Source organism: Alteromonas sp. NFXS44, from assembly GCF_040148705.1.
In the GTDB taxonomy this organism is placed as follows: domain Bacteria; phylum Pseudomonadota; class Gammaproteobacteria; order Enterobacterales; family Alteromonadaceae; genus Alteromonas.
Map to the genome: position 1 here is coordinate 519,044 of NZ_JAGDEA010000001.1, position 115,343 is coordinate 634,386.

Here is a 115,343-nt window from a genome sequence, read left to right on the forward strand (position 1 = left end):
TCGCCTGTGAGCGCCATCAGCTCACTTTGACTGGTGTGCTGTGCGGAGATGGAGCGCTAGACAGTGCCATTGCCCTACCACAAGAAAAGCGCCCGGTATCTGCGGTGTCCCTTATCACATCTGCCTTCAGTCAATTCTGTGTCGCGGTAAGCGAGCAGTGCAGTACCTCCGTGATGCAGCCCTACCAGATGGATAACTATCGCCACCTCCTTGACAGAAAAGGCTATATCACACGCCACCACCAACTGCGCTTACAGCAAGTCAAGCAGGCCTTAGGGGCTTGTTATGAGTCGTTGAAACTCGATAGGGGCACCGAGTCTCTGCGTGATTATGCGTTTTTAGGGCCGCTGCTGCGCCAGCGGACAGGGTATCCAGCGCATCCTTTAAAACACCTTCTTCTCGGGTTTTGGCTCTTTGATGGTGCGTCAACAGGGTATCAAAAGACCATTTCGCCGGTTGAGCAACAGGTGCTGCCGCTGGCGGATACCGCCAGTCTGGAGGCTAAAACGCTGGCGCTACTCAAACAACAGGTAAGTTTTGCCACGATTGCGAAACGCCTGGGTAAATCACGGTGTTATGTACGGCGTATCGCGCAGCTCAACCAGGTAAGCTATCGGCACAATGCCCTGATGTTCGATGCCCGCGTGCGGCATCGTGTGATCATTCAAGCCTTGTTAGGGCGTCATCGACGTACCATCGCCAACAACCTCGGCGTGGGAATGGGTTATGTGGAGCAAGTGATTGCAAATACCCGGGGGCTTCGTCAATGGCGACAAGTCCTCACCCACAAGCATAAACGCGTAAAGGCGATCTATGTGATTAAGCAGGCGCGAATAGCCCATCCTGATTGGCTACAAAAGGATATCAAGCAAAAGGAAAGCCAGGCGTTTTTCTACCTGTATCATCATGATCGGGAAGCGCTCAAACAGTGCCTGCCACCCCGTCGTGCGCCGACACCACCGCCTTTTGATTGGGCCAAAGAAGATATGCGACTGATCGCAGCGCTCCAGCAGCTTGCTGCGCCGTACCCACAGTCGCTAAGTGCCGCAGGCAGAGCGATAGGCGACAACGGGCACTTACGGAAAAACCTGACCAAGTTGCCGCGTACCCATGCGCAACTCGTTGCATATCAAATCATTGATAAATAATAGCTTTGTGGTCAAACCAGTCACTCTCTGATGCCGGAATCAATGACTTAGCTTTTTTTTTAAAATTGTTACTGTAAAAACCCAAAAAAGGGTCCTACAGATATAAATAAGGTAATACGAAAGAGATAACGCCCCTTAAATTGATAAGCAATCGGTGTGATAGGGCTTTTATTGGCTAATGAACAGAATGGATTTTTATCCATTTTGAGTGAGATAGGTAAGTGAAAACACCACATTGTGTAAAGCAGGCGACCTACTGGAACACGGCCAAGCGAAGCTTGGGAAAATAAGAATGGGTTGAAACCAACAAACCGCCCCCAAACCCAATTTTTTTGAGGGGGGACTACCTCAGGATGAAAAGCATGACACGTTGGACAACCACGCGTATTGATAACCACAGCCTCGCCCGTTTTATCGGTCCTCATCCTTATGTGGTGCTGTCGTGTCACGCTGCTATTCCCGCGCCTCATTTATTTCTTTTTTTACGCCTGATGCGTGAGCTCAATACACTCGGCGCAGACGATTGTGAATTTCACGTCTTTTACATTGATATTGATGAGAGAACCGGTATCCCTACGCCCCAGGTGGAAATTATAGGCGATGCCGAGAGGTCGTTTGAGATTGTGGCTAATAGGTATGAAAGGCTTTATCAACTGACAATAAAACAAAAGCCAAGCTTAAAGCTTGGCTTTTAGAACAGAAATCAACGACTGTAAGCCATTCTGGCTATATCACTACGTTCTTTCATCTCTCTTCGCAGTTTATCAGCAGTTTTGTTTAGTTCAGGGGTGATCCAACCTCGGCTCTGGTATACCTTCAGTTTCGCCGCTCGAGTAATCCTCTCTCGCTCTTTGGGATCTAGTGCTTTTAATTGTTCTGCACTGAGAACAGACATAGTTGTCATAACCGCACTCCTTCTGTTGTGCCTTCAGCATAGCAGAGTTTAAAATTATTTGCTATTCAGGCTGAATGTATAACCGTTTACGAATTAAAACTAGGTAGGGTTCAATAATGTTTAGAAAATCAGATACTTTCTCTCCGTTAAACAACAACCCATCTTGATCACGATAAATATTTACAACCCACTTAACGCGTTCCTGTTTAAAAGCTGATGTCAGAGGGATACTTAATAAAGAATGTGCAATCCCAGTGCTTTCCGTTAAATAGTATTGTCTAAGGTTTCTTTCAACGCTACCTGACCAATTTAGTGTATTTTCACGTTTGGAGTAGTGATGATAAATATCTCCGATATCCTTCAGGTATGAGTAGCTTCTTTCAGCTACTGCAATTGGCGCTCCTAACAAGTTTTGATGTTTAGGTTTCTCTTGATTTCTGACCAAAGTGAATGGGAAAGCAATTGGCTTTCTATCTGCATCAGGTATTGGCTCCGGAGTATCTGTAGCCGTTGTTAATTCGTTATCTTCTAAAATGACAATACCACTATAATCAGAAAAAGGCCCTCCGCTAAATTTCGACGCTTTTTGATGCCACCCTTCAGCATCTTCTGCTTTCATTTCGTCGTAATAAAATACTTTCATGATGTTGGCACGATACACAATTTTGTGACTGCGACGATTTCGGGCATCCCATTTATTGACTAGATCAATGAGTGTGACAAGCAAAAAACGCAAATCTTCCTTTCCGTTTTCTTTCTTTTCGAAAAATGCGGCATTGGTCGTTGAGTATGCTTGTAGAAGCTTGTTTTTCACTAATTCTCTAGACTCCGGCGTTTCTTCATTGACCGGAGGAATATCAATGTCTATGTCTTCCAATTTCCCTGAAGGCGGTAGGGTTTCATTGTGAACATCTATATCTTGCTCATCAAGCCATGAACATACTTCGAGAAGCATACTTTCCGTCATTGCCATCTGCGCTTCAAATATCTCTAACTGATTCGAAGCCTGATCGTAATTGCGAGCAAAGTATTCCAAGAAATCAGCAGGTGGAGAGGTAATAATTGATTTGAGAGTATTTTCATCTTTAGCTTCAATAGCGCTGGAACGCGCACTGAAAAGGGAAAGCAAAACTAAGAATATTACTATTGCTAACCAGAAATACCAATTTGGCGAACGCTCCCACGAGATGGGGGTAATATCTCTGATTTCACTAGAGAAAACTGATACGTATCCGCCGTAAGCCAGTGCTGCTGCCCATAACAAAACATTACATGGGGAGCTAACGATAAAGCGCTGCCATAAGGAATTAGGGCTGTAATTACGATTATAAAAACTCATCCATGAATATCCGGGGTTTTATGGCAGGAATGCCAGTTCTAATTATCTAGTTATTGATACTACCACATACTAAATTTGGTGTGTGCTCGTAAGGGAGAATACATCAACTGATGTGTGGGTTCCTTAGAACCCACATGGTTAATTTTATTGTTGAGGTGTTTGTGAAGTATTTAGCGATTCTTCAAGTTGTTCTACCTGGGCTGATAATGTAGAAATTTGCTCTCCTAGTTCTGCCAGTTTTTGGCGGCTATCTAACTCATGAGCTTTTAAATTTTTCTGTTGAGTTTCGATACCGGTTGATACCGTGTCTTGCTGTGTATCATTCTCACTTTTTTGCAATACACCATCAATCACAATCCACCATAGAAAGATTACCGCGACTAATTGCAATAGAAAGTCTGTTAGACTCCAGCCCCCTGTAAGTTCAGGATTAACAGAACGCTTTAATGCTGCTGTGAAGAGAGTGATAAGCCCAGACGCTATAAAAACGCATGTGAAATTTTCTGCCATCCACTTCAAAGGCTCATCTACAAGCCAAAATACTAAACCTAAAAAAACTCCAGCCAAACCTGCCGAATCGAGAACAGCACTTTTAACGAGCTGCATAAATTTGTATACACCGTACCAAGAAGACTTAGGAATGGTGGGGTTTTGAGAAAACATACTGCATCCTTTTATTACTCTAATATAAACAGGTGGTTATTCTTATTTTTTCAATCCAGATGTCAGGGTGAAGCGGTAATAATTCTTCACTCAAATTTCAGTATCAACATTCTAAACAGATACAAAGTTGCAGTATCCAAGAAAATAATGACGAACAGGTACTCAGTAGGTCGTTAGTGGCAATCTTTACACGACAATGCGGTTGTAAACCTATTAAACATAATGTCTTTTTATGCGCCATTAGGCCCAAAATCGCGGTTGGAGGTTCATTTCCCCTGAACGTGCCAGTTATCGCACGTTTCGCAAACCGTCACCGACGACCCACAGGCGTTGCCCCAAGAAACGCAATGGATGCTCAGCGCTGGGATGGCGCATTCGTGATAAGCTCCAAGTCTAAGGGGGAGCACATTTGCTTAAACCGTGAAGCGCTCCTTTCCCCCAACGGTGCGTATGCCAAACGATAATGGAGCTTGAGTAGCATGACAATCCCGGGAGCCCAGGCGCGGCTGGCGCAAATCGTCGAAGCGCTGGCGCGATTGGAAGAACAAAAAACGGCGTTGCTTAATGAACGTAGTGCGCTTTTGCAACAAAGCATGGCGCATCAAGCACAGTACTTTAGTCAATCTGAGACACCCGAGGCTAAGGTTGCCCTGTTTAAGCAATACTTTCGCGGACGCGAAGATGTCTACCCCTTCCGCTGGGAGTCTCAGCGAGGCAAAGCCGGATACAGCCCGTCCTGTGCCAATGAATGGCAAGCTGGGATCTGCAACAAACCCAAAACGGCATGTTCAGAATGTGCCCACCAAGCCTTCCATCGCTTTGATGACAGTGCCATTAACGCCCATCTTCGAGGGCAACGCACGATTGGGATCTACCCGTTAACGGCGCAAAATGAATGTTACCTGTTAGCGTTTGACTTCGATAAAACGGACTGGTTTGAGGCAATATCGGCACTGCGAAACGTGTGTGAGTCACTGTCTATTGACTACTTAGTTGAGCGTTCCCGTAGTGGACAAGGCGGCCATTTGTGGCTCTTTTTTGAAAAAGCGACAGAGGCAAAATCCGCACGCCAATTGGGCACAGCGCTGCTCAATCTGACCATGGACACATATCCGGCCCTTAACTTTGACTGCTTTGACCGCATGTTTCCTAACCAAGACGCCTTACCCAGCGGCGGGATGGGGAACCTCATTGCATTACCGTTACAAAAACAGCCTCGCTTGTCGGGGAACGCCTGCTTTATTGATGCTGACGGAGGCGTTGTCGAAGATCAATGGCAAGCACTGGCGGCGACGGGCAAACTATCACCTGACACTATACGGCAACTACTCGAGCGTCTCGCCGATTACGTGGACGTGGAACCGCAAGTCGGCGAGTTAAAACCCTGGGAAAAATCGACGACCCTTAATACGCCCAAAATTGACGACTGCCCCGCGACAATCGACATCGTTGTGGCTGACAAGCTGTATATTGCTATTGCGGTTTTACCCAACAAACTGGTCGCGACCTTAAAGAAGTTAGCGGTGTTTGCCAATCCTGATTTTTTTAAACGCCAGGCGATGCGATTTTCAACGATTGGCGTACCTCGCTATCTGTGTGCGGCGCACATTGAATCGGGCTATCTGCACCTGCCCAGAGGACTAAAAGGACAAGTTGAAGCGTTACTGGAACAACAGGCTTGTACTATCCGATATCAGGATAAACGCTATGCTGGTCAGCGACTCCCGGCCCTGCGTTTTGAGGGCACGCTTCGCAGCCAGCAAGCGAAAGCGCTAAAAGCCTTACTGGAGAATGAACATGGACTGGTCATTGCGAATACGGGGTTTGGTAAGACCGTTGTTGCACTGGCATTAATCGCCAAACGCGCAGTCAATACATTGGTATTAGTGCACAATAAGGCGCTGGCGGAACAATGGATTGAGCGATGCAAGATATTCCTCAAAGACGCTGAGATGGGCTTCCTCTTAGGCGGAAAGACTAAATTAAACGGACGAATAGACGTCGCGACGTATCAAAGCCTGATCAGTAGAAATGGCATTGATATTCATGACAAAGTAGATAGCTACGGGCAAATTATTGTCGATGAATGCCATCACATTCCGGCCTCAAACTATGAAACGTTGTTAAAGAACGTCGCGCCTCAATTCCTGGTTGGTTTTACCGCGACGCCCAAAAGACAAGATGGGTTGGAAAAGCTAATGTATTTTCAACTTGGGGCGGTGTTATTTGAGTCTAAACCAGAGTCGGTAAAATTCAGTCAAACGGCCTATGGCTGTGATACCCAAATCGCCTTTCCTCCGTCTTGGGTGGATGGTTCGGTGCCGGTAAAAATCACCCAGATGTATCAATACCTGCAAGACAATGCGTCTCGAAATCAGCTCATCACGCGCAGCATTGCCCAGGCAATAGAAGCCAAGCATCAATGTCTGGTGCTCAGTGAACGTAAAGAACATATTGCAATACTCAGCGAGCAATTAAATACACAAGGTATCAATACTATTGAGCTGCATGGTGGCGTGAGTACTAAGATCCGTAAACAGCGGATTGAACGATTCAGAAGGGATTACCTGAAAGGACTGTCATCATTGCGACGGGTAAATATGTGGGGGAAGGCTTTGACTTGCCTTATCTGGATACCTTGTTTTTGGCCCTCCCAATTTCATGGAAAGGGATTGTGGCCCAGTACGCTGGCCGTATTCAGCGTCACTACCCGAATAAAACAGAAGTAACGGTGCACGATTATATTGATGATTTTCCCATGCTACAGAGAATGTGGAAAAAGCGTGCTAATGGATATAAGGCCGTTGGGTATAGTGTCAAAAGGATCGGTAGCGGCAAAACTGACAAGCTTCTTTGACCCAGAATGCTAATCCATGTTTATCTAACTGGCTGCATAATTCGAAGTGTACTCCGTGGTATTTTTAATTCTTTTCTCGTTGATACCTACGATACATTAACCCTAATCATGAGTCGTTAATCGGCTCGCCAAGATAGCTAGCGCTGCTTGTTGATTGAGATACTGTGACGGCAAGTCCACCGAGCGGGCAATGAAACCGGTAGGCACATGCAGGACTTCTACCCCGACATGGGTGGCAGCCAAGCGGGTGATCGACGATGGGATGACCGTAAAGACCAAATCAGCGGAAAATGACGACATCGGTATGTTCTTACTATCGCATGCGCTCGACCGTCAGGCCGTGGGCCTGGGCGAAGGCTAGGACTTTGCTTTCGGTCGCGACCACATTGTGCTGATAGCGACAGCAGAAAGCAATCCAATGTTGTTCGGATTTGAAGACAGCTCGCACATCATTCAAGCCATGATCAATGCCATATTGGGTGGTATCGATGGGCACAGCCTCATGGGCGTGAAAGTGTTCCCGCGCAAATTGGGTCAGCAGATCGCGAGGCTCCGTGTCTGCATCCACCTTCCATACATAATTGCAATATACAGTCATGGTGTCTCCTTTATGCTTGGTCTAGGGAAATGTCGCTGAGCCGGATACGCTGCACGGTCACGTGTGCCGCACGCCAATTTGCCAGCTCGCTGTCCAATAACACCCGTTGCAATGAGCGCACGCAGCCCTCTTTGAGTGGATGCAGTATTGAGATCTCTCCATTTGAGGCGGTCCAATGATAGCTACCTTCTTCCATGTGGATAGCTACAGCACCTTGTCTTGCGCAGTGAACGCTCATCGAATTGTCATTGAAGAGCGTGACGAGGCAAACTTGGGTAGCGGCGTTGTCAGCGGTTAGTGTGTAAAGTAGCCAGCCATCGGGGTAAGTGAGCATGTCATGCTATCGTGTCAGTGGTATCTCTCTTTACGCTAGTATAAGGTAAGGGTTAGATCAATAGTCTCTTATAAACAATGAGTTAGTATCACTTTGATACTAACTCCCGTGCGAATCGTTGTTAGTAGCTATGTGCTTGTAATTACGCTAGAACTTAACAAGGATTCGGATAACCGGCTGGTCGATACGCCAATTTTAGGGCGATGACTGACGCGTAATAAAAGGAGAGAGAAAGTGGAACCACAAGAGCATGATGATGAAGCATTCGCACTTTTGGCATTTATTGCGATAGGTGAGCAAACTCTCGCAGAAAATTCTCAAACGTTTGAAGATGTAGAAGCCTTTTTGCTAGATCTTTAAACGACTATGCTTAAGATGTAGGCACATCAGTGGGCCTCTTAACAGTCTTCGTTTTAATTTGATATTTATAGAAATCGAATGGGTTTTATTCAGAGGTCTATAAGACTACTTTGTCTTCGTTTTAGTTAAGCCGGTTCATGATTCTTTTTAAGTATTTTCTAATTTTTTATATTGGGAGTAAAAATATAGGCTTTGGTACAGCTTACACATAATAAGTTGCTGCGGTATGTTAATTACGTATCCGGGCAACTTTCGAAATATGCCAAAGAGATACTCAGTTAGATAACTATAGGGAAATTTATTATGATTGAATTGAATCAAGTTGAAATTGAAGAAGTGTCCGGAGGTATTGTTGTAGCTCTGTGGGCATTATTAATTACAGGTTATGGATCTGGAGCCTTTGATCGAATCGGTAGTGAAATTGGCGCAGGACTTTATGATGGCTTACATAAGGTGCCTTAAAATATGAAAGATTTAACTAACGAAGAAATTCTGGTCGTATCCGGGGGCGAAGGTCTTTTCTATTATGTAGGTTATGGTATAGGAAGTGGAATAAGAGGTTTGAACCAATTTGGAAGCTGGCTTGGTTCAGAAGTCTACGACCTAACTCATAATATTCCATGATTTACTTAACTCTAATCAATATAGTCAATTTAGAGGGAAATCGATGTGGAAAAAATATTCAAAAATTGAAAATATAGGTTTTTGGTTTATTCTTATCTTTATTTCTTTGATGTTAGTTGACTATTTTTTCTTTAGTAGTTAACTGAATTGCAATTAGAGTTTTAATAAACTCTCTCAAGATAATATTCTCACATCATAGTGCAAGAAATAATGTGTTCATTTTAAAAAGTGACTTTTAAATTAAAAGTCACTTTTTTATCTCGATATCAGCTTGGACTTCAGTCTATTGCTCTAGTCGTTTTATGATATTTGAGTGGATGAATGTTTTCACCATCCCGGATATGGGATGGTGACTTTACCCGATCAAGCCTTGGACTCGTTGATGGTGGTGGTGAGCTGTTCGGCTTTGGTTTCTATCTCAACTTCAACGGCGGTGCTGCCCTGAACCGCATTCTTTGAAACGCTGGCAGGGGTTACGGCGCTGATGCCTTTTAACAGGCGGCCAAGAATGTCCGCTCCGGTGATGATGCGGGGTTGTGCGCCCCAAACCAGTACTACGTCAACATCGATGGTGCCATCATCGTGGGCATCCAGTGTTTCCTGCGCTTTCAGATGCCACAGTACTTCGGATAACATCAAAGTTTCATCCCGCACGATTAACGGGCGGTGACAGAAATCATAGATATCAAACGGCTTGTCGGTATCAAAAAGGGCTGCCCGCAAAGCACCGTCAGCATCAAGAATGAGTAACGGGTTATTTGTCTCATCGGCGAGTACCACCCATTTATGCCCGCTCTGGTTAATTTTCTTCAGAAGCTCATCTGAGCTGTTGCGCACGAACTCCGGCACAATGGGAAAGTCCAGTTTGGCGGGTAGCTGAATAATGGACTCCGGCTCCAGTAATTCACCCTCCTGCATCACCGAAACTTCGTCGATGGCAAGGAAGTTCAGTGCTCCGGTACCTTCCACATGATCAACCTCTGCTTCTTCGGCGTCCACGTGCTGTTTGATCACCTTACGCAGATCGTTATCCCGCATGTACTCAACGCCTTCGCGGCCCAGCCAGCCATCAAGCAATAAGGCCGACGGCTTGGAAACGGGGTACAGAATGATCTGATAGAAACGCATTACCGGTGATAATACTGACGCCATACGCATGGCATTTCTGGAGAAATAAGCCTGCGGCATGATTTCACCGAAAATGGTAATAAAACCGGTAGAAAACAGAAACGAGGCTGCGCCCGTCAGCACAGAGTCTGACAGCAATGCCAGCAACACGTTGATCCCCACGTTACCCCACAGAATAGTGGTTAGCAGGAAGTTCGAGTCCTGTCTCAGCTTCAGAATTTTCGCCGCGGTTTTATCTCCGTGGCTGACTTCCATTTCCAGTTGCAAACGGCTGACTGAAAAGAATGCCAGGTTTAGTCCGGAGAACATGGCCGACTGGGAGATACAAAAGAGGATCCCGAGCCATACGTAAAGTTCCTGATTGCTTAACGCAAAATCCATAAATAATTATTGCCTGGTAGTAAACGGGTGGCGAGTGTAAACCGGTAAAGCAAATAGTGTTAACCGGAATTTTTATCGACACGAAAGAATATGGGAATCGTAGCGTATTAAACAGGAACTGCCAGTACAATCAAGCGCAAACGGGGATTGGGCGTCATATCATTAAACGGATAACAGGTGATAAGCTGGATTTCGTCTTTGTTCCGTTCGATGAACCAGCGGTGGGTGTGTGAATCGACAATATTGGTCTTACTCACCCGATAGGTACGCCATTGTCCGTGGCTGTCCTGGATCTGAAAGGTGTCTCCTCTCTGCACATGCTGCAGAAAGTTGAAATGGGTGTCACGGTGACCGGAATACACCTGTGTGCCGGTTCCCCCGGGCAGTGCTGTGCCGTCTATGTGGCCGGGGCCGAAGGCCAGGCTGCTGCCATGACTCCCCGACAACATATACAGGCGCTGGTTGTGGCCGGGAAAGGTCAGTACGGCCACGGGCCAGGTATCTGACCATGACCATGGTTTAACGGTGCGGCCGGTTTCCAGGGTTTCCTCCCAGGCATCTGCAATAAGCCGTTGCGCTAATACTGCTTTTGCCGCAATCCATAATGTATTGCCAAAACACAGGATGCCGGTTACCAGAAGCAGAGCGGGGAGTGCGGTCTTCAGGTATTTTTCTTTTATCCTCACTGCACGGCCACCTTATCTTACTTTTATCCGTTGCCAGAACAGTAAAGCGAGGCCGGCAACAATACACAGTATACCCAGCCAGAGTGTCAGTTTCGCTGTGGTGGCGGTTTGCGGATATTGCAGTTGCTGATGTGACATGCCCTGCGGCAGTTGATTCGCTACCCGCAGACGGAGCGGCGGACGGGGGCTGTTTTCATAAGTCACCGGTGACTGATCGATAGCAACAAATGAAGTAAAGCGGGACAACAGACTGTGTTGCAACGCCACCGCTGTCACTTGGTCTTTAACGTCTTCTTCGCTGAGAGAGCCGCTTCGCCCTTCATCGTCAATATGGGCAATTTTTTGTCTGGCCCAGTGTGCGCCGGCGCCGCTACCCTCCGGCATATCCGATGACGTGAGCGTTTGCGACCAGAGCCGACTGGCGGTTTCACCGCTTACGCTGACACTGCTGACAGGCGTTTTTGTGGAGGCAAAAGACAGCAGGGGTTCGTTAAGATACAAATCCGGCGTATTTGCAGGATATACCTCTGCATCTTCCGGCCAGCCCGGCTGGATGTTTTTGGCTGCACTGTGGTTAAGCTTTGCGAACAGACTGTTCATCTGCGGGGCAATATCCTGCGGATTGGCAATAAATTCATAGGTGCCACGGCCAGCCTGCGCTGCCTTGTGCATGAAGTAACTGTTGGGAGCAGAGCCAATCCCTACTGTGAACAACCGCGATGTGCCTGCGAAGTTGTTGATCAGGCTGAACAGCTCTGCCTCGTTACTCACAGCTCCGTCAGTAATGAATACCACCTGGTGGAGGCGTTCATTCTGCGCATTCTGTGAAAAGGCCGCAGTCAGCGCAGGTAACATTTGTGTGCCGCCACCGGCCTGCAACTGATTTACCCATTGCCGCGCCGCTTGTCTGGCGGGAAGCGTTGCAAAATTTGCCTCTGCGAACATCAGCGAAAAACGGTCACTAAACGCGATGACGTTAACACGGTCGTTATCCTTAAGTTTATCAATGGCTGCAATCAGACTGGATTTAGCCTGAACAATTGACTGTCCCTGCATAGAACCCGATGTATCAATGACAAATGTGATGTCGCGGGGCAGCGTTTGCGGCTGTGTGATGGCCGGGGGCATCACCATTAGCAGGGAAAAATAATCATCACCGGATTGCTCGGTAAAAAGGGCTGCGACCGGTTCTGCAGAAGGGGCCGGGAGCCAGCGAAGCACAAAATCACGGTCCATTTCACTATGACCCTCTTTAAGTGTGATAGTGAACTTGTCGTTCTGTCTTGTCAGATCGATGTCATGATACAGTGCATACACCGAGGTAAGTTGCATGCCACCATTCAGAGAAATAGTGAGTGCCAGAGGATTTGTCTTTCCACTGCCCGGCAGAATAAACGGCGGAAACAGAGCTGCAGGGTCTGCATACTCAGTGTTTGCCGGGCTCTCCGTTTCACGGCTGCTCATGTTCATACCCGGCATGTACCTGGGTGTCAGTGTTGTTGGCAGCCTCCATGAGAATTCGCCCCGGCGGAACTCTGCGATATCAAGAAATTGCAGTGTGACCTCGATGGTTTCTCCCGGTGCGATATGACTGACTTGCTGCGTAAACAGGTTGGGGCGCTGCTGTTCAGTTAGTGCAGCCCGTTTTCCCTGTACGACGGCGTCGCGGTAAAGGTGCCGGGCTTCTTGCCGTGGCTTGATAATGCCTTCAATCACCCGTGAGCCGGTACGGATAGTCATATGAGTAACAGCCGCCTTGTCCGGCAGCGGAAAGGTGTACACACCATTGACCGGCCCGTCGCTCTGGTTTTTAAAAATCTGCCGGTACGTCACGTTCACCAGTACGCCGTTGATCTGAACATCTGCATCCGTGAGTACATGTAAAGCGGCCTGCCCGTTTGCGTCGTTGCTTTGTAACGTCATATTCCCGGACTGGTAGCGGGGTAGTGTGTCAGCAAAAGAAGCAAAAGCCGGCCACATGAAGAGTATCAACAGCAACAAATTAAAGTGGCTGCGGGCAGGGCAGCGGCGGATGGGATGCGTGAACATGAGCGTCTTCCGTTACGGTGTGTAGGATTATTTCAGCACTGTAATCTGGCAAGTTTGCGGAGGATATGTGGCGAAGAAGCAATGAATTCAGGCGAATTATGGAGTAAAGTGAAAGATATCCCTCTACACACACAGCAACACGGTTCTGAGTTATCTATGTCGCACCGGACTAGCCGTAAAAACAGCATGTTAACAGCACCTTACCGGTGGTGTTTAATGCTGGGTGCCTGTGTGAGTCTGACGCTTGGGTTTATTGGTGTGGTCGTGCCGGGTATGCCGACAACGGTCTTCGTGCTGATTGCTGCCTGGCTGGCGGCCCGCAGTTCACCGTCGCTGGCTTTATGGCTGGACAATCACAAAGTCACCGGACCGATAATTCATCACTGGCGAAACGGGCGCTGTATGCCGCGCAGTGCAAAATATGCTGCCACGGCAGGTATGTCACTGTCGGCGGTGATCATGGCGGTAACAGCCACGCCGGTTTGGGTGATGGCCGGTACGGATATCATGATGTTGTGTGTGCTTATCTGGTTGTGGCGTCTGCCAGAACCTGAGTTGCCGGATGGCAAAGTCTGACATGACACTCTCTGCTGGTCATGAAACTACACTCAGACACTTACAACTGACACTCTATGCGATGCAAAGCCGGTTCGAAGCAGGGATCAGCGAATTTGAGCTTATCAGTCTGTTACAAAAAACACCGTATTCCCTTTTCGATGAAACCGCTTTGCGCGACAGCCTGGCGCTTTTCCGTTGTCACTTTATTCTGTTCCATTGTCTTTACCGCCTTCAGGATGAATGGCTGGCGGAAAAGCAGGGCTTACTGAACATCCACACGACGGCCATCCGGCTGGAACCCTTAGCGGAATCAACAGAAACCCCGGCACTGGCAGATCCGCTGCGGGATTATTATCTGAACTGGGATAATTTTGACAGCACCGGCAAAGAAGATGTGGATGCGCTGATAGACAGTTTCTGGGTCAAAATGGGCAGCGGGATTCACATGTCCACAGACGAAAACACGATTAATGAAGCACGCAATGTGCTGGAGATCGCACCGGATATACGACTGACCCGCAGCCTGATAAAGAAACAGTATCGTCATTTACTGCACAGGCACCATCCTGACAAAGGCGGGGAGAATCCGGTTGCTGCTGAACTGGTTAGGGCCTGTGAAGTATTACTGAGTGCGGTTAAGCAGGAACCGCTGGCCTAAACATTATCGGTACGTAATCCGCCGAAATAGATTTTCATCAGGATGGGGGCTTTCGTGGTGATGTCGAAAGCTTCCGGCGCTTCCAGATATTCCGACAAAATACCACGCATAAAACAGTTCATCGCCAGGGTGTAATCTTCCGGTGTAATGTCCGCAGACAACTGGCCTAATTTGATGGCCCGTTTGTAGTAGGCAGAGAACGCCTGAATCTTGTCGTACTTTGCCGTAGTGTGCTTTTCCTGACTACACTTTAAGTCACCACTGTAATCACATTTTAACATGAAAAGTGTAAGTGTTTTACGTAGTTGCTCATCTTGATCGAGATCGAGGAATATGTTCGTACATAACTCCTGTAACTGACCGACAGGATTGGGGTGTTCAGCTTCCAGTCCTTCCATGATCCGTTCGATAAAAGGAGTATGCAGGTTCTCATGGAGCGCATCGAAGATCTCCATTTTGTTTTTAAAGTGCCAGTACACGGCACCCCTTGTCACATCTGCCTTGCGGGCGATTTCTTCAAGGGATGCTTTAGCGACACCGCGCTCTGTAAAAACATCGACAGCGGCCTTTAATATGGTCTGTTTTGTGAGCTCAGCATCTTCTTTTGTTCTGCGCATCATATTCTCCGCGAGATTGACAACATACATACAAGAACGTATCTTTAGAAGGTAAACCTTTAATGCGCAATTGTCCAGCCCCCGTGGCTGTATCAGGAAGACTTATTGTTATGAAAAAACTGTTTTTAACTGCCGTCACAGCGATAGCGCTGGCCGTTGCCGGTGGCTGTTCTGACCAAAACGGGCAACAAGCCGCTCAGGCAAGCCAGGGTGGTCAGCAACCCGCACCTTCTGTGTCTGTAGTGACAATTGCCAGTCAGCAGGTAGAGCACACGGTTACACTGCCCGGGCGTGTAAGCCCGATGCGCCAGTCGCAGGTGCGTCCGCAGGTAGAAGGTGTGCTCACCGAACGTTTGTTTGAAGAAGGTGCGCTGGTGGAAAAAGGCCAGCAACTTTACCAAATCGATGACGCCCGCTACGCTGCACAACTGGCCAGTGCGAAAGCTGATCTGAAAAGTGCGCAGGCGAGTTTGAAAACGCTGGAAGCACGTTCAGCCCGTTATAAAGATTTGCTCAGCCGCAACGCCGTCAGCCGTCAGGAGTATGATGATGCACTGGCTGAAGCCGAGCAGGCAGAAGCGCAAATCAGTGTCGCCCAGGCCGCGGTAGATTTAGCTAAAGTGGATTTAGACTACACCAAAGTGTATGCCCCTATCAGCGGTCAGATCAGCCGCAGTTATGTCACCGTCGGTTCGCTGGTAACAGCCAGTCAGGAACAACAATTGGCTACCATTACCCAGTTGAATCCGGTTTATGTTGATATGCAGCAAAGCGGAAAAGGTGTTCTGACACTGCGTAAAGCGATGCAGCAAAGTGGTACTCTGCCGGTGAAGCTGATTCTGGATGAAACCACAGGTGAAGCGTATGGACATCAGGGTGAACTGAAATTCTCTGAAGTGACGGTAGATGAAACAACCGGTGCAGTTGCACTGCGTGCAGAACTGCCTAACCCTGATTCACTGTTGATGCCGGGTCTTTTCGTGAAAGCCACCGTGGTGCTGTCTAACACTGATGAGTTACTGGTACCGCAACGTGCGACCACCCGTCAGCCAGACGGTTCGATGGTGGTCATGACGGTGAATGCGTCGGACAAAGTTGAGCCCCGCCAGATCACTGTATCAGGTGCATGGCAGGATCAGTACATGGTGAAAGGTGGCGTGCAGGCTGGTGACAGAGTCATTGTGACCGGTTATCAGAAAGTGCAGCCGGGTATGCAGGTGAATGCTAAACCCTGGCAGGCCGGTAACGCTCAGGCGAAAAACGGACAGTAAGCGCGACTAATTTTCAGGCAGGAACACATTCTTTATGGCACGTTTTTTTATTGATCGCCCTGTGTTTGCATGGGTGCTGGCTCTGATCACAATCATGGCCGGCCTCTTGTCTATACAAGGTCTTCCCATCGAACAGTATCCCAAGGTTGCCCCTCCCTCGGTAACCATCAGTGCGTCTTATCCCGGCGCCTCTGCGGAAACTATCGAAAATACCGTCACCCAAATCATTGAGCAAAGTCTGTCGGGTATCGACAATCTGCGTTATTTCGTATCAAGCAGTGAAAATACCCGGATGACGATTACCCTGACCTTCGAGCCTGGCACTGACCCGGACACCGCGCAGGTTCAGACTCAGAACAAGGTACAAAGCTCCGTCTCCCTGTTACCTACACAGGTTCAGCAGCAGGGCGTAACCGTGACTAAATCAAACGATACGTTTGCTGTGGTTATCGGTTTCTACTCTAAAGACGGGCGCTTGTCCCAGTTCGATTTGAGTGACCTGCTGGTATCAGAATATCAGGATCCCATTTCCCGTGTGAACGGCGTGGGTACAACCCGTGTATTCGGTGCCCAGCGTTCTATGCGTATCTGGCTGGACCCTGACAAACTGTACAGCTACAACATGACCCCTGTGGATGTTCAGGGCGCAGTACAAACCCAGAATACAGACATTTCTGCCGGACAACTTGGTGGTCTGCCGGCCATTGAAGGTCAGCAAATCAATGCCACTATCACGGCGCAGTCTATCCTGCGTACCGTGGAAGATTTCGAAAATATTGTATTGCGGGTTAACACCGACGGTTCACAGGTGCGCGTGAAAGACGTGGCACGGGTTGAACTGGGCTCTGAAAACTACAGCTACATTGCCCGTTATAACCGTCAGCCGGCGTCCGGTATGGCGGTATCTCTGGCGACCGGTGCCAACGCACTGGACACCATTGAACGGGTAAAAGCCAAAGTTGAAGAAATGGCGGTGAACCTGCCTGACGGTGTTGAGGTGGTGTATCCGGTCGACAGTTCGCCGTTTATCAAACTGTCAATTGAATCAGTGGTTAAAACCCTGCTGGAAGCCATTGTACTGGTATTCTTCGTGATGCTGCTGTTCCTGCAAAACTGGCGGGCGACACTGGTACCCACTATTGCCGTACCTGTTGTACTGATGGGAACATTCGCGGTTCTGTTTGCCTTCGGCTACAGCATTAACGTACTGACCATGTTTGCCATGGTTCTGGCCATCGGTCTGCTGGTGGATGATGCCATTGTTGTGGTAGAGAACGTCGAACGTATCATGGAAGAAGAGGGGCTTTCTGCCAAGGAAGCAACCCGCAAATCCATGGGACAGATCACCAGCGCGCTGGTGGGTATTGCTGTGGTGCTTTCCACCGTGTTTATCCCGATGGCTTTCTTCAGCGGCTCTGCCGGTTCGATTTACCGTCAGTTCTCAATCACTATTGTTGCAGCCATGACCTTCTCGGTACTGGTGGCAATTATCTTGTCCCCGTCTTTATGTGCCGTACTGCTGCGCAAAAAAGATGTGATGAACAAGCGTGAAACAGGTTTCTTCGGCTGGTTTAACCGTAACTTCAACAAAGGTCGTGACGGCTACGAGCGCGCGGCTGTGGGTATGGCGGGTAAAATCAAACGCTTCCTGCTGATTTACGTGGTACTGGTTGGCGGCATGGCATTTATTTTCAGTCAGCTGGCAGGCTCGTTCTTACCGGATGAAGATCAGGGGCGGGTAATGGTACTGGTTAATGCTCCTCCGGGCGCAACAGCCGGCCGTACGCTGGAATCGATGAAGACGGTGGAAGATTTCTTCCTGGACACCAAAGGCGATGTGGTGAAAGACATGTTTACCATTGTCGGCTTCAGTTTCACCGGTGCTGCGCAGAACTCAGGGATGGCCTTTGCTCACCTGGTCGACTGGGAGAAACGGGACGAGTCCAGCAGTGCGTTTACCGTTATTAACCAGGCCTACGGTGCTCTGGGACAAATCGAAGATGCCATGGCATTCCCGATTCTACCGCCACCAATCCGTGAACTGGGTAACGCAACGGGCTTTGATTTCCAACTGGTAGATCGCGCCGGTAACGGCCACGAAGCCCTGATGAATGCCCGTAATCAGTTCCTGGGCATGGCGGCGCAGAATCCGAAGCTGGTGGGTGTACGTCCGAATGGCCTGAGCGATGTGCCTCAGTTCAAGATTAACATCGACAGTGAAAAAGCGTCTGCGCTTGGCCTGTCACTCAGTGATATTAACAGCACGCTCAGCATCGCCTGGGGTTCTACTTACGTGAATGACTTCATTGACGCCGGGCGTATCAAGCGTGTGTATATGCAGGCTGACGCCGCTTACCGTATGGATCCTGAAGATCTGGAAAAATGGTTCGTGCGCAACAGTGATGGTGACATGGTAGCGTTCAGCGCGTTCTCTACAGTGGAGTGGAATTACGGCTCGCCTAAACTGGAACGTTTCAACGGTGTCTCTGCTGTGAATATTCAGGGTAGTCCTGCACCCGGCGTATCGTCAGGTGAGGCAATGGCCGTGGCACAGGAACTGGTGAAGCAGTTACCACCGGGCTTCGGTCTGGAATGGTCCGGCTTGTCTTATGAAGAACAGGCCGCCGGTTCGCAGGCACCTATGCTTTATGCGCTGTCTATTCTGGTAGTATTCCTGTGTCTTGCTGCACTGTATGAAAGCTGGTCTGTACCATTCGCTGTAATGCTGGTGGTACCGTTAGGTATTTTAGGTTCGGTAGTTGCCGCCTGGTTATTCGGTTTGCCGAACGACGTTTACCTGCAGGTAGCGTTCTTAACCACAGTAGGTCTGGCAGCGAAAAACGCCATTCTGATTGTGGAATTCGCTAAGGAACAGTACGAGCACGGTATGGACTTAATGGAAGCGGTATCGACTGCTGCCAAGCAACGTTTCCGTCCTATCCTGATGACGTCCATGGCCTTCATTCTGGGTGTAACGCCGCTGGCTATTTCCTCCGGCGCGGGCTCTGAAAGCCAGAACGCTATCGGTATCGCTGTAATGGGTGGTATGTTCGCTGCAACCTTCCTGGCTATCTTCTTCGTACCTATGTTCTATGTGATGGTCGTGAAGTGGTTTGGCGCAAAGAAAGCCACTGAAGAAGAGTAATCCGTAGCACTTCTGAATGACGCCGCCCTGCAGCTTGCAGGGCGGCGTTTTTATTTCCCGCCTTTTAAACGCCTTGCGTGTCCGCTTTTAGTCTTAAAAATTAATTCCGATCAATACCTTCAGAGCAGAATATGGCAAGATGCCGGTCATGCTGTAAAACGTATTGATGCGGAGAATGCTGACATGGCTGTGGTTTTACCTCCAAAACCGGTATGGAACCAACTCATCAAATCGGGCTGTCGTGTATTTGTAGGCGGTAATGCCTCTGTACCTTATGCTCTCATTCAGGATCTAATCGATCACAGTACAGGCTTCAGTGACATTGAAATGGTGCACATGCTGGCGTTGGGCGACACGCGCTGGGCAAAGGAGCAACACCGGCAGCTGTTTAAGGTAAACACCTTTTTTATCGGCGGCGAAGAAGTGCGCCGTGCTGTAGATGAAGGAAGGGCCGACTACACGCCTGTATTCCTATCTGAAATATCCAGCCTGTTTACTGACGGCACACTGCAACTGGATGCGGTGCTGGTAAACGTGAGTCCGCCGGATGAACACGGTTACTGCTCGTTAGGTGCATCGGTAGATATATGCATGTCGGCAGTACGGCATTGCGACATCGTGATTGCGCAAATCAATGAGTCTGTTCCCCGTACATCAGGACATTCCTATATTCATATTAGCGAAATTACAGCATGTATTCAGGCGGACCAGGAGCTGGTTGAGGTAGCTCCGCCACCCATAGACAGCATTACCGAAAGGATTGGGCAATACGTGGCGATGCTGGTGGAAGACGGCTCAACCCTGCAATTCGGCATCGGTAAAATTCCCAGCGCCACGTTAAAGTATTTACTTCACCATAAAGACCTGGGCATTCACAGTGAAATGCTCACAGACAGTATTATTGAAGTGATTGAGTCCGGTGCGATTTCCAACCGGAAGAAGACTTTTCACCCTGGCAAAGTGGTGACCAGCTTTGCTATCGGTACCCGCAAATTATATGACTTCATTGATAACAACCCGCATATTGAGTTTTACCCCAGCAGTTATGTGAATAAGCCTACCAACATCGCCAAAAACGACAAAATGGTAGCTATAAACAGTGCCCTTGAAGTGGATCTCACCGGACAGGTGGTGGCTGATTCCATTGGTTACGATTTTTACAGCGGCATTGGCGGGCAGGTTGATTTTGTCAGCGGCGCGTCTATGAGCAAAGGCGGTAAGCCCATCATTGCTTTACCTTCTACGGCAAAAAACGAAACGGTATCCCGTATAAAACCCTGTATCACAGAAGGGGCGGGCGTGGTAACCAGCCGGGGGAATGTACACTACGTGGTAACGGAATACGGCGTGGCGTCTTTGCGGGGCAAGAGTATCCGCGAGCGCGCCATGGAGCTTATCCGTGTAGCGCATCCCAAATTCCGGGGTCAGTTACTGGAAGAAGTCCGCAAGAATTACTGGGTGCCCCATTATCAGGAGAAGTACCCGACGGATATTCCTGAACTGGGCGCGATTCAGTTACAGAAACTGGTGATTCAGGGTGAGACCTATTATTTGCGGCCGCTGAACCCGGCAGATGAACGCCGTCTTCAGGAGTTTTTCTATTCCCACACGAAAGAGACGCTGCGCCTGCGTTACAACTATGACCCTAAACAAATGTCACGGGAGAAATCCTGTAATCTGGTGAGCGTGGATCAGCGCACTGATGCGGCGTTGTGTATTGTGCGTCAGGAAGGTTCGCGGATCACGATTCACGCAGTGGGCCGGTTCTACTTTAATCCTGAAGATAATTCCTGCGAGGCGGCATTTGTTACCCGTGAAAATCAGCAAGGGAAGGGCATGGCTAAGTTGCTGTTGTCCCGCCTGATTGATATCGCCAAAGCCAGAAAGATGCGTCGCATGCTGGCCTATGTGCGGGCTGAAAATAAGCCGATGATTGCGATTTTCGAGAATGCTAATTTTAAGCGCCTGTTTTCCAGTGATCCCAGCGATGTTGAACTGGAATTGAAATTGGAGGATGAAGCGTGACAGTGAGGATATTTCGTGGCAAGGATTGCCTGCATCATGATGTGGGGCATGACCATCCGGAATCCCCGGACCGCTTGTATGCCATCGACGATCAGTTACTGGCGTCAGGACTGGAAATGACCTGCCAGCACGCCGATGCTAAACCATGTAAGAAAGAACATCTGGTCTTAGCTCATGACCCCTACTATGTCGACAGTATTTTTGAGCGCTCGCCGAAAACGGGTCTGGTGTGGGTGGAAGACGATACAGGTATGACTCCCATTACGCTGAGCGCTGCGCTGTATGCTGCCGGAGCCGGTATTGATGCTGTTGACTGGGTAATGGACGGAGAGGACCGGCAGGCATTTTGTGCCGTGCGCCCGCCCGGCCACCACGCAGAATATGCATCGGCCATGGGATTCTGCCTGTTTAACAACATTGCTGTCGCCGCCCGTTACGCATTGAAACAATATGATTTAAGCCGGGTAGCCATTGTGGATTTTGACGTACACCACGGTAACGGCACGGAGAATATTATTGCCGGTGATGAGCGCATTATGATGTGCTCATCGTTCCAGCACCCGTTCTATCCCCATAGCGGCGCACCGGTTTCTGCCAGCAACATTCTCGGTGTACCACTGGACGCGGGAGCTACGGGTGAAGCGTTCCGGGAAAAAGTGTCTTACTGGTTCGATGCACTGAAGAACTACAAACCCGAGCTGATCCTGATTTCTGCAGGGTTCGATGCCCATGCAGAAGACCACATGGCGCATTTACGCTTGCGGGAAGACGATTACAAGTGGATCTCCGCAGAACTGCGAAAAGTCGCTGATGCCTGTTGCCACGGCAGAATCGTGAGCACTCTGGAAGGTGGCTACAACCACAGCGCCCTGGCCCGCTCCGTTGTCGCTCACATCAAGGGTTTACAAGGCGACGCCAACGAAACCGGCGGCGCGTGATTCTGATTTGCATCGGTGGTCGTTTTCGCGTGCGGGTAGAGCTGTGTTGCCTGCAAAACTCGCTACGGCATGTGTTCGTAGAGAGCCGCAGGGAGCAAAGTAGCCCGCAAAACCGTCAGCCGGATGGATGCGGCTGCCGAGCTTCCAGGGATGGATTTACAGCGAGTTTTGCGGGTTATTTTGCTCCCCGCTCTACGAACCACCCGGCCGTCAGCTTCTGACTGCGCAATAGCAGCCTTCGCCGGTTATGTTAAGCATTGCGCCGTTGAAATGCGGTTTTTGTACTTCTGCGGCGATAGTGGTGACCAGGTCATCGCCGGTATAGCAGCCGAGTCCTGTTGCATAAGCACCCAGATACCGGAGCTGGTTTTTACTGTCGATGACTGCAACGGCAGGAAAGCTGGGAATTTCGGCGGCGAGGGATGAGTATTCGTTGATGCTAAGTGTTTTAAAATCGTAGCCACTATCCTGCAGCAGGTTTGTCAGCGCTTTCTGATGCTGCCGGCTCAGGGAATTGCAGAAGCAGGGCGTGTCTGCTTCAAAGTGAACGATGGTGCCGGGAGTAATGCCGGCCTTTGCCATTTCAGAAACAAAACGTGTATCGAAGTCTTTATCCTGCGAAGCGGACGTGAGGGTAAGGTCGGGATCAAAAGGGACTGTCTGATTACCGCCGTATACCCACAGACCGGTCATTAATACGCAAAGCCAGACAATCATTAACAGCCAGCTGGCTTTGCCCTTCATCATACGCTGAATTTCTGTATGGCTGCCTGCATGTCCCTGCATAGTGAAGAAAGTTGTACTACCTGTTGTTCAAGTTGCGCTGCTGTGGCGGCTTCTTCCTGAGACAGTTCGTGCATTTTCGCCGTACTTTCGGCAATAGACTGGGAAGCGGCTTCCTGTTCAACGGCAGAACTTGCCACTTCAGTCATGTGCTCGGAGGCCGACGTAATTTGTCCTTCAATTTCAGACATGGCTGAGCTGGCATTGGAGGAATCTTCTACAGCCTTGTCTACCAGAGCAATACAGGTCTGCATCTGCTCCACAGAGCTGGCGGTGCTGGCAACTAACTGTTCGGTAATGGTGGTGATTTCATCTGCACTTTCTTTCGAGCGGATTGCCAGAGTGCGAACTTCGTCTGCTACCACAGCGAAGCCACGACCATGTTCGCCGGCGCGGGCGGACTCAATTGCCGCGTTCAGGGCCAGCAGGTTTGTTTGCTCGGCTACCGCGGTGATGGAGCGCATGGCATCAGAAATGTTACTGCACCGTTCATTAAGTTCGGCATTGGTTTTTGCTGCCTGAGTCAGCACGCTCTTAAGCGAAGCGATGGAGTTTGCTGTTGCATCTATGGCCTGTTTTGAATCGCCGGTGAGTGAGGAAGCCTGACTGGTTTTATCGTTGGCAAGCTGGGTTCTTTCTGTCGCCAGTTGCATCGACACTGCAATTTCTTCAGAGGCGGATGAAACGCTGCTGACCTCATTGGCACTTTCTGCACTTGTACGGCTCAGTTCTGCCGTGGCTGACTTTATGACTTCACTGGACGAGGCCACTTTGTCAGTTAACTGGCGGGCGTTGGTCACCAGAGACTTAATTTGCATGAGCAAATCAGCAAACTGACTGATGCCTTTGTTGTCCTGCGGGATCTTAATGGTCAGGTCAATGCGGTCCCTTTGTGCGAGAACCTGAGACACGGTATTACTGAGGGCAAACGCATTGACGCCTTCGTCGTGGGAGCGTTTGGCAACATACATAAGCGCCACACATTCAGCAATAGCGAACAGGGCATGTAAAACCAGAATGAAGAAAGTGATGTGCCCTTCTTCAAAGATGAAGACACCCGCTCCCTGTGTCTGCAGTACGAAGAAGCCGATGTGATGAACTGCTACAACGGCGGTAGCTATGCCAATTACCAGCCAGTCCCGGAATACAACAAGGATGGCCAGAAGAACGAAAATTTCGAAGTGCCACTCAATGAGACCAAAGGTCTGATTGATGTGCAGCGCTGTCATCAACTGCACGGCAATGGCGATAGTCGCCCGGCTTAGCAGAGAACCCGGTTGGGTAAAACTGAAAAACAGCGGCAGTGCAACAATAGGTAAGCCGAAGATAAAGGCGGGTAACAGTTCGCCGGTATACAAGCCGATTGCAACAGCAAGCGCAAACTGTACGGGCAATATAATGCGAAAGATTCTGTGACCGTCAAGAATCCAGGGATATTGCATGGGGCGTCCTCAATGTAACTATCTACGCACTGAGTATAGGTCAACTTTCTGTCAACGATGTGCGCCAGATCAAATTAACGCATAGCATAGTACGCATATGTGCACTGCTCCATGGCACTTTTGTCTAATCAGGCGCAATTGTCGTTTAAATTATTCGTATTACAGCCACCGCTTCCACAGCATTGCAATCAGCATAACCACGGCCAGTCCGCCCATTGCACTCATCAATAGGGTAAACGCGCCCGGAGATTCTGTACCCGGCAGTCCGGCTACATTCATGCCGAATACACCGGTAAGGAAAGACAGTGGCAGGAAGATGGCGGTGACCATCGACAGTACATACATTCGCATTCCTTGCTGGTCAGCAATCCGGTTTCTCAACTCGTCTTGCAGAACAACAGCCCGCTCGCGGGCTAAATCCAGGTCCTCGACATAGCGGGCTATGCGGTCAGTTTGTTCCCGTAAAAAGAATGCCTGGTCTTGATCCAGAAATCCTGAGAAACGGAACAGGGTGTCCAGGGCATCCCGTTGCGGTGCCAGAAAGCGCCGGATTGTCGCTGCCTGCCGGCGCAGGTCTGCGAGACTTTGACGGTCCTGTTTGTTCAGTGAAATATCCTCTTCAAAAGCGATCAGTGCTTCATCAATTTCGTCAACAGCGTCGTGAATACGATCAGCAATACGCATCACCAGGTCGAGAAGCAAATCTGACGGGGAGGTGGGCGCATTGCCAGATGTCACATCGTCCTGAAGATTTTGCACCGATAGTAGGCGGCGGTCTTTCCGGCGGGCAGTGACGATAAGGTTTTTCTCACACCAGATCCGTAACGACACCATATCTTCCGGGTCAGCATCGGGGTTTTTATTGATTCCCCTGAGGTATATCAGTACGCCATGATCCAGCTGCATAGCCCTCGGGCGGGTTTCAGGTGCGCACAGTGCATCACTGATGGCACTGGTTACTGATAAATCTGCCAGAATAGCCGCTGAGTCCAGTGCGTCACTTTGTACGTGCACCCATTTGTATTCATCAGGCTGGCAGGGCTTTGTCAGCTCGTTTTGCTCAAGCGCCCGGGCGTGGCCGTCTGCTGAAATAATATAGGCGGTTAAAAATGCTGTACCCGTCATAATATGGGCTCCCTGTGCTGCGTTAATTTTTGCGTCTGTGTTAAAGTAGCGCGAGCTAAATTTACCACGAGGTCTTATGCGTAATCTAACCCGTTTCTCCTTTGCGTTAACTGTAGCAATGATGTTTTTTGTTACGCAGGCACAGGCATTTACGTTTCGTTTGTCTCAGCAGGACCTGAATCAGGTCGTGCGGATGACCTTTCCGCAAACACAGTATTACCAGGATATGAAGGTTGTTATCAGCGACCCGTCATTGTTTCTGCAAGCCAATAATAACGTGGCTGTAGAAGTGAATTTGCTGGGTACGCAGGGTGGTCAGAAGATGGAAGCGGCAGCCAGATTAAGTGGTGAACTGTTTTACGACGGCAGTAAAGGCGAGTTGCAGATCATCCGCCCCAAACTGGATGATTTTAACGTGCTGAGCAGCACACTGGATAATGAGACGGACATCCTGCGCTGGGCTGAACAGCTTAAAGGGCAGTCTGCACCGGTGATCCTGCTGGTGAATTTTAAAGATCTGAACCTGTCTATACTGGGTAACCGTTTGCCACGGGATATGCGTGTGGAAAGTGGTCAGCTGGTTATCGAATTTTAATCTTTCCGGACGGAGTAGTTATGTCTGTGATTGCTTTTCTTTCAATGGATACGTCGGCCCTTGAAGATTTCTTCGTTTACGATGAAATGCTTATCCCTTATTTCAACGCACATGGCTACGATGTTGAAACCGTTGCCTGGCGGGATGGATCCGTGGACTGGAACAGATTTAGCCATGTGATTGTGAGAAGTCCCTGGGATTATCAGCAGGATCCTGATGGATTTATTGCGTGCCTTGAGCGCATTGAAGCTTCACAGGCCACGCTGCACAACCCCTTATCACTCATGAAGTGGAACATTGAAAAAACGTATCTGCAGTCGCTGGAAAGTCAGGGCGTGCCGGTGGTGCCCACAAGTTGGGCAGACTCTTTTTCGGCAGACTGGTTTGTTAAGCAATTTGAAGTATTCGAAACAGACGAGCTGGTGATCAAACCGGCGCTGAGCGCTAATGCTGACGATACGTTTCGCATTCATCGTCGTGATGCAGCAAACTACACTGCTCAACTGAGTGAGCTTTTTCACAACCGCAAGTTGATGGTGCAGCCTTTTTTACAAAGTGTTACCGGCGAGGGTGAGTACTCACTCTTTTACTTTGGCGGGCAGTACAGTCACACGTTATTAAAGCAACCAAAGGCGGGCGACTTCAGGGTACAGGAAGAACACGGTGGCAGGTTATCCGCTTTTACCCCTGATGCTGACATGCTAAGTGTTTGTGAAGCAGCACTCAATGCTATGCCTGACAGCTATCTGTATGCGAGAGTCGACCTCATCCGGACTGATACAGGCTGGGCAATTATGGAGCTGGAACTCATTGAGCCATCGCTCTATTTTAATATTGATGAATCCTCCGCCGCCCGTTTTGTTGATGTGTTTGTAAGCCGTCACGGTAAAGGCTGAAGGAAACAAAAAAGGGCTGCAGCCGGACTGAGCCCTTCTTAATAAAACGCGGCGTTAATCTTTGTCCCGCATTCTTGCGCCGTTACTTACTTTCTCCCGGCTTTGCTGATGATATTGCGGCCGTGGAGCAGGTTGTTGGCGGGAGACATTATTTTTCCCCGCATACTGATTTCTGCTTGCGGCTGCGTCTCTGCCATTTCCCTGTGCGTTATAACTGTTCTGAGCCCTGTACTGTTTAACCTGACGGTCCTGCTGTACCGGCTGCGTGTAGCGTTTTACGTCCGGTGACTGGCGTACAATGTTGTTAGTTTCCGGCCCTTTGGCCCGTGGCTCAATTTGACGGTATTGCTTGTCCGGAGTACTGCGCTTATCTGTTTCATTGCCGGTATACCGTTTCACATGTTTCTGATTGACCGGCTCCTGTCTGTTAACAACAGAGCGGCTTACTACTGCAGGCGCGCTGCGGGGAGAACTGTTGTAGTCCACTTTATGCCTCACAGGCCGCGCATCATTAACGTAACGCATGTTATTCGTACTGACGACACGGTCTGAATAGCGCACCCGGCGATGCTCTGCACTATGTTGCCATGGCTGATAATCGCGGCTGTAAGACCGCTTGATGTCACTACCATAATAAAAGCGCTTCACAGGCCGGCGGGTGACAATCACATGGCGATCGTGCCAGCTGATGCCGCCAAAATAGAAGGTGGTAGACAGCCGGATCCCGGGATGCCAGTAAAAAGACGCGGTTTGATGGTAGTGGACCGGATGATGCCAGTACACAGGTGCGATGGCCGGATGCCACCAGCTGCCGTAAACCACCCGTGTATCGTAGTAGGGAACATACACAATTTCTTTGCGTACCGGTTCAATAACAATCACTTCACGGTCACGCTCAATGCGCTGATATTCATTGTCCGTTAATGTGCCGGCATTCAGTGCGTGCTGACGCAATACCTGAACTCTGGCCAGAACGCGGCTTTGACTGATAAGTACATTGTCGCCCAGGGCTTGCAGCCAGTCGAGATCGTTGCCTAATGTATGCAGTATGTCGCTGAAAGGTACGATTGCTTTAACACTGGCATCCCAGTTGAAATCTTCAATTGCGTCTTCTACTTCCCCACTGTCCATTTCTGCATGAGCCTGACGCCAGCGGTCAGCAGCCACCACTTCCAGAGGGTAAGTAGATGCAATGAGAATGTGAGTAAGAATGGTGTCCGGATAGAGGGCAACCGGCGCCAGCAAACTGTCGAGTTCAGCGTCGGTATAGGTCGCATTCTGCTGCTGTATCTGCTGTGTTTCAGCACTGAGTGCTGTGGATGGCAGTACCAGGGCTCCGGCAGCCAGAGAAGCGATAACGGCAAAGGTAACAGGTTTCATAGTCACTCCGTTATTCCGCAAAATATCACGGAATGTAGTCAGTATATGAAACGTTATAGCCGGTTATACATTAACCAAACCTGAACCAACCCGTTACAGGCGGTTCAGGTTTGTCAGAATTATTTAAACATGTGAGGGTCGAAAACGTGGCCGAGCTTTTCGGTTTTTGTTTTCAGGTAATGTTTGTTGTCTTTAGTCATGCCGTGATCGATAGGCCTTCTGGCAACAATTTCGATGCCTAAGTCTTCCAGCGCTTTCAGTTTGCGGGGATTATTCGTCATCAGCTCCACTTTGCCGATTTTCAGTGTGTCCAGCATGAGTTTACAGATATCGTAGCTGCGTAAATCTGCATCAAAACCCAGATGCTCATTCGCTTCTACGGTATCCATGCCGCTGTCCTGCAGGTTGTAAGCGCGGATTTTATTCAACAGGCCAATACCGCGGCCTTCCTGGCGCAAATACAGAATCACGCCGAAACCGTGGTCGACAATATTCTGCATGGCTTTTTCCAGTTGGAAGCCACAATCGCAACGTGTACTGAATAAAGCATCACCGGTAAGGCATTCTGAATGAATACGAATCGGCACAGTGTCGCCTTCTTCCCACGAGCCGTAAGATAATGCCACATGTTCCTGCCCGCTTAATTCAACAAAGCCGTGAATGCGGAATTCACCCATACGGGTAGGGAGTTTGGCGGAACTGATATATTCGTATTTAGGTTGCTTACTGGTCATTGCACTTCTATGCCTGCTGTTACATCCACGGTAATGTGGGGATGATGTGACATTTTACAAGATAGTGAGTGTGATATTATAGCAATTGTTTATGAAATAGTGCTGACAGTTACAACCTGACAAAATTATCCAGCGGAGCGGGGTGGGCAATTGCAAAGCCCTGAGCGAAATCCACACCAATGGCACGCAGGGATTCCATCGCCAGCGCGCTTTCTACGTATTCGCCGACTGTCGACATGCCAATGGCCTTGGCCACATCATTGATAGACGACACCAGTACCTTATTCACCGGACTGGTATGCATGTCCTGAACAAAGCTGCCATCAATTTTCACGCAGTTAACAGGCAAATCCCGTAAATAGCCGTAGGACGAGAATCCGGTACCAAAATCATCAAGGGCAAATTTACAACCTAACTGTTTAAAGGTGCGGATAAATTCTAATGTTCTGTCCATCTGCACAATGGCGGCCGTTTCAGTAATTTCAAAACAAATTTTACTGTAAGGCACATTGTGTTGCTCAAACGCTTTCAGGATTTGCAGTTTCAGATTTTCATCTGCCAGCGCTGTGCCGCACAAATTGATATTGCACTGGGCAAGATCAGCCAGTTGAACGGGATGGGCTCCCAGCCAGCTGAGCGTATGGGTAACAACCCAATGGTCGATGAGGGGAGAAAGGTCGTATCTTTCCGCTGTCGGCAGGAATGCCGCCGGTTCGTATATCTGGCCCCGGTCTCCCTTCATGCGCACAAGAATTTCGAAGTAATCTCCGCCGGCTTCCGTTTGCAGAGGCATGAGCGGCTGGTAATAAAGTTCAAAGCCGCCGGACTGCAGGGCAGACTGGATGCGTTTTACCCAGTCGAGTTCTTCGGTGTAACGTTGCAGGGCTTCATCATTGCCTTTTAACTGATGTATGCAATTTCTGCCGTTCCGCTTGGCCATATAGCAGGCATTATCTGCCAGACTTAACAGATGCTCCGCACTGGCATCAATTTGATCGCTGTTCACCATACCGATACTGACACCCAGGTTGAATACCTGGTTATCCCAGACAAACCGGTAAGCCTGCACCGCATTCAGCATCTTGTTACCACACAAGAATGCTGATTCTTCAGTTTCGGTTGTATATAGAGCCGCAAATTCATCGCCTCCCAGCCTGGCCAGCAGGCCCCGGTTGCCTAATGTGGATTTCAGCAGGCCGGCAACTTCTTTGATTAGTCTGTCACCTGCTTTATGACCACAGGTATCGTTAACTGTTTTAAATCTGTCCAGGTCGAGGTATTGCAGAATAACCGGCGGAGAGTCTTCTGTACGTGCCTGCATAGCACTGGCCAGTTGCAATTCAAATTCTCTGCGGTTCATAGCGCCGGTGAGGGAATCGTGGCTGGCGAGGTATTGCAGGCTCAAGTCCATTTCTTTGCGGCTGGTGATATCAAATACCGAACCGTAAAGGTAAATATCGTCACTTTCCCGTTTTAACTGACAGGAGAGTGAAAACCAGAACTCACTGCCATCAGTCCGCGTACCGCGGATTTCTTTTCCCAGAATCACATTTTTCTCAAGCAACTCGGCGACCAGGGCTTTACGGTCATTTTCATTGGCATAGAAGGTGGCTGTGTTGGTGACAGATTTGAGCATATCGCCTTCACTGTCATAGCCAAATACGGCACACATAGCAGGGTTTACTGTTTTTAGCTTGCCATCAAGGGTAGACGTATAGAGCCCTTCTGCGGCAGTGCGGAACAGGTCGTAAAAGCGCTGGAGATCAGATATCCGGCGGCGCTGGGTAGAGAGCTGATCATCACTGACGGTACGCTCCTGTATTTCAGCACCAATTCCCAGTGCCATCACCGACAGCACCACGATAAGGATTTCCGGGACCGGTGAAACATCGTCAAAAGATATCCCGTTTACCATGTTGGTAAAACAATGGGTAAACGCCACCATGAACAGTCCCCAGGCCAGCAGGTAAATGAAGGTGAGGGACTGAATACGGCGATCGCGATATATCAGTGCTTCAAGGGCAAACAGAGTGGTAAATACAGGCATTGCAAAGCAGCCTGTACTGAACGTGAAGAACGGATTACCTAATGCCAGTGCGGCAATAGCCAGTGCGCCCAGGACGATACTTTGCATAAGGAGAACACGCTGAGGCACGCGGGTGAAGAAGTGGCGGGTCAGTTTCGACAGAACAAAACACACCATCAGCATCAGCAGAGTGAATATAATTTCAAAGTGTTGTTGCAGGCCGCTGGTAGTAACCAGTTCCCCTTGTACCCATACCAGAATCAACAGGCAATTTGCGGCCAGTGCTGACAACCAGAATCTGCTGCGGGTTTGTTTATACAGCCAGGTCAGCAAAAAGTAGCCGAACAGAACGGTCAGTGAACCCATGGTAAGGCCGAAAAGAAGTAAGTTATTTTGTTGCCGCTCTGCCAGCTTCCGGGTGTCCCATAAATATACCGGAAATGCACGGATGCCATGATCCTTCAACCTGACAGCCAGTGTGGTAGTGACGCCGGCCTGTAAGGTAACAGGAATAACCAGTGCGCCCTGCCGGTAATACTCTGCTGCCGGTTCAGATGCAGTTAAAAAAGTGGCGCTTAGCAGGTTGCCACGGGCGTCCAGCGTGTAGACACCGGCCTCATCAACGCCGGGCTTTTCAATACTGACTACCAGTGACGATGCACGGTCGAGAACGGAATGGACATCAATGAACTGCCATAATGCCTGGCCCTCCTCAAGGGGCATCAGTGAATCGCTGACAGGCAGGTTTGAGCGGTTCTTCAGGACTTCTGAGGGAGTGAGGTTATCGCCGGCAACGTAAACAGTTACTTCAGCATTCAGGTTGACTGAAACAAAGTCGCGGGAAAGGAGTTTATCGGCGGCGAGACTGCACAGCGGACTGAATAACAGCCCGGTAATTATCAGTAACACTGTGACAATAAAATTGCCGGCTCCCGCCCGCTCAGCACGTCTCATTCCCTGCTCGCACCATCTTTTTTTGATTGTTTTTTATACTAATATAAACCTTGCAGGATCACGAATGCTATTTTGAGTTGATGTGCTGCCATAAAGTGTCTGTATTACTCGCGACGCCGCCAGCGGGCTCCAGCCACATGGCATCACATAACCATTCAATGCAAAGGAGAAAACGTAATTCTCCCGCAGAATAAATGACCTGCATACGATCAGCGCCCCATTCAGGAGGCTGGGGCACAGCATCCAGTAGTGCACCTAACCGGTTAGCAAACCGGGTTGCTCTGGCCGGTGTATCAGGCAAGGGAAACGCCAGTAAAATAAGTTCGTCCTGCCTGCTGGCTTGTTGCTTCAGAGCTTCTGCTGTTAACTGCTGCACGACAGCATTCCTCCCCGTGGTTGTTTCGGCGGTGTACTGAAAGGGTGGCTGTCCCATCGCGTATCGAAAGGCGAAATACATGCCTCCAGCAATTGTTCACAGGTTGTGAAATCGCCGCTTTCTGCATCTTCAATGGCTTGTTGTAGAAGATGGGTTCGCGGGATTACCGCCGGATTAAACGGGCGGATATCCTCAGGCTGCGTCGACTGCTCAAATCGTAATGAACGGTAATTTTGCCACCAGTTATCAAACGTCTCACGATCAACAAAATCATCACGTAGCGGACAGCGTGAATCTGAAAGGTTTGTAAGTGCCAACTTTCTGAAAGAATATGTGTAGTCTGACTGTTGCTGTTCCAGCATATTAAGCCACTGATTAACGACTGGCATGGATGAGGGAAAGGTGCTTTCCAGTCCGATCCGCCGGCACATCGCATTGCCGAACTGACTGATAAACGCCGGTTCGTAGCGTTGCAGAGCAGAGCGGATTTCGTCTACGGAACAATGGTCAGAAAAGCAGTGCGCCAGTACATTCAGATTCCAAAGGCCAATACCAGGTTGCTGATCAAATGCGTAGCGTCCCTGATGATCAGAGTGGTTAAAGACGGCATCAGCCTTAAACCCGTCCATACATGCATAAGGCCCGTAATCGAAGGTAATTCCGTGCACAGACATGTTGTCGGTATTCATCACGCCATGGACAAAACCGTGAGTTTGCCACAACGCAATCAGCCGTGCGGTTCGTAAAGTGATGGCCGTGAGCAGGGCCTGGTGAGGATTTGCGGCATCGAGGCATTCCGGGAAGTGGGTAGCCAGGGTGTAGTCAAACAGTGCATTGAGCTTGTCTTTTTCGCCGCTGTGGAAGAAGTATTCAAAATGCCCGAAGCGTATATGGCTCGGGCAGGTGCGGATCATCATCGCTCCCTGTTCCGGCTGCTCCCGGAAAACGGTTTCTGCGCTGCTGAAGAGGCACAAACTTCGTGATGAGGGAATACCAAGGGCATGCAATGCTTCGCCGCCAATATATTCGCGGATCGTTGAGCGTAATACCGCGCGGCCGTCTGCGCCTCTGGAATAAGGTGTCGGACCGGCGCCTTTGAGGTGCAGGTCTGTTGCTTTGCCTTCTGTATCCACCGCTTCTGCCAGCAGTAAGCCGCGGCCGTCGCCAAGAAAAGGGTTCCACTGGCCAAACTGATGACCACCATATTTCTGAGCCACTGCGCTTTCGCAAAGTGCTGAGCTTTCATCCGCCAGTAATCTGGTAATGTGATTATCTGTCCACCATGCCTCAGGCAGGCCCAATTGTGCCGCCAGTGGCCGGTTCACCAGACGCAATTGTTGTTGCTTAAGCACTGCCGGTTTTACAGGGGAAACCATGGATGACAGTGCGCTGGCATAACTGTGAGTAAGCTTCATGGGGGCCTTAAGAAATTCGGGAAAATTAGTCTGATGTGTTTTGATACTGATTTCCAGTTAACATCAGGCTATGTAGATTACTAAAAATTAATTATAAACTCAGCCCCGGAAGAGAGCGTAATCAATAATAATTCCACTAACCACGGCAATCCCACTCAACAAGGAGTATTGAGACGTGTTAACGATTCATCATTTAAATAATTCGCGGTCGCAACGGTTACTCTGGTTACTGGAGGAGCTGAATGTTGAGTACAAACTGGAGAAATACCAGCGGGATGCGAAGACGGGCCTTGCGCCGGTGGAGCTGAAAGCGGTACATCCACTTGGCCGTTCTCCGGTTCTGACCACTGAGAATGTGTCTTTGGCAGAGTCCGGTGCCATTGTTGAATACGTGGTGCGGCATTACGGAAATGGCGCATTTGCTGTGCCGGAGGAAGAAAGTAGCTATCAGCAATATCTGTTCTGGCTGCATTTTGCCGAAGGCTCCCTGATGCCTCCCAGAGTGGCGATGCTGGTGTTCTCAAAAGCAAAACAGAAAGTACCGGCGCTGTTAAGACCACTGGCGAAAAAAATCCTCGATGGCATTATGGACGCTTACTACAAGCCGAATCTTATCCAGAGTTTAAAATTCACCGAGTCCCATCTGCAGAATCATGCCTGGTTTGCAGGTACGGAACCTACCGGCGCTGATGTGCAGATGCTGTTTCCGCTGGAAACACTGGTTGCCATGGGGCAGGCTGATGATTATCCGGCCATTAAGGCGTGGGTGAAAAAAATCCATGACCGGCCTGCCTATCAGCGGGCGCTGGAAAAAGGCGGTGAGTACCATTACGCCTGAGGTTTCAGACCTAACGGTGTGCCGGCTCAGTCGTTCAGGGTACTTTCCAGATAGTCATTTATCATCTGCAGGAACGCTTCACCATAGCGTTCCAGTTTGGTTTTACCCACACCGCTGATATCGAGGAAATCGTTAACCGTAGTCGGGGTTTTCGCCGCCATATCAGCCAGCGTAGCGTCACTGAAAATGACGTAAGGCGGTACGCTGTGCTCTTCAGCCAGTGATTTACGCAAATGCTTAAGGCGCTTGAACAGTGCTTTATCGTAAACAGCGGGCGCTTTACTTACCCGCGCATCAGGTTTAAAGCTGAGCCTCGGTACTGCCAGTTCAAGAGGGACTTCCCCTTTGAGTACAGAACGGGCATTCTCGTTCAGTCTGAGCATGGCACCGGCGGTTAAATCGACTCTCACCAGACCTTTATGGATTAACTGGTTGATCATACTGTGCCAGTATCCGTCCGGCTTTTCTTTACCAATGCCATAGGTGCTGAGCTGGTGGTGGCCGGCTTCCTGAATGCGCTTCAGTGCTTTGCCCCGTATCACGTCGATAACATACTGCGAACCGGCCTGCTGATTAAGGCGTAAAATACAGGACAGGATTTTCTGGGCGATAACCAGCCCGTCAATCAGCTTCGGCGGGTCAATGCATATATCGCAATTGCCACAGGCGGTATCACTGTACTGAGAAAAGTAATTCAGCAGCACCTGACGGCGACAGGTTTGCGCTTCGGCAAATGCTTCCATTGACGCAAACTTTTGAATTTCCACGTCCAGCCGGTCCGTTGCTTCTCCCTGCTCAATCCACTGACGTACTCTGGCGGCATCTTTTTCATCGAACAATAGCATGGCTTCAGACTCCAGCCCGTCACGTCCGGCCCGGCCTGTTTCCTGATAGTAATTTTCAATACTTCGCGGTACATCATGATGCACCACGTACCGCACGTTAGATTTGTTAATGCCCATACCGAAGGCCACGGTGGCAATGACAATGTCCACCTGATCATTCAGAAAACGGCGCTGAACATATTCCCGCTCGTCAGCATCTTTACCGGCATGATAGGCGGCACAGCTGATGCCTTCGCGGTGTAGTTTTGCATGAAGGTCGTCCACTTTCGCGCGGCTGTTGCAATAAATAATACCGCTGCCATCCTGCTGTTTTACGTAATCCCGTACCTGGTCAAAGGCTTTATATTTGGGCATGACACGGTAGCGGATATTCGGCCGGTCGAAGCTGCCTTTGTATACAAACGGATCCTGCAGATTAAGCTGTACCAGAATATCGGCTTGTGTGGCTGCATCCGCCGTGGCGGTTAATCCTATTACCGGAATAGAAGGAAAGCGTTGTTTGAGCAGACCGAGAGCACGGTAATCCTGTCTGAAGTCATGACCCCAGTGAGACACACAGTGCGCTTCATCCACAGCAAACAGTGAAACCGTTTGCGACTGTAAAAAAGACATCAGCCAGGGAGTGAGCAATTTTTCCGGCGATACGTATAACAGTTGCAACGTGCCCCCGGTAATGCGGCTGAGTACCGATTGCTGCTGTTCCTGATCCTGTGTGGAGTTGATGTACGCAGCACACACCCCGGCTTCCCGTAATTGTTCGACCTGATCCTGCATCAGTGAAATCAACGGAGAAACCACTACCGCAACCCCTTCTCTTACGAGCGCAGGGATTTGGTAACAGAGCGATTTGCCGCCACCTGTGGGTAATAGAACCAGAGCATCCCGGCCATCAACCACCGCATTGATAACGGCTTCCTGGCCGTCTCTGAATTTGTTGTAGCCGAATACCTTCGACAGCACTTCAAGCGGTGTCGCAGTATCGCTTTCCGGCAATTTTTCAGGGGTGGGGGATTCGATAATCGTCATTGCCGGGGGATTTTACGTGTTTTCGCGCAAGTGTTCACGGCATTTGCAGTACAGTTTGCTATATGTTGTTGTGTTAGCGGAAAAAAAAGCTAACATCAGCAGCATCGAATGTGAAGGAGAGTAATATGGCTGAACCGTTACCCGATCTGATTGAAGAACTCGTATCAGAGGCGCAAAACGACGATCCCGCTGCCGTATTAACCACACTGGCCAGTGAGGACGATGTTTCTGTTGCAACAGTCCTCGAATCGTTACCGGTAGAGCACCGGATTGCCACCTGGGAAGGCTTGCCCCGGGACAGAAAAATCGACGTGCTGGTGGAAATGCGTAGCGATCCGCGGGAAATCCTCATCGACGCCACGCCTGACAGTGAATGGTCACTGATGTTTGCCGACATCGAAGCTGAATCACTGCTGGAACTGATGGATTCACTGCCGTCACGGTTGATTGATCTCGCATTTAAAGCACTGGATACCCAGCAACAGGCATTCTTCCGTGAAGCGACACAGTTCAGTGATGATGAAATCGGTCACTGGCTCTCCCACGAACAACTGGTATTGCCTATCAACGCAAAAGTACGTGATGCATTGCGGCTTATCCGCCGTAATGTGCCGGGGCACTGTGACACCCTTTTTCTGATCAACCGCTCCGGTCAGTTTTCAGCAGCGGTAAAGCTAACCAAAGTGTTCGGCGCGCCGGAGCATGTGCCTCTGGTGGAGTTGACGGTTGAGAATATGCCTGTGCTTAAGGGGACCGACGATACCACCGCGGCGTCTTTGCAATTACAACGTTCGGGCTTTGCATCATTACCGGTGGTGGATGACAGCAATAAGTTACTGGGACGGCTGGATGTAACGTCTGCCAGTGAGCTGGTGAATGAAAATTATGAACGTCAGGTGATGGCATCTGCCGGTATGGATGAAGACGAGGATTTATTCTCGCCTGTCGCTAAGAGTGCCCGCAACCGTGCACTCTGGTTGGGTATCAACCTGCTCACAGCGTTTCTGGCGTCCTGGTTTATCGGTATGTTTGAAGGCACGTTACAACAGGTTGTGGCACTGGCGGTGCTGATGCCGGTGGTTGCCAGTATGGGCGGTATTGCCGGCAGCCAGACACTCACACTGATTGTCCGCGGGCTGGCACTGGGGCAGGTCACCAAAGCTAACTTCCGTGCCCTGATGATGAAAGAGCTTAAAGTTGGCGGTCTGAACGGCGTGATCTGGGCTATCATCATTGGCATAGTGGCGTCCTTCTGGTTCTCAAGCGCGGCGCTGGGCGTGGTGATTTGTCTGGCAATCCTGGTGAACATCGTGTCAGCAGCCCTGGCCGGTGTCTTTCTGCCTGTGTTGCTGGAAAAGCTGAATATCGACCCTGCGCTCAGCGGCTCGGTGATCCTCACCACCGTGACCGATATTGTCGGATTTGTTGCCTTTCTTGGCCTGGGTACCCTGTTTCTGCTTTAGCGCCGGCAGACCATCATAAGTGGCCGGCATTTTACCGGTACAGACTTGCTTCGGTTTGTACCGGCAGGAGACAATGTCACTTTCTCTTCTAACAAGGAACGTCATTGAACGACTTGCAAAGCCTTGCAGCATCCTGCGCTACCCGTACCGGTGTAATTTGTGCCATCGCGGCCTACATGATGTGGGGCGTAGCGCCGGTCTATTTTAAACAGCTTCAGGTTCTGCCGGCCATGGATGTGCTGATGCACAGAATTATCTGGTCTGCGGTCATTCTGCTGGTGTTAGTGCTGGCCCTGAAGCAGGGGCCAAAGGTGATGGCAGCACTGCGCAGCCGCAAAGTGATGCAGGTGCTGTTTTTTGCGGGTTTACTACTGGGAGCAAACTGGCTGCTTTTTATCTGGGCGATTAACAACGACCATTTGCTTGATGCCAGCCTGGGTTACTATATCAATCCGCTGATCAATGTGTTCTTCGGCCGTCTGTTTCTGGGTGAAGTATTGCGTCCGGCGCAGAAAGTGGCGGTTGGTCTGGCTGCAACCGGCGTCACTATTCTCATTGTGACTTATGGTCAACTTCCCTGGATTGCGCTGGTGCTGGCGATGACTTTCAGTGTGTATGGTTTGCTGAGAAAGAAAGTGGCGGTGGACTCATTGCCCGGACTCTTCATTGAAACAACCCTGTTGTTACCTTTCGCGCTGATTTACTGGGTAGGTTTTGCCAGTGAACACAGCAATATGTTGCATAATGACTGGCAACTGAATGCACTGCTGTTTGCGGCGGGTATTGTAACTACTGCGCCATTGCTGTGCTTTACTGCCGCAGCCCGCCGTATCATGTATTCCACGCTGGGGTTCTTCCAGTATATCGGACCGTCAATCATGTTTATGCTGGCGCTGTTTGTTTACGGCGAGCTCTTTGATATGACCAAAATGGTGACATTTGTTTTTGTCTGGCTGGCTTTGGTGATATTCAGTACCGATTCGTTGCGGGCCTACCGTCAGCAACGTAAAAAGCTTCAGATTGCGCGGGAGCAGACCTGATTCCTACCCTGAGATTTGGCGGTGTACAGCAGTTTGTCTGCATCGCCGAGCAGGGTTTCAAGGTTGTCATCAAAAGCACTGATTAAGCCGATACTCGCTGTCACACTAAGCAACTTATCTTTGTAGAGTACCGGGGTTTCCGCAACTACTGCGCGGAAATTTTCCATCCGCCTGAGGGCATCTTCAGGCGCCATATCAGACAGATAAATACAGAACTCTTCACCGCCGAACCGTGCTGCCGGTACGTCGTTGAACAGTGAGCTGATTAACTCTGCCACCGTTTTCAGTACAGCATCACCGGCATCGTGGCCATAGGTGTCATTAATGCGTTTGAAATGGTCCAGGTCTACAAGGGCCAGTGACTGGCGTTCCACATGCTGGCGATAGCGGGTGGCTACCGTATAGAAAAAATGACGGCGGTTTGGCAGGCCTGTCAGATAGTCAGAATTGGCGACCCTGCGGATGGTTTCCACGCTCTCCAGCAATTCAAGGTTTTGCATCACTCTGCACAGAAACTCTTCGTGACAGAAGGGGCTGCGCAGAAAGTCATTAGCGCCGCTTTTCAGGAATGTAGCCGGCAAAATACCGGATTTTCCGGATGCAATACCGATAATCGCCATTTCTTCTTTTGCGTATGCGCGGCGTAATTCCGCAATGTACTGAACGCCCTGGTCATCATCAATGGTATAGTCGATGAGCATCAACTGAATGTAAGGGTGTTCAGCAAGGTGCTCCTGTGCCTGTGCTTGTCCGCTGGCTGAGTAAACCAGAAAGTTATGACGGCGGAGCAGGGAAACCATGGCCTGACGGCTGCTGCGCTTGTCGTCCACCACCAGTACACCCACACTTTTGTTTTTATCGAGTCTGGCCAGAAGCCGGCTCAGATAGTCATAGATCTGATGATTTTCCTTCACCAGATAATCCACAATTTCTCTGCTGAGTATCGCTTTGCGGGTATCGTCGCTGGCGTTGTCGGTAACGACAATGGTGGGCACAAAAGCATTGATGGTGAAATCAATGGCTTCTCCGTGAGGGGCATCAGGCAGCGCATAGGCTACGACGGCACAAAGATACTCTTCAGGCATAGATACAGAAAAGCGCATCTGTGCCTCGCTGAGAGAATTTGCCCCTTCGGGAATTAAACCGGCTTTTTTCACCAGTTTGGACACGAGCTGCAAGCTTTTCTGGCTATTTTCAATGACCAGTACTTTTCTTTGCATATCGTGCCTCAGTTGAATGAAATCGCTGCTTAAGCGGTTAATTAAATAATATCGGCTGACCGCAGGTGAAATTTAGAGTGGCTGCAATTTAGCATAGGCCAGTACCAGCCATTTGCTGCCGAATTCGTCGAAATTCACCTGTACTCTGGCGTGATCGCCGGAACCTTCATAGTTCAGTACCACACCCTCACCGAATTTACGGTGCATAACACGCTGACCCAACTGAAACCCGGTTTGTTCAAAACTTTCGTGGGACGTCGCCCGGGAAAAGCGGTTATGAACAGGGCGGGATACCGTCGATTTTAACCGTACTTCTTCCACGCATTCCGACGGAATTTCGCGGATAAACCGCGACGCCGTGTGATACTTGTCCTGACCATAAAGCCTGCGGCTTTCCGCATAGGTAATAAAGAGCTTTTTCATGGCCCGTGTCATACCCACGTAGGCCAGACGGCGTTCCTCTTCCATACGGCCGGGCTCATCATTGGTCATTTGGCTGGGGAACATGCCTTCTTCAACACCGGCCATAAAAACCAGCGGAAACTCCAGGCCTTTGGCGGTGTGAATGGTCATCATCTGAACCGCATCCTGGTCAGTGTCAGCCTGTGTCTCACCGGCTTCCAGCGAGGCATGAGCCAGGAATGCACTCAAAGGCGTCATTTCATCGGCTTCTTCCGGCACGATAAACTGTTTACAAGCGGTGACCAGTTCCTCAAGGTTTTCCAGGCGTGCCTGTGCTTTTTCACCCTTTTCAGCCTGATACATGGCATATAAGCCGGAATGTTTGATAGCTTTGTCGGCCTGTTCTTCCAGCGGTAAATCCGCCATTGCTTGTTCAAGATCGGTTATCAGTACAATAAAACTCTGCAACGCCTTAGCTGCACGGCCTTTCAGGGAACCGTCGGTGAGTAATAGATTGCTGGCCTGCCACAACGAGCAGTTGTGCGCTCTGGCTGTCTCACGAATAGCTGACAGCGTTTTCTCACCCATGCCCCGGCTGGGTGTATTAACTACCCGTTCATATGCAGCGTCATCGTGTGGGTGGTTAACCATGCGCAGATAACCCAGCGCATCCTTAATTTCCTGGCGTTCGAAGAACCGCAGACCACCGTAAATCCGGTAGGCCAGACCTTCATGTAACAGCGCTTCTTCCAGTACCCGGGACTGGGCATTGTTGCGATATAAAATGGCACTTTCACTCAGGGCATTACCTTTCTGCAGCCAGCTTTTAATTTGCGACACAATAAAGCGGGCTTCATCCAGTTCGTTGAAACCGGCATATACAGATACCAGCTCACCGTCAGCACCGTCTGTCCAGAGCTCTTTGCCGAGCCGGCCTGTGTTGTTGTCGATCACCGCGTTTGCTGCTTTCAGAATTGTGCTGGTGGAGCGGTAATTCTGTTCGAGACGGATGGTTTCCGGCTTCGGGAAGTCCTTCAGAAACTTATGAATATTATCGACATTTGCACCCCGCCAGCCATAAATTGACTGATCGTCGTCGCCCACAATCATGATGGTGTTTTCGCCGGTGCTGCACAGCATGCGAAGCCAGGCATACTGAATGTTATTGGTGTCCTGGAATTCGTCGACCAGTACCGCACGGAAACGTTTTTGGTAGTGAGCCAGAATCTCCGGATTACGGGCCCACAACTCATGTGCCCGCAAAAGCAGTTCGGCAAAATCAACCAGCCCGGAGCGATCACAGGACTCCTGGTAGGCCGCATAAATATCGCGCATCTTCTGCTGGGTATGATCGTTATGTGTATCGATGTGCTGAGGTCTTAAACCTTCATCTTTGTTGCCATTGATGTACCACTGTACCTGTCTTGGCGGCCAGTGCTTCTCATCCAGATTCAGCGCTTTCAGAATACGGCGGATCAGCCGGAACTGGTCGTCAGAATCCAGAATTTGAAAATTTTCCGGCAAGCCGGCTTCGGCGTGATGTGCTCTGAGTAGACGGTGCGCCAAGCCGTGGAAGGTACCCATCCACATGGTGTGCATGCTGCGCTTCATCAGATGTTCAATCCGGCCGCGCATTTCCTTGGCTGCTTTATTCGTGAAGGTTACCGCCAGAATTGAAAATGGCGCGATGTTCTCTACTTCCATCAGCCAGGCGATACGGTGAACCAGTACCCGTGTTTTACCACTACCGGCGCCTGCAAGCACCAGCATGTTCGACTGAGGGGCAGCAACGGCTTCGCGTTGTTTGTCATTTAGGTCGTCGAGAAGTAAAGATACATCCATCGGGCAGATCACCAGCGTAATTAATTTCAGACCGGCAGATTATGCCAGAGCAGGCTGTGAATTTATACAGTAAGGAAAAGGGAATCACTATTCTACCGTGCCATGTGACTGATGTTAAAAAGAAGTATCGAAATTAGACTAAAGGCTAAGTGTGCGGAAAATATACACTTTGTTAAAGTTTACCTGTACAGTGCTATTCACACAGGAAATAGTATTCAAGTTGTCGGGTGCATTGCGTTAATAAAGTGGCTATGCGCGAAGAGTGGTAACGTTGCTCCGCCGCGCCTTAAATGACGGGATAGTCATGGATTACAATGTAGATAACGAAACCATTGATTTCGATAAACTGATTATCGAAATTTATGACGCAGCACTAACCCGAAAATGGGGCAGGGTGCTGGCGCAGTGCAATAAAGTGTTTCTGGCAAACAAAACATTTCTTGTTCTGCGCGATGTGATCAACGACAGAGAAGTTGCCTGGCGTATGAAGACCGCCGGTGACGGTTGCCCGTCCTTTCCCCCTGAAGTGGATTTATCTTCGCTTTCCGCCCTTAAGCCTTTTTTCTTCCGGCTCCATGAAGGGGATATCTTTGATACCTGTTCACCTGCATTTCGAAATTCAGAACATTTTACTGCGATTGCAGGGAAAGTACTGACCCCGCTGGATGCAGAAAAAACACTGGCAGCGCTGGTATTACGGGACGACCGCTACGAAGCATATCTTGGCGTATGCCGTCCGGAGCATGATGACGATTTTTCGAAATACGAAGAAGTTGCTTTCAAACGTTTAGTGCCGCACTTTGTCCGTGCAGCCCGTTTCTTCCGTGATGAAGAAATATTTCGCCAGCAAAGACAACTGGCGCAGGGCGTTTACGAACACATTAAAACGGCGTTTGTGGTCTGTGACAGCCAGTTAAGGGTGCAGGCCTGTAACAGTCAGGCAGAGCACTACCTGAATTCAGGCAAGGCCGTAGGGCTTAACAAAAATCGTCTTGTGTTTGCCATGCAGCACCAGCACAGCCGCTTTTGCGATAAAGTTCAGGCCTGTCTCTCCGGAGCAGAAAAGGAGGAAGTGGTGCACGTTGTTGATGATAATGTGGATGTGATTGAAATTTTTAATATTCACAAGCTTTCATCACAAGCTAGAGAGGAGCGGCGTGAGCCGCTAGCGGTTATTAATATTGTATCCAGAGGAAAGCCGGACTGGCAGAACATTCAGTCTTGCTACGCGCTGAACAAGCGGGAAGTATTGATCGCGCGCATGCTGTATAAGTGCGCTTCTTACCTGGATATTGCAGCGGCTGCGGGACTGACCACCGGGGACGTGGAAATTCAGGTACAACGTCTGATAAAAGCCATGGGCGTTAAAAATGAAGAAACCCTTATTGATAAACTGGCCATGTTTTCCGGTACCGCACCGAAGTTCGCTTAATCTATCGGCCTGTAATTAATCTGTTGTCGTGGTGCTTGTAGTAAGAGGAGTAAACGCTCTTGCCTTGCATGGTGTTTTCGGACACTGGTTTGCACCATCTGCTGTAAAGTACGTATGAAATGCATATCTTCGACTCCGGAGCTTGCGAGCAGTGCAACTTTTCAAATCCCGCGAGGCATCTTCCACCGATGCCACATCCCTGACAGACTTTTCTTTGCTGGCGTGGTGGCAAATCCTTAAACGCACTTACAGCAAACAAAATGCACATAATTTATCGCTGGTCGCCGCCGGAGTGGCTTTCTATTTCCTGCTCGCCGTATTCCCGCTGCTTACTGCCGTTATTTCTCTGTATGGTTTGCTGGTCACACCAGAACAGTTGCAAAGCCACATGGCGCACCTGGTGGACGTGGTGCCTGCTGACAGCCGTTACATTGTTGAGGAGCAACTGACCAAACTCACCGGAAATTCTGACTTTGCGCTCAGTTGGGGGGTCTCTCTGAGCTTGTTGCTGACAATCTGGAGCAGCAGTAAAGGGGCGAACGCGCTGATCACGGCGTGCAACATTACCTACAACGAACCCCACGGCAGAATGTTTCTGAAAGGTTTACTGGCGCGGCTGGTACTGACCATCGGCATTATTGCCTTCGTGATTGCCGCATTACTGTGTATTTCTGTGTTGCCCGAATGGATAAGCTACTTAGCCGGTTCTGTACTCAACGAAAAGGCGGCAACCTGGCTCACCTGGCCTGTACTTATATTCCTGTTTAATATCGCTCTGGCAGCACTGTACCGGTACGGACCTCACCGGAGACCGGCAAAATGGCGCTGGGTAACCGTGGGCTCGGCGTTTGCTTCGCTGGTGTGGGTGATTGCGTCCTTTGCGTTTTCTGTGTATCTGAACGAATTTGCTTCGTATAACAAAACCTACGGCTCACTGGGAGGGATTGTCATCCTGCTGATGTGGTTCTATCTGAGTGCTTACATCATCTTGCTCGGCGCGGAACTCAATTCAGCTACCGAATACCAGACCGATAAAGACAGCACTGCCGGTGAGGAAAAGCCGAAAGGAGAGCGGGGGGCTTACGTGGCTGACCATTCCCCTTCCGATAGTCAGACGAAGTGATCAGCACGCGGACAAAAAAATGGAGCGCATTAAGCGCTCCATGTGAGGTATTCAAAGGGGATGATTGCTACTAGTTGAAGTAACGGTCCACTTCTTTTTCAGCTTCATCGCGGCTTTTGCCATAAGCTTTCTGAATTTTGCCTACCAATTCTTCACGGCGGCCATCAATTTTATCTACATCATCGTCGGTGAGTTTTCCCCACTGTTGCTGAACTTTACCTTTTAACTCTTTCCAGTTACCTTCGATACGATCGCTGTTCATATCTTTCTCCTGTTTCAAGATTTAATGATGTTACAAAATTCTGTCAGGACCGGTTTAACGGGTCCGGGCATGGTCTGTCTGACGCACTGTGCAATCTACTTATTGCGAAGTCTTACGCCGGCAGTTACCCATATACAATCAACTCTTATTCCAGTTTTCTGGTGCTGAGAATAAGTCTCTGAATTACGGTTGTTATTTTATATTCCTTTTCGCTATAGCCGTAGAGAGCGGGCAGGCGTAGGATGTAGAACTTTCACGGTGCCGGCCAGTGATTTCACGGTCTGCGGTGATATTGAAATTTTGTAATGTGCGATCGGTTTGCCGGTGATGTGAGTAGAAATTTATGTCGTTGAACGATAATCCTCACCGGTTGATAACATGGTGCTTGATCTGTGACGATCAGCCCTTATCTTTCAGGCTTATTTCGGGGCCTTTAAGCTTTCACACACTTACGCCAAACCAGGAACACCTATGCAAGTATCAACAAGAAACGCCGGCTTCTGGCTTACGCTTAAAAGCGAAGCGCAGCACATTGCTGACAACGAACCTCTGCTGGCGAGTTATATACATGCATGTATTCTGACCCATCATAATTTTGAGTCTTCACTGAGCTTTATTCTGGCGAATAAAATGGCTGATGATGTGATGCCGGCCATTGCTATCCGTGAAGTGTTTGATGAAGCCTACCTGCTTGACCCGTCCATTACGGAAGCGGCCATTGAAGACATCAAAGCCGTGTTTAACCGTGATGCTGCGGTGAAAGATTACTTAACGCCTTTGTTATATTTCAAAGGCTTTCACGCTGTGCAAACTCACCGTATGGCGCATTACCTTTGGCAGCGGGGCCGTCATCAGCTGGCATTGTTCTTACAAAGCCGGAATTCAGAGACATTCGGTGTCGATATTCATCCGGCTGCAAAAATTGGTAAAGGGGTGATGTTTGATCACGCTACCGGCATTGTGGTGGGTGAAACTGCAGTGGTAGAAGACAATGTCAGTATTTTGCAGAGTGTAACGCTGGGCGGGACCGGTAATGAATCCGGCGACCGTCATCCGAAAGTGCGCCAGGGCGTGTTGGTAGGTGCCGGTGCAAAAATTCTTGGTAATATTGAAATTGGTGAAGGGTCAAAAGTGGGAGCAGGCAGTGTGGTGCTGAACGATGTACCGCCTCATGTGACTGTGGTAGGTGTGCCCGCTAAAGTCGTGGGTAAACCGGCCTGTCAGCGCCCCTGTGATTCAATGCGCCAGAATTTCCTCGAAGACAGCGAAGCTGCAACCGGTAAATAGTTTTCCTGCACGGTGCACAGCAGTGTCGTCCTGAAGTCGTATGCTGTGCTGTCAACGGCGTTTACTGTCAGGTAAACGCCAGCAATTCATCCAGCGAAGATAATTCCACATGAGGAAGCAACGTGGCTGCCTCACGGTTCAGGATCATGTCGCGGTTTGCTGCAATCCATGCCGCCTGATATCCCGCTTTCACTGCACCCATAACGTCTTTTTCCAGGTTATCACCCACGTGTAAAATCTGGCCCGGCGCTAACGACAGCATCGCCGCCGCTTCATCGAACATATGAGCAGACGGTTTGGCCGGACGGGTCACACTGGCGTGCAACACCACGTTAAAGTACACAGACAGTCCGGTTTTATGCGGATCAACATTACCATTGGTTATCGCAATCAGCGGTATTTTCTCTGCCAGTTGAGCCAGTACGATGTGAACGCTGTCATCCAGCGTGAAATCGCTGCGGGCGTCATAAAAGCAGTCAAAACACGCTTTCGCGGCTGCCTCCAGTGCTTCAGGATCCTGAATATCATGTTCCAGCGCCTGCCTGAGTGTATGCATACGCAACTGACCCATATCTGAAGCCAGCGCGGGCTGTGCCTTGATCAGACCCCGTTTTATATCTGTCCATTCCTGCGGCGAAAGCTTTGCCGTTTGCGGATATTCCGCAGCAATATAACGCTTAAGGGTTGCTTCTGCCCGTTTGATAATGGGGTCATTGTTATAAAGGGTATCGTCCAGATCGAAAGTCATGGCTTTCACTGGTGCTACAGGCCGGTAAAATCGCATGGGACCTCGGTGTTAATTAATAAGTTATTTCTTCCGGGCACGGGGATGCGCGTTATCGTACACCTTCGCCAGGTGCTGGAAATCCAGATGCGTATAAACCTGCGTGGTTGATAAGTTCGCATGACCAAGCAATTCCTGAACTGCCCGCAGATCACCGCTTGATTCTAATACGTGCGTGGCAAAGGAATGGCGCAGTTTATGAGGATGTACAGTCTGATTCATATTCTGAGACTGAGCTAACTGATTGAGACGGTTTGCCACCTGACGGTTTGAGATCCTCGTCCCCCGTTTGCTCACAAACACGGCCGGCTCATAGGGCGATGCATACTGGCCCCGTACTTTTAGCCAGGCATTCAGGGCTTTGGTTGCCGTGCGTCCAAGTGGCAGAATACGCTGCTTATTTCCCTTACCGGTGACTTTAAGCGTGCCGTCGCCCTGATAATCAGCCAGGCGCAGGCCGGTCAGTTCATTCAGGCGTAACCCGCATCCGTAGAGTAATTCGGCCATTGCCATATCGCGGCATTCTATGCCTTCATCCTGTGGCGAAGACAATAGTTGTTGCATGTCATCCACACTGATTTGCTTTGGCAGAGGCTTGCCCTGCTTCGGCGCCTGAATACCCTCAACGGGGTTGCTGAACAGTTGTTCGTTACGCATCAGGTAATGACAAAATGTTCGCAGGGCAGAAAGCTGTAACGCGATGGAGCGGGCGTGCTTGCCCTGTCGTTTGGCGATGGCCATGACCCGCTTAACATCTGAAGGGGTCAGTCCTGACCAGTCTTCAAGGGCCAGTTCGGTGGCAATGGCGGTAAGCTGGCGGCGATAATTGGAAACGGTATGCTCCGATAATCCCCGCTCGATATCGAGATGCAAAAGAAATTTGTCCAGCCATTGCTGGCATGCATCACTGAGGCGAGGTTCGGGCGCCGCCGGTTGCATTAATATCCCGGCATGCCCGGCATGGTAATGTTCAGCACTTCCTGCAACTGTTTCAGCAGCAGAGTATCCATATCCGGCGTAAAGTGGGAGGCATCGTCAGAGCCTACTGCCAGAATACCCATATCGTGATTATCACCCAGTAAAATCAGTGCGACAGATTCTGCGGTTTCTTCACCGAAGATCACTTGCCTTTCGTGCTGGCTTAAACGGCCAAAGAAGAAGGTGCTGTCTTTAAAACGTTTTTCGATGATGAGTCTTCGTTGAAGTTCCTGCATGGCATGAGGGCCTTTAAACAGTTGCAACACCACAGAGTGAAGATTAAGACGTTCCTGCAGAACAGATTCCAGTTTGTACTGGATTTCCGAAACAGATTTACAGCGTAACAGTTCGACATTCAGGTCCGTATAAACGCGGTAAATTTTCTCGTTTTGTTTGGCCACGCCAATGAGCTGGTTCAGTTTGTAATTTAGCTGACGTACCTTTTTGCGAAGCTGTTCGCTCTGGCGTTCAACTAATGATACTGCCCCTTTTTCCTCATGAGGAATCACCAACCGTTCAAGAATGTCCGGATTATTGGCGAAAAAGTCCGGGTGCTTTAATAAAAAAGCACGCACTTCTTCTGCTGTCAGTCCGAACGCTTCGTCGTAATTGGGTTCCAGTGTTACCGGTCTTTTACTTTGACCTGAAGCATCACTCATAGATTAATCTGTCCGTCGTAAATGTGCTCAGCGGGCCCGGTCATCTTGAGTGCCGAGTCCTCGCCCTGCCAGCGAATACGTAAACTGCCGCCGGGTAAATCTACCCTGACTTCCTTATCTAATTTTCCCTGAACCTGTCCGACCGCTACAGCGGCACATGCGCCGCTGCCGCACGCCAGGGTTTCCCCTGCGCCACGTTCGAATACCCTGAGCTTCACATGGTCTTTCGACAGTATTTGCATAAAGCCAACGTTCACCCCTTCCGGAAAACGTTCGTGACGTTCCAGTAACGGGCCGACTTCATGCACACCGGCGGTATCGACATCGTCGACTTCCATTACACAATGGGGGTTACCCATGGAAACGGCGCCTAAAAATACTGTACGTTCCTCAACACGGAAAATGTAAGTCTTTTCCTGTTTATTGGCGACCAGAGGTACTCTGGCTGGTTCAAAGTCAGGTACACCCATGTTCACGGTGACCTGTCCGTCTTTTTCCAGGTACAGCACCATCTTTCCTGACTTGGTGCTGACCTTAATTTTATTGCGGTTGATTAACCCTTTCATTTTGACGAAACGGGCAAAACAACGGGCTCCGTTTCCACACTGGGAAACTTCCGAGCCGTCTGCATTGAAGATGCGGTAATGAAAATCCTGTTCAGGATCATAGGGAGGTTCTACCAGCAACAGCTGGTCAAAGCCAATACCAAAGTGCCGATCAGCGAGTTGCTGAATCTTCTCCTTTGAAAAGAAAACGTTCTGGGTAACGTTATCGATGACAACGAAGTCGTTGCCCAGCCCGTGCATTTTGGAAAATTGAACTTGCATTAAGCGCACATCTTTCTTATTTGTATTTCTCTAGTTTACGTAAGTTTGCACTCACCTTTCCAGAGATCTTTTTGATTTTCTCGTTCACGCACCACAATTACCTGGTCACCATCCACCATAATTTCCGGCGGGCGGCAGCGGCTGTTGTAGTTTGAGGCCATAACAAAACCATAGGCGCCGGCGCTGCGAACCGCCAGTAAGTCCCCCGGTTTTATTGCCAGTTCACGGTCTTTACCAATGAAATCACCGGTTTCACAAATCGGTCCCACCACATCGTAAATACGTGGTGTAGCATCGGTTTCCTGCTCAACACGTACGATGTTCTGCCAGGCTGAATATAACGACGGGCGGATTAAATCATTCATCGCAGCGTCAACGATGGCGAAGTGCTTTTCATCGCCTTCTTTCACGAATTCAACTTCAGTGATCATAATGCCGGCATTTGCAGCAATAGCGCGGCCGGGTTCCATGATCATCTTTAAATTTTCGCGGCCAGCCATCTTTTCTACCATGGCGGCGGCGTATTCTTTCGGATGGGGCGGAGTTTCGTTATTGTAAGTCACGCCCAGGCCACCACCCACATCAAGGTGGGAAATGGTAATACCTTTAACGGCAAGCTCATCAATGAGCTTTAATAATCTTTCAAGGGCATCAACAAACGGCTCAATAGAGGTCAGCTGAGAACCAATGTGGCAGTCCATGCCTTTTACTTCAAGGTTTGACAGACTGGCGGCCAGTTCGTAAGTCGCAACGGCACGTTCGCGGGGAATACCAAATTTATTCGCTTTCAGTCCCGTGGAGATATACGGGTGAGTTTTGGCGTCCACATCCGGATTAATACGCAATGAAATAGGAGCTTTTACGCCCATTTCTGCGGCAACGCTGTTAATGCGCTCCAGTTCCGGCTCAGACTCAACGTTGAAACACAGAATGCCTTTCTCCAGCGCATAACGAATTTCTTCAGGCTTTTTGCCTACACCGGAAAATACCACTTTCTTTGCATCACCACCGGCTTCCAGTACCCGTGCCAGTTCCCCGCCGGATACAATGTCAAAGCCTGAACCTAATTTTGCCAGTACGCTCAGCACGCCTAAGTTTGAATTGGCTTTTACGGCGTAACAAATCAGGTGAGGGTGTCCGCCCAGTGCCTGGTCAAATGCATGCCAGTGACGCTCAAGGGTGGCGCGGGAATAAATATACGCAGGTGTACCGTGTGCTTTAGCGATGTCAGATACTGCTACATCTTCAGCAAACAGTCGCCCGTTTTGAAAAGCGAAAAAATCCATTACTGAGTGTCTCCGGATTGGTCAGCGGGTGTTCCGGCTGGAGTTTGCTGGTTGTCCTGAGACTCTTCTGGAAGATAGAGTGCCCCGCGATAGCCGCATGCTGACAGACCACTAATGAATATCAGCAGCACGAGTAAAAAGAAGGGTTTTCTGCGCACAACGAACCCGCATAGAAAGACTAAAATTGCTGCTATGATGGCACTGCGGTGCTAAATTGCAAGCGTCAATAAACGCTCTTTCGTTTTATCGCCATATTCCACTTGTTCCCACAGTGCATCGCACAGAGAACGGGTGTCACTGAGGTCACCCTGTTTCAGCCAGTTGATCAGCAGTGACGGGTCCTGAGGGAACTGAATGGCCTCATTTTCAGGTGCATCCAGCCACTCTTCCACAATGTCAGTGTCGAGCTGAAAAAGGGAATGACATAGTCCCATTTTATCTAACGTGAGTACGTTCGATAATTGTTCAAACTGGCCGTGTAACGGCTTAATCAGCAGCTTTTTGCCCAGATGTAATGCTTCACTGGACAGCTCAAAGCCGCCGTTGGCAATCACACCGTTGCAATGCTGTAAGTGATGCTGAAAGCCAGCCTTGGAAGGGGGGTACCAACTGATATGGCCACTTTCGTAATGGCCCTTGATTGACGGGTGGTAGCACACAAATTGCTGGTCTGTTAACGGCTCCAGCATCAGGCGGATGTCATCCACGTGTTCAAAAGGCAGATAAACCAGAACATGACTCTTTGACGGTGAGGCCAGACGCTCATCTGCGACAAATGGCGGCACGATGGGCTGGTTAAAGTGAAACCAGTGTACGCCCAGCTGTACCTGCGTGGGTGCAAAGTATTTCAGGATGAGCTTATTGATAATACCGTCGCCGGCTTTCGGGACGGTATAAGTGAAACATGCCTGATGGCTGATAGAGATAGACGGCAGTCCCGCATGTTTTGCTGCCCAGGCGGTGACCGGTTCAAAGTCGTTGATAAGAAGGTCATATCCGGTGACATCAAAGTTACGCACATCCTGCCAGAACTGACCGGGGCGGTTTGCTTTGAGTGTTGCAATGCGGTCTACCTGACCGTGACTGGTAATAAAAGTAAGACCACGGAAGGTGCGGTACGGACCAAATACCTCCATGTCGAAGTACTTGTCTTCATCCCGTCCGGAAAATACAAAATCAACAGTGAAATCGTCACGCTGTGCAAAAGCTGCAGCCATGATGCGTGCGCGGGCAATATGACCGTTGCCGGTCCCCTGCACGCCGTAAAGAATTCTCATACTACCCCAGTATCATTAAGCTCGCAGAAGCAATGGTTAAGCCCAGAAGTGCACCGGCTATCACGTCGGTAGGGTAGTGCACACCCAGCAAAATACGGGATAGTCCAATCAGCGCAGCCCAGCTGTAAGCCAGAATGGCAAAAGGCGGATAAAAATGCGCTACGATGCTGGCCATCAGCCAGGCCGCGGCGGTGTGGCCGGATGGCAGACTGAATTTATCTGACGGCGTAACGTGGGCCGTGAAGTTATTCAGTAAATCGCAGGGGCGGGGACGTTTGAACATACGTTTCAGTACCACATACACCGGCAGTTCGAGTCCGTAGGCCATCAGTGCGGTATACAGGAACAGCTCACCGTGTTCAGGCTCGAAAGCCCACAGCAGCATACCGATGATGAAGTACAGATAGCCGTCTCCGGTTTTTGACAACCAGATAACGCCGGTACAGTTACGCTTTTGTGTGAGTCGGTAAAGCCAAAAAAACAAATCAGTATCAGCTTTGGTCAAGGATTTCCGGTTCAGCACGGCCCTGGCCTCATTACAATTGATTACAATATAAGCTAATCAGCATGTGTGAATCTGCCGTGACAAAAAAAAGAAACCTTTATGACAGGCCGCAGAGATTTACCGAAATAAGCGGAAGCGAGGTATTTTTATTATGGTAATTAGTGCTATGCTAACAACAGTTCTGACAACGCATCTTCTCTTTCCAATCAATCACCTTAGTAAACTTCCATGCCGTTTTAAAAACGGATGCAGTGAGGGTTTTGGCGGAATCGCGGGTCAGTGTTTCTTTTCCGGTAATTAAGGCACAGTGATGGACTATAACACTTCTGAATTATGCGATTTATTTGCAGACAGCGTAGATGTGGTCGACCCCATGTTTGTCAGTTATGGCGGACGTTATTCGTTTGGTGGTGAAATCACAACCATTAAGTGTTTTGAAGATCGCGGGTTGATAGACCGCGTACTGGCGCAGCCCGGTGCAGGAAAAGTATTGCTGATTGATGGTGGCGGTTCTACCCGCCGTGCATTACTTGATGCCGCTTCAGCCCAGCTTGCAATCGATAACGACTGGGAAGGCATCGTTTGTTACGGCAGTGTCCGTGAAGTGGATACTCTGGCCGATTTAGACATCGGTATTCTGGCTGTGGCGTCTATTCCGGTTAACGCGGAAACAGAAAGTACCGGTGAAGTGGATGTGCCGGTTAATTTTGGCGGTGTCACCTTCCTGCCGGAAGATCATTTGTATGCCGACAGCACTGGCGTTATTTTGTCGCCGGAGCCGCTGGATATAGACTAAGCCGGCGGGCTTCACTGAGTTTCAGGAAAAAACCTTCCCGGTTTGGCCGGGAAGGTTTTTTTATGGACTTATTTCGTGTTTGCAAACACGTTGTTCAGGTACGCGGCAATGCGGACACCGGCCTGCTGTAAACGGGTTTTTGCTACGGGCAGAAAGTCGTACACATAGTCATAAGACATGTCGTTAGCGTCTTCAGGATAAATAGTATCGCGGATTTCCGTGCTTTCCTTTATCCACACATTGGCATCAATTTGCTGCCAGTCTTTCAGGTTTTTCGTGGTGATTTTCTTATCCAGCCAGTCTGTCCACTCGGTGTAGGACAACTGCTTAGAATCCAGCATCTTCGAGTCCCACACGGTATGCAGGTTACTGTCCTGCCAGAAGAAGCGTACTTTGACCGAGTTTCCGCCTCTGTCAGTCCCGTTACCGGCGTGCAAAGGCTGATGGAGATCGCCAATGATATGCACAATAAAACGTAGCGCGACCTGGCGGTCTTCTCTGCTGGCTTTGGTGTCTTTCAGTACCGTGGTGAAATGCTGAAGTGCCGTGTACGCATCTCCCTGTTCAGGTGCTCCCACCTCATGATATTCATGATCTTCCGGCACAGTGACATAGTGCCAGGGGGGCGAAGTTTTACGCCAGAATTCACCCGGGGCTGAACGCATTTCGTCAGGATACGTAGACGCTTCAGCCAGTGATTCATTTGGCAGAAGCTTAACAATGGCCGCTTTGGCAGCGGGAGTCAGATGTTTTTCAGCTATTGCGCCGGTAACACGGTGACCGGTTTGTCCCCAGCCAAAGGCGGGCAGGCTCGTCATCATGGTCGATGCCAGGCAGAAAGAAAGTGCAATAGTCCGTTTAGCAAACGCCTGCATGAATGTTCCTCTTTTATTTGTTGTTTTGGTGTTGATAGCCCCAGCGCATCATTAATGTCTGATCGACGCCCAGGTGGTCCAGAATTCTGGCTACCACGAAGTCGACCAGGTCGCTGATTTGTTTTGGATTATGATAGAAGCCGGGCGAAGCTGGCATAATTGTCGCGCCGGTTTGTGACAGTTTTAGCATATTTTCCAGATGGATAGACGACAACGGCATTTCACGGGTAACAAGAATAAGTTGTCCCCGTTCTTTTAACACCACGTCGGCCGCACGTTCGATAAGGTTGTCGCTGGCACCCGTTGCTATTGCTGACAATGTGCCGGTTGAACACGGGCACACCACCATCTGTTTAGGTGCTGCAGAACCTGATGCCACAGGTGAAAACCATTCTTCCTTACCACACACACGGATCTGATTTTCACGGGCACCGAAGCGTTCACTGAAAAACGCACTGGCGGCCTCCGGCTTTGAAGGAATTTTCACTTCTTCTTCGGTAGCAAAAACAACTTTCGCGGCTGACGAAATCAGCACAAAAATGTCGTAATCGGCTTTGACCAGTATTTCAAGCAGGCGCATGGCATACGGTGCACCGGACGCACCAGTAATCGCCAGAGTGATGGTTTTATTTGTCATAGCGTTTTCTGCTTCCTCAGGAATGTGTGACTTCAGCATTGGCCAGTGCATCCAGCAACCGTTGGTGAATGCCTTCAAAACCACCGTTGCTCATCACCAGTACATGGTCGCCCGGCCGGCTGATGGATTTCACCTGCTGCACAATACTCTCTACGTCATGATAGCAGTAAGCCGGTGTGTCACTGTGTTTGGCGGTCTCTGCCAGTGACCATTTCATCCCGGCAGGTTCAAACAGCAGCACTTCGTCAGCCTGTTGCCAGCTATTGCCCAGCGTGTGTTCGTGTACGCCCATTTTCATCGTGTTCGAACGGGGTTCCAGAATAGCGATAATGCGGGCTTTACCCACTTTGTTCCGTAAACCCTGAATGGTGGTGGCAATGGCCGTGGGGTGATGGGCAAAGTCATCGTACACCGTAATGTCATTCACGGTGCCTTTGGTTTCCATACGGCGCTTCACGTTTTTAAATGTGGCGAGGGCTTCGATAGCCTGCGCAGTTGCCACTCCGGCATGATGCGCTGCTGCAATAGCCATCAGGGCGTTATTCACGTTGTGCTGGCCCACCAGTGACCAGTTAACAGTACCGGCTTTCTCTCCGCGGAAAAGTACATCAAAAGCACTGCCATCAGGAGTCAGCAGATTGGCTTCCCAGTCTTTTCCGGTAAATTGCTGTTCAGACCAGCAACCTTTTTCCAGTGTGGCCTTCAGCGGTTTGTCTTTTTGCGGTGACAGGATCAGACCATTTTCCGGCACCATGCGAACTAAATGATGGAACTGGGTTTGAATGGCTGCAAGATCAGGGAAAATATCTGCATGATCGAATTCAAGGTTGTTCAGGATCAGCGTACGCGGACGGTAGTGAACAAACTTAGAGCGTTTATCGAAAAAGGCACTGTCGTATTCGTCCGCTTCGATGACAAAGAATGGACTTTCGCCAATGCGGGCAGACACACCGAAGTTCTCCGGAATACCACCAATCAGAAAACCGGGCGCCAGGCCGGCATGCTCAAGGATCCACGCTACCATGCTGGAAGTGGTGGTTTTACCATGGGTGCCGGCGATACCGATCACCCACCGGGAGGTAAGCAGGTTGTCTAACAGCCATTGAGGACCGCTGGTATAGGGAAGATTGCGGTTTAAAACATACTCAACAGCAGGATTGCCCCGCGACATGGCATTGCCGATGATAACCATATCCGGTGCCGGTTCGAACTGAGCGGGGTCATAGCCCTCTGTTAATTCGATGCCCAGCGCTTCCAACTGAGTGCTCATTGGCGGATAAACATTGCGGTCGGAACCGGTCACCTTATGGCCTAGCGATTTGGCGATTGCGGCGATACCACCCATAAAGCTGCCGCAAATGCCGAGAATATGAACGTGCATAAGAATCCTGTGTACGATTAAGGTGGCTACTTTAGCAGAACTCCCGGTGTGCACGCCAATACCAGAGTACGCGGCAATGTAAGAATAAGCCGTTTCCCTGTGGTCCATTCGCGGTTACAATCGTTTTAATTACATTTGCTACCAGCCAGTGGAACGAAAACACCGGCACACAATAATAAAGCAAAGTGATTCAGATTGGCTTTTGGACACTGGCGGGAATGCCGGCGCAAAGCGAATCATTACCCTACATAAATAAACAAGGCTATTGCACACAATGAAACGTTTAAATTCTCAACTACAACAAGACGGCGCTCCTCTTGAGCTTATTTTGCTTATCCGTACATTGCTGGCGGGCTGTAAGGAAATTTCTTTCCGTGTCAGTCAGGGCGCTTTGGCGGGGGTATTAGGTTCGACGTTGAGTGAAAATGTTCAGGGGGAAACCCAAAAGAAGCTGGACGTGATTTCTAACCAGATATTGAAAGATACTTTACGGGATTCTGGCTATGTAAAAGCCATTTCTTCTGAAGAAGAAGACACGGTGGTACCGTGCAACCCTGAAGGCAACTACCTGGTAAGTTTTGACCCGCTGGATGGCTCGTCAAATACTGAAATCAACAGTCTGATTGGTACTATTTTCTCTATCGCCCATGCACCGCAGTGGATGGAGTCCGACGACCCGTCTGCGTTTTTACAGCCCGGTACACAAATGGTTGCTGCCGGTTATGTACTGTATGGTCCGTCAACCATGATGGCGCTGACTACCGGCCGTGGCACACACATTTATACTCTGGATAAAACCCACGGTGGTTTCCTGTTAACGCACCCCAATGTGCAGGTGCCTGAGCAAACATCCGAGTTTTCTATCAACGCATCTAATCAGCGCCACTGGGAAGCGCCGATGAAAGCTTATATTGCTGACTTGCTGGCGGGCACAGACGGTCCCCGTGAAAAGAACTTCAACATGCGCTGGGTGGCGGCGATGGTGGGCGATATTCACCGTCTGCTTTGCCGGGGCGGTATTTTTATGTATCCCTATGACAACCGTAACCCGTCTAAAGCCGGTAAACTGCGTTTATTATACGAAGCCAATCCGATGGCATTTCTGATGGAACAGGCCGGTGGTCTGGCCGATACGGGGACAGGTCGTATCATGGAAGTGATGCCCACCGAAATTCACCAACGCGTACCAGTGATTTTGGGTTCCAAAGAAGAAGTGGAAACGTGCCTGAGCTATCACGCTAAAGCGGAATAGCGCACATTCAGCACAAAAATACTGAAGACTGCTTAAGACTTGGGTCTTAAGCAGTTTTTATTTTACGGTAGTCACCGTATACTTAGGCGCGATTTTGCCGTGAAAGGGAATACAGTGTGTTTGTTTTCCCGGACAAATCCCGTTTTTAATTTAACAAATCAAAGGATTATTTCATGAGCCTTAACAACGTTCCTGCTGGTAAAGATATGCCAGAAGTGGTGAATGTCATCATCGAAATCCCAGCTCACGCTGACCCGGTAAAATATGAAGTAGACAAAGACACCGGTGCAATGTTTGTTGACCGTTTCATGGCTACCTGCATGCACTATCCGGTAAACTACGGCTACGTGAATAACACACTGTCTTTAGACGGTGACCCGGTTGACGTACTGGTTATGACGCCGTTCCCGATCATCAGCGGTTCTGTGATCAAGTGTCGTCCTGTTGGTGTTCTGAACATGACTGACGAGTCAGGTACTGATGCAAAAGTTCTGGCAGTGCCGGTAGACAAGCTGTCTACGATTTACCGCGACGTGAAAGACATCAACGACGTGCCAGAGCTGACTAAACAGCAAATCGAGCACTTCTTCTCTCACTATAAAGATCTGGAGCCTGGCAAGTGGGTTAAGATCGACGGTTGGGCAGATGCAGAAGCAGCGAAAGCTGAAATCGTATCCAGCGCCAAGCGTTACGAAGAAGGCGAATAAGCCTTTCTTTCCGCAGATTGAAAAAGCCCGGTTCGCCGGGCTTTTTAGTGTCTACCGGATAGTGATAACACCGGTGTAGTGACCGGCTTCCGGACTCAACGGCTTACCATTCACTGAAATGCTGGCAGGCGAACCGCCAGCGGACAGAATTGAAGCCCCTTTTTCTATTTGCAGCTCTGATACCAGTGCCGGCGATGTTACCTTCCATACAGAACCTGATTTCAGCGATACTTTGATATCATTCACGCCGTTGTAATGCTGCCGGTTAGCAACGTTGCCAAGGTAGTAATATTCTTCCATGGGGATGTGTGTTTTCTGGCTTCCGTGTTCATTAACATGAATCGCGCTGGTGGCACTGACCGTGCCGGTTAAACTGGCATTCTTATTAAGCGTTATGTTCAGATGGTCTCCGGGCTGACCTCCGGCATATCCGGTGGCATTGAATATATCACCGGTCAGCTTTGTGTCTTCCAGTGTCAGAGAAACTTGCTGTCGTTTATCTGTTGGTGGAGCCGCTGTTTCGTAATCAATACCCGGATAACCTGCCGGTTCATTGAATACCGTATTGAAGTGGATTGCGATCTGAGAGTCCTGTTGCAGACCAACCAGCATATCGTCATTATCTATCATCTGCAGCAGCACGCCGTTTGCCGGTTCAAGCGTACTGTCGCCTTTAACTGTAATATCCACATTACCGTCTTTCAGTAAAAAAACAGCGTTTCCTGTTTTCACCCTTGTTCCGCCATCCAGCACCAGCTTTCCGTCTCCGTGAGACATCCAGCCGGCGAAATCAGAATAAATCGTAGATGTTTTACCCTGACCCTTTATGTCAGTAAACACTGCAGTTTCAGAAGGCTTTACGTCAAAAACGGGCTTGTCATTACCAAAGAAGTCTTTCACGGTTTTGCCGGTGGGAATTTGCTCTCTGGGGTAAATGGCCAGCGGCTCTTTGAAATTTGAAGCTCCGTAGTAAGCATCACCGTCGCGGATAATGCCGGCATAGGTACCGGCATTAATCGTGACGCCATAGTAGAAGTGCTCTGAACCGAGAATATATGTACCGTAACCGCTGCCGTACTGCGGGCTTAACGGGGTTTTCTCACCGGTTAGAGTTAACGAAGAGTCTACAACGGTCAGCAGCATTGCTGCGCCCAGGTCGGTAGACAATACTCCCCAGTTTGCTGCTTCTGCCCGGGTTCTTACCATGGTGAAGGTTGTTTTATTTCCCATCATATTGGTACCCCGGGCACTGCCTGTAATACCCAGTACCCAGGGCGGCGCAACCATAGCAGAAAAATCGGCACTGTTCGGATAGTCTTCGTACAGCTTGCCACCGTCGACTGAAAACTCCGAGTCCTCAATAAGAATATCTGCCCCGCCAAAGGCATAAAAAGCAAGTCTGGCGACGCCGCCTACTTCAATTTCAGAATCTGTGACAGTGAGTTTCGCGCCATTGTAAGCGGCGAATACGGCTCCGTATCCGCTGAAATCACTGCTGTCCAGACCGTTGCTGTCTGAGCTGAATTTAAATACGGCATTTGATACATGGTATTCAATATCACCGTCTGCCATGATGCCATTAAAATTACCGCTGTCAGATTCAATCACCAGACCAGACGCTGCTTCTGCATCATAGTTGCCAGCGGAGATTGCTTGTGTTACCGAGCGGCTGGTATCCATGCCGTCACCGTTTATCAGAAGGGCGGTGCGGAAGTTATCAACGCCCCGGTCAGTCTTGCCTGCGGGGCTTTGATGAAAGCGGGATGTGATAACGAGTTCGACATTTTTATACGTGCCGGGCTTCATTGCCGTCTCAACACCGTTAACGAGCATCGTAACTGCTTTCCCCGGTCTGATAATTTCCGCCCCCGGCGCGATAATCAGAGTACTTAAGCGGGTATTTTGAAACACCGGCTTTACTTCACCGGCTTTGAGAACGAGTGAATCCGCAGTTTGCTCAAGTGCAATGCATGACATCGTGAAGAAGGCTGCACCTGTCAGTGCCGTTTTGAGTGTGTAATGCATTAAAAGATTCCTTTCGTTGAGGTAGCAGCTGCGACAATAATTTCGCTGTTATTTTCTTTCCTGATAATGCGCGGAACTGACGGTAAGTCAGACTGCACGGTGGCCATCACTTTGACACCGGGTTGCGGCGCTATTCTGTCCAGCACAGCGGGATCTGTGATTACAACGGTGCTGTCTTCTGTAGCATGCCACAGGCTGTCTTCATTGACAGAAAGCGTGACATTTTGCATCGCGCCATGAAGGCTGCTGCCGGCCTTTAAGCTGACTGCCAGTGATCGTTCTGAATCTTCATTGATGATATTTCCGCTAAGCTGGCTGGCAGAAATGGTTACCGCTGAGCCGGGGACAGGTTTGCCTGCGGTTCGCGTTCTGTGTGGGTCATCGTTAATTTTTGCCTGTATCAGCCGTCCGTTACCGGCGATGATTTCCGTACCGGTGAGAGTAATGTCTGCATTGGCACTTTTTATCAAAAGTGCCGTTCCCTGACTGACGTGTTTGCCGCCTTCTATGATCAGCTTGCCTTGCTCCATCGGGTTGCCCATAACCGAATGAATCATCATCACATTTTCGCCCGACGAAGATGTTGAGGCGTTAAGTTGCATTTCTGCTGCACCGGCAATAACACCCGTATAGGTGGCTGAGTGAAGTTCGGATGAATTGATAACGACTCTCGCTCCGAAATCCGCATAGGCACCGTATCCGGAGTTATTTACATTGACGGTACTGTCGTTCACTTCCAGATAAGCTTCTCCGCCGGAAGCATCGGTGGACAATGCACCCCAGCCATCGGCCTCAAACGTGCAATTATAAAAATAACTGCGGGCGTTACTCATTGTGAGATGAGTTCTGGCTGTCCCCGTTATACCCAGCGGTGCCGGTGGCTCTTTCATGCCCGGACCAATAACAGGAACATAATCATCAGGCAGTTTGCCGCCATGGGAAACAAAATGGCTGTTGAAAGCTTTTAGTGTGGCCCGTTCCGCGGAAACCAGTGCGCTGGAAATCACGCCTGAGGTTTCAATGCTTGAGTCGTATATTGAGACGATTCCCTCTGCGGCGAGTAAGCCAGCTCCTTTGGCCAGAAAGTCATTACTACCACCGCCATCTGAGGAAATGTTCATATCGCGGATGGTGACATTCGATTTAACTCCGGTAACCAGTACCGGGTTCACATCAGCTTCGCTATTCGACACGGACAGATGTGAAACCGTACTTTGCGATAGCGAGGTATCGTTCCCTTTGTTTATCCGTCCGGTAACGGTAAGACGGTCATTGTCGATATGCAGTATGGACTGATACTGCGTATCTTTAATTGAAGGCATGGCAGGCGGCGGGCCGGGCATGGCTTCCTGAGCTGTGCTGTTGAACGCCGTGGTCGCCAGCGCCAGTGAGAGTGCTGCAGCGGCTAAACTTCGCGAAAATCCTGATTCAGAAAAGAGCATAATAATTCCTTGTTGAAAACGATGGCCCGCGCCGGCAGGCCGGAAAGTGAAATCAGAAGCGGTAATTCGCCGTAATACCGAATTCTCTTGGTGCACCCGGAATGGAATAACCAACGAAATAGGCGGTCTTGATGGCTTCATCCGCGATGTTTTTGACGAAGGCAGAAACAGACAGGTTGTCGTCTGCGCTATGCCAGGTCACAGTGAAGTCTCCGGTGAGATAACCCTCCTGCAATGCTGCAGGCTGATTGCTGGGAGCCACGTATTGTTCTGATACATATCTGATGTCAAGGCGCGGGACGACATACCAGCCTCCTTCGCCTTCCAGCAATAATTCATAGCCACCTTTCAGTGTCCATTCAGGAGAGTGGGGGAGACGTTCTCCGTTGAAATTCAGTGCTGTGGTACTGAGTGCTGCACAGGTCGCGTCTGCTTCACCGGCATAGCCGAAAGGATTCAGGCAGAGATCTGAGGTAATTTCAGAATTAAGGTAAGCCAGCGACAGATTCAGTGTGCTGTATTCTGTCGGAGCCGCCAGCAATTCAAATTCCCCGCCCCAGTTCGTAGCATCAGCATTGTAAAAAACGAGATTCGGCCCGGTGGCTGTGATAAAGAAATCGACGATCTGGAAGTCTTCGTAGTCGTAATAAAACAGGCTGGAATTCAACTGTAATCTGTTGTCCAGAAGCCGTGTTTTTATGCCGGCTTCATAAGACAGCAGATCCTCCGGCACGATGGTGTCGCCGTTAAACGGATTTACCCCGCCGGGCCTGAATCCGGTAGCTGCCTGAGCAAACAGTAACGTATCTTCAGACACGTTATGCTCGATACCCAGCTTCCAGTCGAAAAAGTTATCTTCCCGTACGCCGGTATACAGGTTTACCGGCGGCGGAGCTGTGCCCTGAGCCTTCCGTGAGTCTTTGGTATAACGGGCGCCGGTGGTCAGCCGCCAGTCGTCACTTAAAGGGAATGTTGCCTGTGCAAAAATAGCATCAGAATCGCCGGTGTTATTGCTGAACTCAGCGGTGTCAGCAACAGAGCCGTCCGTGTTCAGTTCAAATGCTTCTGTATACTGCTCATAATCATAATGATAGTAGCCAAATACCCATTCAACCGGTGCGCCGGGTAAGCTGGCGTAACGAATTTCCAGCGCATTCTGTTCCACATTTTTCGGGTCATATCCACTTGAACCACGTCCGCCGAAAAAGCCCTCGTTAGTCCCCGAAGCCTCCTGATAGGATGGCAGAATAGTGAGTGTTCCTGCTCCCAGTTTCCAGTCGGCTTTCAGGTAGTATTTGTCTGCCGTGTAGTCCTGTCCGTCACCAATGTCCGGATCGGCTGTTGTGAAGTAAAGTCCGGCGTCCCAGTTACTGTCTTCCACACCGCCACTTCCCATACCACCCAGATGAATGCGGTCGTATCCTGCCAGAATACGCAGGTCATCATTGGGTTGATAAAGCAGCTTGATACGTTGACCATCGCCGCTCATATCCGCATGCCCGTTAGATAAATAACCATCGCGACCAACGCCTGTTGCGGCAACGCGGACAGCCAGAGTGTCTGACAGGGGGATATTGATGGCGCCTTCAGCCCGTTTAAAGCTGTAATTTCCCAGGCTCCCGGTGACATGACCTTTTACTTCATCCAGAGTGGGATCTTTGGAAATAAAGTTAACGACGCCTGCAGTGGCATTTCTTCCATACAATGTTCCCTGGGGGCCGCGCATTACCTCCACACGGTCAAGGTCGTAAAAGCCCAGCAGGCCGGCTTCCGCACGGATGGAGTACACTTCGTCATAATTGGTAGAAACCGAACTTTCCCCTACGCCCGGCGGTAAGTCTGAGCCCAGGCCGCGAATGGCGATCACCTGACCCCGCGCTGCGCCCTGTACTTCCACACCGGCCACATTCGACAGAATATCGCTGGCAGAGACCCTCGCAGCCTGTGAAATTTGTTCTTCATCTACGACTGCCATACTGGCGGGCACTTCCTGTATGGACTTCACGGTTTTGGACGACGTGACAATGATGGTTTCAATTTCGCCTGAATTTTCAGGGGAAGTTTGTGCATGTGCCTGAGAAAAAGCACAGGTTATCGCTGAGGCAAGCAGCGTTAAGGTCAGGCAGGGTGGCTTAAATAAGTGCGTCATGGGTGTGTTCCTTGTTGTTCTTTGATGCGGTAGTTACTGTGTTTTGTTGTGCCACTGGCAAAGTGACGGTAAAGGTGGTGATGTTGTCGTGACTGCGGACGCTGACAGCGCCTTTGTACTCAGTAACGATTTTCTTAACGATTGTCAGTCCGAGACCGGCGTGACTGTTTGTGGTGTCACGGGCCGGGTCGGCTCTGTAGAAACGATCAAACATGCAGCGCAGGGTTTCTGCGGACAGTGTTGGCCCGGCATTAATGACATCAATGACGAGCTGACCCGGCAATGAAGCGCAGGCAGAGGACTGAATGACGATGTCAGTATCAGGTTCCCCGTAAGTAACCGCGTTACTGAGTAAGTTGATAAAGAGTTGCTGAAGAGGAATTGCATCAATTTCCAGTAAGGTGCCGGCAGTCACATTGATAAGTTGCATGCCTTTGAGTGCAGCCTGCTCCTGCAACTGGAAAATACACAGGTCAACCGTAGCGGCGCACGGGGCCGGGGTTTCCTGCCGGCGTTCCAGTGACTCCTCCAGTTGTGCCAGAGACAATAGTGACTCGCTCAGGATGCACAGGCGATCTGTTCTGGTAGATATGTCCTCCAGGGTCATTCTGTACTCATCAGCGGAACGCGGACGGGAAAGCGATGTTTGAATGCTGGTGCGTATCGCTGCCAGCGGTGTTCTCAGTTCATGCGCCGCATCTGCAACAAATTGCTTTTGCTTGCAAAAAGCAGTGTCCAGTCTGGCGAAAGTCTCGTTAAGTACGCCGGCAAGCTTACCTATTTCATCTTTCGTGTTATCTACGCTGATATGGCGGCTGATGGTATCCGCTGATATAGCGGAAGCCTGACAAGCCAGGGATTCCAGCGGGGAAATAATCGTATCCGTAATGCGTCTTACACCCCAGATAACAGCGACAAGCAATGCAGTACCTAACATCGCTAACTGTTGGATCCAGGCTATCTGTTCAGCATACACAGGCTCTGACGACTGACCTACCAGCACGATGTCATCAGACGCCGTTACCTGATACGCTTCTCTTTCGCTTTCCTGCCATCTGAACAGAACCGGTCCTTTGTCTGTGACTTCTGGCAATGATGCTGTAGCGGGGACATTCCGGCTCGCTACCAGACGCTTTCCTTTTGAATCCCAGACAATGAAGTAAGCTTTCTCTTTCACCCAGCCTTCAGAAAACTGTTCGCTGCCGGGGCCAAGAAGCAGATCGTTAAGGCTTTGGGTTCTGGAATCATAAACTTTTGCCGTTTTATGCGGGGGCACTTGCCAGTCAGCTTTAGGTTTGTTGAACTCAAGACTGTCTCTGGCTGCGAAGTGAACGGCGGCAAGTTTATGTGTCAAAGACGAGTCTATGCTGTTCATTCTCGCCTTATCATCAATAATGCAAAGACTGATACCCGCTACCAGAAGAATGATGGTAAACAGGCACGACATCCATAGCTGAAGACGAAACCGGATAGAATGGCCCATCACAAGTCATCTCCGATGAAGTAACCCAGTCCTCTGCGGGTTCGTATCAGTTCAGCTCCCAGTTTTTTGCGCACACTGGAGATATGTACGTCAATCAGATTGGAAATCGTGTCGTCTTTTTCGTCGAACAGGTGTTCATAGAGTTCCGTTCGTGTAACGGTGTGACCTTTACGGCAGGCCAGGTGCGCGAAAATCACATATTCCCTGGCAGTGAGGTGAATTTCTTCACCGGAACGGGTGACGCGTTTGGCCTGTGTATCCAGACAAACATCATTTATTTCTATGATTTGTGATGAATGACCCTGTGACCGCCGTATTACAGCCCGCAGTCTTGCCAGCAGTTCGTATAAATCAAAGGGTTTAGTGATATAATCATCGGCTCCGCTGTCCAGCCCCGTAATTCGTTCTTTCAGACCGTCCAGTGCCGTTAACATAATTACCGGTACATGACTGAAGCGACGGATTCGCTCCAGCACTTTCCAGCCGGAGCAACCGGGCAGCATAATGTCCAGAATGACTGCGTCGTAACTCCAGTTTTCGGCATGATAGACGGCGCTGTCTCCGTCGCTGGCAGTATCTACGGCGTAACACTCTTCACACAACGCCCGTGAAAGGCTGCTGCATAGCAGTTCTTCATCTTCTACAAGAAGTATTCTCATTGGTTGCTCCTCTTGTCAGGCGTTGTTGCATTTGTGTTAAATGCAACGTTACGCCGGATTCCATTAAGCTGGGATTAAGACGGTTGTTAAGTTAATAGTTTGTTAACCATAACTAGTCTGCGACGCCGCATGGATATTGGAAATTTGGAATTATCAATAGTGATATTTGATGTGGCGGATAGGGGATACGGGGTCGGGAGCGATCCTCCCGGACGGCTTGTATTTGCCGGATCTCCTTGTTTGTGGATCAGGATTAGTAGGATTATTTCCACAAGCCAAACTTTTGTGGTATTGGTGGAAAGCAATCAAAAAAGCGTTGACTATTTATTATTGTCGAATTGATAGACACCGTATGGTTTCTGCGCTGCGTTGGTATCAAAGGCTTTAATCTGTTGGCGCCGGAGGGGACTGGTAATTCAGTCATCAACGCCATGTATACAAACAATGCACAAAGTTATCCACAGCCTTGTGCATAAAAAAGACTTGATTTGCGGGTAAAAATGATCAAAGCGATCCCCGGATCAAACCGGAGGACAAATGTTTTCGCGGCTGATTGTGTTCCCGGTGTGTACTTTGGAATAAATTTGGGGTTCAGGCCGGGTAGTTTGGACAACCCGGAGCTATGCTTTAGTTCAGGGTTTGTATATGATTTCAGAGCAGACTGTGAAATCCGTTGAACGCGCGGATTTGGCGTCCGGCTGCCGGAGATTAATGTGAGTTCAGATATTCAGAAGTTGCAGCAGCAAATTGCATTGTTGCAGAGAAAATTGAGTCGTGAGCAGCTGGCGCGTACGGCGGCTGAAGACATGCTCAATAATTACTCCCGCGATGCCTATCTGGCAAATCAAAACCTGCGCCGTGCTCTCAGCGAAACCCGCGCTATATATCATCAGTTGCTGTCTCAACTTCCTGACAGTGAGGCTGATACATTTAAGCAATCAGCCAAGCCTTCCTCTGACAGCATAGCCATGGTGGACCGTATGACACTGCTTAGTCAGCTTGCTGCGGGTATTGCTCATGAAATTAATAACCCCATCGGCTTTATTAAAAGTAACTGTGAAATTCAGGAATATATGCTGAAAGATGTGTTCGATGCCTGGGATGAACTTAAGGATGAGTTAAATAAGGGCGGCACCTGTGCAGCCACATTACCCGCTGACATGGAGTTGAAATACTTGCTGCGGGATGTGAGAGAAATGCTTTCAGACATGCAAAAATCATCTCTGGAAGGCGCTAACCGTATTGCTGAAATTGTTTCCTCACTGCAGATTTTTTCTTCTCCGGTTACCGTGGAACGTAACTGGGAAGATGTAGATGAGCTTCTTGAGTTTGGTCTGGAGGATATCATCAAGCGGATTCCTGCAAATGTTTCTCTTAATTTCGATGCGTCGGATTCCCGCTCGCAGGTACTGGTTAACAGGAAACAGATCAGGCAGGTGCTTGAGGCAGTAGTTGAAAACGCAATTGATGCCTGTGTATCCGGCGGCACAATCAGTATCGCTGTTGCTGATCTGCCTGGCGCAGTTAAAGTGTTTATAAAAGACAATGGTGAAGGAATAAAGCCTGAGCACATGCCATTAATTTTTACGCCTTTCTTTACCACCCGTCCTCCCGGAAGCGGCACAGGTCTCGGTCTTTCTGTGGCACAGGCTTTGATGGAATCTCATAATGGCTGGATAGATATTCAGAGCGATATAGGTTCAGGAACCACTGTGACCCTCAATTTCCCTCTGCAGTGATAACTCTATGTATTTACATTAGTAAATGCTGACTTTTCAAAACCTGTTCCGGGCTGTAAACTTCGTTCCCTGTATTTTTTTTAAGGTCAATTACTCGAAAGTCTAAATATAGGCTAAGGTTAATGTGACCCTTAACCAATTTCTGAGAACGCAGGGATGTGAGTCAATTATATGCGAAATAATCAACCGGTTACCCAGAAGCTTTACACCATTCCTCAGCACTACCGGCTCATTTCATCTACCGATAAACGTGGTGTGATATCGCACTGCAATGATGAGTTCGTTGAAGTCAGTGGTTTCAGCCGTGATGAACTGATTGGAAAAAACCATAATATTGTGCGCCATCCTGACATGCCGCCCGGTGTATTCCGTGAAATGTGGGATACCTTGTCTGCCGGGAATATCTGGATGGGACTGGTAAAAAACCGGCGCAAGAACGGAGATCATTACTGGGTTTCGGCGTTCGTGACCCCGGTTTTTGAAAATTCTCAGATCACGGGTTATGAATCAGTACGTGTGCCGGCCTTGCCGGACGAAATTGCCCGTGCAGAATACCGTTACGAGCGGCTACGTGAAGGTAAGTCCAGTACGTCAGCCGGTGAACTGGCCGTTCACTACATGAAAAATTACCTGCCTTTTATCGTAATGGGGCTTATTACCGTAGCGGCCTTATTTGCCACAGCGGGTGTGTTGCCGGCTGTTCTCGCTGCCGCAGGTTTCGCGCTGTGCAGTTTCTGGATGGCCTCTAAAATTAAAGGTGACTGGCAGGCGCTTATTGATATTTCTCCGGACAGCTATTCGAATCCGGTGGTATCGCAAACCTATTTTGCCGACTTCGGTAACCGGTCACGTGCGAAACTGGTTCTGGGGTGTGAGCTTGCGCGAAGCCGCACAGCCCTTGCCCGCATTCAGGATGCCGCCGGGGGGTTGGATACGATTGCCAACACCACCCATCAACAGGCCGAAATAACCAGTACCGCTGTAGTGCAGCAAAACGAGGCAACGCAAAACATTGCTTCAGCCGTTAACGAGATGTCCCAGGCTATTCAAAGTGTATCAGAGCGGGTTGATATGAATGCCGACAGCGCACGCTCTGCTTCTAAAAATGTGGAAGCCGGTAATCAGAAAGCGGACGAAGCGTTATCTGCCATCATGGCACTTAAAGAAGCGGTCAGTTCTATTTCGGTCACCGTGCAGGAACTGGCGCAGTCAACGAATGATATTGGTGAAGCTGCCAGTTTAATATCAACCATTGCTGAACAGACAAACCTGCTGGCACTGAACGCCGCCATTGAAGCTGCACGCGCCGGCGAGCAGGGACGAGGCTTCGCTGTAGTTGCTGATGAAGTGCGTTCACTGGCGTCAAAAACCAGAGAGTCCACAGATAAAATTCATAATATTATCCATGTTCTGGCTGAGCGGTCAGAACGGGCTGTCAGAGTATCCAATGACGGTATGGCATCAGCTGAGCAGGGCACGGCCATTGTAGAAGATACCCGCAAGACACTGGCAGACATTAATCAGGCCGTGAGTGTTATTGCAGATCAAACCTTCGAAATGGCCTCCGCTGTAGAGCAGCAAAGTTCTGTGGCAGAACACATCAATCAGCAGGTCGTAGAAATTGCCGATGGTGCCAAAGATACCCAGCGGGCATCTGAATCATCTTTAGATGCCAGCCAGCGTCTGCGTAAAACCGTTAACGAAGTACACTCGGTTATCACCCGCTTTACCAACAAGCGGAATGTGGTGTAACCCGCTTTCAGTTTTTACTGTTTGCCTGTAGCTTTACCACTTCTGCTGATTCGGCGTCGAGGACGTCATCAGCAGAAGCGCCTTTGAGCAATTTGCCGACGGCATCTTTATTCTTTGCCAGCATGACAGACAGATTCTCAATCACGTCGTCTTCCAGCTTGATACCTTTCGCACCGATGTAAGCAGCCAGATTGTCTGCCGCATCCAGCATTTTGTCATACTGATCAGCTTCCTTCTTGTCTGTAGTGACCAACTTTTCTGCCCCTTTATGCGAAACAACATATTGCACTGTAATAGCCATGATGGTTCTCCGATGTCGAACGTAAAATGAAATTTAATTTTAACCTGATTCATAATTACTGTATAAATAAACAGTATCTGAGGCAACTGTTTTTTGTACTATGTTGAGAATTATTCCGGTTATTGCACAGGCTGGTATCACCGGCTTCGAGTCCCCGGCAGCCGAATACCGTCAGCTCGGGCTTGATCTCGACGAGCTGCTTATCGACCATCCTACTGCTACATTTATTGGCCAGGCACAGGGAGAGTCGATGACCGGCGTGGGCATATTCGATGGCGATTTACTCATTGTCGACCGCGCTGCTGCACCCACTTCGCTGGATGTAGTGGTGGCTAATTTGAATGGTGTGTTTGTGTGTAAGCTGTTCGATCGCAAAGCTATGGTTCTGGTATCGCCCGGCAAACATCAGCAACCTTACGTGTTGGGGGAGGGAGATACCTTCGAAGAAGAAGGCATTGTTGTCCGTTCTGTCAGAATGCATCGCTATACCAGGCAGTTAAGACAATGTTTGCGTTAGTCGATGCCAACGGCTTTTATGCGTCCGCCGAAAAGGTGTTTGACCCTGCCATCCGTGACAAACCTGTGGTAGTGCTGACAAACAACGACGGCTGCATTTGTGCGTTGTGCGATAAGGCCAAAGCCCTCGGCGTAAAGAAATTCGGCCCGTACTACAAGGTACAGAAACTGCTGGAACAAAAAGGGGCAGTGATCAGGTCGTCTAATTATGAACTTACAGTAGGGAAATAATTTAGACATCACATGTTGTAATGTTTCAGGTTGTATAAATTAGACGTCGAGAGGAGGGGTGGTTACAATTCTTACAATTGGTTAAGAAATATCTTGAAAAAGTAGATGTATGAACGCGTAACCCGCTGGGGAAGGCTTAGCAGTGTGAATAACGGATGATTTAGGTGTTAATGTGATTGAACAGAATAAGGCGTTTCCAGATGACTTCGGCTTTGACTATTGTCTTATGTGGATTAGTACGGAGAAATATCCCTCATTTATAAGTAGGTCACACCCTGAGAGTGGCGAGATCATCCATGACGTTAGGGACAACTCAAAACCATTTGTTCATAAACTTCCAATTTTAATAGACCCCGATGGTATCAATGTGGTGCCAGTGAATCTATATCTTCACTCTTTGTTGGCAAGCCCAGATATATCCTCCGATAAGACGATTCAATCCCATGCAGTTGCGTTATTGAGCTTCTATCGGTGGTTGAGCACGGAAGTCCCCGAACATACTCACCCAAGGACTGGCCTTCTGGTTGATGAAAAATCTCCGTTAACAATATATGACTGCACCGAGAAGGTAGAGGAAAGTCCAATCGTGAGATATCGAGACTATTTATTGGAAAACCTTTATACCAAGGATGAAACTGGAAAAGTCGGTGGTTCTCCAAGTACAGCCTCCAACTATGTTTTGAAAGTTGTCAATTACTTCATCTTCCTTCATCGCCAGCGAATCATTTCAATCAGCAAAACCTTTCGACCATTTGAGTTTAAGGCAAAGACTGTTCGCATAAGCAACAAAGGAAACAGAGCACAACATGAAATGCTCTCACATCTCAATCGCAGTCACAGTAAGGAAATTATTGTATACACCACAGGTCTCACTAGACCATTTAAGAACATAAAAAAACCCCAAGATGCTGATATTCGAGAGCTTAAGCCACTTCGGGAAGATGAAAAACAAGAGCTTTATAAACACCTTGATATTGAAAATTCATCTGACACTAAAGCCCTAATGCTGTACTTAAAAACTGAAACGGGATTGAGATTGGAGGAATTAATAACATTTCCTGCCTCTGTCGTGGACAAGCCAAAAGCTAAAGTAGTTAAGGTGCAAATTGGTGAGAATATTAACGGTTGCTTAACCAAGTTCAAAAAAAACAGAACAATTGAAATCCCAGCCAATGTCATGGATTTGTTGTACGAATACAAGTTAAGTAAGGCGAGGAAGAAGGCTATCGAAAAAGGATTACTTCGCCATAACCACTTATTCGTTAAATCGAATGGCAATATCTACGCTCCAAACACCATTCAAAAGTATGTGGAAACGATCCGTAATGATTTGACACACTGTGGGCTTGATATTTATTTTGCCCCTCATGACTTACGAGCCACTTTCGCAACCGACTGGCTGCACAGCAAACATATGGAAACAGGTAAGCCCTTGGAGGCTTTGTTACAGGAGCTGGCAGATTTGATGGGGCATGAAAGCACCTCTACCACTCAAAAATACGTTAACTACATGAATGACAATAAAACATGGTTGGAATTCGCTCAGCGTAAAAATCAATTCGCACAACAATCGCTGAAGTGATGACATGGCAAAAAGTCGATTAGCAGCATCGAGAAATCAAAATAAATCTTCCGCTCCGCCGATTACTAAGAAAAATGTTACTTCATTAGATTTGATCGTTGATATACGCCCAGAAGGGGTGCTAAACAGCACAAGACACAATTTTATTTATTGGTGTCATGAACAGTGTGATCCCAAAAAACCATTAGCTAAACCCTCTCGACTGGAAAGAATGCAAAAGCTAAAAAGATGGGTTGATCAACAGAAGAAAAATGAAACCAATGCATGGTCTCTAGTGGTTAAATTAGGCGCCTTAAAGACTTACATTGCATTTTGCGACATTAAGAAGTTCGACCCATTCAGTCAGGCTGGATATCTTTATTACGCAGGTAACTCAGGTGAGTTACGGCGCTTAGTTGACATTGCCAGCGAGCCTAAGAAATACCAATTTCAGTATCATAATGGTGAAGAGTTTGGTTTGTTGGAATCCTCAGCTCTTCAAAAAAAGATGAATCTCGACTCGATGCTTCCAGTGCTTGATTTTGATGTGTCAGACATGCAAGCCACGCTCAAGAGCTTTACTGGTGAGATAACAGATTCTGCTACACTACCTTATACATCAAGCGAATGGTATGCACTAGTTAGACGCATTCAGCTTCTCTTTTTCTCTTTGGTAACTCAACTTATTGCCTTTAAAGAAGAAAACCCCGAATCGCCCCCACCTCAATACCTAGAGAACATTGTGGTTGAAAGAATAGGTAATCGTGACATCACGATTACACTTGGGAGAAAAAATGGTTCAGCTTCAGAAGGCTTAGCGAGTCCTTTTAATCAATGCATGGCGGCAGCTTACACTTTGTTTGCCTATTACACTGCATTTAACGACACAGTGATTAGACAGGTTCGCCACCCCATTAAAATGGTTACGTCAAATAAAGATGGTCGGACATCAAAAGTTGCTCAAGTTCGCGCTTACAAAGGTCGTGCATCAAAGGACGTAAAAGCGTTATTTTCAGGCTTAGAAGAAAGCTCTCACCCCGAAGCCAAAGATGAGAAGGCTGGGTTTATTGTCGCTGATATCAATAAGCGCGACACTGTTGGAGAAACTGACGGAATTACCTTTCTTCGAGCACTCGAACTTCTCTCGAAAACCTACAGCGAAGACCCTTATGACACTCTGATATATTTCCTCAATAGCGAAGGTGATAAAGGCAAGGTTGATGTGTCTGGAGCTGCATTCCAATTGTCAAAGAACCTAAATTTGCTTTCTGATAGCAGAGCTGAGTTGACCGACCATCTAGTAAAAACCTACGTCGACATTGTTAAAGATCAAAAGATGACCACGTTTAACAAGATTAAACGAGATGATGGTGTATACACGATGGAAGCAAAAGTCACCGTTCTTAAAAAGCAAGTTGTAACAATAAGAGCTATGCCTATTGGTTACGCTGCTCTTTCATGTATGACTGATGTTTCATTGCGGAACGCGCTTATACCGCTTAATTATTCAGAGAAAGATTCCGATGGAGCGATCACTGTTTCTTTCAAATATGCTGATAGCTCTAAAGGTGAGTTTACTGTTGCAGCTAAATACAAACCTTTTCTTCAACTGGTTGAGCGTTATGCTGCGAGCAGAAACCCTTTACCCAGAAAAAATTATGGCTTTGGTGGGGGGAGTTCAGCAACCAAGCATCCATTCTTACTACCGCTGGGTGGTAAACATGTTACTTATCAGTGGTCAGAAGGTGAGGTTCCGGTTCGCGAAGTTCTGTTAAAATTGTGTGGCATTGGTCGCGGTGATTACTTTTTAAATATTACCGCCAGTAGGATTCGCACTACTCATTCTAACTTAGAGTATAAAGCTGAAGAAAAAGGGTGGACAGCCCGAAAAATTTTGCAGCACAATATTGAAACAACTGAAAGACATTACCCCAACGGCCACCCTGTCTCAAACAACAAGCAAATGTCACAAGGGATGATGGGGTTAGTCTACATAGCCCAGGGCAGGAGCCGCAGTGAAGCTATAGAATCGGTTAAGAAAGAATTGGAAATTCCCGTCTTAGAATACGATGTTTGGAAACAACGTAATGCTCCTACAAACCCCAATGGCGTTAGCTGCGGCGGGGAAATTGATTTGCTGTCAGAGAAAGATTGGCATTATGCAGCACGCAAGTTCGCAGAAAAAGAAGGGATTATTAAAGAGGGTCAAGATATTACCTGCTATCAATACGATCTTTGCGTCTTTTGCAAAAGCGCCAAACTCGTTGATGACCCCTACGCTATTTATAAACTATTGAGCTTTCTCGATGCGTTAAGTGAAGCCATTGACCAATACCCAGAACGCGCTTCGGTAATTCAATCAAAGATAAATCGCTTTCAAGCTAACCTTGACGGCCTCCCACTAGAGACCGTTGAACAAGCTGAGGATTTGCTCGAAGAAAAAGGGCGTTATCCACTTTTCGACTCGTTATCTTCCATTACCCAATTTTTATAAGGGCTATATCTATGCTGTTTTTTGAAAACTCACAAGATATGGATTCAACCTTAGATACCATGCGTTTAATTGGTGATAGAGGCGACTATTTGCAACAGGAACTTCTCCCTGCGCTACTGCGAGGCGATTGGGAAGAGTTAGACAAAATGGTGGTCTATCAAGATCAAAAAAAAACCATCTTGTTTGGCGAGGATATATGGGCGTTTAGAAATTCTGACTACAAAGGAAGTGGGATCAAGAACTTGATTTTTAACATTGAGCCAGAGCAAGAAGAAAATGTCATTGTACTTCATCAAAAAGAGCGTCACATGCTTAATCAAATGAAGTGCGTAGCATTAGCGGATATGTGGTTTTCTGTTAAACATATAGAACTGGCTTCAATCAATAATAAAAAAAACTCTCTTCGAAAGGATATTGCCCAACTAAGCAAACGTGGCATCAATTCATTTGAGGAATTGAATCAAGAGCATCTAGAAATTTTGGTTACTGAGGGATGGTATGATATTTCTAGGAGCTATTGTTTTATAGGGTTGAATAGTCTTGTCTACTTGAAAGGGCTGCTACCTTTCAAGGTCAATTTTTCACATCAATCCCATAAGATGTACAACATGAGTTCTGATGCGCAAAACGGAAAAGTGGTGATTCCGCCCCGAATCTATTTTGCAGCATTAAAAGAGTACAGTGAAAATATAGTAAAAGCCTACGGATTAAGAGATGAAATCGAACAAGCAGTTGAACAGATGATTTCCTTTTATTCCGATGAAGTAAAAAGAAAAATTCTGAGGATTAGAAGCGGCTATAGCCATAAACCTCATGGCGGTTATGCAGAATCATGGGAGCGATTTACCCAGGCGCTCGACAACAATGGAATAACCTTAGCGGATAAAGGTGAAGATCCACGGTGGATGCAAATATTCACATCTATTCAACCCCGCATTCAAATACGACGAGAATGTCTTAGTATCTTCAGAGTACACATTGGCAACACTTATTATGGCTGGGCTGGCTTTAGACAGTATTTGAGAAGCTTGAACATAAAAGCCTCATGGCTTTGCTTGGCATTGTCAGGAATGCGCGTAGACGAGTTGTACAAAATGAGTCCTGTTTACGGTGCACAAAGAACGACTTTCGATAAAAATGGCTGTGAGTCCGAAACTGGCAAGGAAACCATCTACTTTCTAACTACACGCCAATCAAAAATTACGCTCAGTAGTCAAACCAAAAATGACACGTTTGTAACCACGGAAACGGGTTGGAAAGCCTTCCATATGTTGAATGCTATTAATACGCCTTATCGCGACAGATTTGCAAAGAAAAATAATCATCGAATGTTTGCAAACTTGAAGGACATCGCTTTTCCCCAACCTATAGGGAAGAGCGCATTACACACTAAAATTAATACGGGGTTTAACAGCGATAAATTTGATTTTACACTTACAGCAGAAAATATGGGGCATTTACAGACCTCCGACCCAACCCAAACATCTTTTAATCAGGGTGATAAATTTCACTTTTCACCACACCAGACACGGCGCTCCCTCGCGTACTACCTAATTGGTTATGAGCTGTGTTCTTTCCCCGCCTTGAAGCAGCAATTTTCGCATTTGTCGATGGCGATGACGCGATGGTATGCCCGAAATGCCTATTCATTTGAAAAACTTTACAGCGAAATACAAAAAGAACGAGTCATGCAACAGGCTGAGATATTTGCTCGCATATATCAAAAAATGGCGAATGGTAAGCGTATCGCCGGAGGTAAAGGTCAAGCGGCAGCGGCTGAAATTAGTCGCGAAGGTGAAAGTTATTTTGAAGATGGAGTAAGCAAACGCAAGCTATCGGTTAACTACTGGATAGATCGGTTGACCAACGGTAAAGAACATTTACATGCTATTGCTCCTGGGATGTATTGCACTAACACTCAATGTTCAATGCGTATCAATATTGATTTAAGTGAATGTGTAGACTGCGAATATGATTTTATTGAAAATGCTGTTTATGCCGAATCCTCCCGTATGGACGCAATGAGAAACGTTGAGTTTTTAAAAGAAAACAATGAATTAAACTCCAGTTCTGCAACCAAATACCTTATGCAGGTAAAAGCTGCGGAAGCTATCATGGATGATCTAGGATTTAAATATGAAAAGTATGAATTTGCAGAAGATGTGCTGAATTTGGTTATCGAAACGACAAGGAAGGCGTAAGGCATGACAGACAAGACGGAATTAAGCTTAACAGAAAGACAGCTAAGAGATGCATTGGCGCGGCTTGTTGATCAAAAGCCGATTAACAGAGAGTTGAAACAAAAGCTTAAAGCCAATAAGCTTAAAATTATTGTTTCTAATGTTGAGAAAGAAGCGGGATTATCGAATGGATCGGCCAGGCGGTATCCAGAAACAAAAGCGCTGATCGAAAGCGCTGAAGCAAATCGTGTTCATGGAGTAAGCAATGTGTCCGATAATGTGGTTCGCGGCCACCCTCTCCACATCAAGGCCAAGGAAGACTTAGACAAAGCTAAAAAAGAAATCAAAAAGCTCAAGAGAGAAATTGAGAAGAAAGAAGAAAAGCTTGGAGATTATAAAAAACGCTTAAAGTCTCAAACCGTGAGAATGCACCAAATGACCGTTGCTATGTGGGAACATATGCCTGAAGAATGCAAGCATATTGAGTTAATGATCGATGTGGAAACAACGGGGGCAACAGGCAACGTTCTAGAATTCAAAAAGCGAGAGAAGCTAGATTAGCTCTGAGACTTATGTTCTTAGCTGGATGGTCTGGACTCAACCTGTCAAATTCAAATCACGATTACGATGCAATCAGGTCTGACAACTTGCTCTAACTCACCTCTGCCCCATTCCGCTTCAGCGCTTGATCCATCCAACTATCTTTTTTCATAACTCACCATTGCTAACTACATCGTAGAAATTGTGGGATCTCATAATCCTTGCAAAAATGGACATCAGTTTTTAAAGGCGTCGTGCGAATAATGAGAATTTTTCAGATTATGAATTTCTCATAATCTATTCCAAATACCGTAACAATTCTCACAATTGCTTCTAACATCATAGGGAAGTTGTGTTACGTTCGAGCTTGCTCTGATAGCACTGATTTGTGCCGTAACCAGTTCGTCGAAAGCTTGTCCCTAAGCGACCCCTTTGTACGTAGAGCAGATATCGGCTTGTTGTAAATCCAATATCAGCTATGAGCGAATAGCGGACATTTATGCGTTATTTCTATTGATATTCTGGAAGCTTTCAAGTATTAATTTGGCTATTCAGCGTGCCAATTCATACAATTTTTGGCAATGTATTAGTGTAGAAAATTAGCTGAATAAAAGTTTTTTTACATCACAAAAATATAATATGACCATATGAATGATTGAGGTAATGTCCAAAGATTTTTTAAAGAAGTATAAGAGACCTAACGATGAGGGCGTTCGCAGTGGATTAAAGTATTATAATATTTTTATTGTTGACTATATTCTTTCTTGCTGACTGCCCATCATGATTCCAAAGAGCGGTTAGAGGCTATTCATTAATAACAATCTTACTTGGGAGCATGAAAATATGACACTAGGCGTTTTTTTATGGGACGGACAGGAATTATTTTTAACCGCAGATAGGTGCGTGACTAATGCCACCGGAGAGACAAAATTCGATGCAAGCAAGCTACATATAATCTCGAACCAACCCCCAATTGTCGTATTCATTTATAACAGGCCTGCAATTTTCGATGAAGATATTAACAAATTACTTTCTATATACATTGAGGAAATTAGTACAAAAAAAATTTTTGATGTATCTATCTGGGCACAATCTTTCTTGAAATTTATAGAGCGTTATTCACTAGATAATAAATTAGAAAATATTTGGCTATATGAAGAGGTTGTTAATTTTTTTGGAAAGTGCGGTGGCGAGTTAAATAACAAAAAATTAGATAGCATTCGTAACTCACCTTCTATTGAAACCAAGTTAAATATCGCCTGCTTAGATGAGTTTGATTTTCTAAGGCCTATAATAAAAAATAAAGCATCGAACTTATCAGAAGAAAATTTAGTTTACCTGCAAAGTTTCTTTGTTAACAAATTACGTTGTTATAGTGAGTACTGTGGTATTAGCTTTATAGGATTTGAGGATGGGCAAGAAAATCCCTCAATATGTACGCGCCAGATATTTGGGACTTTCGGCGGTAAAATAAGGTGTGAAAACGATAAAAAGTATTCAACTATACTCAACGAAAACGAGTTTCATACAATAGGAAATGATAGAGTATTAAGAAGTGAGAAATATCCAATTATATATATACGTGAATATGAGAATGATAATGTAAAAAAATCACAAGACTTAATTTTTAAAGCAGCACAGCTACAGCGAGAAAGTGAGGAACTAGTAACTATTGGTGGGGCGCCCAATACGCTATTCATTTCGAAAGATAAGTCAATAAAAATAGTTTCTTAGCCCTTTGGTTTAATCTAAAGGAATATATTTTCTGTAATAGCCGATCCTGAGCAATATGTAAAACCCTTTAGACCGAGTAACTGAAGTTCTTAGTAAACTCCCCTAGATTGACAAACTTTTGCTGCCAATTCGTTTACTGTTGGTTTATATACAATTGATTTCAAGCGGTTGTTAAGCCAATCTCTGTAAGTTCCATTTTCGTGATCCGCTTTCATTTTTCTATAAAGATTGTCATACGGGAATGGCTCTAAGTCTTCACCCATCTCATAATCAATATTTAAAATTAACATCGTGGCGACGTCTTTAGATTTTCGTTGAAGATCAGAGCCTTTTGTATTTGGTTTTAGGGATACATTTCCCATTATATTTTTTAATGTCTTTTGTGACTCGATTGGAGTAAGAGCTTCCCAGTCCTTATATTCTAACGCTCCTAATACTTCTTGAAGTGAAGCTCTGAGTTCTTTAATTTCAACTTTAAATTCTGGCCGAGCCAATTTTTCATACAATTCACTCCACTTGCTTTCCCATTCATCATTCCAAGATTTTAATATTTCAGCACCTTTCGCACATTCTGGATCGTTATCACATTGCTCAGTAAATCGTCTGAACTCTTCTTCAGAGATTTCGTCAAACATTAGCTCAACACCGTGTTTTCTTAGTTCCAGAAAACCAGATTGCAGAAGAAAATCGTCTCTTTCCTTCAAAGCATTCGCATATGCAGGGTCTGCCCCATAGACATTCCTCTTGGACTCGATGACTTTAATTCGTTCCGGCAGGTATACTGATGTAAAAGCTTCTAAAGCGTTTTGAACCCGTTCTGAGTAATAGGGTGATACATACTCGTTAACCTTCAAGTTGTAAGCGCCAGTGGTTAACTCCTGAAGATTTGCAACTTCTGTCTGTAAACATCTATCAAGGGCGGTGTTTTCTTTGGAGCATCCAAACAATAATGGACTGCAAGAGACGATTAGAAAAATTGCGTTTTTTAACATTGATACCTCACTGAAACCATCCATGTAAAGCAGGCTTAACGCTTCATAGTTAATGAAGTTCAATGATATCAACTTGTATAACTCTATGCGAACATTTACATTCTTAATCTAACCATCTTTTATTTACATCGACGTCCGCTTTTGACCAATGACAGAAATTCAGTGTCACAAGCCTGAACGTCCGCTCCTTGTCTTGAGCTGACCACCTTAGACCGACTAACGATTTCCGCTATTCACTCATTTGAGTCTTAAACCACTGCCAGGACTGAAAATGGTCAGAAGCGGCCATCTCGAAAAAGTCCACCTAGTTCACTATTGAGCCCCGAATTCAGATAATAAGTGTCCACTCATGTTTTAACGCTGAGGACTTACGGGAGCTAATGCTTCGCTCGGTTATGTACCTTCGTTCAAAGCGACAGCCAAGTTCTCAGGCTGTCCGCTCTATTGTAGACCTGGTAGCAAAATTTAATCTTTACTCACTTTCTCAAGAGAACCAGCGTTTTAGCATCGTGTCAATTGCCCGGGCGTCCTTTCCGATAATTCGGGTGACCTCTAACTGTCGTAGTGTCTCGCAGCCGTTTTCCGATTCAGCTAACAACAGGCGGGTAAGGGCAGCCCTATCCGTAAAATACAAATAGCTTACCAACGCTTTAGCGGTTCGGTAATGGATAGATGAATCTTGCGTCCATTCTACATGGGTACTATTGAGTAAGTCGCTGACGGGCAATAGCCGCTTCGAACGCAGTGTGGTTCTAATATTTTTAGGATTTTGAGCGATATCCTCAGCTAATTCCGCAACCCCTTCATTGAGCCATTTGCTCATCTGACCAAAGTAGTGCCGATTTATGCTATGCATGGCTTCATGCACCGCGGTCTTTTCTCCTTGCGATTCAGTTTTGACCCACACGACAGATTCGTTAGTGCCGGAGCGGTAGAAGCCCTGAGAGTTTTTAAGAAGGCCTGTCGCCGGCCCCCGATACTTATCATAGCCTGTTTGGTCGGTGAAAAGTCTGAAATTGATGGTAAGCGGTTTTACCAGCTCGGCGGGCACCACCTTCTCAAAGAGTCTTTTGCTGGCATTGACCGAAGATACGATCCCTTGTCTAAGATTATAGCTACCCTGAAGCCCAAGAAAGTTAATGGATAAATCCTCTGCGGGAATGTTGCTTACCAGGGTTACTGGTGTACCGTCATCGATTCGGCGAGGTCTGTCGGAGAGATGCTGAACCCCCTGACTGTCTGTCCACGTATAGATTTGTTTGGATTTTGTGGCATTACGTTTATCGAGACAGGTGGTACCGGTGTGCGGCAGCTCGTTGGGTACCGCTGTAGCCGGCGAAAATTGATTTGTGGGTTTAGCCAGCACTATTTTTGCCGACATGGGTTTGGTGGCCAACGAGTCGATAGCTGTTATTACTACGTATTTTGAGCTCTGCGCAAGTTCATCCAGCCAATCCGGTAAAGTATACTTGTCTTGCGCATACTGAAAAACCAAACATGAATTGGTGACAATCAGTGCACAAATAATAGCGAACTTCCTTTTGCTGCCCACAACTTACCGTTCCCTCTATTAAGTCAGCTTCTTTTGCCTACTAGTTTAAATAAACAAACAAACGCAAACTAGTTACTGAACTTTAATTAAGGGATATGGAGTACAGCAAAGGAATCGTCAATAATACGCAAGGCTACTGTTTGGCAACCCAATCCGATTTAATCTGACTTGTCTTTATTTTCAATTCTAACCATTAAATAGCAGTTTCATTAAGCGCTTTATTAAGTGTGGGCCGGTTTACCCCAAAATGCTCTGCTACTTCGCCCTTAGTCATATTAGGATCGAGTAACATCGCATGCGCTCTTCTTATGTCTGATGCCGTAAGTTTGGCTTTGCGCCCACCTTTTCGGCCCCTGGCTCTGGCAGCTGCAAGCCCAGCCTTGGTTCGCTCGGAAATCAACCGTCTTTCAAAATGCGCGATTGACCCAATCATATGAAAGGCCAGCTCACCCACTGCCGTCGTCGTATCAATGTTCTCATTCAAACTAATAAACTTAACACCATGCTGTTTAAAGTCATCAAGAAGCTCAATTAAATCTTTCAAGCTTCGATCCAAGCGATCGAGTCGCTGAACAACAACCGTGTCACCGGCTCGAAGAGAGTCGGTCATTCGTTCCAGTTCAGGTCTTAGGCGAGACTTACCACTACTTTTTTCTTGGTAGATTCTTTCGCATCCAGCTTCTTGTAATGCATCTAGCTGAGCACTGTCGGATTGTTCGTCCGTACTGACTCGCGCATAACCGATTTTCATTCTGTAACTCAAAAAAGTAGGTTTTCTTTCTATTTATAGTTTTTTCATTTGCAACAAACCTTTGAGCACTGAACAACATGTAGATTAGATTTACAGCATAAAAACTTTGTGCCGGAAGCGACCAACCGAGTCTATTGTTGAACCGTACCATAAAGGAAGCAGATCGTTACGGAGACTTTCATCGAATTCCTTTTCGGCAATGGTTCTAGTAGTTATTTCTGGATTGACGCTTGCAGAAGAATCACCAATTATCATGCACGACCTTGGAAAATCCGAATCATCTGTTTCATTTGTATCCGAAGATTTGAGAACGGCACAATGTGGTACTTCTTCAGAAACTCTACTTGCAAATTCGAGTAAGCGAGGGTGCGCTGGAGTGATAAAATACCCCATTCCTCGCTCATTATCTTGCGCTCTTAAAACTCGCCCCAACACTTGTCTAAAGTAGAGTTCAGTTGTTACCAGTGAGAGATAGCAACAGACTCGTAAGCGAGGAATATTGGTTCCTTCGCTTATCATGCCAATAGAGATAATCCATTTTTTTACACTCCGTTTGAAATTTTGAATCAAGCGTTCAGGTTCATTCTCTTGGTATGTCACAACTTCGCCATATTCACCAAGCTGACTTAACAAATATTGGATTTTTTTAGCGTGAGAGACCGACGATGCAACGATTAAGCCTCCTGCATCTGCAGCAATTAATCGTTCTTTGTTCAATCGAACAATCCCACGCTTTAGGGTTTCGCGTAGGACCTCATTATGGAAAATGATTTCTGAGTATGGAAGGGTACTATCCTCTACAAATTTGGTTATCGATTTAAAATTCCGTTTATCATCATCCTCGATGACAGTAATAAGCTCGTTATCTAATAGAGTGAGGTGTGGAACGCGACAAACGCCATCTTTGATAGCCTGCTTTAGGTCATAGCTGTAGTCAACGTGTAAACGGTTATTATCACCTACGTAATTTGCAAGAGCAATGGGGATAGTGTCGCTTCTCCAAGGAGTTCCGGTCAACGCTAAGGTATAAACTGCTCGCCCTTGAATATGCTTTAGAATCTCTGCTCCCCAGGCATTGGCATTTTCAATTTGGTTACCTGCACAGTGGTGTATTTCGTCAAAAATCACAAACACTCGGTAGCTACTTAACAGCTGCCAAAAACTATCGTCCAAATGCCTCATACTTTGATAAGTAAGTGATGAACCTATTGCACCAAGCCCGCCACAAAAACGTTTTCCAGTAATTGCTTCAAGTTCAACTCTGAAGTCATTTGCCACAAAAGTCGAAGGAGAAAAGCATAAAACGAGGTCGACCTTACCTTGCTTCAGGAGGATATCAGCGAGCGCAGATGCCATGACAGTCTTTCCTGCACCTGGCGTTGCAAGACATAAAAAATGAGTGAACTGTGATTCAAATTTTTGTATCGCGGTTTCGATAGCTCTGTGCTGCCAATTTCTCAACCTCATGAAGTTCGGGCTTCATACTCAGCGAGTAAACGTTCAAATCCTTTTACTTTGCCCAACATCAGCTTCGCTTGCTCTCTTGTATTCTGATAGTGGGGTTTTACGTACTCTGCAAAATCAGGCATTTCTTGCACCCACTCGGAGTAAGCTTCAGTCTCACCCATGCTCATCAGCATTTCTGTTTTGTAACGTCGAATCTTCTCTTGAAGCTTTGTGACTATGATGTAATTAACTTCGTTTCTATCATGCTCAGATAGTTGAAGTATCTTTGAATCTTTTTTTGACTCAGAACACCAACGAAAAACGATCGCTTTGCCCCCCTCGCCATGTGTGCCTGAGATAACCCCTTCCTTTGACAGCCTTTTTAAATGCCGATAGACAAACTGCGTTGCATTGTTCTTCTTATCAAACTCATTTGAATATGTTCCTAAAAGATGTCTCGTTACATCTGTCACTGTAAAAGAATGCAAACCAAGAGATTTAATAAACTCATGAAGATCAATGTCATATTGCTTTTTCGGCATAATATATATCTCAATTGCCTAGCTGGCGTCTCGAAATTCGCGACAGTGTACTTTGTCTCTATCATCGAGACAATGAAAACGTCAGTTTATTCCTCACATTACGACAAGCTCAGGTTGTGGTTAAAAGCACAACGTGAAGACCAGTCTTTGTCTTTGCGAGAGGTCTCGGAAAGATGGGGCAAACACCATTCCATATTGGGAAAGATTGAACAAGCCCGTAGAAAAGTTGAGCTGGTAGAGTTTATTGAGTTGTGCGAGATATTAGATGCTGACCCGCATGAAGGACTATCTTTACTCATAACATCGATGAATGAAAAATTGATGAAATAGAAACTCTTTTCTGAGATGGAATTGCATTTTGCTTTGTGTCTACCTCGAATTTTTAAACCGGACGCTATGGCCCTTCATGCCAAAAGACTTTTTTAAGCAAGTACCTGACCGTACTATCCCGTAGGCAGACTTTTCCTAAAGAAAAGGATCGGACGGTCAGTTTTATTCCACTGAACTTCTGCCATCTTCAAAATGCTGCCGCTCATAACTTTGTACTTAAACTGCAGAAATGTACGTATTGCTGAAGTTGGGGGGGCATCGGTTCAGTTTCTAATCAAAATATGGTTATGATGTGTCTACTGAACTAGTGGCAATTCAACGTAAATCGGCAGGCTTGCGCTCCTTTCGTCGCTAACTTTAACCTGCTATATTTGCGCCGGTTAAGCTAGGCGTTATATAAGGACTGAACATGGGAGCAATTTGGTTCGAAAAGCATGATTTTGCCGATCATCTCCATGAGATTGTTGGCTATAAATCTGGGGTCGCCGCTTCAATTGAGCAGATGTGTGATCTGCTTAGCGGTACAGGATTTGATGACGATATTGTTTCTTCTGAGCAGCACGGGATTAGAATTAGATCCGAAGATTATGACGCCCTCTATTACAACCTCCTACATAAAGTAGGAGTTACAGAAAGACCATTAGATGGGATATTTGAGATAATTAAAATATCGAGGGAATTAGAGCGTAAAAATGGTGCCGACTTCGCTCAATCTATTCAAGATATTTATCATCGACACATAAAGATTGAAATGAAGAAGGCCATCCAAGAAGGAAGGAAATCATTAAACCCAGAGTCAATGATGTTCGAGGCTTTCCAGGTTCACGGGAAAGCAGGCTTAAATGCAATCATGATGTTGATTCAAGCTTATGATGACTTGATGAAACATAGCCCACACACTGCAATGAAATTTCACCAGTATATTGATATTGTCGATTTGGGAGATTTATTTGAGCAGTACGATCCTATTGCTGAGAAGGGCGCATTCCTTGATCAGCGTTTTATAGACTTCCTTTCAAATAATCTTAACAAGTTGGGTGAAATTCATTGGAGAAAATTCGAAGAATTAACTGCTGAATGCTTCCAGCGATTTGGTTACAGTGTTGATCTGGGACCAGGAAGTAATGACGATGGAGTTGATTTAAGAGTATGGAATGATGGTAAGGGCGGAACACCCGAATTTATTATTCAATGCAAGAGAGTTAAATCGAAAATTGATAAAGTGACGATTAAGGGATTGTATTCTGATGTATTGCATGAAGGATGCAAACTCGGGATACTGGTAACCTCTTCTGAATTTAGCATAGGAGCTCGTTCTACAATAGAGGCTCGGAGCTACCCTATAGAAGAAGTCAATAGAGACAGCATTGCCAGGTGGCTCCACGAACTCAGAACACCGGGAACGGGCATAGTACGTGTGTAGATCCTTAAGATATAACAATCGCAAGCAAACGGAACAACTTTACGTTGCGTTCCAAGTTGGCTTATGTTGCGTTCGTTGTTAGTCTGTAACTGCCTAGAGAGTAACTATAATGTATTAACTCATATACATAATAATGAATATGTTTGGATATGTCAGGCTGTACAGCTATCTTAATGGCACAGACTGTTCAAACCTAGCAATTGATGCACTTAAAGCATCAATGAGTAACACATTATTGTCATAGTCTTCTAGCAAGATTTCTAACAATGCCACCGCAGCAATATGCTCCTCTTGTGAATGAATTTCAGTGATATAAGCGGCTTGTTTAGCTAGCGCTTGACCAGCTTCGCGTAGTTTTATGAACTCATTACTACGTTCCTTCATTGCCTTTGCGATGCTTGTGTCTGACGTAACAACCTCGAAAATATTGTCATACTCCAATTCTTCTTGGCCCTCTATCTCAAGAACCAGCTCTTTTAGTGCGACATCATCAATTGAATCTTCACACTGATCAAGTAGCTCGTTAAGAGTGTATTTATTCACGCTAAGATGTCGCTTTTTGCACCAAGCAACTGCTAAATTGTCCATATCTAAGGATGAAATACTTGTTGCAAAATGAGATTGAACATTGCCGTTTTCTGATTGATATTCAAAATTAAAGCGATATCCATCATGAATACATAGCACTGCATCCATTTGGTTGATTTCGCTATCATCATCTAGCGATAGCTCTTGATAGAGTCCAATATGTCTACCATCATAAATCCATTCTTTCTCGCTCATAATTAAACGACTCCGATTTGAATTGGTAAAAAATCGCTTATCACCAGCACTTAACGTAAATATTAGACAATCCAATTGTCGTTTCATACGAAAACCGAAAATAACTTTCCGCATTTGTACAAAAATACAATTTTTAGAGGCTGTGTCATGCAGCCAGTAAAGCTAACAAGCGCTTAGACCGCAGTCCAATGGCGCGGACAGCTGCGACACAAACATGCGAAGCACTTAGCTATTATGCCTCACGCGTTTACTCCCGTTAGCTTGGTGTTGAATGTGTGCAGTTTGTCGCAAAGAGCCTATGACGCTGTTAGGCTTTTCCGTACGTTAAGCGGACTTTCATGACTTGGCTTCTCAGTTCCAGCTTTGAGCGAATTGCGGATATTAAGTTTATAAATAATTCGGTTTACTTTTACCCTCAAAGTGATAGTTTTACAGTTGGTGCCTCCAAGCCAGATGCAGCTGCAATTTCGAAAGAGTAAACGACGAGTTTTTTAGTTATTCCGCTACAATATTCAAGCATATCAAGAGAATTTTCAGCATCTCTAGAACATTTTCGAAATTCTTTTTGAATCCTTTCTAGCTCTGAAAAATTACTTCTTGTCACTTCTCGTTCAAACCGAATTTCTTTAGGGTTTGCAGGTATGGGAGCTTTTATTCTTGCAACCTTTTTATCGCAAACAATATTAATCTTCTCGATAAAAATCGAAGATTGAAAACTTAGCTGAGATATCGGACATACGTGTGTTATTATATTTCTATAACTTGTTAGTAACTCGAGCCAGCCATTTTCTTCACTGGCAGTCAATATACCATTTAGTAAATTAGATTTTTTAGGCATATTTTTCAGTAGCGAAACAAGCTTTGCATGGCTTGTTATCATTTTTTTCTGCTTTGGAAACTCTCTTGAAACTATAAATTCATTAACAGCTTCAGAAAGGTAATCCCTCAACGAGCAAGCATCGAATAAAAAATGTTGGAAGCTATCAAAAATATTAGAAGTATTGCTATCTGAAAACGAATTAACGTTTTCAATTTCTTTAAAGTCTATAGAGGAAATTTGACGCTGATACGCCAGTGAAATTTTCCTTAGAGAATTTTCTAAGGTCTTGAGTTGCTGGGCTATACGTCCGGCTATATCTATTATTTTCGGTTCTTGGGAGGTATAGGCATGATGACAAACTTTTCGCCAAAATTGGTAATTTTCAAATAATCCATTTACGGCATGACTGGTTGGACTGTTTACCATCCACTGAGGTTGCTGTATTCCTCTTATCTGATCCTCCGTCTCGTAGAAGTCTATGCCTATTATTTCTCCAAATCCAGATTTATCAAGAGCTAGAGCAATATCTCTGTAAGCAGTCAGCGTTATTTCGATAGCTTTAGAATCAAGGGTTAACTGTTTTAGCTTGATAATATTGGGGGTTTTGGGCGAGTTAATAGCTGTCAAACCACCTTTCAAGTGAGCTACTCTCAATATTTTTGGCCAAAAAGTTTTATCAGATTCTTTTCTTGGACTTCCTTTCATTTCTAGTTTCATAAAAATGGTTATAGATGGTAAGAATGAACTTAGACTAGACCTAAAATATTAAGCACAGTTAAACTTATAATCACTACCTCAAAAACTCAGCAGTAAGCTATTTTTCTTTACTGACATCAAATACTAGGTGTTGAGAATTTGCGCAATTGGTAGATAATACAAACATAGCTTTTAATTGTAAACTCGGAGTCCTAATGACTTATGACGAACTAATGTCCGTAATTGACACATCTCAACAGGATGACTGGATCTTTAGCGATGAAAGAGGAAAATATACTTACAAAAAAGATCTGAATATCCGGATTGAAAGGCCTGATATTGATCACGATACTGATAAATTCTCTGGTGAAGAGTGGGCTACCAAACATCCTGATCCCGCCGCATATCGCGTAGTATATGAGATTTATTATGGGGCCTCATTTGTTGAAGAAATGTTCATGGTTTCTGTCGATGGTCATAGGGCCACATTACCACTACCCAATAGACAGACACTAACTATCACTCGCAAGCAATATCGATTTGCCAAAATTGTAGATCAGTTAGGCACATTAGATGAATACATGCGCCGTGCTGGCCTGGAGGTCAAGGAGTGCCCTTAGACTCTAGAAAAAAATCTGTTGAGATAGTAAAGCAGTCCAAACCCCGAAGTACCAACCACAAGGTTATAAGTCAAGATACTTTCTTAGATGGGTTCGTGTCCAAAGTGAATTATCAAGAGGAAGGTGACAGCCTCTTCCTTTGGGTAGTTTTCACAAGCAGATTTGAAAATCACGCCGAGAAAGAAAGCCAGTTGATACAACAAATGGATGCAGCAGTTGGCAAACATGCTGATAAGTGGGGATTTTTAAAAATAATTTTTAATATAACGGGCTGGCTTGCTGTTATTTTAATTGGTGTTTCAGCATACCTTCTTATTAAGGAGAAAGAAGTGCCTGAGTTTCTAAAGGCCTCTTTTCTGACGGTTATAGGCTTTTACTTCGGTGGTTTGCTAAATGAGAAGAAGCCGTCCGACTAGGGTCAGTAGCGAGCAAAATAGGAACTTTAAGAACTTCCGTGCCAGTGGCTTCTCTTCACAAAGGAAAGGCCAGAGGGATGCTATAATTGAATGTTCGCTCCTAACCAATGGCAGAAATTCAGGCTCAAAATCCTGACCTTCTGCTTGTTGTCTGAAGCTGCCCCTCGCACCAATGACAATGACGGGCTGCAATTCGCCTCAAACCTCTGCAACACGTTACCAACACAGATTCCGGCCCGCAACGCTCTCTCTTCATAATCTAAATTCCAGGAACATATGCTATTTGAGACTTTGTTGGATAAACAAAAGCCTTCTGTTGCGTTCTTTTAAAAAATCAAAAACGCCTTTTGCATTATTTATGAGAACTCATGGAAACAATTATGAGATCTCACTGAAACCTGTCCAATTTGACCTATAGAGCTATATCAGATTAACAATAGCCTACATATAATCAAGAACATACATAGTAGTTCATATACTATAAAAAGATTCTAATCTCAGGTGGAAAATGACGTGCTAGAAAGAATTCAAATGATCGACAATGTTGGCAACTATTGTCGAGCGGCATCTGGACAAATTCAGTTTTCTGAAGTCAACGTAATCTATGGAGAAAATAGAAATGGAAAGAGCACCCTGTGTGACATTTTCTATTCACTTTCATTGAATGAGCCACAGCTCATACTCGATAGAAAGTCGATCTGTACAGTCATATTGAAATCATGGTGATTTTTATCTCAACTTTGTGCGCGTTTTTACATTCCAATACAAATAAATATGATTAAAATCATGTAATTATTAAACCTATAGGTAAGATAATAGGTTTGGAAAATGCGCATGCGCATTTTTACTGGTCTAACGAGGTAAACACGCATGCGCACGAATAAGCTGTTAGCCAGCAGTGAATTATTACGGAGGTAATTCTGCATGAAATATGAGCTCCCATTTGAAGAAACGGGCTATCTTCCAAAGGTAGTGGCGACTTTAAGTGGTTTAGATGAGCAAAAAAGTGGGCATGAAAAACTACAGCTGAACCACCCACTTGATGTGTTCTATTTTTCTTTTACTGATGTGATTAAGAGCGTCAGCCGACTTGCATCTCGGTTAGAGAAAGATACAAAAAAAAGAAAAAACAATAGTCAGTTCAAACCGGATGATATCGAAGAGTATAGTGTCGATATCTTTAATACAATCTTCTATTTGTCCAACTTTATAGAGGCTTGTCAATCTATCATCAAGTGCGTATGTCATGATGATAGTAAACTGAAGACAAAGGCTGCTCGTGAGTTTAATGAATCTACAAAAGAATATCGAAGTCATATATCAACAATTATCAATGAAATAAAACACAAGCACAGAAGAGTTAACGCTTTCTCTTACGCTTGGGACAATAACTTGATAATTGGCTACTATATTGAAGGCGTTGCGAGTAAAGGGATTCTAGGTCCAGACCCGTTGATTCATAAGAACTTTAATGGGGTCAAAACAGGATTTTCATTAAATCGATATATTCCATACTATATAATTAATCTCTACCATGTTTCGTCCTGTTTAGATCCTGTATTGAAAAAGTATGGAAACTTAGCAGGCTCAGATTTTGAACCTAGGGAAAACCGAGAAATAGTTGACTGTATTGAAGCGGTATCACGATTACCAATGTTGCTATTCAGTGATGAATTCAAACTCAAAATTCCAGCTGTATCAGCTAAGAGTAATGAAAGGTTTTTGCTTGAATTTCCAGGGAAACGTAAAATTGAAAACAAGAAGCTACACGTCGCTGACCTGTCTTTGGGGGCTCGTATAGGTATGCACAGTAGAGGAATAACCTTCCCGTACTTTACTGGCCAAAAAATTGCTAATGAGTGACAGTTAACCTTTGGCATTTTTGGTTCGGTTGGTTTCAGTAAGTTGTGTGGTGTCGAGTGGAGATTGTACGATTAAGCCCTAAGTAATTAGTCCGTCAGTCTCCCTCGGTAATCAAATTAGTTTATCTTAGCGATCAAATTGGTAAAAATTAGACAACGGATTGAGCTGGGTGATTTTTCTGGTGTTAGACGCCAGCAACCCATGCGGCAGAAGGCTTGCTCACTTACTCGCCTATTTTTAGCGGGAATTCTTAGCCAACTGTACGAACTGTATGACTATTTGTCCAACCAGATGATGAATATTGTTGGCGGTTTTGCGCCTCACCAGCATGTGTATTCTATCGACGAGTGCTTTTTGTATTTTGATAACTGGCAACCGCCGGAAGGATGGAACGCCTACGGTGAAACTATCAGGCGTGCTGTCTGGCAGCAGTTACGTCTGCCTGTAGGAGTGGGTTTCGGGCTTACGCCGACGCTGGCGAAGGTTGCCAGCCATGCCGGTAAAAGACTGGGAGATAAATCCGGCATTGCGGTACTTGCTGAGAAGACACAGATCCGGCGAACCTTACAGGAAATGTCGCCGCAGGATGTGTGGGGGATTGGCCGGCGTATTGCGGAAAAGCTGGAAAACAGTGGTGTGCGCTCTGCGTGGGAGCTTGCCTGCGCAGCGCCTAAAAGTATCCGTAAGCAATTCTCTGTAGAGATAGAACGTACCGTGCGGGAGCTTAACGGTGTTACCTGCATTGAGTGGGAAAGTCATCGTCCTAAAAAACAGCAAATCTATGCTACCCGCGCTTTTGGCCATCCGGTTACGGACCATCAGAGTTTACGGCAGGCACTTTGCTGGCATGCTGAGCGGGTAGCTGAAAAGCTCAGGAAGCAAAATTGTACCGTGAAAACCCTGACCCTGTTTGCCCATGCGAACCCCTTTGCCGCCAGCGGACATTATCATAAAGCTGTACAGCACCGTTTTGCCATTGCCACTGCGGATACACGAATGCTGTCAGAAGCCGCCGGGAATGCAGCTGATACCTTGTATAAGGAAGGGGTTTTGTTTCATAAGTGCGGCGTGGGAGCAATTGAAATTCAGGATGAAGATGTAAAGCAGCCGGATTTGTTCGCACAAAGCGAAGGGAATACAAAGCTGATGGCTTGCATGGACGCCATTAACAGAAAATACGGCAGCAGTACCATTGGCATCGCGGCGAAAGGTGACCATCAACCCTGGCGTATGAAGCGGGCGTATTTGTCTCCTCAGTACACAACTAACTGGCGGCATTTACCCCAATGTCAGTGTTGATGACATAAATGTTAGATTCAAAAGCGACATGGTTCGCTACACTAGGGATGTACCAAATGCCTGGCAACAAAGGGGAGAAAAGAGATGAAGTTAGATTTGACGAATGTCAGCGGAGTGATATTTGATTTAGACGGTACGCTGGTGGAGTCTGTCCTCGACTTTTCTCAAATGCGCCGCGAAATTGGATGCCCTGCCAGCGAAGATATCCTTACCTTTATCGATAACCTGCCTGATGAAACCTCAAGATCATCGGCACATCAGGTCATTCTGGATCACGAAATGGCCGATGCAGAGAATGCGAAATGGTTGCCGGCAGGAAAATCCATGGTAGATGCCGTCATCAGAGCTGATTTGCCCGTTGCTATTGTTACCCGCAACTGCAAACAGGCCACAGCGCTTAAAATCAGCAACAATCAAATCCCCATTTCAACCGTACTCACCCGCGAATGCGCCCCTGCCAAGCCAGATCCCACCGCACTACTTATGATTGCCGGGCAATGGCAGATAGCCCCCGCACATATTCTTTATGTGGGAGACTATATCTACGATCAGCAAGCCGCGGAAAATGCGGGCATGCAGTGGTTGTTGGTTTAATCTAAACTTGAAGGGTAAACAGGTAACTTAGGCGGAGCCTTTGGTATTACGGCCGAAGTCTGCTCCATCGTATTTGTCTCCGGTAACGTTCCTCCACTGATAAACTCCAAAACATCGGCATTACCCAACTCATCCGATGCGTTAATTTTATACAATATTTCCATTGTAATCTTCTCCATGTTTATGATTAATATAAATAAGAACTCGTTAAAAGCGTGATAATTATCTCGTTTTTTTAAAACAACGGATTGTCTTAAAAGGTCATGGAGTGTCCAAAATGAAGTTTTTTGGTGTATTTGTCCTATTTTGTATATTAAACGTCTCATTAAGTGTAATTGCTTCCGGTTTCCAGTCTGAACTTGACTATTCCTACGAATCTCCTGACCTGACCATAGGTATTCCCTCTGCGATAATTGTATCGGAAGACGGTGTCTGGACCGGTGGTGAGAATGGGTTAATGGATATAAGGGCCGGAGAATTATTAAAATTCTCAAAGGCAAAAAATAGTGCAGGGATATTATCGACATGGGTAACTGATATCGACCGCCTGGATAATCGCTATTTGCTCATAAGTGTTTATGGAAATGGCTTGTACTTAATGGATACAAGTAGCAACGAAGTAAGGCCTGTTAACACATCAAGTATTAAGAACAGAGGTTTTTGGAAAACAGATATCGGCCGCGACAAAATCATCGTTAGTACACTCTCTAACATCCACATTTACGATATTGCGACAATGCAGGAGAGTTCAAATTTAAGGGGTAAAGGAATTGTCATTGGTGACCAGGTCGTTGATTTGGCAGTAGACGATGCATCAGACGGAATATGGTGGATTGACAGAGATGAAGGACTTTTTTTCTATTCTTTTGCTAGCGAATCGTGGGCACAATTTAATCTCTCAATCGAACCTTCTCAAAAACTGCATACACTGACCATTGACGAAGAACACCTGTACGTTGGCGCAGATAGTGGTGTGCTTATTTTTAATAAGATGACAAAAGGTGTGAGATTAGTCAGTTCCAGAAATATCCCCGACGAGGATTCACAACCAGTCCGTTCAATTTTCATCGATCAGAATGAGAAGATATGGGTGGCAGCAGAAAATTTATATTATCTGGATTCGAAACAGGAACAACTAATAGCACACGAATTTTTGCAAGCTGAAAATGAACTTCTTATAGTCACAGATATGGCTGAAGACAGATATGGGAATTTGTTTGCAGTTGATACAACCCATGGCCTGGTTGTCCTCTCTGACTTAATCACATCCATCTCCACTACGAACCTGCCATTCACCGGGCAGGAGGTAATGTCTGTAGAATCCATGACTAATTCAGATATTCTGCTTTTAAGAAATAATTCTCAAGTTGCTGTTACGAGCATTTCAGAAGATAGCGAAATGGAGAATACTATTTTCCAGGTTGAAAGGAGAAGGGTGCTCTATGGTCATGAGGCTGTATATCTGTTTGATGAAGAGTTTAACCTTTACCCGTTAGATAAAGAAGTAACTGAAAGCCATTCCCCTTCCGGTATATCAGGAAAAATCGACGAAGTAGTTTTTAAGAGTGTTTTAGAGGCATTTGAGGTAGGCGGGATAATCTACGCGCGGGTTCAGGATTCAGAAGGGAACAAGTTACTTAATCTCAGCCACGGCTACAAAGAAGTATTACCTTATTTCATTTCAAATATACGAAGAACAACCAATGATTCTTTGATCCTGACCGTCGACGGAGTGGGGATTTTCGAGATTTCAGGTAACTCCGGAATAAAGCAAATTGACTTCGGAATATCTCACCAGTATCAGGTTTATACATCTATTTATTCTGATGATGAAAGTTTGCTGATCGGTACATCAGGGAACGGATTCCTCTTTAAGGATTTAACGTCAGGAGACGCCGGGATAAAAAATTCCGGCCCCGGATTCATTCGTGATGTTGTTTCTTTGGATAAATACTGGCTTGTAGCTGCAAACAACGGATTATTCGCTATTGGTAAAGAGCATGGAGAAAACATTTTTATAGGAAAGAGCTTTGGAATTACCGATTCAGACTTTCAGTTTGACGGAATCGAGGTAACGAAGAACTTCATCTTAGTAAGGGGTGACAAGCAAAGCAATTTGCTTGAAAAAAATAGCTTTTTGGAAAATCTGAAGCAACTCAGTCAGAAAAAGCACAACATCGATACATCAAAGATAAAAATTGAAATTGCTGATAGTTCTGTGGAAACCCTGGGTAGCGAAAAGGGGATCTCCACTGTAGAAGACAGTTTTACAATTGGTCTTCCTGCGACAAATTATGTTGCCAGAGGTTTGCTCAGCTACGAATACAAATTGACGGGCAGAGATTCCGACTGGATCAAATTAGCTCCGGAAGAAAGAATAATTACTTTAAGCGAGCTTCCTGTCGATAGTTACTCGCTGAAGATCCGCATCCACGACCCCAGAAGCCATGTAGAGCAGCCTGTTACTACTATCCCACTAAATGTACTTCCACCGTGGTGGCGCACGTGGCAGGCAATGATAGTCTATCTGGTGATAGTTATTATTGGTCTTTATCTCGCTTACAGAAGCTATTTGAAACGAGTTGATGAACAGGGGGCTATGCTTACAACGCTGGTAGAAGAGAAAAATAGTGTCATTCAGGATACCAACCAGTTTATGCAGCGGATGCTGCGGAATAAACAACGTGCCATGGCGAATTTGTCACACGAAATCCGTACACCACTCACGCTTATACTCGGGCCTTTGAAGGAAGTGCTGGAAGCGCCGGATTCAGACAAAACGGTGGAGCGGATTGAGCTCGCTACGCGAAATGCAGACCGGATCAGTGTGCTGGTTGACCAGATGCTGGAACTGGAAAAACTGGAATACATCAAGACTCTGCCTCCCCAGCATTATGAACTGGATCATGATATGCCCCGCATCATGTTTGACTTAAAAGCATACGCGGCGCTGAAAAAACACCAGTTAACATGGCAGTGCTCTGGCCAGAAGCGAATTACGTTATTCACTGACAGTCTCGAAAAAATTCTCAGTAACCTGGTCTCCAACGCAGTGAAATATACACCTGAAGGCGGAAAGATCGGCGTATCGGTAAAACAGCGGCAGTTACAGCTGGTCATCGAAGTCAGTGACAACGGAGCCGGCATGACTGAAGAGCAGGTGGATAAGATTTTCGACCGTTACACCCGTCTGGAAAATGAAGCCGAAGGTACCGGTGTGGGTCTGGCGCTGGTGAAGGAACTTGTTATTGCTAACGGCGGGCATATTAAAGTGGAATCTGAGCCCGGAGCCGGCTCCTGTTTTACCGTATTTTTGCCTGTGACGGGATCAACAACAAAATCGCAGGCCATGGCGAAGGAGGTGAAAGAGAACCCGGCACGTCATTACAACATCGATCGTGAACTGGCGGGTGAAGGAAAAGTCATTCTGGTAGTGGATGATAATGAGGAATTGCGCACCTATATCCGGGACTTACTGGGAGGCGTTTATCGTTGTCTGATGGCATCGAATGGCAAAGAAGCGCTGGATATCGTTGCCAGAGCAAAGCCTGATCTTGTTCTGACTGACTATAAAATGCCGGTTATGGATGGTCTGGCTTTCGCAAAAGCTCTGCGCAGAGATGACTCTCTGGCAAAAGTGCCGCTAATTTTCATGTCTGCCTTTGGCGATCCTAAAAGTATACGGCTGGCACTTGAAGCCGGTGCCGACAGCTATATGACCAAGCCGGTTGAGAAACCGCTGTTGCTATCCAGAATAAGTAATTTATTTGAACGCTACCAACCTGTGGAGTCGGAGGTGACTGAACATGTCACAGAAGAACCAGAGGACGAATTACCCGAATTTGAAAATGAGCAGGGGCAGCGGTTCTATTTTAAAGCACTGGAATTAATGGAAAAACACTATGGAGATGAAGATTTCACAAAACCGGTGTTCGCTGAAATGATGGCGGTCAGTGACAGGCATCTTCAGCGCTTGTTCCAGTCGTCTTTTGACAAGCCATTCAATGCCGTGATCAGAGAATTCAGGCTTGAAAAAGCCAGAGGCATGCTGGAAGAGGGGATGCAAATTACCCAGATTTCTTACGATACAGGATTTGCTTCACCTTCCCATTTCAGCCGGGCTTTCAAAGACGTTTACCATACAACGCCGTCGAAATATCAAAAAGAGCACTATCACTTCAAACGAAAGGCGTAGAAGCGGGGGAAGCTTACCATCCGGTCTTTTATCGCTCTTTCCCCGATTCAGCTATTTGAATCAAATCCTGTTGCAACGGCCCTGTCAGCCAGTCTGTCATCGTCCGCAGTCGTTTCGTTTGCAGCTTTACCGGCGCATAGAGTAAGTGTACCGGCAGCGGGTGAGGCTCATAATCCGGAAGTACAATAACCAGTTTGCCTGCCTGCACCAGTTCCGCTACCTGATAGTGCAAAAAGCGGCAAAATCCCACGCCACTGACACAAGCTTCTAACGCTGCATCCACCTGATTTGTGGTAAGACGACTACTGAGGGCAGTCTTCTGACTCTTCCCGCCTTTTGTGAACATCCATTCTGACGGGCTTTCCAGCACCCTTAAATGAATTGCCGGCAAGCCGTTGAGTGATTCCGGTGACAATACGGACTGATGGGCAGACAGAAATGCAGGGCTGGCACAAAGCACATGGCGCATGGTGCCCAGTTGTCTGGCAACCAGATTATGATTACCGGTGCGTCCTATCCTTACTGCTACGTCCACGCCTTCACTGAGCATATCCACCGGCCGGTCCAGCAGTAGTAAATCTACCTGCATTTTCGGATACCGTGACAGATACTGGCTGATCTTTGGCATGACATGGCGTTTACCGAAGGTGACCGGTGCCGTCACAGTGACTTTTCCCTGAGGTTCCGTTTGCCGGTCTGTCAGGCGACTCTCAGCTTCTGTGACTTCGGCCAGTATTGTCTGACAGCGGGTGTAGTATTCGCGCCCCTCATCAGTAATGACAATACTGCGTGTAGTGCGGTGAAATAACCGCACTTCGAGATGATTTTCAAGGGCCGCCAGAGTGCGTACTACGGATGTCAGAGATGTGTTCAGGTGCTCTGCTGCCCCGGTCAGGCTGCCCTTGTCTGCGATGGTCACAAACACCTGCATGGCTTTAAACTTGTCCATAACCCTTCTATTAGTGCGAAAAACGGTTTACTGAAATTAACTATCGCATCTTTATTGCGATATGCATACGGTTTAACGTGAAACAAATCGTTAACAACGTGGTGGAAAACGCATGAAGCTTTATGATTTGGAATTATCAGGAAACTGTTACAAAGTGAGATTATTCGCGGCTCTGGCGAACATTGAACTGAATATTGTGCCGGTGGATTTCATTAATGGTGAACACAAAAGTGACGCTATGCTTGCCCTGAACCCCTGGGGCGAAATTCCGGTGCTGACAGACGGCGATATTACGCTCAGAGATGCTCAGGCCATCCTTATTTATCTCGCCCGCAAGCACGACCTTGAAAGCTGGTTGCCGGCAGATGCTCAGGGTATGGCAGAAGTGCAGCAATGGTTGTCAGTGGCGTCAAACGAAATACAGCATGGTCCGAACGCCGCACGGCTGGTAGATAAATTTGGTTATGCGCTGGATAAAGCCACCACGCTGAATACCTCTGAACGCATATTAACGTTACTTGAACAGCGTTTGTCAGTGCACGACTGGCTGGCGCTGGAGCGTCCGACAATAGCCGATTGCGCGGTAATGCCTTACGTGGCGCTGGCCCCTGAAGGTGGTGTGAGTTTATCAGATTACCCTGCTGTGAACCGCTGGATTGCACGTATCAAAGAATTGCCGGGGTTTGAACCTATGCCCGGTGTTGAATAATTCCCCGCTGTCATGCTGCGCCTGTCATAAGGTGCAGCGTCTTACTCTGATGTCCTGCCTGATTATTGAACGAAAACGCAGTAAACCATAAAGAATTGCTTAACAGTGCATAAATATTCAGTAATTTAGACTTTTTACTAATACGAAGGTCAGGTATATTTTTGATAAAAATGCGTCTCGCAAAAAATAAAAGCAATAAGCGCGACAAGGAGGCGTTTCCGGTCCGGTAATCCGGCACGGGGTTGCAACCTACGATATGGAAATAAAAGACGCCACAAAGGCGCGATAAATCCAAACTCATTAAAAAATCAGGACAACATTATGCGTAACTGGCTTTTAGCTGTTGCTTTACTCTTGCCGTGCCCGGTATTTGCTCAGGCGTCTGCCGATACGGGCGATACCGCCTGGATCCTCACTTCAACTGCACTGGTACTGTTTATGACATTACCGGGGTTATCTTTCTTCTATGCTGGCCTGGTACGCAGTAAAAACGTGCTGTCGGTACTGATGCAATGTTTTGCTATTGCCTGCGGCGCATCGCTTATCTGGCTGATTGCCGGTTACAGCCTGGCGTTTGGTGAAGGAAACAGCTTCATCGGCGACTTCTCAAAAATGTTCTTAGATGGCGTGACGAAAGACAGTTTGTCCGGCACCATCCCTGAAGCATTATTTTTTATGTTCCAGCTCACATTTGCGGTTATTACACCTGCGCTGATGGTGGGTGGCTTTGCCGAGCGTATGAAGTTCTCTTCCGTACTGATATTTGCGCTGGTGTGGCTGGTACTGGTTTATCTGCCAGTTTGTCACTGGGTATGGGGCGGCGGCTGGCTGGCTGAAATGGGACTGCTGGACTTTGCCGGTGGTACCGTTGTCCACATTACTGCAGGTGTGGGTGCGCTGGTGGCTGCACTGGTGATTGGAAACCGTACCGGCTATGGCAGTGCTTCCATGATCCCTCATAACCTGACGATGACTGTAGGTGGCGCAGGTATGTTATGGGTAGGCTGGTTCGGCTTTAACGGTGGTAGTGCTGTGGCTGCTAACGGTGATGCTGCAATGGCGATGCTGGTGACTCATATCAGTGCGGCAGCAGGCTCGCTGGCATGGATGACACTGGAATGGAAAAAATACGGTAAGCCTTCTGTACTGGGTATTGTCACCGGTATGGTTGCCGGACTGGGTACAATTACACCTGCTTCCGGATTCGTCGGCCCGGCGGCCGGTCTGGTTATCGGTTTATCAGCCGGTGTGATTTGTTTCTACTGCACGAACCTGATCAAACAGAAATGGAAAATCGACGATTCTCTTGACGTTTTCCCTGTGCACGGTGTTGGCGGCATTCTGGGAACGTTCCTTGCCGGGATTTTCTGCTCGCCGGATTTAGGGCTGTTCAGCGGCTATGGTTTCGGTGGCGACAACACCAGTATTTCAGAGCAGTTAACCGTGCAGGTGATTGGTATTGTGGCGGTATTTGCTTACACAGCCGTGGTCTCCTGGTTACTGCTTAAAGTGGTATCTGTAATGACTAACGGTCTGCGTGTGGATATGGAAACCGAGCAGAAAGGTCTGGATATCTCCAGCCACGAAGAGCGCGGATATAATCTATAATCCCGCTACTTTACAGCAAACGGACGCCGCGTTATGACACGCGGCGTTTTTGTATCTTCACAAAGAATGCTGGTTACAACAGTCCTCCTTAATCGTAAAAGAGAAATCCGTCTGATCAGGGGTTCACATTATGTGCTCAGCGTGTAAAAATTCTGTGAATGTTATCGGTAACGTTAAGCGTATTTTCCACAAAGGAACCAGTATGTATAAAAAATTACTCACCGCAGGGGCGTTAAGCTTCAGCTTACTTTCTCCTGTTGCCATGGCGATGGATGCCACATTTGCCAAAAATGGTGTCACTGTAAATGGTGCCGGTGATGATGCTGTGTGGCAGGAAGCACAATGGCATCCGCTTGAGCATTTGATGGTAGGAAGCATGCCATCAAAAGAAGATTTTTCCGGTCGTTTTAAACTGGCATGGGACGAAGGCAAGCTCTATCTGCTGGTGGAAATTGTGGATGATATTCTTATTGATACCCATCCGGATCCAAAGGATAAATATTGGGATGATGATTGCCTGGAAGTGTTCATAGACGAAGATGCATCAGGCGGTGATCACCAGTACAGTTATAATGCGTTTGCCTATCACATTGCGCTTGATGGCAATGCTGCTGACTTTGGTGACGAGAATGATGGTAATGGCGTGGTGTTGCTGAACGACCATGTGGAAAGTGAATGGCATCGCGATGAATCATCGCCGTATACCATTACCTGGGAAGTGGCGATTGATATTTATGATGATTCATTCAGTACCGCTAAGCCGGGCGTCCCGCTGTCATTAGAAGAAGGTAAGATAATGGGGTTTATGCTGGCGTACTGCGATAACGACGGCAGCCCTGAGCGTGAACACTTTGTGGGTTCGCATGAAATTACGCCGGTTAACGGTGACAAGAACCTGGGTTTCATTGATGCTTCGGTGTTTGGCAAAATTACGCTGGTGAAGTAATCAGTTAAAAGAGGTAGCAGCGACGTGCTGCTACTTCAGTTTCTTTTTCAGTTCTTTTGCAACCTTTGCCGATTCAATGGCTATACTTTCCTGATCGTCAAAATGAGGATGACGGGTAAGCTCACACATTAGTTTCGGGATGTCTTTCAACGGCAGCACATGTGACGGATGGTCGTTCATAACAGCATTCAGCGGCAGGTAGGGCGCATACGCATCTTCCGGTGACTGTGCCACGGTGATACCGCCCTGTGCCGATGTTTCCCGTAAACCCTGAACACCGTCGTCCAGATTCCCGGTAAGCAATATGGCAACTGTTCTGTCGGTATACTCCCGAGCGGCAGATTTAAACATTACATCGATGGCAGGACGCCAGTAAGACTCATCAGGGGTTTCATAAAACTTAATACGGTTGTCCTCCACCCCTATGTGAAGGTTATCCGGAGGCAGATAGATATGACCTGATCTGACAACCTCTCCTTCAACAGCGTTTTCCACGGTTAACCGGGTTTTTGCCTGCAATACCATGCGCATATCACCGGCTTTTATATCGCTGTTCTTTATCCGGTGTAACAACAGGAAAACAGGAGCAGGAAAGTCGTCAGGCAGATTTTCCACAAGATGAATAAACGCCTTAACGCCACCTAATGAGGCACCGATAAAAAATACCGGACTGACCTCAGGGTATCTGAGCACGCTATCAACTTGATTTTCCATCCAAATATTTCTCCAGCAAGCCATGAAGTTTAGCTATTTCTACGGGCTTAGGAAGAAAATCGCTCATTCCGGCCTGTTTGCAGCGGTTGATGATGTCCTGATGAACATGGGCCGATACTGCTACAACACGGATATTCTGAAGCTTGTCACCGGGGAGTTTTTTAAACTCTTCGAAAAAGGTAAAGCCATCCATTTCGTCCATCTGCAAATCCAGCAAAATAAGTGCATAAGTGCTGTCTTTCACTGCATTGAGGCCTTCTGTACCATTTCGGGCTACATCGTACTGCACGCCCAGTTCATCCAGGTAAGACGACAAAATGAAAATATTGGCTTCGTTATCTTCGATAATAAGTACCCTATGGTCGCCTGTATTGCGAAGCTTAAGCTGGCTCACCGGTACATTTGTGACGGCTTCCCTGACCACCTTGGGCGTTTGCATGGGCAGATTTATTGTAAAGGTAGTGCCTTTGCCTTCTTCACTTTCAACGTCGATGCTGCCGGCCATCAGGCTGACCAGTTCTTTGACAATAGACAGCCCGAGGCCGGAGCCGCCGAAGCGTCTGGCGATGCTGGAATCTGCCTGCGTGAACTTATCGAATATTTGTTTGATATGTTGTTCAGACATACCAATTCCGGTATCTGAAACTTGCAGAACCAGTTGATAAACCGGTTTGTCCCAGTGACCTTTAGCAATGATCTTGATTGTGCCGTTTTCAGTGAACTTAATAGCATTTGAAAGCAGGTTAGTGACGATTTGCTGAATTCTTAGCGGGTCGCCAATAAACGTGTCTGGCAGATCTTTGTCGAAAACAGCCGAAATCTTGCGGTCGCTGTTCACATTATCCATGGAATACAAGTCAATGAGATCGCGGATGATGGCTTTAGGCGAAAATTCCGTATATTCCAGTGACAGCTGCCCGGATTCCAGCTTGGCAAAATCCAGCAAGTCGTTGAGTAGATCCCGTAACTTCTTCGTAGCGTTATCGAGAATTTTGAGCAGCCTGGCCCGCTTTTCTTCATTATCAATTTGCAGGCCGAATACTTCATTTACACCCACAATAGCGTTGAGAGGTGTACGAATTTCGTGGCTGACATTAGCCAGAAACTCTGTCTTCGCCAGGTTGGCTTTCTGAGCCTGTTCCCGTTTCAGATCCAGCTCTTTTTGCTGATGCACCAGTTCGGTATTGTCGATGAAACTGAGGATCGCGCCTTCAATCGACTGGTTAGTCGCGTAGTAGGGGGTGATGTGCACCCAGAAATGTTTGTCTTTATATTCTGCCTGGATGGTTTGAGTACCGGCAGTAGACGCCACTTTTTTGATGACTTTATGCAGATCAAAGCTCTCGAACCGCTCCTGAAGACGCTCGGCGAAGTGTTCCAGATCCGTTGTTAAAGAGAAGAACTTTCGGGCAGCCAGGTTTGACCTGACAGCATTCGAATCACTGTCTACACATACCAGCGGGAATTGCAGTGAATTCTTAATATTAACCAGTTGATTCGTCACCTGCTCCAGTGAGGTGGTTTTGTCATTTAACTGATCGTTCATCGTCACTAATTCTTCATTAGTGGACTGTAGCTCTTCGTTAGTGGTTTCCAGTTCCTCGTTAGAAGACTGCAGCTCTTCATTGGACGATTGCAGTTCTTCGTTCATGGACTGCAATTCTTCGTTAGATGTCTCCAGTTCTTCCACTACGGTCTGAATGTGCTCCCGCGCCATTGAAAGTTCGTCTTCCAACTCTTTAATGCGTTCTGACGATTCGTCATGAATTTCCTGACTTGCCGGCTTCTGTACATCAGCTGTTTTGTTAAAACAGACAAGCAGGAACTTCTCATCCTGTTCTTCTATTTGTACCGGCAGCACCTTCATTCGTACCTCGCAAGGTTCACCGTCGATGGTCAGGCGGCGCAACTGACTTTCAGACTGCTTTTTGGTCCGCGTCACTTTGTATACCAGAGGCCGGATTTCATGGCGGAACATTTCAATGACAATCTCGCTTAAGTTAAACGAGGGTTTGCCTTTGGGAAATTTAATATAGTGGGCGCTGTTACCGTATATATGCTCAACGTCCAGGTTATCGTTAATTAATACACAGGCATCGCCGAGTTGCTCTACCAGAGCATCCGGTAAGCTGGGCGGCCGCGAAGTGTCTGTAACGCGCTGAGGCAACTCTCCGATAGATACAGATGACTTACCGCTTAAATGGAACCGTTGCGGATTAAACGAAGTAACGCTGCGCTTCTGGAAAATTTTGTCCTGAGAGTTCACAGAACGGAATATATCCGTTACCTGTGACGTGCTTTCAGATTTTCCTAAGAACAGGTGACCGCGTTCACGCAAGGCGTAATGGAAAATACGGTAAACCTTCTTCTGTAACTCCTGATCGAAGTAAATCAGCAAGTTGCGGCAAGTGATCATGTCGATGCGCAGGAAGGGAGGATCATCAATAATATTATGACCGGAGAAGAGAATGATGCGTTTGAGTTCATCTATAACCTCATAGGCATTTCCTTTCTTTTTAAAGTATTTCTCTTTGTATTCTTTCGGCACATCCGCCATGGAAGCTTCGCTGTAAAGACCCCGTCTGGCGACAGCCAGTGCATCGGTATCTACATCTGAAGCAAATATCTGGTGCTCTTCGCTGCTGATTTTATCCGGCCCGCCAAGGGCTTCTGACAGCATGATGGCCAGACTGTAAGCTTCTTCACCGGTAGCACAGCCAACCACCCATAAGCGAACCGGCTCGCCGGAGGATTTACCTGATGTAATGTCCTCAAGAACAGGCGCCAGTTGACTGAACGTTGCCGGGTCGCGGAAAAAGTTGGTCACGGAGATAAGGATATCTTTATACAGCATCCGTACTTCTTCTGAATCGTGATTCAGCAGTTCCACGTAGTCGTTGAATTCGTCCACTTTCCTGGCCAGCATTCTGCGCTCAATGCGTCGCTGTAGCGTCGCCTTTTTATAATGTTTGAACGACACGCCGCACTGCTTCCTGACAATATTGACCAGGTCGATGAACTTGTCCTGTACCTCATCGGCTTCAATTTTTACTCGGAGTTCCTGAGGCAGTTTGGTGCTGAGATCTTTAAGATGTTTGCCGATACCGGACGGGCCCAGACAAAAATCCACACACCCGGTGTCAATTGCCGACCGGGGCATACCGTCGTAACCTGCAGTCTTTGTATCCTGCGCGTAGGTGATGCCTCCATTGGCTCTGATCATCTTAATGCCATGAGCGCCGTCAGTCCCCGTGCCTGACAAAATCACTCCAACCGCATGCTCTTTTTTCGCTTCAGCCAGCGAAACAAAAAGTGCATTGACTGAAGGTTTGGCTAGTGAGTTGGTTTCCTTATCTGACAAAAACAGTTTATCGCCCTGAACGGTGACGTCATATTTAGGTGGAGTGACATGAATGACGTTAGGTTGGGCAACCATTCCGTTGGTAACGGTTTTAACTTTCAGCCGGGTATTACGCTGAACCAGTTCAGTCAGTTTGCTATCGTGTTTAGGAGACAGGTGCTGGGCGACGATATAAATCATATTTGAATCGCCGGGGAGCTCCTCACACAGATTTTGTATGGGTTCCAGTCCACCCGCTGAGGCACCAATACCTACCCAAAAATAACGCTGTTCAGGTGACGGAGATTGCATCTAACCAACTTGAAGATAAAGAAATATTGTTCTCATCTTATCATTTAGTCTAACGAGATCCATCAAAACTGGTGTTGGATTATGGTTTACGGAGCAGGGGCGGGCATCACAAGGTCATACAGGTCCGCCAGCGCAGGAGACTGCGCTGCAGCACTCTTTAGCAGCGCCGCATGAGGGTTCACTTCTGCAACGGTAAACAGCACATCGCCCAGTGTATTTTGCATGGCAAGGCCGGTGTAGGTTGTTCTGCTTAACGTGCGCTTTTTCAGCAGGGCGAAGGTGTCTCCGACGACCACGCCGTCTGCACTGCCCATACCAATCACCAGTTCACCTGACAGTTTGTCGACAACCTGCGTTACGGTGGCCTCGCAGGTAATGATACTGGTAATGTCGGACACGGCAGCATTCACTGTGTTCAGCGCCACACGGCCAAAGTCGCCGCGCCAGAACAGGCTGTTATTGGTATCTACACTTTGTCCTTCCGGGTAGCTCCAGTCCGCTTCGGCATGGTAGCTTTCCTGAAACAACAGGGAGTTTCTGAAGGCATCAACAACATACACATCCAGGGTGAAATTTCGCCGTCTGGATACATCATCATCGTCTTCAATGTTGATTTGTTCGAACAGGCTGATGTCGCGGATATAGCCAAACACAATGAACTGCCGCCCCTGGGTCTGTGCCAGGTAGGAGGCTTTGTCATAAATAATCTGCGGCGTCAGTGAGTTAAATGCGCTGGTGGAGGCAAACGCCTTATCCAGCAACTGCACATTGAGTTGCTGTTGCTGGCGGATTAACTGTTGCTCCAGCCGTTTACTGATTTGGTGGCCAAAGTCATAAATATCGCCGTGGGCAGCCTGTCTGGGTCGTAATAACTGAAATTGTGTCACCAGTACAGAACGGCTGTACTTGTCACTGTCACAGGCAAAAATAGGTGTGATATTCACTTTGACGGAAACAGTGAGGTAGCCGTCCTCTAATGTTTCATCGATGATTTCGACCCGCTGAATACGTCCTGTGGAGTGGATTTCGGCCTTGCTGCTGATGAGCAGTCCGTTTAAAACCACATCTTCAGCCGTAATGAGGCTGCCTGATTTAAAGGATGCATCGGCGATAGCATTTTTTATGGCCATAATGCGAACATCGTCCAGCGGTGCATTTTTAACTGCCAGCTTCGCTTCGCCCTGTACCCATTCTGCATAGACGGGACAAGAAAGCATCACCATCGCAACGATGGCAAATAAACAGCGGATTAAATACATACAGCTACCCGAAAATAGAAAAGAGTTTGCTTAACAGGCTGCGTTTCTGATTATCCTGCAGCTCGCCTTTACCGCTGTATTCAATAAGTGCATTACCGACTTTTGCAGAGCTGACGGTATTGTTCACATCAATGTCTTTAGTCCTTACCTCGCCGGAAAAACGGATAAATTCCTTCCCCTGATTCATGGTGATCCACTTTTCACCGGCCACCACCAGGTTGTTGTTCGGGAGTACTTCTACCACGTAAACCGTGATCTTGCCCTCCAGGGTATTGGACTGGCTGGCATTAGCAGAGCTGTTAAATTCACCGCCCTGTTCATGGTCAACATTTAAATCGTCATCGCTGATGTGTATCGGACCTGCGTTCACAGTAAGCGGTTGGATCTGAAAGCTCGCGCTTTTGTCTTCATTGTAGTCGACAGACTTTTGCGAAGATGTTTGTTCGTCCAGTTCTATCAGCACCATATCGCCTACACGGAAGTTGTGATGCAGCTCGTACAAGCCCGCTGCATTGTCCGGGTCAAACAGCGAACCTGTGGGAACACGGACTACCGACACAGTCTGACTGCGCGGCGGACGGAAAGTGGCTTCCCCCTGGGAGACTTCCTGCTGACTGGTATCAATGGCGCGCTGTTTTACGTTCGGATTTGTCGGACTGGACGCCACCACTTCCTCTTCTTCAGACAGGGTTGTTGTGCAGCCTGCCAGAGCCAAATGTAAAGAAGCGAAAATCAGTAAATACTGGCATTGTAATTTCATAGCTGTTTAACCAAATGTGCTTGCTGTGCACGAAATTTATTATGTTTTATATGGAGTAAATGGCCGCCGTCCTTTGCGATTCGAAATAAATACTAACTGACAAACTCGTAAAAACACGCTGAAACCTGAGCGATTTGCGAAACCTTTACAATGTTGACAAATGCCTGCCGGGTAGGGGGATTTATGCGTATTTTCGATGCAATTGGCGATTATTTTACTACAGCAGATGAGTCTGCTCAGGCCGTTTCAGACGTGGCAACTGCTGCTGCGGAAGTGGTATCTGACAGTAACGGCTTTACAGCGATCCTGGCCATGCTCACATCCGCTGACGATGACACACAAACACAGGCGCAGGACGCGACGATTGCAGATATTCAGTCTCAGTTCACTTCTTCACTGGGGATCCCGGGGCTGGATGAAGACGTGCTGTCATCGCTGACATCAGACTCCGGGCTGGCAAAAATGCAGAATGCGTTTCTGGCAATGTTGCAGGCTGATTTACTATCTTCATCTGAGGCATCCTCTGAGGATACCGGAGAGACTGTGGTGTCAGATGCTGAGGCTGAAAGTTTTGCGCTGGCAGACGGAGAAACTGGCTGGGACAGCTTCATGAATGCTGCTTTCGGTGAAGACGGGGTTGACTGGAACGATGGCTTTGATGCGGTGAATCTGCTGCACCATATCCCTATTGTCGCCGATGTGTATCAGTCGGTATCGTCAACACATATCAGTGCGGTATCTGATTTGGCGGGCAGCTTTATGTACGGTGGTCCGGCTGGCCTGGCGTATTCTGCAGCGAACCTTACCGTGCAGGAGTTTACCGGCAGTTCGATTACCACAAACCTGTGGGAACTGGGTTACGACTGGTTGTTTAACCGTGACGTGACAGGCGGTAATGAGAGCTTAACTGAAGCCGTGGCCGGGGAAGGCGGCGAGGCTGTTGCCCATTCAGCTTATCAGTTTGCCAGACGGCAATTTGATGCTGATGCGGCGGAAGAAAGCGGCAACTGATTGCCGCTTTTTTGATTTTTAGCCGGTGAAGCCTGCCGGTATTGCTGAAATATTATTCGGCACCACTGACAATCTGAACCTGCGCCAGATCGGTGTCGCCCTTAATAACTTTATAAATCGCATCCTGCACCAGCGTGCGCATGCCATCTTTCATAGCCTGTTCTTTCATATCAGACACACTGCCTTCTTTATATATCAGACCACGAAGTTCAGGCGTCATCCCTAACAGTTCGTGAACGCCGGTACGGCCACGGTAACCTGTTCCGCCGCACTCTTCACAACCGTCTGCTTTGTGCAGCATCAGAGGGGAGGGCAGATCAAATTCGTTCAGGTAGCTCTCACCGTACTGACGTTTAATAAACGCAATGTCATTTTCCGATGCAGGATATTGTTGCTTACAGCTTTTACACAGGGTGCGGATAAGACGCTGGGCGAGAATTCCCACACAGGCATCGGAGAAGTTTACCGGGTCCAGACCTAAATCAAGCAGACGGGTTATTGTTTCCGGTGCTGAGTTGGTGTGCAGTGTGGATAGTACAAGGTGACCGGTGAGTGATGCTTCAATGCCGGCATGAGCCGTTTCTTTATCACGCATCTCACCGATAAGAATAATATCCGGGTCGGCCCGTAAGAATGCCCGCAATGCATTCGCAAAGGTAAATCCGATTTTCGGGCTTACCTGCACCTGTTGCAGACCAGCCTGGGTAATTTCCACCGGGTCTTCTGCTGTCCAAATTTTCTTTTCAGGGGTGTTCAGATAACCGAGTACGGCGTGCAACGTAGTAGTTTTACCTGAACCGGTGGGGCCCACTACCAGCAGAATACCGTGAGGCTTGCGGATCATGCTTTCCAGCCGGTTCATATTAGACGGAGCCAGGTTCATCTTATCGATGGGCATGGCGCCGCCGGAGGCAAGAATACGCATTACCACGCCTTCACCGGCCACAGTCGGAATGGTCGCTACCCGTACTTCAACCATCTGACCATTCATTCTGAAAGCCAGTTTTCCATCCTGCGGTACACGCTTCTCTGCGATATTCAGATTGGACAGAATTTTAATCCGCGCAATAACCGCACTGTGGTGAGACTGAGGTATCTGACTCATATCCCGGCACACACCGTCTATGCGCATGCGAACCCGTGTGGGACCGCCTTTTTCGGGGTCGACGTGAATATCGGAGGCATTCAGTCGTTTAGCATCATGCAGTACGCGGCTGACAAGACGGACAACTGCCGGTGCATCGTCCGACATCTCATCAATCTGGTCTTCGCCTTCGTCATCACCGGCGCTGATTTCATCGAGGATCTCACTCATTTCGCCGGGCGCACCACTGCCACCGCCTTCACCCAGGTATTGTAAAACCTGGTTAGGCAGCGCCACGGCGATTTCGTAACTGTCGATACCCATGGCACTTTCAATTTCCATGAGCAGGGCGGCGTTATTCGGCTCTGCCATCAGAACAATAGGGCGCTCGTGAACATCTGCAATCACGGCAACGAGGTTACGTTTCAGATAAGACAGGTTCAGGCGGCTGTCATTCTGGAACAGATGATACTTTTCCGGCAGATAAGAGATATAAGGAACCTGATAATGCACCGAAAGGGTATTACCGATATCATGTTCACGGATGCTGTGTTCTGACATAAGACGCTGCACAATCGTGCGCTGGTCGTTGGTACTGTTCAGCAGGTCTGTGAGCGCAGCGGGTGCTATCTGATTTTTATGCAGTAATAAGTCAAAGGGGTGATTAGTACCACCCAGCTCATAGCGGAACTTATTGCCGAGCAGCTCAGTAAGTTGTTTCGCGACGGTAAGGTCGTTGCCGTTGAACGGACCCGTCTGCTTATTAATAAGCTGCATGACACCGAGCAGTACGCCGGCATTCAAAACCGGTACGCAAAGAATGTTGTTGGTCCGGAAGTTACTGCTCTTATCGAATTTATCTGCAAAGCGCAGGCGGGGATGAATGCCTTCGAGTTCTTCTTTATTATAGGGATCTGCAATGACGATGGGGCGTTGGGCAAGTGCCACGTAACCGGCGATAGACAGCGGCGAGATGGGCACTTTAATTTCCTGCGTTGCTTTACCGGTTTTGAACCGTGCGACCAGATCCTGGTGCTGACGTCTGCGCTGGAAAATACTCATTCGCTGTGCATCGAACAACTCAAGAATGATCGGTTCGATTTCACTGAAAGCATCTAATAACGACGAGTGCTTCGCCAGAATCGTATTAATTTTATCAAAAGCGAGTTGCTGACTACTATTTCCAAGCATAAATAAGGTATCTGTCTGTGACTTATAATTCAAAAAGGCAGTGCTGCCCGGCACAACCCGGAACCGGTATACAAAGAAAAACCGGTACTTATATAAAGAGGTTTCACAATAACCCTTTATGACCAAAGCGGCAACTTGACCGTCAGACCAGAAGCGACATTTACGCTTTATTACAGTCAGACCCGCACCATTCCTTTCCGGTTCACACCCTGTTGAATAAAAATAGATCAGTTTTTCGCATTTGTGAGTTGCGCTTAACCGATAATTCTGTATAATTCGCGCCCACTTGCCCTGTACAACATGTAACAGGAGCATGGTTTCGGCCGCAGCTACACTGCTTTTAGGGTAGATGCCGAAGCTACAAAAGCGAGTAATCGGTGAAGTAGCGGGCGTGTCAGAAACAAAGAACAAGATTCCAATTGGGAATCACTGGTTTATACGCACATCTTTTCGTCCCATCAAAAGAGGGAATGAGAAGATGATTTTTTTGTTCTTTCGATTGGAGCTTAATCGATGCCAAATCAAAGAATTCGTATTCGTCTTAAAGCGTTTGATCACAAGTTGATCGATCAATCTACGGCTGAAATCGTAGAAACGGCGAAACGTACTGGTGCTCAGGTAAGCGGTCCTATTCCTCTGCCTACTCGCAAAGAACGCTATACAGTTCTGGTTTCTCCGCACGTTAATAAAGACGCGCGTGACCAATACGAAATCCGTACTCACAAGCGTTTGGTAGACATCATCGAGCCAACTGATAAAACAGTTGACGCGCTGATGCGTTTGGACTTGGCTGCTGGCGTTGATGTTCAAATCAGCCTGGGCTAATAAGAGAGGGTATTAACAATGGCGATTGGTCTAGTCGGTCGTAAAGTGGGTATGACCCGCATCTTCACTGAAGATGGCACGTCTATCCCTGTGACTGTTATTGAAGCGACCCCAAACCGTGTTACTCAGTTACGTACTGAAGAAACTGACGGTTATCGCGCTCTTCAGGTTACTGCTGGAACTAAGAAAGCGAACCGCGTAAACAAAGCTGAAGCAGGTCACTTTGCTAAAGCTGGCGTTGAAGCAGGCCGCACTCTGGTAGAATTCCGCCTGGAAGATAACGAAGGTGCCGAAATTGAAGTGGGCAGTGAAATCACTGTTGAAATCTTCAACGACACTAAAAAAATTGATGTAACTGGTACTTCTAAAGGTAAAGGTTTCCAAGGTGCAATCAAACGTTGGAACTTCAGTTCTCAGCGTATGACTCACGGTAACTCTTTGTCTCACCGTGCACCTGGTTCAATTGGTCAAAACCAATCACCTGGTAAAGTTTTCAAAGGTAAGAAAATGGCTGGTCAGCTTGGTAACAAGCAAGTGACTACCCAATCTTTGGAAGTAGTACGTGTTGACGTAGAAAATAACCTGATCCTGGTTAAAGGTGCCGTACCTGGCGCAACTGGCAACGATGTAATCGTAAAGCCAGCTGTTAAAGCGTAACGTCTGGGGAGTGAAGTGATGGAATTAACATTGAAAGATGCGCAAAGCGCTCTTGAAGTATCCGAAGCGACCTTTGGACGTGAATACAACGAAGCCCTGGTTCACCAGGTAGTTGTTGCCTACGGTGCAGGTTCTCGTCAGGGTACTAAAGCGCAAAAAACGCGTTCTGAAGTACGTGGTGGTGGTAAGAAGCCATGGCGTCAAAAAGGTACTGGCCGTGCACGTGCCGGTACAATCCGCAGCCCAATCTGGGTTGGTGGTGGCCGCGCATTTGCTGCTAAGCCTCGTGACTTTGATCAAAAAGTTAACAAAAAAATGTACCGCGGTGCTATCAAAAGCATCCTGTCTGAACTGATTCGTCAAGACCGTCTGGTTGTTGTTGAGAAGTTCGCAGTAGATGCGCCTAAAACTAAGGCTCTGGTAGCTAAGCTGAACGAACTGGAACTGAACGACGTTCTGATCGTAACTCCTGAAGTTGATGAGAACCTGTTCCTGTCTGCACGCAACCTGTACAAAGTTGATGTACGTGACGTTGCGGGTATTGACCCGGTCAGCCTGATCGCTTTTGAAAAAGTGCTGATTACTGCTGATGCAGTTAAACAGCTTGAGGAGGCGTTAGCATGAACGAAGAACGTCTACTGAAGGTGCTGAAAGCACCTCACGTTTCAGAAAAGTCTACAATGGCGGCTGAAGCCAGCAACACTGTTGTATTCAAAGTAGCTAAAGACGCGAACAAAGCTGAAATCAAAGCTGCAGTTGAAAAACTGTTTGAAGTTGAAGTAGCTGACGTACGCACTGTGAACGTTAAGGGTAAAACCAAGCGTCACGGCATGTCTTTCGGTAAGCGTAGCGACTGGAAAAAAGCGTATGTATCGCTTAAAGAAGGTCAGGACATCGACTTTGTCGGTGGCGCTGAATAAGAAGGGGATTAGAAATGCCATTAATGAAAGCTAAGCCAACTTCTGCCGGTCGTCGTCACGTTGTTCAGGTTGTTAACCCTGATCTGCACAAAGGTGCTCCTTATGCGCCTCTGTTAGACAAGAACAACAAGTCTGGCGGCCGTAATAACAATGGTCGTATTACCGTACGTCACATTGGCGGTGGTCACAAACAGCACTACCGTATCGTAGATTTCAAGCGTAACAAAGACGGCATCCCTGCCAAAATTGAGCGCTTAGAATATGATCCTAACCGTTCTGCAAACATTGCTCTGGTACTGTATGCAGACGGTGAGCGTAAGTACATCCTGGCACCTAAGGGCCTGCAAGCTGGTGACACTATCCAGTCTGGTTCTGATGCTGCAATTAAAGCAGGTAACGCCCTGCCTATGCGCAACATCCCTGTAGGTACAACAGTACACGCTATCGAAATGAAGCCTGGCAAAGGCGCGCAAATCGCTCGCTCTGCTGGTCAATACGCTCAGATCCTGGCACGTGAAGGTAACTACGTTACTTTACGTCTGCGTTCAGGTGAAATGCGTAAAGTATTGTCTGACTGCCGTGCAACAATCGGTGAAGTTGGCAATGCAGAACACATGCTGCGTTCACTGGGTAAAGCTGGTGCGACTCGCTGGCGTGGTGTTCGTCCTACAGTCCGTGGTGTTGTAATGAACCCGGTTGATCACCCGCACGGTGGTGGTGAAGGACGTACATCAGGTGGCCGTCACCCGGTTACTCCATGGGGTGTTCCTACTAAAGGTAAGAAAACCCGTAGCAACAAGCGTACTGATAAGCTTATCGTACGTCGTCGTAACAAGTAATAGCGAGGATTCACCATGCCACGTTCTCTCAAGAAAGGTCCATTTATCGACCTTCACTTGCTGAAGAAGGTAGAGGCTGCAGTGGAAGCGAACGACCGTAAACCAATTAAAACCTGGTCACGTCGTTCGATGATCATCCCAGATATGATTGGGTTGACCATTGCGGTCCATAACGGTCGCCAACATGTACCTGTCATCGTAAGTGACGAAATGGTCGGCCATAAGTTGGGCGAATTTGCGCCAACGCGTACTTACCGCGGCCATGTCGCGGACAAGAAAGCTAAACGTTAAGGGGTAGGAAATGGAAGCATTAGCTAAACATCGCTTTGCCCGCACGTCGGCTCAAA

Annotated in this window: 101 protein-coding genes and 1 pseudogene (2 of these 102 running past the window's edge); 52 read left to right on the forward strand and 50 right to left on the reverse strand. The window is 47.5% G+C overall.

Annotated elements, in window-relative coordinates; translation table 11 throughout:
- On the forward strand, positions 1–1,148 hold the 3' portion of the coding sequence (locus J3369_RS02240; RefSeq protein ID WP_349583306.1) for a TnsD family Tn7-like transposition protein. Its footprint begins 427 nt before the window's first position; 1,148 of the gene's 1,575 nt are visible here — the last part of the coding sequence; the start codon falls outside the window, past its left edge; it ends in the stop codon at positions 1,146–1,148.
- A gap of 362 nt (positions 1,149–1,510) precedes the next feature.
- Positions 1,511–1,843, forward strand: coding sequence for a hypothetical protein (locus tag J3369_RS02245; RefSeq protein ID WP_349583308.1), 333 nt, complete (start codon positions 1,511–1,513; stop codon positions 1,841–1,843).
- Between the two features lie 8 nt (positions 1,844–1,851).
- On the opposite strand, the gene J3369_RS02250 is transcribed toward J3369_RS02245, so the two are convergent.
- The 3 genes from J3369_RS02250 to J3369_RS02260 form a co-directional block, all read right to left on the reverse strand.
- A complete protein-coding gene (locus tag J3369_RS02250; protein WP_075607545.1) occupies positions 1,852–2,052 on the reverse strand; it encodes a hypothetical protein in 201 nt (66 codons plus the stop codon).
- A 52-nt stretch (positions 2,053–2,104) separates the two neighbouring features.
- A complete protein-coding gene (locus J3369_RS02255) occupies positions 2,105–3,382 on the reverse strand; it encodes a hypothetical protein (protein ID WP_349583311.1) in 1,278 nt (425 codons plus the stop codon).
- A gap of 144 nt (positions 3,383–3,526) precedes the next feature.
- The gene (locus J3369_RS02260) at positions 3,527–4,045 is read right to left on the reverse strand and encodes a hypothetical protein (protein WP_349583314.1); all 519 of its coding nucleotides are present in this window, start codon (positions 4,043–4,045) and stop codon (positions 3,527–3,529) included.
- A 479-nt stretch (positions 4,046–4,524) separates the two neighbouring features.
- On the opposite strand from J3369_RS02260, the gene J3369_RS02265 reads away from it, so the two are divergent.
- Positions 4,525–6,774 (forward strand): TOTE conflict system archaeo-eukaryotic primase domain-containing protein, encoded by a 2,250-nt coding sequence (locus J3369_RS02265; RefSeq protein ID WP_349583317.1) that lies wholly within the window; start codon positions 4,525–4,527, stop codon positions 6,772–6,774.
- Positions 6,775–7,215: 441 nt separating this feature from the next.
- On the opposite strand, the gene J3369_RS02270 is transcribed toward J3369_RS02265, so the two are convergent.
- Positions 7,216–7,500: a hypothetical protein gene (locus J3369_RS02270; RefSeq protein ID WP_349583319.1), complete on the reverse strand. Its 285-nt coding sequence runs from the start codon at positions 7,498–7,500 to the stop codon at positions 7,216–7,218.
- Between the two features lie 175 nt (positions 7,501–7,675).
- Here J3369_RS02270 and J3369_RS02275 point away from each other — a divergent pair, with 175 nt between their 5' ends.
- The 4 genes from J3369_RS02275 (at position 7,676) to J3369_RS02290 (ending at position 8,818) form a co-directional block, all read left to right on the forward strand.
- A complete protein-coding gene (locus J3369_RS02275; protein WP_349583321.1) occupies positions 7,676–7,798 on the forward strand; it encodes a hypothetical protein in 123 nt (40 codons plus the stop codon).
- Between the two features lie 270 nt (positions 7,799–8,068).
- A complete protein-coding gene (locus J3369_RS02280) occupies positions 8,069–8,194 on the forward strand; it encodes a hypothetical protein (protein ID WP_269748469.1) in 126 nt (41 codons plus the stop codon).
- A 303-nt stretch (positions 8,195–8,497) separates the two neighbouring features.
- Positions 8,498–8,656: a hypothetical protein gene (locus J3369_RS02285; protein WP_349583324.1), complete on the forward strand. Its 159-nt coding sequence runs from the start codon at positions 8,498–8,500 to the stop codon at positions 8,654–8,656.
- A gap of 3 nt (positions 8,657–8,659) precedes the next feature.
- Positions 8,660–8,818, forward strand: coding sequence for a hypothetical protein (locus tag J3369_RS02290; RefSeq protein ID WP_349583327.1), 159 nt, complete (start codon positions 8,660–8,662; stop codon positions 8,816–8,818).
- A 363-nt stretch (positions 8,819–9,181) separates the two neighbouring features.
- Here J3369_RS02290 and J3369_RS02295 read toward each other — a convergent pair whose 3' ends face one another.
- From J3369_RS02295 to J3369_RS02305, 3 genes are all read right to left on the reverse strand, one after another.
- Positions 9,182–10,327, reverse strand: a complete 1,146-nt coding sequence (locus J3369_RS02295; protein ID WP_349583330.1) for a DUF21 domain-containing protein — start codon at positions 10,325–10,327, stop codon at positions 9,182–9,184.
- A gap of 107 nt (positions 10,328–10,434) precedes the next feature.
- The gene (locus J3369_RS02300; RefSeq protein ID WP_349583332.1) at positions 10,435–11,013 is read right to left on the reverse strand and encodes a class GN sortase; all 579 of its coding nucleotides are present in this window, start codon (positions 11,011–11,013) and stop codon (positions 10,435–10,437) included.
- A 12-nt stretch (positions 11,014–11,025) separates the two neighbouring features.
- On the reverse strand, positions 11,026–13,062 hold the full coding sequence (locus tag J3369_RS02305) for a marine proteobacterial sortase target protein (protein WP_349583334.1): 2,037 nt from the start codon (positions 13,060–13,062) through the stop codon (positions 11,026–11,028).
- An 81-nt stretch (positions 13,063–13,143) separates the two neighbouring features.
- Between J3369_RS02305 and J3369_RS02310 the strand changes: the two genes are divergently transcribed.
- Positions 13,144–13,638 (forward strand): YbaN family protein, encoded by a 495-nt coding sequence (locus tag J3369_RS02310; RefSeq protein ID WP_349583337.1) that lies wholly within the window; start codon positions 13,144–13,146, stop codon positions 13,636–13,638.
- A complete protein-coding gene (locus tag J3369_RS02315) occupies positions 13,625–14,278 on the forward strand; it encodes a DNA-J related domain-containing protein (RefSeq protein ID WP_349583340.1) in 654 nt (217 codons plus the stop codon). The genes J3369_RS02310 and J3369_RS02315 overlap by 14 nt, the downstream gene beginning before the upstream one ends.
- On the opposite strand, the gene J3369_RS02320 is transcribed toward J3369_RS02315, so the two are convergent.
- Positions 14,275–14,898 (reverse strand): TetR family transcriptional regulator, encoded by a 624-nt coding sequence (locus J3369_RS02320; RefSeq protein WP_349583343.1) that lies wholly within the window; start codon positions 14,896–14,898, stop codon positions 14,275–14,277. The genes J3369_RS02315 and J3369_RS02320 overlap by 4 nt on opposite strands.
- Positions 14,899–15,005: 107 nt before the next feature.
- Here J3369_RS02320 and J3369_RS02325 point away from each other — a divergent pair, with 107 nt between their 5' ends.
- The 4 genes from J3369_RS02325 (at position 15,006) to J3369_RS02340 (ending at position 22,274) form a co-directional block, all read left to right on the forward strand.
- A complete protein-coding gene (locus tag J3369_RS02325; RefSeq protein WP_349583346.1) occupies positions 15,006–16,166 on the forward strand; it encodes an efflux RND transporter periplasmic adaptor subunit in 1,161 nt (386 codons plus the stop codon).
- 34 nt (positions 16,167–16,200) lie between these two features.
- On the forward strand, positions 16,201–19,311 hold the full coding sequence (locus J3369_RS02330; RefSeq protein ID WP_349583348.1) for an efflux RND transporter permease subunit: 3,111 nt from the start codon (positions 16,201–16,203) through the stop codon (positions 19,309–19,311).
- A gap of 183 nt (positions 19,312–19,494) precedes the next feature.
- Positions 19,495–21,336, forward strand: coding sequence for a GNAT family N-acetyltransferase (locus tag J3369_RS02335; protein ID WP_119503259.1), 1,842 nt, complete (start codon positions 19,495–19,497; stop codon positions 21,334–21,336).
- Positions 21,333–22,274 (forward strand): histone deacetylase family protein, encoded by a 942-nt coding sequence (locus tag J3369_RS02340; protein WP_349583351.1) that lies wholly within the window; start codon positions 21,333–21,335, stop codon positions 22,272–22,274. The genes J3369_RS02335 and J3369_RS02340 overlap by 4 nt, the downstream gene beginning before the upstream one ends.
- 210 nt (positions 22,275–22,484) lie before the next feature.
- Here J3369_RS02340 and J3369_RS02345 read toward each other — a convergent pair whose 3' ends face one another.
- From J3369_RS02345 to J3369_RS02355, 3 genes are all read right to left on the reverse strand, one after another.
- A complete protein-coding gene (locus tag J3369_RS02345; protein ID WP_349583354.1) occupies positions 22,485–23,021 on the reverse strand; it encodes a DUF6436 domain-containing protein in 537 nt (178 codons plus the stop codon).
- Positions 23,018–24,499: a methyl-accepting chemotaxis protein gene (locus tag J3369_RS02350; RefSeq protein ID WP_349583356.1), complete on the reverse strand. Its 1,482-nt coding sequence runs from the start codon at positions 24,497–24,499 to the stop codon at positions 23,018–23,020. Before J3369_RS02350 ends, J3369_RS02345 begins: the two co-directional genes overlap by 4 nt.
- A 159-nt stretch (positions 24,500–24,658) precedes the next feature.
- Positions 24,659–25,624 carry a zinc transporter ZntB gene (locus J3369_RS02355; protein WP_349583359.1) on the reverse strand — a complete coding sequence of 322 codons (966 nt, stop codon included), beginning with the start codon at positions 25,622–25,624 and terminating at the stop codon, positions 24,659–24,661.
- Between the two features lie 76 nt (positions 25,625–25,700).
- Between J3369_RS02355 and J3369_RS02360 the strand changes: the two genes are divergently transcribed.
- On the forward strand, positions 25,701–26,219 hold the full coding sequence (locus J3369_RS02360; RefSeq protein WP_349583361.1) for a YceB family lipoprotein: 519 nt from the start codon (positions 25,701–25,703) through the stop codon (positions 26,217–26,219).
- Between the two features lie 20 nt (positions 26,220–26,239).
- Entirely contained in the window at positions 26,240–27,115 is an 876-nt protein-coding gene (locus J3369_RS02365) for an ATP-grasp domain-containing protein (protein ID WP_349583362.1), read from the forward strand.
- Positions 27,116–27,169: 54 nt separating this feature from the next.
- Here J3369_RS02365 and J3369_RS02370 read toward each other — a convergent pair whose 3' ends face one another.
- The 5 genes from J3369_RS02370 to J3369_RS02390 all read right to left on the reverse strand — a co-directional run bounded on the left by J3369_RS02370 (position 27,170) and on the right by J3369_RS02390 (position 34,000).
- A complete protein-coding gene (locus J3369_RS02370) occupies positions 27,170–28,495 on the reverse strand; it encodes a DUF3300 domain-containing protein (RefSeq protein WP_349583365.1) in 1,326 nt (441 codons plus the stop codon).
- 119 nt (positions 28,496–28,614) lie between these two features.
- Entirely contained in the window at positions 28,615–29,229 is a 615-nt protein-coding gene (ribA, locus tag J3369_RS02375) for a GTP cyclohydrolase II (RefSeq protein WP_349583367.1), read from the reverse strand.
- Positions 29,230–29,338: 109 nt separating this feature from the next.
- Complete coding sequence (locus tag J3369_RS02380) at positions 29,339–32,209, reverse strand: EAL domain-containing protein (RefSeq protein ID WP_349583370.1); 2,871 nt, start codon at positions 32,207–32,209, stop codon at positions 29,339–29,341.
- A 67-nt stretch (positions 32,210–32,276) separates the two neighbouring features.
- Positions 32,277–32,585: a hypothetical protein gene (locus J3369_RS02385; RefSeq protein WP_349583373.1), complete on the reverse strand. Its 309-nt coding sequence runs from the start codon at positions 32,583–32,585 to the stop codon at positions 32,277–32,279.
- On the reverse strand, positions 32,573–34,000 hold the full coding sequence (locus J3369_RS02390) for a protein adenylyltransferase SelO (RefSeq protein WP_349583376.1): 1,428 nt from the start codon (positions 33,998–34,000) through the stop codon (positions 32,573–32,575). Before J3369_RS02390 ends, J3369_RS02385 begins: the two co-directional genes overlap by 13 nt.
- Positions 34,001–34,175: 175 nt before the next feature.
- On the opposite strand from J3369_RS02390, the gene J3369_RS02395 reads away from it, so the two are divergent.
- Positions 34,176–34,838 carry a glutathione S-transferase gene (locus J3369_RS02395; RefSeq protein ID WP_349583378.1) on the forward strand — a complete coding sequence of 221 codons (663 nt, stop codon included), beginning with the start codon at positions 34,176–34,178 and terminating at the stop codon, positions 34,836–34,838.
- 26 nt (positions 34,839–34,864) lie between these two features.
- Here J3369_RS02395 and recQ read toward each other — a convergent pair whose 3' ends face one another.
- Positions 34,865–36,709, reverse strand: a complete 1,845-nt coding sequence (recQ, locus tag J3369_RS02400) for a DNA helicase RecQ (RefSeq protein WP_349583381.1) — start codon at positions 36,707–36,709, stop codon at positions 34,865–34,867.
- Between the two features lie 125 nt (positions 36,710–36,834).
- Here recQ and J3369_RS02405 point away from each other — a divergent pair, with 125 nt between their 5' ends.
- Together J3369_RS02405 and rarD are read left to right on the forward strand one after the other, a co-directional pair.
- Positions 36,835–38,172: a magnesium transporter gene (locus tag J3369_RS02405; RefSeq protein WP_349583384.1), complete on the forward strand. Its 1,338-nt coding sequence runs from the start codon at positions 36,835–36,837 to the stop codon at positions 38,170–38,172.
- A 113-nt stretch (positions 38,173–38,285) separates the two neighbouring features.
- Positions 38,286–39,212, forward strand: a complete 927-nt coding sequence (gene rarD / locus J3369_RS02410; protein ID WP_349583710.1) for an EamA family transporter RarD — start codon at positions 38,286–38,288, stop codon at positions 39,210–39,212.
- Here the strand turns inward: rarD and J3369_RS02415 are convergent.
- Complete coding sequence (locus J3369_RS02415; RefSeq protein WP_349583387.1) at positions 39,188–40,432, reverse strand: GGDEF domain-containing response regulator; 1,245 nt, start codon at positions 40,430–40,432, stop codon at positions 39,188–39,190. The two genes, rarD and J3369_RS02415, sit on opposite strands and share 25 nt — an antisense overlap.
- Positions 40,433–40,504: 72 nt before the next feature.
- Positions 40,505–42,676: a DNA helicase II gene (uvrD, locus tag J3369_RS02420; RefSeq protein WP_349583389.1), complete on the reverse strand. Its 2,172-nt coding sequence runs from the start codon at positions 42,674–42,676 to the stop codon at positions 40,505–40,507.
- A 304-nt stretch (positions 42,677–42,980) separates the two neighbouring features.
- Between uvrD and J3369_RS02425 the strand changes: the two genes are divergently transcribed.
- Together J3369_RS02425 and J3369_RS02430 are read left to right on the forward strand one after the other, a co-directional pair.
- The gene (locus J3369_RS02425; protein ID WP_349583391.1) at positions 42,981–44,108 is read left to right on the forward strand and encodes a hypothetical protein; all 1,128 of its coding nucleotides are present in this window, start codon (positions 42,981–42,983) and stop codon (positions 44,106–44,108) included.
- 151 nt (positions 44,109–44,259) lie between these two features.
- The gene (locus J3369_RS02430; RefSeq protein WP_349583394.1) at positions 44,260–45,231 is read left to right on the forward strand and encodes a YihY/virulence factor BrkB family protein; all 972 of its coding nucleotides are present in this window, start codon (positions 44,260–44,262) and stop codon (positions 45,229–45,231) included.
- 70 nt (positions 45,232–45,301) lie between these two features.
- On the opposite strand, the gene J3369_RS02435 is transcribed toward J3369_RS02430, so the two are convergent.
- Positions 45,302–45,493 (reverse strand): CsbD family protein, encoded by a 192-nt coding sequence (locus J3369_RS02435; RefSeq protein WP_119499797.1) that lies wholly within the window; start codon positions 45,491–45,493, stop codon positions 45,302–45,304.
- Between the two features lie 471 nt (positions 45,494–45,964).
- Between J3369_RS02435 and cysE the strand changes: the two genes are divergently transcribed.
- Positions 45,965–46,780, forward strand: a complete 816-nt coding sequence (cysE, locus tag J3369_RS02440) for a serine O-acetyltransferase (RefSeq protein WP_303573561.1) — start codon at positions 45,965–45,967, stop codon at positions 46,778–46,780.
- Between the two features lie 67 nt (positions 46,781–46,847).
- Here the strand turns inward: cysE and J3369_RS02445 are convergent, their stop codons facing one another.
- The 8 genes from J3369_RS02445 to J3369_RS02475 are packed head-to-tail and all read right to left on the reverse strand — an operon-like array spanning position 46,848 to position 53,096.
- Entirely contained in the window at positions 46,848–47,564 is a 717-nt protein-coding gene (locus J3369_RS02445; RefSeq protein ID WP_349583398.1) for an HAD-IA family hydrolase, read from the reverse strand.
- 24 nt (positions 47,565–47,588) lie between these two features.
- Positions 47,589–48,503 (reverse strand): tyrosine recombinase XerC, encoded by a 915-nt coding sequence (gene xerC / locus J3369_RS02450; protein WP_349583401.1) that lies wholly within the window; start codon positions 48,501–48,503, stop codon positions 47,589–47,591.
- The gene (locus J3369_RS02455) at positions 48,503–49,201 is read right to left on the reverse strand and encodes a DUF484 family protein (protein WP_349583404.1); all 699 of its coding nucleotides are present in this window, start codon (positions 49,199–49,201) and stop codon (positions 48,503–48,505) included. Before J3369_RS02455 ends, xerC begins: the two co-directional genes overlap by 1 nt.
- Positions 49,198–50,028: a diaminopimelate epimerase gene (gene dapF, locus J3369_RS02460; RefSeq protein ID WP_349583407.1), complete on the reverse strand. Its 831-nt coding sequence runs from the start codon at positions 50,026–50,028 to the stop codon at positions 49,198–49,200. Before dapF ends, J3369_RS02455 begins: the two co-directional genes overlap by 4 nt.
- Before the next feature lie 35 nt (positions 50,029–50,063).
- The gene (gene lysA, locus J3369_RS02465; protein WP_349583409.1) at positions 50,064–51,314 is read right to left on the reverse strand and encodes a diaminopimelate decarboxylase; all 1,251 of its coding nucleotides are present in this window, start codon (positions 51,312–51,314) and stop codon (positions 50,064–50,066) included.
- The gene (gene lptM / locus J3369_RS22015) at positions 51,314–51,472 is read right to left on the reverse strand and encodes an LPS translocon maturation chaperone LptM (protein WP_368411702.1); all 159 of its coding nucleotides are present in this window, start codon (positions 51,470–51,472) and stop codon (positions 51,314–51,316) included. The genes lysA and lptM overlap by 1 nt, the downstream gene beginning before the upstream one ends.
- 51 nt (positions 51,473–51,523) lie before the next feature.
- On the reverse strand, positions 51,524–52,591 hold the full coding sequence (locus tag J3369_RS02470; protein WP_349583412.1) for an MJ1255/VC2487 family glycosyltransferase: 1,068 nt from the start codon (positions 52,589–52,591) through the stop codon (positions 51,524–51,526).
- A gap of 1 nt (position 52,592) precedes the next feature.
- Positions 52,593–53,096: a phosphatase PAP2 family protein gene (locus J3369_RS02475; protein WP_442858437.1), complete on the reverse strand. Its 504-nt coding sequence runs from the start codon at positions 53,094–53,096 to the stop codon at positions 52,593–52,595.
- Positions 53,097–53,406: 310 nt separating this feature from the next.
- Here J3369_RS02475 and rraA point away from each other — a divergent pair, with 310 nt between their 5' ends.
- Positions 53,407–53,892, forward strand: a complete 486-nt coding sequence (gene rraA / locus J3369_RS02480; protein WP_349583415.1) for a ribonuclease E activity regulator RraA — start codon at positions 53,407–53,409, stop codon at positions 53,890–53,892.
- Positions 53,893–53,960: 68 nt separating this feature from the next.
- Here rraA and J3369_RS02485 read toward each other — a convergent pair whose 3' ends face one another.
- From J3369_RS02485 to mpl, 3 genes are read right to left on the reverse strand one after another with little or no spacing between them, the layout of a single operon-like run.
- Positions 53,961–54,767, reverse strand: coding sequence for a S1/P1 nuclease (locus J3369_RS02485; RefSeq protein WP_349583418.1), 807 nt, complete (start codon positions 54,765–54,767; stop codon positions 53,961–53,963).
- 13 nt (positions 54,768–54,780) lie between these two features.
- Positions 54,781–55,443 carry a flavin prenyltransferase UbiX gene (locus tag J3369_RS02490; RefSeq protein ID WP_349583421.1) on the reverse strand — a complete coding sequence of 221 codons (663 nt, stop codon included), beginning with the start codon at positions 55,441–55,443 and terminating at the stop codon, positions 54,781–54,783.
- Positions 55,421–56,785, reverse strand: a complete 1,365-nt coding sequence (gene mpl / locus J3369_RS02495; RefSeq protein WP_349583424.1) for a UDP-N-acetylmuramate:L-alanyl-gamma-D-glutamyl-meso-diaminopimelate ligase — start codon at positions 56,783–56,785, stop codon at positions 55,421–55,423. The genes J3369_RS02490 and mpl overlap by 23 nt, the downstream gene beginning before the upstream one ends.
- A 274-nt stretch (positions 56,786–57,059) precedes the next feature.
- On the opposite strand from mpl, the gene J3369_RS02500 reads away from it, so the two are divergent.
- Positions 57,060–58,037: a class 1 fructose-bisphosphatase gene (locus J3369_RS02500; RefSeq protein ID WP_349583427.1), complete on the forward strand. Its 978-nt coding sequence runs from the start codon at positions 57,060–57,062 to the stop codon at positions 58,035–58,037.
- A 173-nt stretch (positions 58,038–58,210) separates the two neighbouring features.
- Positions 58,211–58,744 carry an inorganic diphosphatase gene (gene ppa / locus J3369_RS02505; RefSeq protein ID WP_303573571.1) on the forward strand — a complete coding sequence of 178 codons (534 nt, stop codon included), beginning with the start codon at positions 58,211–58,213 and terminating at the stop codon, positions 58,742–58,744.
- Positions 58,745–58,795: 51 nt separating this feature from the next.
- Here ppa and J3369_RS02510 read toward each other — a convergent pair whose 3' ends face one another.
- The 5 genes from J3369_RS02510 to J3369_RS02530 are packed head-to-tail and all read right to left on the reverse strand — an operon-like array spanning position 58,796 to position 66,502.
- Positions 58,796–60,769 (reverse strand): hypothetical protein, encoded by a 1,974-nt coding sequence (locus J3369_RS02510; RefSeq protein ID WP_349583430.1) that lies wholly within the window; start codon positions 60,767–60,769, stop codon positions 58,796–58,798.
- The gene (locus J3369_RS02515; protein ID WP_349583433.1) at positions 60,769–62,211 is read right to left on the reverse strand and encodes a hypothetical protein; all 1,443 of its coding nucleotides are present in this window, start codon (positions 62,209–62,211) and stop codon (positions 60,769–60,771) included. The genes J3369_RS02510 and J3369_RS02515 overlap by 1 nt, the downstream gene beginning before the upstream one ends.
- 52 nt (positions 62,212–62,263) lie before the next feature.
- Positions 62,264–64,360: a TonB-dependent receptor gene (locus tag J3369_RS02520; protein WP_349583436.1), complete on the reverse strand. Its 2,097-nt coding sequence runs from the start codon at positions 64,358–64,360 to the stop codon at positions 62,264–62,266.
- Positions 64,344–65,843 (reverse strand): ATP-binding protein, encoded by a 1,500-nt coding sequence (locus J3369_RS02525; protein ID WP_349583713.1) that lies wholly within the window; start codon positions 65,841–65,843, stop codon positions 64,344–64,346. The genes J3369_RS02520 and J3369_RS02525 overlap by 17 nt, the downstream gene beginning before the upstream one ends.
- Positions 65,843–66,502: a response regulator transcription factor gene (locus tag J3369_RS02530; RefSeq protein WP_349583438.1), complete on the reverse strand. Its 660-nt coding sequence runs from the start codon at positions 66,500–66,502 to the stop codon at positions 65,843–65,845. Before J3369_RS02530 ends, J3369_RS02525 begins: the two co-directional genes overlap by 1 nt.
- A 713-nt stretch (positions 66,503–67,215) precedes the next feature.
- Between J3369_RS02530 and J3369_RS02535 the strand changes: the two genes are divergently transcribed.
- Positions 67,216–68,241, forward strand: coding sequence for a sensor histidine kinase (locus J3369_RS02535; protein ID WP_349583441.1), 1,026 nt, complete (start codon positions 67,216–67,218; stop codon positions 68,239–68,241).
- Positions 68,242–68,412: 171 nt separating this feature from the next.
- Positions 68,413–69,993 carry a methyl-accepting chemotaxis protein gene (locus J3369_RS02540; RefSeq protein WP_349583444.1) on the forward strand — a complete coding sequence of 527 codons (1,581 nt, stop codon included), beginning with the start codon at positions 68,413–68,415 and terminating at the stop codon, positions 69,991–69,993.
- 7 nt (positions 69,994–70,000) lie between these two features.
- Here the strand turns inward: J3369_RS02540 and J3369_RS02545 are convergent, their stop codons facing one another.
- Positions 70,001–70,294 carry a YebG family protein gene (locus J3369_RS02545; RefSeq protein ID WP_349583447.1) on the reverse strand — a complete coding sequence of 98 codons (294 nt, stop codon included), beginning with the start codon at positions 70,292–70,294 and terminating at the stop codon, positions 70,001–70,003.
- 100 nt (positions 70,295–70,394) lie between these two features.
- On the opposite strand from J3369_RS02545, the gene J3369_RS02550 reads away from it, so the two are divergent.
- From J3369_RS02550 to J3369_RS02580, 7 genes and pseudogenes are all read left to right on the forward strand, one after another.
- Positions 70,395–70,811 carry a S24 family peptidase gene (locus J3369_RS02550; RefSeq protein ID WP_119499814.1) on the forward strand — a complete coding sequence of 139 codons (417 nt, stop codon included), beginning with the start codon at positions 70,395–70,397 and terminating at the stop codon, positions 70,809–70,811.
- Positions 70,799–71,026 (forward strand): annotated as a pseudogene (locus J3369_RS02555) (Y-family DNA polymerase); the annotation flags it as partial. The gene J3369_RS02550 and the pseudogene J3369_RS02555, both read left to right, overlap by 13 nt.
- A gap of 187 nt (positions 71,027–71,213) precedes the next feature.
- Entirely contained in the window at positions 71,214–72,623 is a 1,410-nt protein-coding gene (locus tag J3369_RS02560) for a tyrosine-type recombinase/integrase (protein ID WP_349583450.1), read from the forward strand.
- Between the two features lie 4 nt (positions 72,624–72,627).
- Complete coding sequence (locus tag J3369_RS02565) at positions 72,628–75,096, forward strand: hypothetical protein (protein ID WP_349583453.1); 2,469 nt, start codon at positions 72,628–72,630, stop codon at positions 75,094–75,096.
- A gap of 11 nt (positions 75,097–75,107) precedes the next feature.
- Complete coding sequence (locus J3369_RS02570; protein ID WP_349583455.1) at positions 75,108–77,297, forward strand: integrase; 2,190 nt, start codon at positions 75,108–75,110, stop codon at positions 77,295–77,297.
- 3 nt (positions 77,298–77,300) lie between these two features.
- Positions 77,301–77,837 carry a hypothetical protein gene (locus J3369_RS02575; RefSeq protein WP_349583458.1) on the forward strand — a complete coding sequence of 179 codons (537 nt, stop codon included), beginning with the start codon at positions 77,301–77,303 and terminating at the stop codon, positions 77,835–77,837.
- 822 nt (positions 77,838–78,659) lie between these two features.
- Positions 78,660–79,550 carry a hypothetical protein gene (locus tag J3369_RS02580; RefSeq protein ID WP_349583461.1) on the forward strand — a complete coding sequence of 297 codons (891 nt, stop codon included), beginning with the start codon at positions 78,660–78,662 and terminating at the stop codon, positions 79,548–79,550.
- Between the two features lie 89 nt (positions 79,551–79,639).
- On the opposite strand, the gene J3369_RS02585 is transcribed toward J3369_RS02580, so the two are convergent.
- From J3369_RS02585 to J3369_RS02605, 5 genes are all read right to left on the reverse strand, one after another.
- Positions 79,640–80,542 carry a hypothetical protein gene (locus J3369_RS02585; protein WP_349583464.1) on the reverse strand — a complete coding sequence of 301 codons (903 nt, stop codon included), beginning with the start codon at positions 80,540–80,542 and terminating at the stop codon, positions 79,640–79,642.
- A gap of 484 nt (positions 80,543–81,026) precedes the next feature.
- Positions 81,027–82,094: a hypothetical protein gene (locus J3369_RS02590; protein WP_349583467.1), complete on the reverse strand. Its 1,068-nt coding sequence runs from the start codon at positions 82,092–82,094 to the stop codon at positions 81,027–81,029.
- Positions 82,095–82,287: 193 nt separating this feature from the next.
- On the reverse strand, positions 82,288–82,845 hold the full coding sequence (locus tag J3369_RS02595; RefSeq protein WP_349583470.1) for a recombinase family protein: 558 nt from the start codon (positions 82,843–82,845) through the stop codon (positions 82,288–82,290).
- A 90-nt stretch (positions 82,846–82,935) separates the two neighbouring features.
- Positions 82,936–84,312, reverse strand: coding sequence for a DEAD/DEAH box helicase (locus tag J3369_RS02600; RefSeq protein WP_349583473.1), 1,377 nt, complete (start codon positions 84,310–84,312; stop codon positions 82,936–82,938).
- Positions 84,309–84,833 carry a VspR family transcription factor gene (locus tag J3369_RS02605; protein ID WP_349583475.1) on the reverse strand — a complete coding sequence of 175 codons (525 nt, stop codon included), beginning with the start codon at positions 84,831–84,833 and terminating at the stop codon, positions 84,309–84,311. The genes J3369_RS02600 and J3369_RS02605 overlap by 4 nt, the downstream gene beginning before the upstream one ends.
- 72 nt (positions 84,834–84,905) lie before the next feature.
- Between J3369_RS02605 and J3369_RS22020 the strand changes: the two genes are divergently transcribed.
- Complete coding sequence (locus J3369_RS22020; protein ID WP_502877396.1) at positions 84,906–85,163, forward strand: helix-turn-helix domain-containing protein; 258 nt, start codon at positions 84,906–84,908, stop codon at positions 85,161–85,163.
- 409 nt (positions 85,164–85,572) lie between these two features.
- The gene (locus J3369_RS02610) at positions 85,573–86,586 is read left to right on the forward strand and encodes a restriction endonuclease (protein WP_349583478.1); all 1,014 of its coding nucleotides are present in this window, start codon (positions 85,573–85,575) and stop codon (positions 86,584–86,586) included.
- Positions 86,587–86,751: 165 nt separating this feature from the next.
- Here J3369_RS02610 and J3369_RS02615 read toward each other — a convergent pair whose 3' ends face one another.
- Entirely contained in the window at positions 86,752–87,369 is a 618-nt protein-coding gene (locus J3369_RS02615) for a hypothetical protein (RefSeq protein ID WP_349583481.1), read from the reverse strand.
- 415 nt (positions 87,370–87,784) lie between these two features.
- Positions 87,785–88,894: a hypothetical protein gene (locus J3369_RS02620; RefSeq protein WP_349583484.1), complete on the reverse strand. Its 1,110-nt coding sequence runs from the start codon at positions 88,892–88,894 to the stop codon at positions 87,785–87,787.
- 206 nt (positions 88,895–89,100) lie between these two features.
- Here J3369_RS02620 and J3369_RS02625 point away from each other — a divergent pair, with 206 nt between their 5' ends.
- The 6 genes from J3369_RS02625 to J3369_RS02650 all read left to right on the forward strand — a co-directional run bounded on the left by J3369_RS02625 (position 89,101) and on the right by J3369_RS02650 (position 97,872).
- On the forward strand, positions 89,101–89,505 hold the full coding sequence (locus J3369_RS02625) for a hypothetical protein (protein ID WP_349583487.1): 405 nt from the start codon (positions 89,101–89,103) through the stop codon (positions 89,503–89,505).
- Entirely contained in the window at positions 89,496–89,921 is a 426-nt protein-coding gene (locus J3369_RS02630) for a hypothetical protein (protein ID WP_349583490.1), read from the forward strand. The genes J3369_RS02625 and J3369_RS02630 overlap by 10 nt, the downstream gene beginning before the upstream one ends.
- Before the next feature lie 924 nt (positions 89,922–90,845).
- Positions 90,846–91,784: a hypothetical protein gene (locus tag J3369_RS02635; protein WP_349583493.1), complete on the forward strand. Its 939-nt coding sequence runs from the start codon at positions 90,846–90,848 to the stop codon at positions 91,782–91,784.
- A 138-nt stretch (positions 91,785–91,922) separates the two neighbouring features.
- Complete coding sequence (locus J3369_RS02640; RefSeq protein ID WP_349583496.1) at positions 91,923–93,083, forward strand: DUF4113 domain-containing protein; 1,161 nt, start codon at positions 91,923–91,925, stop codon at positions 93,081–93,083.
- Positions 93,084–93,167: 84 nt separating this feature from the next.
- Positions 93,168–93,677 carry an HAD family hydrolase gene (locus tag J3369_RS02645; RefSeq protein ID WP_349583499.1) on the forward strand — a complete coding sequence of 170 codons (510 nt, stop codon included), beginning with the start codon at positions 93,168–93,170 and terminating at the stop codon, positions 93,675–93,677.
- A 277-nt stretch (positions 93,678–93,954) separates the two neighbouring features.
- Positions 93,955–97,872, forward strand: coding sequence for an ATP-binding protein (locus J3369_RS02650; protein WP_349583502.1), 3,918 nt, complete (start codon positions 93,955–93,957; stop codon positions 97,870–97,872).
- A gap of 28 nt (positions 97,873–97,900) precedes the next feature.
- Here J3369_RS02650 and J3369_RS02655 read toward each other — a convergent pair whose 3' ends face one another.
- Entirely contained in the window at positions 97,901–98,821 is a 921-nt protein-coding gene (locus J3369_RS02655; RefSeq protein WP_349583505.1) for a LysR family transcriptional regulator, read from the reverse strand.
- A 112-nt stretch (positions 98,822–98,933) separates the two neighbouring features.
- On the opposite strand from J3369_RS02655, the gene J3369_RS02660 reads away from it, so the two are divergent.
- From J3369_RS02660 to J3369_RS02670, 3 genes are all read left to right on the forward strand, one after another.
- On the forward strand, positions 98,934–99,530 hold the full coding sequence (locus J3369_RS02660; RefSeq protein ID WP_349583508.1) for a glutathione S-transferase family protein: 597 nt from the start codon (positions 98,934–98,936) through the stop codon (positions 99,528–99,530).
- A gap of 321 nt (positions 99,531–99,851) precedes the next feature.
- Positions 99,852–101,138, forward strand: coding sequence for an ammonium transporter (locus tag J3369_RS02665; protein ID WP_349583511.1), 1,287 nt, complete (start codon positions 99,852–99,854; stop codon positions 101,136–101,138).
- Positions 101,139–101,340: 202 nt separating this feature from the next.
- Complete coding sequence (locus tag J3369_RS02670; protein WP_349583514.1) at positions 101,341–102,084, forward strand: sugar-binding protein; 744 nt, start codon at positions 101,341–101,343, stop codon at positions 102,082–102,084.
- Between the two features lie 30 nt (positions 102,085–102,114).
- Here the strand turns inward: J3369_RS02670 and J3369_RS02675 are convergent, their stop codons facing one another.
- From J3369_RS02675 to J3369_RS02690, 4 genes are all read right to left on the reverse strand, one after another.
- Entirely contained in the window at positions 102,115–102,798 is a 684-nt protein-coding gene (locus J3369_RS02675) for a chemotaxis protein CheB (RefSeq protein ID WP_349583517.1), read from the reverse strand.
- Positions 102,782–106,450: a CheR family methyltransferase gene (locus tag J3369_RS02680; RefSeq protein WP_349583520.1), complete on the reverse strand. Its 3,669-nt coding sequence runs from the start codon at positions 106,448–106,450 to the stop codon at positions 102,782–102,784. Before J3369_RS02680 ends, J3369_RS02675 begins: the two co-directional genes overlap by 17 nt.
- An 86-nt stretch (positions 106,451–106,536) precedes the next feature.
- A complete protein-coding gene (locus tag J3369_RS02685) occupies positions 106,537–107,709 on the reverse strand; it encodes a flagellar assembly protein T N-terminal domain-containing protein (RefSeq protein ID WP_303575236.1) in 1,173 nt (390 codons plus the stop codon).
- Between the two features lie 4 nt (positions 107,710–107,713).
- Positions 107,714–108,469: a flagellar basal body L-ring protein FlgH gene (locus tag J3369_RS02690; protein WP_349583523.1), complete on the reverse strand. Its 756-nt coding sequence runs from the start codon at positions 108,467–108,469 to the stop codon at positions 107,714–107,716.
- Between the two features lie 183 nt (positions 108,470–108,652).
- Between J3369_RS02690 and J3369_RS02695 the strand changes: the two genes are divergently transcribed.
- Positions 108,653–109,480: a hypothetical protein gene (locus tag J3369_RS02695; RefSeq protein ID WP_349583526.1), complete on the forward strand. Its 828-nt coding sequence runs from the start codon at positions 108,653–108,655 to the stop codon at positions 109,478–109,480.
- Between the two features lie 52 nt (positions 109,481–109,532).
- On the opposite strand, the gene J3369_RS02700 is transcribed toward J3369_RS02695, so the two are convergent.
- Positions 109,533–111,755, reverse strand: coding sequence for a GspE/PulE family protein (locus J3369_RS02700; RefSeq protein WP_349583716.1), 2,223 nt, complete (start codon positions 111,753–111,755; stop codon positions 109,533–109,535).
- Positions 111,756–112,268: 513 nt separating this feature from the next.
- Between J3369_RS02700 and rpsJ the strand changes: the two genes are divergently transcribed.
- The 7 genes in view from rpsJ to rplV are tightly spaced (at most 18 nt apart) and all read left to right on the forward strand, a layout consistent with a single transcriptional unit that may run on beyond the window.
- Complete coding sequence (rpsJ, locus tag J3369_RS02705; RefSeq protein ID WP_008845776.1) at positions 112,269–112,580, forward strand: 30S ribosomal protein S10; 312 nt, start codon at positions 112,269–112,271, stop codon at positions 112,578–112,580.
- Positions 112,581–112,598: 18 nt separating this feature from the next.
- Positions 112,599–113,237 carry a 50S ribosomal protein L3 gene (gene rplC, locus J3369_RS02710; RefSeq protein ID WP_119499828.1) on the forward strand — a complete coding sequence of 213 codons (639 nt, stop codon included), beginning with the start codon at positions 112,599–112,601 and terminating at the stop codon, positions 113,235–113,237.
- Positions 113,238–113,255: 18 nt separating this feature from the next.
- Positions 113,256–113,861: a 50S ribosomal protein L4 gene (gene rplD, locus J3369_RS02715; RefSeq protein WP_119499829.1), complete on the forward strand. Its 606-nt coding sequence runs from the start codon at positions 113,256–113,258 to the stop codon at positions 113,859–113,861.
- Positions 113,858–114,157 (forward strand): 50S ribosomal protein L23, encoded by a 300-nt coding sequence (rplW, locus tag J3369_RS02720; protein ID WP_119499830.1) that lies wholly within the window; start codon positions 113,858–113,860, stop codon positions 114,155–114,157. Before rplD ends, rplW begins: the two co-directional genes overlap by 4 nt.
- Before the next feature lie 14 nt (positions 114,158–114,171).
- Positions 114,172–114,996 carry a 50S ribosomal protein L2 gene (gene rplB / locus J3369_RS02725; RefSeq protein WP_119499831.1) on the forward strand — a complete coding sequence of 275 codons (825 nt, stop codon included), beginning with the start codon at positions 114,172–114,174 and terminating at the stop codon, positions 114,994–114,996.
- A 15-nt stretch (positions 114,997–115,011) separates the two neighbouring features.
- Entirely contained in the window at positions 115,012–115,287 is a 276-nt protein-coding gene (rpsS, locus tag J3369_RS02730) for a 30S ribosomal protein S19 (RefSeq protein WP_119499832.1), read from the forward strand.
- A gap of 10 nt (positions 115,288–115,297) precedes the next feature.
- A protein-coding gene (rplV, locus tag J3369_RS02735; RefSeq protein ID WP_119499833.1) for a 50S ribosomal protein L22 crosses the window boundary here: on the forward strand, positions 115,298–115,343 show its start. 287 nt of this gene lie beyond the right edge of the window; the window shows 46 of its 333 coding nt (coding positions 1–46); it begins with the start codon at positions 115,298–115,300; the stop codon falls past the right edge of the window.

Excerpts from the sequence above, each read along its gene's own strand:
- J3369_RS02245 (WP_349583308.1), top strand. The coding sequence starts at position 1,511 with ATGACACGTTGGACAACCACGCGTATTGATAACCACAGCCTCGCCCGT.
- J3369_RS02250 (WP_075607545.1), bottom strand. The coding sequence starts at position 2,052 with ATGACAACTATGTCTGTTCTCAGTGCAGAACAATTAAAAGCACTAGAT.
- J3369_RS02255 (WP_349583311.1), bottom strand. The coding sequence starts at position 3,382 with ATGAGTTTTTATAATCGTAATTACAGCCCTAATTCCTTATGGCAGCGC.
- J3369_RS02260 (WP_349583314.1), bottom strand. The coding sequence starts at position 4,045 with ATGTTTTCTCAAAACCCCACCATTCCTAAGTCTTCTTGGTACGGTGTA.
- J3369_RS02265 (WP_349583317.1), top strand. The coding sequence starts at position 4,525 with ATGACAATCCCGGGAGCCCAGGCGCGGCTGGCGCAAATCGTCGAAGCG.
- J3369_RS02270 (WP_349583319.1), bottom strand. The coding sequence starts at position 7,500 with ATGACTGTATATTGCAATTATGTATGGAAGGTGGATGCAGACACGGAG.
- J3369_RS02275 (WP_349583321.1), top strand. The coding sequence starts at position 7,676 with ATGATAGCTACCTTCTTCCATGTGGATAGCTACAGCACCTTGTCTTGC.
- J3369_RS02285 (WP_349583324.1), top strand. The coding sequence starts at position 8,498 with ATGATTGAATTGAATCAAGTTGAAATTGAAGAAGTGTCCGGAGGTATT.
- J3369_RS02290 (WP_349583327.1), top strand. The coding sequence starts at position 8,660 with ATGAAAGATTTAACTAACGAAGAAATTCTGGTCGTATCCGGGGGCGAA.
- J3369_RS02295 (WP_349583330.1), bottom strand. The coding sequence starts at position 10,327 with ATGGATTTTGCGTTAAGCAATCAGGAACTTTACGTATGGCTCGGGATC.
- J3369_RS02305 (WP_349583334.1), bottom strand. The coding sequence starts at position 13,062 with ATGTTCACGCATCCCATCCGCCGCTGCCCTGCCCGCAGCCACTTTAAT.
- J3369_RS02310 (WP_349583337.1), top strand. The coding sequence starts at position 13,144 with ATGAATTCAGGCGAATTATGGAGTAAAGTGAAAGATATCCCTCTACAC.
- J3369_RS02315 (WP_349583340.1), top strand. The coding sequence starts at position 13,625 with ATGGCAAAGTCTGACATGACACTCTCTGCTGGTCATGAAACTACACTC.
- J3369_RS02320 (WP_349583343.1), bottom strand. The coding sequence starts at position 14,898 with ATGATGCGCAGAACAAAAGAAGATGCTGAGCTCACAAAACAGACCATA.
- J3369_RS02325 (WP_349583346.1), top strand. The coding sequence starts at position 15,006 with ATGAAAAAACTGTTTTTAACTGCCGTCACAGCGATAGCGCTGGCCGTT.
- J3369_RS02330 (WP_349583348.1), top strand. The coding sequence starts at position 16,201 with ATGGCACGTTTTTTTATTGATCGCCCTGTGTTTGCATGGGTGCTGGCT.
- J3369_RS02335 (WP_119503259.1), top strand. The coding sequence starts at position 19,495 with ATGGCTGTGGTTTTACCTCCAAAACCGGTATGGAACCAACTCATCAAA.
- J3369_RS02345 (WP_349583354.1), bottom strand. The coding sequence starts at position 23,021 with ATGATGAAGGGCAAAGCCAGCTGGCTGTTAATGATTGTCTGGCTTTGC.
- J3369_RS02350 (WP_349583356.1), bottom strand. The coding sequence starts at position 24,499 with ATGCAATATCCCTGGATTCTTGACGGTCACAGAATCTTTCGCATTATA.
- J3369_RS02355 (WP_349583359.1), bottom strand. The coding sequence starts at position 25,624 with ATGACGGGTACAGCATTTTTAACCGCCTATATTATTTCAGCAGACGGC.
- J3369_RS02360 (WP_349583361.1), top strand. The coding sequence starts at position 25,701 with ATGCGTAATCTAACCCGTTTCTCCTTTGCGTTAACTGTAGCAATGATG.
- J3369_RS02365 (WP_349583362.1), top strand. The coding sequence starts at position 26,240 with ATGTCTGTGATTGCTTTTCTTTCAATGGATACGTCGGCCCTTGAAGAT.
- J3369_RS02370 (WP_349583365.1), bottom strand. The coding sequence starts at position 28,495 with ATGAAACCTGTTACCTTTGCCGTTATCGCTTCTCTGGCTGCCGGAGCC.
- ribA (WP_349583367.1), bottom strand. The coding sequence starts at position 29,229 with ATGACCAGTAAGCAACCTAAATACGAATATATCAGTTCCGCCAAACTC.
- J3369_RS02380 (WP_349583370.1), bottom strand. The coding sequence starts at position 32,209 with ATGAGACGTGCTGAGCGGGCGGGAGCCGGCAATTTTATTGTCACAGTG.
- J3369_RS02390 (WP_349583376.1), bottom strand. The coding sequence starts at position 34,000 with ATGAAGCTTACTCACAGTTATGCCAGCGCACTGTCATCCATGGTTTCC.
- recQ (WP_349583381.1), bottom strand. The coding sequence starts at position 36,709 with ATGACGATTATCGAATCCCCCACCCCTGAAAAATTGCCGGAAAGCGAT.
- J3369_RS02405 (WP_349583384.1), top strand. The coding sequence starts at position 36,835 with ATGGCTGAACCGTTACCCGATCTGATTGAAGAACTCGTATCAGAGGCG.
- J3369_RS02415 (WP_349583387.1), bottom strand. The coding sequence starts at position 40,432 with ATGCAAAGAAAAGTACTGGTCATTGAAAATAGCCAGAAAAGCTTGCAG.
- uvrD (WP_349583389.1), bottom strand. The coding sequence starts at position 42,676 with ATGGATGTATCTTTACTTCTCGACGACCTAAATGACAAACAACGCGAA.
- J3369_RS02425 (WP_349583391.1), top strand. The coding sequence starts at position 42,981 with ATGGATTACAATGTAGATAACGAAACCATTGATTTCGATAAACTGATT.
- J3369_RS02435 (WP_119499797.1), bottom strand. The coding sequence starts at position 45,493 with ATGAACAGCGATCGTATCGAAGGTAACTGGAAAGAGTTAAAAGGTAAA.
- cysE (WP_303573561.1), top strand. The coding sequence starts at position 45,965 with ATGCAAGTATCAACAAGAAACGCCGGCTTCTGGCTTACGCTTAAAAGC.
- J3369_RS02445 (WP_349583398.1), bottom strand. The coding sequence starts at position 47,564 with ATGCGATTTTACCGGCCTGTAGCACCAGTGAAAGCCATGACTTTCGAT.
- xerC (WP_349583401.1), bottom strand. The coding sequence starts at position 48,503 with ATGCAACCGGCGGCGCCCGAACCTCGCCTCAGTGATGCATGCCAGCAA.
- J3369_RS02455 (WP_349583404.1), bottom strand. The coding sequence starts at position 49,201 with ATGAGTGATGCTTCAGGTCAAAGTAAAAGACCGGTAACACTGGAACCC.
- dapF (WP_349583407.1), bottom strand. The coding sequence starts at position 50,028 with ATGCAAGTTCAATTTTCCAAAATGCACGGGCTGGGCAACGACTTCGTT.
- lysA (WP_349583409.1), bottom strand. The coding sequence starts at position 51,314 with ATGGATTTTTTCGCTTTTCAAAACGGGCGACTGTTTGCTGAAGATGTA.
- J3369_RS02470 (WP_349583412.1), bottom strand. The coding sequence starts at position 52,591 with ATGAGAATTCTTTACGGCGTGCAGGGGACCGGCAACGGTCATATTGCC.
- rraA (WP_349583415.1), top strand. The coding sequence starts at position 53,407 with ATGGACTATAACACTTCTGAATTATGCGATTTATTTGCAGACAGCGTA.
- J3369_RS02485 (WP_349583418.1), bottom strand. The coding sequence starts at position 54,767 with ATGCAGGCGTTTGCTAAACGGACTATTGCACTTTCTTTCTGCCTGGCA.
- J3369_RS02490 (WP_349583421.1), bottom strand. The coding sequence starts at position 55,443 with ATGCTGAAGTCACACATTCCTGAGGAAGCAGAAAACGCTATGACAAAT.
- mpl (WP_349583424.1), bottom strand. The coding sequence starts at position 56,785 with ATGCACGTTCATATTCTCGGCATTTGCGGCAGCTTTATGGGTGGTATC.
- J3369_RS02500 (WP_349583427.1), top strand. The coding sequence starts at position 57,060 with ATGAAACGTTTAAATTCTCAACTACAACAAGACGGCGCTCCTCTTGAG.
- ppa (WP_303573571.1), top strand. The coding sequence starts at position 58,211 with ATGAGCCTTAACAACGTTCCTGCTGGTAAAGATATGCCAGAAGTGGTG.
- J3369_RS02510 (WP_349583430.1), bottom strand. The coding sequence starts at position 60,769 with ATGCATTACACACTCAAAACGGCACTGACAGGTGCAGCCTTCTTCACG.
- J3369_RS02515 (WP_349583433.1), bottom strand. The coding sequence starts at position 62,211 with ATGCTCTTTTCTGAATCAGGATTTTCGCGAAGTTTAGCCGCTGCAGCA.
- J3369_RS02520 (WP_349583436.1), bottom strand. The coding sequence starts at position 64,360 with ATGACGCACTTATTTAAGCCACCCTGCCTGACCTTAACGCTGCTTGCC.
- J3369_RS02525 (WP_349583713.1), bottom strand. The coding sequence starts at position 65,843 with ATGGGCCATTCTATCCGGTTTCGTCTTCAGCTATGGATGTCGTGCCTG.
- J3369_RS02530 (WP_349583438.1), bottom strand. The coding sequence starts at position 66,502 with ATGAGAATACTTCTTGTAGAAGATGAAGAACTGCTATGCAGCAGCCTT.
- J3369_RS02540 (WP_349583444.1), top strand. The coding sequence starts at position 68,413 with ATGCGAAATAATCAACCGGTTACCCAGAAGCTTTACACCATTCCTCAG.
- J3369_RS02545 (WP_349583447.1), bottom strand. The coding sequence starts at position 70,294 with ATGGCTATTACAGTGCAATATGTTGTTTCGCATAAAGGGGCAGAAAAG.
- J3369_RS02550 (WP_119499814.1), top strand. The coding sequence starts at position 70,395 with ATGTTGAGAATTATTCCGGTTATTGCACAGGCTGGTATCACCGGCTTC.
- J3369_RS02565 (WP_349583453.1), top strand. The coding sequence starts at position 72,628 with ATGGCAAAAAGTCGATTAGCAGCATCGAGAAATCAAAATAAATCTTCC.
- J3369_RS02570 (WP_349583455.1), top strand. The coding sequence starts at position 75,108 with ATGCTGTTTTTTGAAAACTCACAAGATATGGATTCAACCTTAGATACC.
- J3369_RS02575 (WP_349583458.1), top strand. The coding sequence starts at position 77,301 with ATGACAGACAAGACGGAATTAAGCTTAACAGAAAGACAGCTAAGAGAT.
- J3369_RS02580 (WP_349583461.1), top strand. The coding sequence starts at position 78,660 with ATGACACTAGGCGTTTTTTTATGGGACGGACAGGAATTATTTTTAACC.
- J3369_RS02585 (WP_349583464.1), bottom strand. The coding sequence starts at position 80,542 with ATGTTAAAAAACGCAATTTTTCTAATCGTCTCTTGCAGTCCATTATTG.
- J3369_RS02595 (WP_349583470.1), bottom strand. The coding sequence starts at position 82,845 with ATGAAAATCGGTTATGCGCGAGTCAGTACGGACGAACAATCCGACAGT.
- J3369_RS02600 (WP_349583473.1), bottom strand. The coding sequence starts at position 84,312 with ATGAGGTTGAGAAATTGGCAGCACAGAGCTATCGAAACCGCGATACAA.
- J3369_RS02605 (WP_349583475.1), bottom strand. The coding sequence starts at position 84,833 with ATGCCGAAAAAGCAATATGACATTGATCTTCATGAGTTTATTAAATCT.
- J3369_RS22020 (WP_502877396.1), top strand. The coding sequence starts at position 84,906 with ATGAAAACGTCAGTTTATTCCTCACATTACGACAAGCTCAGGTTGTGG.
- J3369_RS02610 (WP_349583478.1), top strand. The coding sequence starts at position 85,573 with ATGGGAGCAATTTGGTTCGAAAAGCATGATTTTGCCGATCATCTCCAT.
- J3369_RS02615 (WP_349583481.1), bottom strand. The coding sequence starts at position 87,369 with ATGAGCGAGAAAGAATGGATTTATGATGGTAGACATATTGGACTCTAT.
- J3369_RS02620 (WP_349583484.1), bottom strand. The coding sequence starts at position 88,894 with ATGAAAGGAAGTCCAAGAAAAGAATCTGATAAAACTTTTTGGCCAAAA.
- J3369_RS02625 (WP_349583487.1), top strand. The coding sequence starts at position 89,101 with ATGACTTATGACGAACTAATGTCCGTAATTGACACATCTCAACAGGAT.
- J3369_RS02635 (WP_349583493.1), top strand. The coding sequence starts at position 90,846 with ATGAAATATGAGCTCCCATTTGAAGAAACGGGCTATCTTCCAAAGGTA.
- J3369_RS02645 (WP_349583499.1), top strand. The coding sequence starts at position 93,168 with ATGAAGTTAGATTTGACGAATGTCAGCGGAGTGATATTTGATTTAGAC.
- J3369_RS02650 (WP_349583502.1), top strand. The coding sequence starts at position 93,955 with ATGAAGTTTTTTGGTGTATTTGTCCTATTTTGTATATTAAACGTCTCA.
- J3369_RS02655 (WP_349583505.1), bottom strand. The coding sequence starts at position 98,821 with ATGGACAAGTTTAAAGCCATGCAGGTGTTTGTGACCATCGCAGACAAG.
- J3369_RS02660 (WP_349583508.1), top strand. The coding sequence starts at position 98,934 with ATGAAGCTTTATGATTTGGAATTATCAGGAAACTGTTACAAAGTGAGA.
- J3369_RS02665 (WP_349583511.1), top strand. The coding sequence starts at position 99,852 with ATGCGTAACTGGCTTTTAGCTGTTGCTTTACTCTTGCCGTGCCCGGTA.
- J3369_RS02670 (WP_349583514.1), top strand. The coding sequence starts at position 101,341 with ATGTATAAAAAATTACTCACCGCAGGGGCGTTAAGCTTCAGCTTACTT.
- J3369_RS02675 (WP_349583517.1), bottom strand. The coding sequence starts at position 102,798 with ATGGAAAATCAAGTTGATAGCGTGCTCAGATACCCTGAGGTCAGTCCG.
- J3369_RS02680 (WP_349583520.1), bottom strand. The coding sequence starts at position 106,450 with ATGCAATCTCCGTCACCTGAACAGCGTTATTTTTGGGTAGGTATTGGT.
- J3369_RS02685 (WP_303575236.1), bottom strand. The coding sequence starts at position 107,709 with ATGTATTTAATCCGCTGTTTATTTGCCATCGTTGCGATGGTGATGCTT.
- J3369_RS02690 (WP_349583523.1), bottom strand. The coding sequence starts at position 108,469 with ATGAAATTACAATGCCAGTATTTACTGATTTTCGCTTCTTTACATTTG.
- J3369_RS02695 (WP_349583526.1), top strand. The coding sequence starts at position 108,653 with ATGCGTATTTTCGATGCAATTGGCGATTATTTTACTACAGCAGATGAG.
- J3369_RS02700 (WP_349583716.1), bottom strand. The coding sequence starts at position 111,755 with ATGCTTGGAAATAGTAGTCAGCAACTCGCTTTTGATAAAATTAATACG.
- rpsJ (WP_008845776.1), top strand. The coding sequence starts at position 112,269 with ATGCCAAATCAAAGAATTCGTATTCGTCTTAAAGCGTTTGATCACAAG.
- rplC (WP_119499828.1), top strand. The coding sequence starts at position 112,599 with ATGGCGATTGGTCTAGTCGGTCGTAAAGTGGGTATGACCCGCATCTTC.
- rplD (WP_119499829.1), top strand. The coding sequence starts at position 113,256 with ATGGAATTAACATTGAAAGATGCGCAAAGCGCTCTTGAAGTATCCGAA.
- rplW (WP_119499830.1), top strand. The coding sequence starts at position 113,858 with ATGAACGAAGAACGTCTACTGAAGGTGCTGAAAGCACCTCACGTTTCA.
- rplB (WP_119499831.1), top strand. The coding sequence starts at position 114,172 with ATGCCATTAATGAAAGCTAAGCCAACTTCTGCCGGTCGTCGTCACGTT.
- rpsS (WP_119499832.1), top strand. The coding sequence starts at position 115,012 with ATGCCACGTTCTCTCAAGAAAGGTCCATTTATCGACCTTCACTTGCTG.